This is a genomic window from Providencia hangzhouensis (assembly GCF_029193595.2).
Lineage (GTDB): Bacteria > Pseudomonadota > Gammaproteobacteria > Enterobacterales > Enterobacteriaceae > Providencia > Providencia hangzhouensis.
On record NZ_CP135052.1, the window covers coordinates 749,728 to 865,070 of the forward strand.

99 protein-coding genes (2 of these 99 only partly in view) are annotated in these 115,343 nt (G+C 40.7%); 59 read left to right on the plus strand and 40 right to left on the minus strand.

The window, feature by feature from the left end:
* Both tal and mog read left to right on the plus strand, forming a co-directional pair.
* Positions 1-728, plus strand: partial view of a transaldolase gene (gene tal, locus PZ638_RS03205; protein ID WP_094961929.1) — the 3' portion only. It extends 226 nt beyond the left edge of the window; only the last 728 of its 954 coding nucleotides appear in the window; the start codon falls outside the window, past its left edge; its stop codon occupies positions 726-728.
* A 191-nt stretch (positions 729-919) separates the two neighbouring features.
* Positions 920-1,501: a molybdopterin adenylyltransferase gene (gene mog, locus PZ638_RS03210; RefSeq protein ID WP_004905653.1), complete on the plus strand. Its 582-nt coding sequence runs from the start codon at positions 920-922 to the stop codon at positions 1,499-1,501.
* Between the two features lie 78 nt (positions 1,502-1,579).
* Here mog and satP read toward each other — a convergent pair whose 3' ends face one another.
* Positions 1,580-2,146, minus strand: a complete 567-nt coding sequence (gene satP / locus PZ638_RS03215; RefSeq protein WP_004905651.1) for an acetate uptake transporter — start codon at positions 2,144-2,146, stop codon at positions 1,580-1,582.
* A 335-nt stretch (positions 2,147-2,481) separates the two neighbouring features.
* On the opposite strand from satP, the gene dnaK reads away from it, so the two are divergent.
* Together dnaK and dnaJ are read left to right on the plus strand one after the other, a co-directional pair.
* Positions 2,482-4,398 carry a molecular chaperone DnaK gene (gene dnaK / locus PZ638_RS03220; RefSeq protein ID WP_004905650.1) on the plus strand — a complete coding sequence of 639 codons (1,917 nt, stop codon included), beginning with the start codon at positions 2,482-2,484 and terminating at the stop codon, positions 4,396-4,398.
* A 111-nt stretch (positions 4,399-4,509) separates the two neighbouring features.
* Entirely contained in the window at positions 4,510-5,646 is a 1,137-nt protein-coding gene (dnaJ, locus tag PZ638_RS03225; protein WP_094961930.1) for a molecular chaperone DnaJ, read from the plus strand.
* A 67-nt stretch (positions 5,647-5,713) separates the two neighbouring features.
* On the opposite strand, the gene PZ638_RS03230 is transcribed toward dnaJ, so the two are convergent.
* Together PZ638_RS03230 and PZ638_RS03235 are read right to left on the minus strand one after the other, a co-directional pair.
* On the minus strand, positions 5,714-7,114 hold the full coding sequence (locus PZ638_RS03230; protein ID WP_164454980.1) for an amidohydrolase: 1,401 nt from the start codon (positions 7,112-7,114) through the stop codon (positions 5,714-5,716).
* A 121-nt stretch (positions 7,115-7,235) separates the two neighbouring features.
* Positions 7,236-8,084, minus strand: coding sequence for an EamA family transporter (locus PZ638_RS03235; RefSeq protein ID WP_164454981.1), 849 nt, complete (start codon positions 8,082-8,084; stop codon positions 7,236-7,238).
* A 389-nt stretch (positions 8,085-8,473) separates the two neighbouring features.
* Between PZ638_RS03235 and nhaA the strand changes: the two genes are divergently transcribed.
* Together nhaA and nhaR are read left to right on the plus strand one after the other, a co-directional pair.
* Positions 8,474-9,649 carry a Na+/H+ antiporter NhaA gene (nhaA, locus tag PZ638_RS03240; RefSeq protein WP_004905642.1) on the plus strand — a complete coding sequence of 392 codons (1,176 nt, stop codon included), beginning with the start codon at positions 8,474-8,476 and terminating at the stop codon, positions 9,647-9,649.
* 189 nt (positions 9,650-9,838) lie between these two features.
* Positions 9,839-10,759 carry a transcriptional activator NhaR gene (gene nhaR / locus PZ638_RS03245; RefSeq protein WP_004914690.1) on the plus strand — a complete coding sequence of 307 codons (921 nt, stop codon included), beginning with the start codon at positions 9,839-9,841 and terminating at the stop codon, positions 10,757-10,759.
* Positions 10,760-10,814: 55 nt separating this feature from the next.
* On the opposite strand, the gene rpsT is transcribed toward nhaR, so the two are convergent.
* Positions 10,815-11,075, minus strand: a complete 261-nt coding sequence (rpsT, locus tag PZ638_RS03250) for a 30S ribosomal protein S20 (RefSeq protein ID WP_004914688.1) — start codon at positions 11,073-11,075, stop codon at positions 10,815-10,817.
* 588 nt (positions 11,076-11,663) lie between these two features.
* On the opposite strand from rpsT, the gene ribF reads away from it, so the two are divergent.
* The 9 genes from ribF (at position 11,664) to PZ638_RS03295 (ending at position 24,626) form a co-directional block, all read left to right on the plus strand.
* Entirely contained in the window at positions 11,664-12,602 is a 939-nt protein-coding gene (gene ribF, locus PZ638_RS03255; protein ID WP_094961933.1) for a bifunctional riboflavin kinase/FAD synthetase, read from the plus strand.
* A 28-nt stretch (positions 12,603-12,630) separates the two neighbouring features.
* Positions 12,631-15,441 (plus strand): isoleucine--tRNA ligase, encoded by a 2,811-nt coding sequence (gene ileS / locus PZ638_RS03260; protein ID WP_094961934.1) that lies wholly within the window; start codon positions 12,631-12,633, stop codon positions 15,439-15,441.
* On the plus strand, positions 15,441-15,944 hold the full coding sequence (gene lspA, locus PZ638_RS03265) for a signal peptidase II (RefSeq protein WP_004905631.1): 504 nt from the start codon (positions 15,441-15,443) through the stop codon (positions 15,942-15,944). Before ileS ends, lspA begins: the two co-directional genes overlap by 1 nt.
* A gap of 82 nt (positions 15,945-16,026) precedes the next feature.
* Positions 16,027-16,497, plus strand: coding sequence for an FKBP-type peptidyl-prolyl cis-trans isomerase (gene fkpB, locus PZ638_RS03270; protein WP_004905629.1), 471 nt, complete (start codon positions 16,027-16,029; stop codon positions 16,495-16,497).
* Positions 16,478-17,431 (plus strand): 4-hydroxy-3-methylbut-2-enyl diphosphate reductase, encoded by a 954-nt coding sequence (gene ispH / locus PZ638_RS03275; protein WP_004905626.1) that lies wholly within the window; start codon positions 16,478-16,480, stop codon positions 17,429-17,431. The genes fkpB and ispH overlap by 20 nt, the downstream gene beginning before the upstream one ends.
* A 298-nt stretch (positions 17,432-17,729) precedes the next feature.
* Positions 17,730-18,551 (plus strand): 4-hydroxy-tetrahydrodipicolinate reductase, encoded by an 822-nt coding sequence (gene dapB / locus PZ638_RS03280; protein WP_004905622.1) that lies wholly within the window; start codon positions 17,730-17,732, stop codon positions 18,549-18,551.
* A gap of 446 nt (positions 18,552-18,997) precedes the next feature.
* Complete coding sequence (gene carA / locus PZ638_RS03285) at positions 18,998-20,161, plus strand: glutamine-hydrolyzing carbamoyl-phosphate synthase small subunit (protein ID WP_153673989.1); 1,164 nt, start codon at positions 18,998-19,000, stop codon at positions 20,159-20,161.
* Between the two features lie 14 nt (positions 20,162-20,175).
* Positions 20,176-23,397 (plus strand): carbamoyl-phosphate synthase large subunit, encoded by a 3,222-nt coding sequence (gene carB / locus PZ638_RS03290; RefSeq protein ID WP_004905617.1) that lies wholly within the window; start codon positions 20,176-20,178, stop codon positions 23,395-23,397.
* A 203-nt stretch (positions 23,398-23,600) separates the two neighbouring features.
* On the plus strand, positions 23,601-24,626 hold the full coding sequence (locus PZ638_RS03295) for a MerR family transcriptional regulator (protein ID WP_004905612.1): 1,026 nt from the start codon (positions 23,601-23,603) through the stop codon (positions 24,624-24,626).
* 204 nt (positions 24,627-24,830) lie between these two features.
* On the opposite strand, the gene PZ638_RS03300 is transcribed toward PZ638_RS03295, so the two are convergent.
* Positions 24,831-25,508, minus strand: a complete 678-nt coding sequence (locus tag PZ638_RS03300; RefSeq protein ID WP_004905610.1) for a DedA family protein — start codon at positions 25,506-25,508, stop codon at positions 24,831-24,833.
* Between the two features lie 158 nt (positions 25,509-25,666).
* The gene (metC, locus tag PZ638_RS03305) at positions 25,667-26,851 is read right to left on the minus strand and encodes a cystathionine beta-lyase (RefSeq protein ID WP_112307829.1); all 1,185 of its coding nucleotides are present in this window, start codon (positions 26,849-26,851) and stop codon (positions 25,667-25,669) included.
* A gap of 412 nt (positions 26,852-27,263) precedes the next feature.
* Here metC and exbB point away from each other — a divergent pair, with 412 nt between their 5' ends.
* The 4 genes from exbB to yedF all read left to right on the plus strand — a co-directional run bounded on the left by exbB (position 27,264) and on the right by yedF (position 31,623).
* Complete coding sequence (exbB, locus tag PZ638_RS03310) at positions 27,264-28,208, plus strand: tonB-system energizer ExbB (protein WP_004905606.1); 945 nt, start codon at positions 27,264-27,266, stop codon at positions 28,206-28,208.
* A 5-nt stretch (positions 28,209-28,213) separates the two neighbouring features.
* Positions 28,214-28,642, plus strand: coding sequence for a TonB system transport protein ExbD (gene exbD, locus PZ638_RS03315; protein WP_094961939.1), 429 nt, complete (start codon positions 28,214-28,216; stop codon positions 28,640-28,642).
* Between the two features lie 1,530 nt (positions 28,643-30,172).
* A complete protein-coding gene (gene yedE, locus PZ638_RS03320) occupies positions 30,173-31,387 on the plus strand; it encodes a selenium metabolism membrane protein YedE/FdhT (protein ID WP_004905600.1) in 1,215 nt (404 codons plus the stop codon).
* Positions 31,384-31,623, plus strand: coding sequence for a sulfurtransferase-like selenium metabolism protein YedF (gene yedF / locus PZ638_RS03325; RefSeq protein WP_004905598.1), 240 nt, complete (start codon positions 31,384-31,386; stop codon positions 31,621-31,623). Before yedE ends, yedF begins: the two co-directional genes overlap by 4 nt.
* 432 nt (positions 31,624-32,055) lie before the next feature.
* Here yedF and PZ638_RS03330 read toward each other — a convergent pair whose 3' ends face one another.
* Together PZ638_RS03330 and rdgC are read right to left on the minus strand one after the other, a co-directional pair.
* Positions 32,056-32,571 (minus strand): GNAT family N-acetyltransferase, encoded by a 516-nt coding sequence (locus tag PZ638_RS03330; protein ID WP_004905596.1) that lies wholly within the window; start codon positions 32,569-32,571, stop codon positions 32,056-32,058.
* A gap of 236 nt (positions 32,572-32,807) precedes the next feature.
* A complete protein-coding gene (gene rdgC / locus PZ638_RS03335) occupies positions 32,808-33,713 on the minus strand; it encodes a recombination-associated protein RdgC (protein WP_094961941.1) in 906 nt (301 codons plus the stop codon).
* Positions 33,714-33,916: 203 nt separating this feature from the next.
* Between rdgC and mak the strand changes: the two genes are divergently transcribed.
* Positions 33,917-34,822 carry a fructokinase gene (mak, locus tag PZ638_RS03340; RefSeq protein ID WP_094961942.1) on the plus strand — a complete coding sequence of 302 codons (906 nt, stop codon included), beginning with the start codon at positions 33,917-33,919 and terminating at the stop codon, positions 34,820-34,822.
* A 678-nt stretch (positions 34,823-35,500) separates the two neighbouring features.
* On the plus strand, positions 35,501-37,450 hold the full coding sequence (locus PZ638_RS03345) for a bifunctional 2',3'-cyclic-nucleotide 2'-phosphodiesterase/3'-nucleotidase (RefSeq protein WP_094961943.1): 1,950 nt from the start codon (positions 35,501-35,503) through the stop codon (positions 37,448-37,450).
* A gap of 166 nt (positions 37,451-37,616) precedes the next feature.
* Here PZ638_RS03345 and PZ638_RS03350 read toward each other — a convergent pair whose 3' ends face one another.
* The 3 genes from PZ638_RS03350 to PZ638_RS03360 all read right to left on the minus strand — a co-directional run bounded on the left by PZ638_RS03350 (position 37,617) and on the right by PZ638_RS03360 (position 40,161).
* Complete coding sequence (locus PZ638_RS03350; RefSeq protein WP_094961944.1) at positions 37,617-37,916, minus strand: type 1 fimbrial protein; 300 nt, start codon at positions 37,914-37,916, stop codon at positions 37,617-37,619.
* Between the two features lie 431 nt (positions 37,917-38,347).
* Positions 38,348-38,947 (minus strand): nitroreductase family protein, encoded by a 600-nt coding sequence (locus PZ638_RS03355; protein ID WP_004905586.1) that lies wholly within the window; start codon positions 38,945-38,947, stop codon positions 38,348-38,350.
* Positions 38,948-39,300: 353 nt separating this feature from the next.
* Entirely contained in the window at positions 39,301-40,161 is an 861-nt protein-coding gene (locus PZ638_RS03360) for a MetQ/NlpA family ABC transporter substrate-binding protein (protein ID WP_272674235.1), read from the minus strand.
* Positions 40,162-40,401: 240 nt separating this feature from the next.
* Between PZ638_RS03360 and PZ638_RS03365 the strand changes: the two genes are divergently transcribed.
* Entirely contained in the window at positions 40,402-41,436 is a 1,035-nt protein-coding gene (locus PZ638_RS03365; RefSeq protein ID WP_094961945.1) for an isopenicillin N synthase family dioxygenase, read from the plus strand.
* Between the two features lie 48 nt (positions 41,437-41,484).
* Positions 41,485-42,768 carry a cystathionine gamma-synthase family protein gene (locus PZ638_RS03370; protein ID WP_094961946.1) on the plus strand — a complete coding sequence of 428 codons (1,284 nt, stop codon included), beginning with the start codon at positions 41,485-41,487 and terminating at the stop codon, positions 42,766-42,768.
* 44 nt (positions 42,769-42,812) lie between these two features.
* Here the strand turns inward: PZ638_RS03370 and PZ638_RS03375 are convergent, their stop codons facing one another.
* On the minus strand, positions 42,813-46,496 hold the full coding sequence (locus tag PZ638_RS03375; RefSeq protein ID WP_180312366.1) for an AAA family ATPase: 3,684 nt from the start codon (positions 46,494-46,496) through the stop codon (positions 42,813-42,815).
* 1 nt (position 46,497) lies between these two features.
* The gene (sbcD, locus tag PZ638_RS03380) at positions 46,498-47,712 is read right to left on the minus strand and encodes an exonuclease subunit SbcD (protein ID WP_094961948.1); all 1,215 of its coding nucleotides are present in this window, start codon (positions 47,710-47,712) and stop codon (positions 46,498-46,500) included.
* A 250-nt stretch (positions 47,713-47,962) separates the two neighbouring features.
* On the opposite strand from sbcD, the gene phoB reads away from it, so the two are divergent.
* The 5 genes from phoB to nadS all read left to right on the plus strand — a co-directional run bounded on the left by phoB (position 47,963) and on the right by nadS (position 52,759).
* Positions 47,963-48,652, plus strand: coding sequence for a phosphate regulon transcriptional regulator PhoB (phoB, locus tag PZ638_RS03385; RefSeq protein WP_036958559.1), 690 nt, complete (start codon positions 47,963-47,965; stop codon positions 48,650-48,652).
* 23 nt (positions 48,653-48,675) lie between these two features.
* Positions 48,676-49,986: a phosphate regulon sensor histidine kinase PhoR gene (phoR, locus tag PZ638_RS03390; RefSeq protein WP_004905567.1), complete on the plus strand. Its 1,311-nt coding sequence runs from the start codon at positions 48,676-48,678 to the stop codon at positions 49,984-49,986.
* 490 nt (positions 49,987-50,476) lie between these two features.
* Positions 50,477-51,802, plus strand: coding sequence for a branched-chain amino acid transport system II carrier protein (brnQ, locus tag PZ638_RS03395; protein ID WP_004905565.1), 1,326 nt, complete (start codon positions 50,477-50,479; stop codon positions 51,800-51,802).
* Positions 51,803-51,964: 162 nt separating this feature from the next.
* The gene (locus PZ638_RS03400; protein ID WP_164454990.1) at positions 51,965-52,288 is read left to right on the plus strand and encodes a type II toxin-antitoxin system RelE/ParE family toxin; all 324 of its coding nucleotides are present in this window, start codon (positions 51,965-51,967) and stop codon (positions 52,286-52,288) included.
* Between the two features lie 168 nt (positions 52,289-52,456).
* On the plus strand, positions 52,457-52,759 hold the full coding sequence (nadS, locus tag PZ638_RS03405; RefSeq protein WP_004905562.1) for a NadS family protein: 303 nt from the start codon (positions 52,457-52,459) through the stop codon (positions 52,757-52,759).
* Positions 52,760-52,800: 41 nt separating this feature from the next.
* Here the strand turns inward: nadS and ggt are convergent, their stop codons facing one another.
* The 3 genes from ggt to PZ638_RS03420 all read right to left on the minus strand — a co-directional run bounded on the left by ggt (position 52,801) and on the right by PZ638_RS03420 (position 56,238).
* Positions 52,801-54,567 carry a gamma-glutamyltransferase gene (gene ggt / locus PZ638_RS03410; RefSeq protein ID WP_004905560.1) on the minus strand — a complete coding sequence of 589 codons (1,767 nt, stop codon included), beginning with the start codon at positions 54,565-54,567 and terminating at the stop codon, positions 52,801-52,803.
* 239 nt (positions 54,568-54,806) lie between these two features.
* Positions 54,807-55,409 carry a peroxiredoxin C gene (locus PZ638_RS03415; RefSeq protein ID WP_004905550.1) on the minus strand — a complete coding sequence of 201 codons (603 nt, stop codon included), beginning with the start codon at positions 55,407-55,409 and terminating at the stop codon, positions 54,807-54,809.
* Positions 55,410-55,626: 217 nt separating this feature from the next.
* Complete coding sequence (locus PZ638_RS03420) at positions 55,627-56,238, minus strand: acyl carrier protein phosphodiesterase (RefSeq protein WP_094961950.1); 612 nt, start codon at positions 56,236-56,238, stop codon at positions 55,627-55,629.
* Positions 56,239-56,623: 385 nt separating this feature from the next.
* On the opposite strand from PZ638_RS03420, the gene queA reads away from it, so the two are divergent.
* The 11 genes from queA (at position 56,624) to pgpA (ending at position 66,808) form a co-directional block, all read left to right on the plus strand.
* The gene (gene queA / locus PZ638_RS03425) at positions 56,624-57,694 is read left to right on the plus strand and encodes a tRNA preQ1(34) S-adenosylmethionine ribosyltransferase-isomerase QueA (RefSeq protein ID WP_004905546.1); all 1,071 of its coding nucleotides are present in this window, start codon (positions 56,624-56,626) and stop codon (positions 57,692-57,694) included.
* 91 nt (positions 57,695-57,785) lie between these two features.
* The gene (gene tgt / locus PZ638_RS03430; RefSeq protein WP_004905543.1) at positions 57,786-58,913 is read left to right on the plus strand and encodes a tRNA guanosine(34) transglycosylase Tgt; all 1,128 of its coding nucleotides are present in this window, start codon (positions 57,786-57,788) and stop codon (positions 58,911-58,913) included.
* 94 nt (positions 58,914-59,007) lie between these two features.
* On the plus strand, positions 59,008-59,340 hold the full coding sequence (gene yajC / locus PZ638_RS03435; RefSeq protein ID WP_004905542.1) for a preprotein translocase subunit YajC: 333 nt from the start codon (positions 59,008-59,010) through the stop codon (positions 59,338-59,340).
* 26 nt (positions 59,341-59,366) lie between these two features.
* Positions 59,367-61,214: a protein translocase subunit SecD gene (gene secD / locus PZ638_RS03440; protein WP_071585895.1), complete on the plus strand. Its 1,848-nt coding sequence runs from the start codon at positions 59,367-59,369 to the stop codon at positions 61,212-61,214.
* A gap of 10 nt (positions 61,215-61,224) precedes the next feature.
* Entirely contained in the window at positions 61,225-62,193 is a 969-nt protein-coding gene (secF, locus tag PZ638_RS03445) for a protein translocase subunit SecF (RefSeq protein ID WP_004905538.1), read from the plus strand.
* Between the two features lie 213 nt (positions 62,194-62,406).
* Positions 62,407-62,856: a transcriptional regulator NrdR gene (nrdR, locus tag PZ638_RS03450; protein ID WP_004914623.1), complete on the plus strand. Its 450-nt coding sequence runs from the start codon at positions 62,407-62,409 to the stop codon at positions 62,854-62,856.
* Between the two features lie 5 nt (positions 62,857-62,861).
* Positions 62,862-63,977: a bifunctional diaminohydroxyphosphoribosylaminopyrimidine deaminase/5-amino-6-(5-phosphoribosylamino)uracil reductase RibD gene (gene ribD / locus PZ638_RS03455; protein ID WP_094961951.1), complete on the plus strand. Its 1,116-nt coding sequence runs from the start codon at positions 62,862-62,864 to the stop codon at positions 63,975-63,977.
* 90 nt (positions 63,978-64,067) lie between these two features.
* Positions 64,068-64,541: a 6,7-dimethyl-8-ribityllumazine synthase gene (gene ribH / locus PZ638_RS03460; protein WP_004905531.1), complete on the plus strand. Its 474-nt coding sequence runs from the start codon at positions 64,068-64,070 to the stop codon at positions 64,539-64,541.
* A 103-nt stretch (positions 64,542-64,644) separates the two neighbouring features.
* A complete protein-coding gene (gene nusB, locus PZ638_RS03465; RefSeq protein WP_036958557.1) occupies positions 64,645-65,061 on the plus strand; it encodes a transcription antitermination factor NusB in 417 nt (138 codons plus the stop codon).
* Between the two features lie 243 nt (positions 65,062-65,304).
* Complete coding sequence (gene thiL, locus PZ638_RS03470) at positions 65,305-66,288, plus strand: thiamine-phosphate kinase (RefSeq protein WP_004905525.1); 984 nt, start codon at positions 65,305-65,307, stop codon at positions 66,286-66,288.
* A 1-nt stretch (position 66,289) separates the two neighbouring features.
* Positions 66,290-66,808 carry a phosphatidylglycerophosphatase A gene (gene pgpA / locus PZ638_RS03475; protein ID WP_094961952.1) on the plus strand — a complete coding sequence of 173 codons (519 nt, stop codon included), beginning with the start codon at positions 66,290-66,292 and terminating at the stop codon, positions 66,806-66,808.
* A 301-nt stretch (positions 66,809-67,109) separates the two neighbouring features.
* On the opposite strand, the gene PZ638_RS03480 is transcribed toward pgpA, so the two are convergent.
* From PZ638_RS03480 to fixA, 5 genes are all read right to left on the minus strand, one after another.
* Positions 67,110-68,435, minus strand: coding sequence for an MFS transporter (locus PZ638_RS03480; protein WP_004905520.1), 1,326 nt, complete (start codon positions 68,433-68,435; stop codon positions 67,110-67,112).
* A gap of 77 nt (positions 68,436-68,512) precedes the next feature.
* On the minus strand, positions 68,513-68,800 hold the full coding sequence (fixX, locus tag PZ638_RS03485) for a ferredoxin-like protein FixX (RefSeq protein ID WP_004905518.1): 288 nt from the start codon (positions 68,798-68,800) through the stop codon (positions 68,513-68,515).
* Positions 68,797-70,083 carry an FAD-dependent oxidoreductase FixC gene (fixC, locus tag PZ638_RS03490; protein ID WP_144140933.1) on the minus strand — a complete coding sequence of 429 codons (1,287 nt, stop codon included), beginning with the start codon at positions 70,081-70,083 and terminating at the stop codon, positions 68,797-68,799. The genes fixX and fixC overlap by 4 nt, the downstream gene beginning before the upstream one ends.
* A gap of 54 nt (positions 70,084-70,137) precedes the next feature.
* Positions 70,138-71,079 (minus strand): FAD-binding protein, encoded by a 942-nt coding sequence (locus PZ638_RS03495; protein ID WP_094961954.1) that lies wholly within the window; start codon positions 71,077-71,079, stop codon positions 70,138-70,140.
* 11 nt (positions 71,080-71,090) lie between these two features.
* Positions 71,091-71,861: a putative electron transfer flavoprotein FixA gene (gene fixA, locus PZ638_RS03500; protein ID WP_196725273.1), complete on the minus strand. Its 771-nt coding sequence runs from the start codon at positions 71,859-71,861 to the stop codon at positions 71,091-71,093.
* 533 nt (positions 71,862-72,394) lie between these two features.
* Between fixA and caiT the strand changes: the two genes are divergently transcribed.
* The 6 genes from caiT (at position 72,395) to caiE (ending at position 79,494) form a co-directional block, all read left to right on the plus strand.
* Positions 72,395-73,912 (plus strand): L-carnitine/gamma-butyrobetaine antiporter, encoded by a 1,518-nt coding sequence (gene caiT / locus PZ638_RS03505; protein ID WP_004905502.1) that lies wholly within the window; start codon positions 72,395-72,397, stop codon positions 73,910-73,912.
* Between the two features lie 34 nt (positions 73,913-73,946).
* Positions 73,947-75,089, plus strand: coding sequence for a crotonobetainyl-CoA dehydrogenase (gene caiA, locus PZ638_RS03510; protein ID WP_004905499.1), 1,143 nt, complete (start codon positions 73,947-73,949; stop codon positions 75,087-75,089).
* A 63-nt stretch (positions 75,090-75,152) separates the two neighbouring features.
* Positions 75,153-76,373: an L-carnitine CoA-transferase gene (gene caiB / locus PZ638_RS03515; protein ID WP_036958556.1), complete on the plus strand. Its 1,221-nt coding sequence runs from the start codon at positions 75,153-75,155 to the stop codon at positions 76,371-76,373.
* Positions 76,374-76,444: 71 nt separating this feature from the next.
* Entirely contained in the window at positions 76,445-78,004 is a 1,560-nt protein-coding gene (gene caiC, locus PZ638_RS03520; RefSeq protein ID WP_272674232.1) for a crotonobetaine/carnitine-CoA ligase, read from the plus strand.
* Between the two features lie 88 nt (positions 78,005-78,092).
* Positions 78,093-78,878: a crotonobetainyl-CoA hydratase gene (caiD, locus tag PZ638_RS03525; RefSeq protein WP_094961958.1), complete on the plus strand. Its 786-nt coding sequence runs from the start codon at positions 78,093-78,095 to the stop codon at positions 78,876-78,878.
* 22 nt (positions 78,879-78,900) lie between these two features.
* A complete protein-coding gene (gene caiE / locus PZ638_RS03530; protein ID WP_275612222.1) occupies positions 78,901-79,494 on the plus strand; it encodes a carnitine operon protein CaiE in 594 nt (197 codons plus the stop codon).
* Positions 79,495-79,572: 78 nt separating this feature from the next.
* On the opposite strand, the gene caiF is transcribed toward caiE, so the two are convergent.
* The 4 genes from caiF to xseB form a co-directional block, all read right to left on the minus strand.
* Positions 79,573-79,965: a carnitine metabolism transcriptional regulator CaiF gene (gene caiF / locus PZ638_RS03535; RefSeq protein ID WP_094961959.1), complete on the minus strand. Its 393-nt coding sequence runs from the start codon at positions 79,963-79,965 to the stop codon at positions 79,573-79,575.
* Between the two features lie 593 nt (positions 79,966-80,558).
* A complete protein-coding gene (gene dxs / locus PZ638_RS03540; protein ID WP_094961962.1) occupies positions 80,559-82,424 on the minus strand; it encodes a 1-deoxy-D-xylulose-5-phosphate synthase in 1,866 nt (621 codons plus the stop codon).
* A 252-nt stretch (positions 82,425-82,676) separates the two neighbouring features.
* Positions 82,677-83,594 (minus strand): (2E,6E)-farnesyl diphosphate synthase, encoded by a 918-nt coding sequence (ispA, locus tag PZ638_RS03545; protein WP_164454996.1) that lies wholly within the window; start codon positions 83,592-83,594, stop codon positions 82,677-82,679.
* A 3-nt stretch (positions 83,595-83,597) separates the two neighbouring features.
* Entirely contained in the window at positions 83,598-83,849 is a 252-nt protein-coding gene (gene xseB / locus PZ638_RS03550; protein ID WP_004914571.1) for an exodeoxyribonuclease VII small subunit, read from the minus strand.
* Positions 83,850-84,069: 220 nt separating this feature from the next.
* On the opposite strand from xseB, the gene thiI reads away from it, so the two are divergent.
* Positions 84,070-85,521, plus strand: coding sequence for a tRNA uracil 4-sulfurtransferase ThiI (gene thiI, locus PZ638_RS03555; protein ID WP_180312369.1), 1,452 nt, complete (start codon positions 84,070-84,072; stop codon positions 85,519-85,521).
* 70 nt (positions 85,522-85,591) lie between these two features.
* Here thiI and PZ638_RS03560 read toward each other — a convergent pair whose 3' ends face one another.
* The 5 genes from PZ638_RS03560 to panE form a co-directional block, all read right to left on the minus strand.
* Complete coding sequence (locus tag PZ638_RS03560) at positions 85,592-85,735, minus strand: Hok/Gef family protein (RefSeq protein WP_004905468.1); 144 nt, start codon at positions 85,733-85,735, stop codon at positions 85,592-85,594.
* A gap of 384 nt (positions 85,736-86,119) precedes the next feature.
* Positions 86,120-86,341 carry a Hok/Gef family protein gene (locus PZ638_RS21255; RefSeq protein ID WP_413242982.1) on the minus strand — a complete coding sequence of 74 codons (222 nt, stop codon included), beginning with the start codon at positions 86,339-86,341 and terminating at the stop codon, positions 86,120-86,122.
* A 308-nt stretch (positions 86,342-86,649) separates the two neighbouring features.
* Positions 86,650-86,793: a Hok/Gef family protein gene (locus tag PZ638_RS03570; protein WP_004905468.1), complete on the minus strand. Its 144-nt coding sequence runs from the start codon at positions 86,791-86,793 to the stop codon at positions 86,650-86,652.
* 255 nt (positions 86,794-87,048) lie between these two features.
* A complete protein-coding gene (yajL, locus tag PZ638_RS03575; RefSeq protein ID WP_272674228.1) occupies positions 87,049-87,642 on the minus strand; it encodes a protein deglycase YajL in 594 nt (197 codons plus the stop codon).
* Positions 87,602-88,516, minus strand: coding sequence for a 2-dehydropantoate 2-reductase (gene panE, locus PZ638_RS03580; RefSeq protein ID WP_112307842.1), 915 nt, complete (start codon positions 88,514-88,516; stop codon positions 87,602-87,604). Before panE ends, yajL begins: the two co-directional genes overlap by 41 nt.
* 187 nt (positions 88,517-88,703) lie before the next feature.
* Between panE and PZ638_RS03585 the strand changes: the two genes are divergently transcribed.
* Entirely contained in the window at positions 88,704-89,195 is a 492-nt protein-coding gene (locus PZ638_RS03585; RefSeq protein ID WP_004905465.1) for a YajQ family cyclic di-GMP-binding protein, read from the plus strand.
* A gap of 205 nt (positions 89,196-89,400) precedes the next feature.
* On the opposite strand, the gene PZ638_RS03590 is transcribed toward PZ638_RS03585, so the two are convergent.
* The 9 genes from PZ638_RS03590 to PZ638_RS03630 all read right to left on the minus strand — a co-directional run bounded on the left by PZ638_RS03590 (position 89,401) and on the right by PZ638_RS03630 (position 99,565).
* Positions 89,401-90,762, minus strand: a complete 1,362-nt coding sequence (locus PZ638_RS03590; RefSeq protein ID WP_112307843.1) for an MFS transporter — start codon at positions 90,760-90,762, stop codon at positions 89,401-89,403.
* Between the two features lie 312 nt (positions 90,763-91,074).
* Positions 91,075-91,962: a heme o synthase gene (cyoE, locus tag PZ638_RS03595; protein ID WP_004905461.1), complete on the minus strand. Its 888-nt coding sequence runs from the start codon at positions 91,960-91,962 to the stop codon at positions 91,075-91,077.
* Positions 91,963-91,974: 12 nt separating this feature from the next.
* Positions 91,975-92,307, minus strand: coding sequence for a cytochrome o ubiquinol oxidase subunit IV (locus PZ638_RS03600; RefSeq protein WP_004905459.1), 333 nt, complete (start codon positions 92,305-92,307; stop codon positions 91,975-91,977).
* Positions 92,308-92,922: a cytochrome o ubiquinol oxidase subunit III gene (locus PZ638_RS03605; RefSeq protein WP_206277482.1), complete on the minus strand. Its 615-nt coding sequence runs from the start codon at positions 92,920-92,922 to the stop codon at positions 92,308-92,310.
* A complete protein-coding gene (gene cyoB / locus PZ638_RS03610; RefSeq protein WP_036958554.1) occupies positions 92,912-94,903 on the minus strand; it encodes a cytochrome o ubiquinol oxidase subunit I in 1,992 nt (663 codons plus the stop codon). The genes PZ638_RS03605 and cyoB overlap by 11 nt, the downstream gene beginning before the upstream one ends.
* 4 nt (positions 94,904-94,907) lie before the next feature.
* A complete protein-coding gene (cyoA, locus tag PZ638_RS03615; protein WP_004905454.1) occupies positions 94,908-95,879 on the minus strand; it encodes a cytochrome o ubiquinol oxidase subunit II in 972 nt (323 codons plus the stop codon).
* Between the two features lie 428 nt (positions 95,880-96,307).
* Complete coding sequence (locus PZ638_RS03620) at positions 96,308-97,078, minus strand: nucleoside-specific channel-forming Tsx family protein (RefSeq protein WP_094962140.1); 771 nt, start codon at positions 97,076-97,078, stop codon at positions 96,308-96,310.
* A 272-nt stretch (positions 97,079-97,350) separates the two neighbouring features.
* Positions 97,351-98,853 carry a muropeptide MFS transporter AmpG gene (gene ampG / locus PZ638_RS03625; protein ID WP_094962141.1) on the minus strand — a complete coding sequence of 501 codons (1,503 nt, stop codon included), beginning with the start codon at positions 98,851-98,853 and terminating at the stop codon, positions 97,351-97,353.
* Positions 98,854-98,983: 130 nt separating this feature from the next.
* Positions 98,984-99,565, minus strand: a complete 582-nt coding sequence (locus PZ638_RS03630) for a YajG family lipoprotein (protein WP_094962142.1) — start codon at positions 99,563-99,565, stop codon at positions 98,984-98,986.
* Between the two features lie 257 nt (positions 99,566-99,822).
* Here PZ638_RS03630 and bolA point away from each other — a divergent pair, with 257 nt between their 5' ends.
* The 9 genes from bolA to PZ638_RS03675 all read left to right on the plus strand — a co-directional run bounded on the left by bolA (position 99,823) and on the right by PZ638_RS03675 (position 110,695).
* Positions 99,823-100,161: a transcriptional regulator BolA gene (gene bolA / locus PZ638_RS03635; RefSeq protein ID WP_004905448.1), complete on the plus strand. Its 339-nt coding sequence runs from the start codon at positions 99,823-99,825 to the stop codon at positions 100,159-100,161.
* 352 nt (positions 100,162-100,513) lie between these two features.
* Entirely contained in the window at positions 100,514-101,818 is a 1,305-nt protein-coding gene (tig, locus tag PZ638_RS03640; RefSeq protein ID WP_004905445.1) for a trigger factor, read from the plus strand.
* Between the two features lie 539 nt (positions 101,819-102,357).
* Positions 102,358-102,978: an ATP-dependent Clp endopeptidase proteolytic subunit ClpP gene (clpP, locus tag PZ638_RS03645; RefSeq protein WP_004905443.1), complete on the plus strand. Its 621-nt coding sequence runs from the start codon at positions 102,358-102,360 to the stop codon at positions 102,976-102,978.
* A 114-nt stretch (positions 102,979-103,092) separates the two neighbouring features.
* Complete coding sequence (clpX, locus tag PZ638_RS03650) at positions 103,093-104,370, plus strand: ATP-dependent protease ATP-binding subunit ClpX (RefSeq protein WP_094962144.1); 1,278 nt, start codon at positions 103,093-103,095, stop codon at positions 104,368-104,370.
* Positions 104,371-104,576: 206 nt separating this feature from the next.
* Entirely contained in the window at positions 104,577-107,015 is a 2,439-nt protein-coding gene (gene lon / locus PZ638_RS03655) for an endopeptidase La (RefSeq protein WP_004905440.1), read from the plus strand.
* Positions 107,016-107,251: 236 nt separating this feature from the next.
* A complete protein-coding gene (hupB, locus tag PZ638_RS03660; protein ID WP_004914513.1) occupies positions 107,252-107,527 on the plus strand; it encodes a nucleoid-associated protein HU-beta in 276 nt (91 codons plus the stop codon).
* Between the two features lie 175 nt (positions 107,528-107,702).
* Entirely contained in the window at positions 107,703-109,574 is a 1,872-nt protein-coding gene (gene ppiD, locus PZ638_RS03665; protein WP_136134841.1) for a peptidylprolyl isomerase, read from the plus strand.
* Positions 109,575-109,718: 144 nt separating this feature from the next.
* The gene (locus PZ638_RS03670) at positions 109,719-110,090 is read left to right on the plus strand and encodes a ComEA family DNA-binding protein (protein WP_036958552.1); all 372 of its coding nucleotides are present in this window, start codon (positions 109,719-109,721) and stop codon (positions 110,088-110,090) included.
* Between the two features lie 176 nt (positions 110,091-110,266).
* Positions 110,267-110,695 carry an acyl-CoA thioesterase gene (locus PZ638_RS03675; RefSeq protein ID WP_036958551.1) on the plus strand — a complete coding sequence of 143 codons (429 nt, stop codon included), beginning with the start codon at positions 110,267-110,269 and terminating at the stop codon, positions 110,693-110,695.
* Between the two features lie 60 nt (positions 110,696-110,755).
* Here PZ638_RS03675 and queC read toward each other — a convergent pair whose 3' ends face one another.
* Positions 110,756-111,445, minus strand: a complete 690-nt coding sequence (gene queC, locus PZ638_RS03680) for a 7-cyano-7-deazaguanine synthase QueC (protein WP_036958550.1) — start codon at positions 111,443-111,445, stop codon at positions 110,756-110,758.
* Between the two features lie 277 nt (positions 111,446-111,722).
* Here queC and PZ638_RS03685 point away from each other — a divergent pair, with 277 nt between their 5' ends.
* From PZ638_RS03685 to PZ638_RS03695, 3 genes are all read left to right on the plus strand, one after another.
* On the plus strand, positions 111,723-112,184 hold the full coding sequence (locus PZ638_RS03685; RefSeq protein ID WP_004905429.1) for an Lrp/AsnC family transcriptional regulator: 462 nt from the start codon (positions 111,723-111,725) through the stop codon (positions 112,182-112,184).
* Between the two features lie 75 nt (positions 112,185-112,259).
* A complete protein-coding gene (locus PZ638_RS03690; RefSeq protein ID WP_094962146.1) occupies positions 112,260-114,005 on the plus strand; it encodes a SmdA family multidrug ABC transporter permease/ATP-binding protein in 1,746 nt (581 codons plus the stop codon).
* Positions 114,002-115,343, plus strand: the 5' portion of a protein-coding gene (locus tag PZ638_RS03695) for a SmdB family multidrug efflux ABC transporter permease/ATP-binding protein (protein WP_004905423.1). Its footprint extends 443 nt past the window's final position; only the first 1,342 of its 1,785 coding nucleotides appear in the window; its start codon is at positions 114,002-114,004; its stop codon lies beyond the right edge, outside the window. The genes PZ638_RS03690 and PZ638_RS03695 overlap by 4 nt, the downstream gene beginning before the upstream one ends.

Sequence of the window (115,343 nt, forward strand, 5' to 3'; positions counted from 1 at the left end):
AGCTGGCTGTTAATATCGGTCTGGAAATTCTGAAATTAGTTCCGGGTCGTATTTCTACTGAAGTTGATGCGCGCCTGTCTTATGATGAAGAAGCTTGTATTGCTAAAGCGCGTCACTTAATCAAAATGTATAACGATGCAGGCATCAGCAATGACCGTATTCTGATCAAACTGGCTTCAACTTGGCAGGGTATCCGTGCTGCAGAGAAACTGGAAAAAGAAGGCATTAACTGTAACCTGACTTTATTATTCTCTTTTGCTCAAGCTCGTGCTTGTGCGGAAGCGGGTGTATACCTGATTTCTCCATTTGTGGGCCGTATTCTTGACTGGTACAAAGCGAATACAGATAAGAAAGAATTCGCACCACATGAAGACCCAGGTGTGGTTTCTGTTACTGAAATCTACAACTACTACAAAGCTCACGGTTATAAAACTGTGGTTATGGGCGCAAGCTTCCGTAACGTGGGCGAAATCATTGAACTAGCAGGTTGTGACCGTTTAACTATCTCTCCAGGCTTATTAAAAGAGCTGTCTGAATCACAAGGTGAATTAGTACGTAAACTGAGTGATACAGGTAAAACTAAAGAGCCAGGCGCTAAGTTGACTGAAGCAGAGTTCTATTGGCAGCACAACCAAGACCCAATGGCGGTTGATAAACTGTCTGACGGTATCCGTAAGTTTGCAGTAGACCAAGAAAAACTGGAAAAAATGATTGCAGATTTACTGTAATTTATTTCGTTTTTTCTTTCAAACCCAGCCAGTTGGTTGGGTTTTTTTATACCTATTTTTCATTGAGTTAGTTCTCAATTTCAAGATATAAAATCAAGGGCGCTGTATGCAATCGTTCATCATGGTATTATATTGCCACTGTTTATTATTAAGTGAACAGTTTTTGATTGAATAATTTCTTTGAGGTTTGTATGGATGAATTGCGCATAGGTCTGGTTTCTGTTTCTGATCGTGCTTCGAGTGGTATTTATGAAGACAAAGGCATTCCCGCATTAGAAGAGTGGTTAGCGAAAACGTTGACAACCCCTTTTCGTATCGAAACTCGCCTGATCCCTGATGAGCAAATCATGATAGAGCAAACATTATGTGAGCTGGTGGATGAATTTGCTTGCCATTTAGTCCTAACCACAGGTGGCACAGGACCTGCTCGTCGTGATGTCACACCTGATGCAACCCTTGCGATTGCAGACCGTGAAATGCCAGGCTTCGGCGAACAAATGCGCCAAATTAGCCTAAAGTTCGTCCCTACTGCGATACTGTCACGCCAAGTGGGGGTCATACGCAATCAGGCTTTGATTTTAAATTTACCTGGGCAGCCTAAAGCGATCGCGGAAACTCTGGAAGGTTTAAAAGACAAAGAAGGGAATGTAGTAGTTTCTGGTATTTTTGCCAGTGTTCCTTATTGTATTCAATTGCTTGATGGCCCATATGTAGAAACAGACCCTACGGTTGTGAAGGCATTTAGGCCTAAATCCGCAATTCGTCCTGAATAGTTTGCGATGTAATCAGGTGAGACTTAGCTCACCTGATTAATAATATTTAATGCATAAAATCACATACGTTAGTTAAATTTAACCACGTTGGCCAATCGGTAATACCGTTTTGCCATATTGCTCATTTAATATTTCTGCGACCGCTAAATAAAATGCGCTAGCGCCACAGATAATTCCTTCAAAACCAGCAAATTTTAGTAATGCTGCATTTCCCGTAATATTGCCAATCGCTAATAAAGCGAATAATACAGTTAAGCTACCAAAGACAAATTGCAAAACAAAATTAGCTTTGAAGGTTCCTAAAAACATGAAAAAGGTAAAAATTCCCCAAATAGCGAGGAAAACACCTAAAAACTCAGGTGAAGTTGCTTCGGCTAATCCCATTGAAGGCAAAAATAATAACCCCACTAATGCAATCCAAAACATACCGTAAGAGGTAAATGCAGTTGCACCGAATGTATTGCCTTTTTTGTATTCAATCAGACCTGCAATAAATTGAGCAATACCACCATAAAAAATGCCCATACTTAAAATAACGGATGAAAGAGGGAAAAAACCTGCATTATGAATATTCAGCAGGATGGTTGTCATACCAAAGCCTAGTAAACCAAGTGGGCCTGGATTTGCAAGAGAGCTAGACTGCATATAACCTCTGGTAAAATATAAAAAATTCAAATAGATAAAAACAAAAAGGTTTTGCCAAAGTGACAGCGGCGGCGCATCATACGCAGTTTTAATTGTTTAAACCATGATCACAAGACAGGTTTTTTTGCAATAAATGCAAATTTTTTTGATTCTCCCCCTTGATGAATGAATTTGTGACCCCATCTTAAAAGCATCAACTGATATCAATCCAAATTATTGCGTATTGAAAAATAATTTAGGCTCAGAGTGAAAACTCCCTTGAAAATGAAATATTGAGCCTCATATAGATTGATATCGAAATCATAGTGAAAAGAATTCCTTTGGAGGCGTTTTAGATGGGTAAAATTATTGGTATCGACTTGGGTACAACTAACTCATGCGTTGCAATTATGGATGGTACTACAGCTCGTGTTCTGGAGAACAGCGAAGGTGATAGAACTACTCCTTCCATCATTGCGTACACTCAAGATGGTGAAATTTTAGTTGGTCAGCCAGCGAAACGTCAGGCAGTGACTAACCCAGAAAATACTTTATTTGCAATTAAACGTTTGATTGGTCGTCGTTTCCAAGACGAAGAAGTTCAGCGCGACGTTTCTATCATGCCATATAAAATCATTGCGGCTGATAACGGCGATGCTTGGTTAGATGTGAAAGGCCAAAAAATGGCTCCACCACAAGTTTCAGCTGAAGTTCTGAAAAAAATGAAGAAAACAGCAGAAGACTATTTAGGTGAGCCAGTAACAGAAGCAGTTATTACTGTACCTGCTTACTTTAACGATGCTCAGCGTCAAGCGACTAAAGATGCTGGCCGTATTGCTGGTTTAGAAGTAAAACGTATCATTAACGAACCAACAGCAGCTGCATTAGCATATGGCTTAGACAGAGAAGTTGGTAACCGTACTATCGCGGTTTATGACTTAGGTGGTGGTACATTCGACTTATCAATCATCGAAATCGATGAAGTTGATGGCGAAAAAACGTATGAAGTTCTGGCTACCAATGGTGACACACACTTAGGTGGTGAAGACTTTGATACACGTTTAATCAACTACTTAGTTGAAGAATTTAAGAAAGAACAAGGTGTTGACCTGCGTAACGACCCGTTAGCAATGCAACGTCTGAAAGAAGCTGCTGAAAAAGCGAAAATTGAGCTGTCTTCTGCACAACAAACAGATGTTAACCTGCCGTATATTACAGCGGATGCAACAGGTCCTAAACACATGAATATCAAAGTGACTCGTGCGAAATTAGAGTCACTGGTAGAAGATTTAGTTAAGCGTTCTATGGAGCCAGTTAAAGTTGCTCTGCAAGACGCAGGCTTAAGCGTGAGCGAAATCAACGATGTTATCTTAGTTGGTGGTCAAACACGTATGCCAATGGTTCAAAAAGTTGTTGCTGATTTCTTTGGTAAAGAACCACGTAAAGACGTTAACCCAGATGAAGCAGTTGCAATGGGTGCGGCAGTTCAAGGTGGTGTTTTAGCGGGTGATGTTAAAGACGTTCTGTTACTTGACGTAACTCCTCTGTCTTTAGGTATCGAAACCATGGGTGGCGTGATGACTTCGTTAATTGCGAAGAATACCACTATCCCAACTAAACATAGTCAAGTGTTCTCAACAGCTGAAGATAACCAAGCAGCGGTAACTATCCATGTTCTGCAAGGTGAGCGTAAACGCGCAAGTGACAACAAATCACTGGGGCAGTTTAACTTAGATGGTATTCAACCTGCACCACGTGGTATGCCACAAATCGAAGTGACTTTTGATATCGATGCGGATGGTATCTTGCATGTTTCTGCTAAAGATAAAAATAGTGGACGTGAGCAAAACATCACCATTAAGGCTTCTTCAGGTCTGAATGATGAGGAAATCGAAAAAATGGTACGTGATGCAGAAGCAAACGCTGAAGCTGACCGTAAATTTGAAGAGCTAGTTCAGGTTCGTAACCAAGCTGACCAATTAGTTCACGGTACTCGTAAACAAATCGAAGAAGCCGGTGATAAATTACCAGCTGAAGATAAAGCGAATATCGAAAAAGCAACTTCTGAATTAGAAGCAGCAGCAAAAGGTGAAGACAAAGCGGATATTGAAGCGAAAATCCAAGCTTTAGTCACGGCATCTGCAAAACTTCTGGAAATCGCACAGCAACAAGCTCAAGCGGGCGGTGCAGCTGGCGCAGGCGCAGAAGCGAAAAAAGATGATGATGTTGTTGATGCTGAATTCGAAGAAGTTAACGACAAAGACAAAAAATAATGCCCTTAGCGGGCGCAGTAGCTATAGCAAATGATAGTTAATGGTTACTGATACCGGATACGGGCGTCGAGGCAACTCTACGCCCGTTCCGCATGTTAAGGGTAAAATTAAATGGCAAAAAGAGATTTTTATGAGGTATTAGGCCTCGAAAGAAATGCATCGGATAAAGATATTAAGCGTGCTTATAAGCGCTTAGCGATGAAGCATCACCCTGACCGTAATCAGGGTGATAAAGATTCAGAAGATAAATTTAAAGAGATCAAAGAAGCTTACGAAGTTCTTTCTGACGAGCAAAAACGTGCGGCTTATGACCAGTATGGTCATGCTGCGTTTGAGCAAGGTGGAATGGGCGGAGGCGGTGGCTTCGGTGGTGGCGCAGACTTTAGTGATATCTTTGGTGACGTCTTCGGTGATATTTTTGGAGGCGGCCGCAGACAGCAGCGCCCAAGCCGTGGTTCTGACCTACAGTACAACATGGAACTGACTCTCGAAGAGGCTGTCCGTGGAGTGACCAAAGAAATCCGTATTCCAACCTTGGAAACCTGTGACGTTTGTCATGGTAATGGTGCGAAACCAGGAACTAGTGCGGATACGTGCTCAACCTGTCACGGTATGGGCCAAGTCCATATGCGCCAAGGCTTTTTCTCTGTACAACAGCCTTGTCCAACGTGTCATGGTCGCGGTAAAGTTATCAAAGATCCATGCAACAAATGTCATGGCCATGGCCGTGTTGAAAGATATAAAACACTGTCAGTTAAAATTCCAGCAGGTGTAGATACAGGTGACCGTGTTCGCTTGTCAGGAGAAGGTGAGGCCGGAGAAAACGGGGCACCAGCAGGAGATTTATTCGTTCAGGTTCATGTATTGCCTCATAATATTTTTGAGCGTGATGGTAATAACCTGCACTGTGAGGTTCCAATTAACTTTGCTGATGCAGCACTGGGCGGCGAAATTGAAGTACCAACCCTTGATGGCCGTGTAAAACTGAAAATCCCAGCAGAAACCCAAACCGGTAAAATTTTCCGTATGAAAGGAAAAGGTGTGAAATCGGTACGTGGTGGTCTGCAAGGTGATTTAATGTGCCACATTGTTGTTGAAACCCCCGTTAAACTCAATGAGAAACAAAAAGAGTTGCTCAAAGAGTTTGGTGAATCATTAGGTGGAAAGAGCGGTGAGAAGAACAGCCCGCGCTCTAAAAGCTTTTTAGATGGTGTGAAGAAATTCTTTGATGATTTAACTAATAAATAATTAGTTAATAATTGGAAAAGCTAGAATGGCTGACTGAGCATATTGCCAAGTCAGCCATTTTTTTATCTTATTTTACGACTTCACCACTAGCAACCACAGTTTCGCGGACTTTACTGGCAAAATCTTGAGCTTCTTTGATAATTGTATTTTCATCAGCAGTCAGTATTTTACGGTCTTGCATCAATACCTTACCATCAACAATAGTATGGCGAACATTGGCTCCATTTGCGCCATAGACTAATGCGGCATAGGGGCTATACATAGGAACCATGTTTGGTGATTTGGTATCAATAACAATGATATCAGCTAATTTCCCTGCTTCGAGAGAGCCGAGTTTGTCTTCCATATGTAATACCCGCGCAGAGCCTATGGTCGCCATCTCAACAACGGTGACTGGTGGCATCGCCGCTCTATCTTTATTGGCTAGTTTGTGAATTTTACCGACTAAATTTAGCTCATTTAGCGTCGTTAGCGTATTACTCGACATTGGTCCATCCGTTCCCAAACCAACGCGGATCCCTTTTTCCAACATGGTTGTCACAGGGGCAACACCTTTAGCAGACTTAGTATTCGCACTGATATTATGCGCAACGCCGACATCATACTGCTTGAGTAGATCCATATCCTTTTCATCAACCATAATGGCGTGTGCTGCAATAACTTTATTATTCAGTGCACCAATGTCAGCCATATATTGTACAGGGCTTTTCCCTCCTGTACGTTTGGCTATTTCTTCTTGTTCACGGTCAGTTTCCGCCAGATGGATCATTACTGGAACATTAAGTTCTTGAGATAATTTTGCTATTTTCTGTAAATGCTCTGTTGTATTGGTATAAGGCGCATGAGGCGCAAAAGCAGGGGTGATACGTGGGTGATCTTTGTATTGATTGATAAAGTTGACTGCATAATCGATACCTTCATCTGCATTTTTTGCATCAGCGACGGGAAATTGAATCACTGATTCCCCAAGAACCGCTCTTAGTCCAATTTTATCAACGGTTTTAGCCACTTCATCTTCAAAGTAATACATATCAACGTAAGTTGTGACGCCACCTTTAATCATTTCAATATTCGCAAGGTTGGCCCCAACTCGTACCATTTCACGGGAAACCATTTTATTTTCTAATGGGAAAATATAACGGTGTAAACGGTCTGGCACATCATCGGCTAAGGAACGAAACACGGTCATAGATGCATGTGTGTGAGTGTTAATTAGCCCTGGCATGACAATATCGCCATTAACATTCAGGACATTAGGTGCTTGATAATTTTGAGCAAGTTCAGGGCCACCAACCGCAATAATTTTATTGCCTTTGATGACAACCGTGCCATGGTCAATAACCTGTTTTTTAGCATCCATTGTTAAGATGGTTCCATCTACGATTATGGTGTCCGCGGGGATAGCTGAAAAACTAGGAAAAGAAGCACTAATAATGGAAATAGCCAGTAAAGATTTTAAAAGCGACATTTTGGCCTCATATCTGGTGAGAAAATATAACAATTATGGGTAAATAAAAAGCAATAATACGATTTTGAATAAAGCTAAATTAGTTGCTTGATAACCAAACATTCAAATAATAACAATTTTATTAATGACTTAATTTTGCTAATAAAACACCAAAAACAATAACAACACAGGCAATGACTCGCATGACGTTGAATTTTTCTTTAAGAAAAGCAATGGATAAAAACATGGCAAATAGTACGCTAGTTTCTCTAACTGCGGCGACCATGACAATCGGTGCTTGGCTCATCGCCCATATGGCAATGCCATAGCTAATGAGTTGCATTAACCCACCTAGCAACCCTGAACGCCAGTATTGTTGAATTCCAACAAGTAAGGCACCACGATATTTGATAAGGCCAGGTACAGCTAACACAATCCCATTTAAAAGAAACAACCAAAGTGTGTACACGACAGGGTCTTCACTTGCTCTGGCACCATAGCCATCGGATAGGGTATAGCAAGCCGTAAAGAAGGCGGTTGATAAGGCAAAAACTAGTGCTTTTCCCTTAATATTCAATGTGAATTTTTTACCCGCAAAAGCAATGAGCACTACGCCACTAATAATGCACAAAACACCAATAAGACCCATTAGAGGAATGAACTCGTTAAATAGCAAAGCACCTAGTACTGCTGTCATTAATGGCGCAGAACCACGTGATATTGGGTAAATTTGGCTTAAATCGCCATGTGTATAAGCCTGACTTAAAAAATAGGTATAGCCAATATGAAACAGTACCGATAACGCTAACCAATGGATAGCTTCTGGTGATGGTAGGCCTAACCAAAGTATTGCTGGTATCGCTAAGGCGCCAGAAAAAACAGAAATCATGACTAGGCCGAAAAAACGGTCATTACCAAATTTAACTATAGCGTTCCAGCTTGCATGGCAAAAAGCTGCAAACAGCACAGAAAGTAATACGTAAGTTGTCATCGTTAAATTGTAATCATTAGTATTTTATTAGCAATCTAAACACATTGTTTTGCGAAACGTTTGGCAAATATTTTGTAAATAGTCTTCCATATTTATCGTTTTTACAAAAGGTATCGAAGAAAGAAACAGGCAAGTTTTTCTTGTGCAAATAAAAGGGATAAATTTTGATGTACTAGAAAAGTTGAATTTATAAAGTCTGTTTATCACAAAATTTATTATTTGTTTTTATAAAAGTTGTCTATAGTAAAATTAACGTTTTTTTCTCATTTGCCGTGATCTCTAACCCAAATAAGTCGGTAATTCCGAGTGTTAAGCGATAAATAAACGATTTTTTACGAATTAATAATTAGCATAGTATTAACATTCAAAAAAACATTGGGGTTAACTATATGACAGCAATTATTCGTAAATTTTTAAGGTTAGAAGCAGCAGGGGGCTTACTTCTGATTATTGCTGCCATAGTCGCTTTAATAATGGCTAACTCACCATTACAAGGGGCTTATCAGCAATTTTTAGATATTCCTGTATCCATTAAAATATCAGAGTTTGGTTTAGATAAGCCGCTGATATTATGGATTAATGACTTCCTAATGGCGATTTTCTTTTTGGTGGTCGGCCTTGAAGTAAAGCGCGAATTATTAGAAGGATCCCTTGCAGGACGTGATAAAGCGATATTTCCAGCAATCGCAGCTTTAGGAGGGATGATTGCCCCAGCATTAATTTACTTATTATTTAATGGTGGAGATGCAGTTACCCAGCAAGGTTGGGCAATACCTGCCGCTACAGACATTGCTTTCGCGCTAGGTGTGATGGCCTTATTAGGTAAGCGAGTACCAACAGAACTTAAGGTGTTCTTATTAGCATTAGCTATTATTGATGACCTTGGTGTTATCGTGATTATTGCCTTTTTCTATACAAGTTCTGTTTCCTTGGTTGCATTGGGGTTGTCAGCACTGTGCATTGCCATTCTCTGTATGATGAATTGGCGTAGAGTAGAGAATACAGCGGCTTACTTAGTTATTGGGTTAATATTATGGGTGTGTATTTTGAAATCTGGAGTGCATGCCACATTAGCAGGGGTCATTGTTGGCTTCTTGATCCCTTTACATGGTACTAACCAGACCAAACCTTCAGAAGAATTGGAACACGTTTTACATCCATGGGTTGTTTACTTAATTCTACCTATTTTTGCGTTTGCTAATTCGGGTGTGCAACTTCAAGGTGTGACTTTTGAAGGTTTGTTGAGCCCACTGCCATTAGGAGTCGCTGCGGGGCTAATTTTGGGTAAGCCAATTGGGATTTTTCTGTTTAGTTGGATTTCGGTAAAACTTGGGTTTGCAAAATTGCCAGAGTCGATTAACTTAAAACAAGTTTTTGCCGTTTCTGTACTGTGTGGGATCGGTTTTACTATGTCTATTTTTATAACCGGCCTCGCATTTGATGGGTTGGATGAGGTGTATAGTACCTATTCACGTCTAGGAATCTTGATTGGTTCTACGTTAGCTGCATTTTTAGGTTACTTTATGTTAAGAGTAGTGTTACCGAAACAAAAAGAACTAACCTAGTACAAGTTTATTGTGTAATTTTGCAAATTATTAGTAAGAATTTCCGAACTAATAATCTATGATATACCGTAGTGTGTTTTTTAATACACTACGGTATTTATTTTAAAGGCTCTGAAAAGTATGAGCTGCGGGTAAATGTGTATGGTCAATAGCGGTTACATAGCTAGTGACGGTACCGAAGGAATCGATATGCGGGTTTCACATCTTAATTTTAACCATCTTTACTACTTCTGGCATGTATGTAAAGAAGGCTCTGTCGTCGGAGCAGCAGAAGCGCTTTACCTGACTCCTCAGACAATTACAGGGCAAATAAAAGCATTGGAAGAGCGATTAGGTGGAAAGTTATTCAAAAGGCAGGGGCGAGGTTTGGTGCCATCTGAGCTTGGGCAATTAATTTTTCGCTATGCAGATAAAATGTTCATGCTTAGCCAAGAAATGCTAGATATCGTCAATTACAGCCGTGAATCTAATTTATTGTTTGATGTTGGGGTCGCAGACACGCTCTCAAAACAGCTAGTTAGTAAAATATTAGAGACTACGGTTGTTGAGCATGAACAAATTCATTTACGTTGTTTTGAATCAACGCATGAATTACTATTAGAACAGCTTAGCCAACATAAATTAGATATGATTTTGTCTGACTGCCCTGTGGACTCATCACAACAAGAAGGCTTGTTCTCGGTGAAGTTGGGCGAGTGCAATATGAGTTTCTTTTGTCGCCAGCCGATCCCTAAAAAGCCATTTCCTGAATGTTTAGAGGAACGTCGCTTATTGATTCCAGGGCGGCGATATTTGTTAGGTAGGCATATCTTAGCTTGGATACGAAATAAAAACCTGCAAGTAGAAGTGTTAGGTGAGTTTGATGACGCAGCGCTTATGAAAGCATTTGGCATGCATTATAACGCGATTTTTGTTGCTCCATCGCAGTATACACCTGACCTTTTAGGTGGCGAAGATATTGTAGAGTTAGGCCGTTTAGAGAGCGTAAAAGAAGAGTACTACGTTATTTTTGCAGAAAGAATGATCCAGCACCCAGCCGTGCAGCGAGTGTGTAATAAAGATTTCTCAGATTTATTTTCAGTTCCTCTTGATAGCTTAGATAAAAAATAGTAACAAATAAAAAACCGGCATAAGCCGGTTTTTTTAAGCTAATCAAGAAGCAAAATTACATTGCTTTGATTTGAGCAACTAAGTTAGCTTTATGACGTGCTGCTTTATTTTTGTGGATCAGGCCTTTAGTAGCATGGCGATCAACAATAGGTTGCATGTCATTGAATGCTTTCTGAGCAGCTTCTTTATCGCCTGCAGCGATAGCAAGGTAAACTTTCTTGATAAAAGTACGTACCATAGAGCGACGGCTAGCGTTATGCTGGCGACGTTTCTCTGACTGAACGGCACGTTTCTTAGCTGATTTGATATTAGCCAAGGTCCAACTCCCAAATGTATTCTATTGAGGACAATTCAAAGGTCGAGGAATATGCCCTTTCGCCCTTCATTTGTCAATGGATTTGTGCAAATAAACATCGTGTACTTCGATGCTCATGCGTTGTGAATGGTGCAAGATTCTATCAGCAAATATAAGAAGAATACAGATCTTAGCGTGAAAAAATGCATAATTGATGGCAGAAATTTAAAAAGAACTAAGGGTAAAAATATTTTTTAGTCTGTCAATCAGTGGGTAGTATGAAAATTAAACATGCTGTGGTTGTTTTTTGTTCTTTTTAATCGTTTGGTTATAACCATTGAAGTGTAAAACATAAAAATATAATATTTTTAGAGACCTTGGAACAAATTTGTTGTATTGATAATCCATTGGTTACCCCAAAGTTTTTGATATTCGAATCCAATAGCTCTGCTTGGGAGCGTAATAACCCACTAATTGCATAAAAATAGTGCGGAAAAAATCGTGTAGAGATCAAAAAAATAGGGTTTAATGAAACCTTTTGCGAACTAAGGTTAACCTTATGCGTCGTACAAGGTATAATCCTGCAATTTCCTCGGTATTGAGCCTGTTATGGAGCTAATTCGCGGTATACAGAATATCCGGGCGTGCCACCATGGTTGCGTGCTGACTATCGGTAATTTTGATGGTGTTCATCGTGGGCATCAGGTTTTACTTCAAAATTTGAAACTTAAGGGTGCGCAGTTAGGGTTGCCAACTGTCGTGATGATATTTGAGCCACAGCCCCTTGAATTTTTTATTGGTGACAAAGCGCCAGCGCGTTTGACGCGTTTGCGAGACAAAGTTAAATACCTTGCAGATAGTGGTATTGATTACCTCTTATGTGTTGAATTTAACCAGCACTTTGCGTCATTAACACCTGCTGAGTTTGTTTCTGACTTACTTGTCAGTAAGCTTGGTGTAAAGTACCTCGCTATAGGTGATGATTTCCGCTTTGGGAAAAATCGCATGGGAGACTTTGCTTTTTTACAACAAGCAGGTAGTAAATTTGGTTTTGAAGTTGCAGATACAGAAAGCTTTTGTGATTCAGGGCTCCGTATCAGCAGTACAGCGATACGAAAAGCCATTCAAGAAAATAATCTTGAATTAGCAGAAAGCCTGTTAGGGCACTCTTATCGTATTAGCGGGCGTGTGGTTCATGGTAACCAACTTGGTAGGACAATAGGTTTTCCAACGGCAAACCTACCGTTAAAACGTTTAGTCACACCAGTAACTGGTGTATATGCTGTAGAAGTTTACGGTTTAGGTGATAAGCCTTTACCGGGTGTGGCAAATATTGGCACACGTCCGACTGTATCTGGAAAAGGAACACAGTTAGAAGTTCATCTGATTGATGCAAATATGGATTTATATGGGCGTCATATCGATGTAGTGTTACGTAAGAAATTACGTGATGAGCAGCGGTTTGCTTCGTTGGAAGCGCTTAAGGAGCAAATTGCTAATGATGTAATTGCAGCGAGAGAGTATCTTACTGCAATAGGAATCAGATAATTTAGCGGAAAATTGGAACTGAGAATCGATGAGTGACTATAAAAATACCCTGAATCTACCGGAAACAGGGTTCCCAATGCGTGGCGATCTCGCTAAACGCGAACCACAGATGTTAGAGCGCTGGTACAAAGAAGGTTTGTATCAGGCAATCCGTAAAGCAAAATCGGGCAAGAAAACCTTTATTCTGCACGATGGTCCTCCGTATGCTAACGGCAGTATTCATATTGGTCACTCAGTTAACAAAATTCTCAAAGATATTATTATTAAGTCCAAAGGGTTGGCGGGCTATGATTCCCCATACATCCCAGGTTGGGACTGCCATGGATTACCGATTGAACATAAAGTTGAACAAATCGTCGGTAAGCCAGGGGAAAAAGTTTCCGCTGCTGAATTTCGTGCACAATGCCGTCAATACGCTAAAGAGCAAATTGAAGGCCAAAAAGCTGATTTCATGCGTCTTGGTGTTTTAGGTGAGTGGGATAAACCTTATCTAACAATGGATTTTAAAACCGAAGCTCATATTATCCGAGCATTGGCTAAAACCATTGCAAATGGCCATTTAGTGAAGGGGGCAAAACCTGTTCACTGGTGTACTGCTTGCGGTTCTTCATTAGCGGAAGCTGAAGTTGAATATTATGATAAAACCTCGCCATCTATCTATGTTCGCTTCCCAGCCGTAGATGGCAAAGCTGTGTGCGAAAAATTTGGCATTGTTAGCGAAAAAACACCTTCGTTAGTCATCTGGACAACAACGCCTTGGACTTTGCCAGCTAACCGTGCGATTTCTTTAAACCCTGAGTTTAAATATGATTTAATCGAAGCAAATGGTGAGTTACTCATTTTAGCTGCTGACCTCGTCGAAGAGGTAATGAAAACGATAGGGGTTGAAGCGTGGGCAGTGCTAGGGGAGTGTGAGGGTTCTGCACTTGAACTTTTACGTTTCAATCATCCATTTATGGGCTTTGATGTGCCTGCAATTTTGGGTGACCATGTGACATTAGACGCGGGTACTGGTGCTGTTCATACTGCACCAGGCCACGGTCCTGAAGACTATGTGGTTGGTCAGAAATATGGCTTAGAAACAGCGAACCCTGTAGGGCCAGATGGTTGCTTCTTACCAAATACTTACCCAACATTAGATGGCGTGTTTATTTTTAAAGCTAATGACCTTATCGTTGAATTATTGAGCGAAAAAGGCGCATTACTATACAAACAAGCGATTCAACACAGCTATCCATGCTGCTGGCGCCATAAGACTCCAGTTATCTTCCGTGCTACGCCACAGTGGTTTATCGGTATGGATAAAAACGGTTTACGTGAACAATCGCTGAAAGAAATTGATATTGTTCAATGGATCCCGGGTTGGGGGCGCGCACGTATTGAATCAATGGTCGAAAACCGCCCAGACTGGTGTATTTCTCGTCAACGTACTTGGGGTACCCCAATGTCGTTGTTTGTTCATAAAGACACTGAAGAGTTACACCCTCGTACATTAGAATTAATGGAAGAAGTGGCTAAGCGTGTTGAAGTGGATGGCATCCAAGCATGGTGGGATCTTGACCCAGCAGAGCTGTTGGGTGATGAAGCCGAAACATATCGTAAAGTACCTGATACCTTAGACGTATGGTTTGACTCAGGTTCAACGCACTTTGCGGTTGTGGACGCACGTCCTGAATTCCATGGTAATTCAGCGGATATGTACCTTGAAGGGTCAGATCAACACCGCGGCTGGTTTATGTCATCATTGATGTTATCAACCGCAATGAAAGGTAAAGCACCTTATCGCCAAGTATTGACACATGGCTTCACTGTTGATGGCCAAGGCCGCAAAATGTCTAAATCTTTAGGCAATACAGTAAGCCCTCAAGATGTCATGAATAAACTGGGTGCAGATATCTTACGTTTATGGGTTGCATCAACGGATTACACTGGCGAAATCGCGGTTTCAGATGAAATTTTAAAACGCGCAGCTGACTCATACCGCCGTATTCGTAATACTGCACGTTTCTTACTGGCTAACTTAAATGGTTTTAATCCTGAAACCGACATGGTGAAACCAGAAGATATGGTGGTTTTAGACCGCTGGGCGGTGAGCCGTGCTTTAGAAGCTCAGCAAGAGATAGCCAAAGCTTATGATGAGTACGATTTCTTATCTGTTATCCAAAGATTAATGCATTTCTGCTCCATTGAAATGGGGTCATTTTATCTGGATATCATCAAAGACCGTCAATACACCGCGAAAAGTGATAGCTTAGCGCGCCGTAGCTGCCAAACTGCGTTATTCCACATTGTTGAAGCATTAGTGCGTTGGATGGCTCCGGTTCTGTCGTTTACTTCTGATGAAATTTGGAATGAGTTACCAGGAAAACGCGCTCAATTTGTTCTTACCGAAGAGTGGTATGACGGCTTATTTGGTTTAGATGAATCAAATGAAATGAACAACAGCTTCTGGGCTGAGTTGTTAGCGGTTCGTGGTGAAGTGAATAAGGTGTTAGAACAAGCGCGTACTGATAAGCTTATCGGGGGCTCATTAGAAGCCGCTGTGACTTTGTATGCGGATAAAGCTCTAGCTGAAAAACTACAAAGCCTTGGTGATGAATTACGCTTTGTTTTACTGACATCACAAGCCCATGTCGCTGATATTGCAACGGCTCCAGCAGATGCGCAAGAAAGCGAATTGAAAGGCCTAAAAATTGCTTTCAGTAAAGCGGCGGGTGAAAAATGCCCTCGTTGCTGGCATTATGCAAGTGATATCGGTTCTTCGAGCGAGCAACCAGAAATTTGTGGTCGCTGTGTCACTAACGTAGCCGGTAACGGCGAAACGCGTAAGTTTGCTTAATGAAGACGCCAGTTTGTTCTACCGGTTTGCGTTGGTTATGGTTGACCATTGTGATCATCGTTGCGGATTTAGGCATTAAGCAATTAGTGCTTAGTGATCTAAATCTGTACGAGCCACACCCGATAATGCCATTTTTCAACATAATGTACGCACAAAATTTCGGAGCGGCATTTAGTTTCTTGGCTGATGAAGGTGGTTGGCAACGTTGGTTCTTTGCAGGTATTGCAATTGGGATATCTGTAATTTTGATGGTTATGATGTATCGCCAAAGTGCACAAAAACGCCTATCAAATATTGCTTATGCATTGATTATTGGCGGTGCTATCGGTAATTTAAGTGACCGTTTAGTCCATGGCTTCGTTATCGATTACCTTGATTTTTACGTTGGTAATTGGCATTGGCCGACATTTAACCTAGCGGATATGGCGATATGTATTGGTGCGGCACTTGTCATTTTTGAGGGTTTTTTACCTGATAAATCAAAGCAAGAAAAAGCCAAATAAGATGGCAGCGTACTAGGTTAGAATGTAATAACTCACAGCCCAGATTTTCTGGGCTGAATTTTATGATAAATAGGTTTGGTTTATGTCTACTCAAATACAGGCACAGAGCTCTGTTTTACTGCATTTCACATTGAAATTGGAAGATGGCTCTACGGCTGACTCCTCGCACGCACAAGGAAAGCCTGCGTTATTTGTTTTAGGGAATGACTCCTTATCGCCAGAACTTGAAGCCCAATTGATTGGCCTTAATGAAGGTGAAAAGAAAAGTTTTTCGCTGCCCGGAGATACTGTTTTTGGGAAACATAACCCTGACTTAGTTCAATATTTTTCATTGCGTGATTTTATAGAAACAGGCATTCCTGAAATTGGTACGATAATGCTATTTACGGCGATGAATGGCAGTGAAATGCCAGGTGTAGTAAAATCAATTGAAGGTGAGTCGATTACTATTGATTTTAATCACCCTCTCGCAGAGCAGCAGATTAGTTTTGATATCGAAGTGCTTGAAGTAGACCCGCAATTGGAGAATCACAATGCAAATATTAATGGCTAACCCTCGTGGGTTTTGTGCAGGCGTAGACCGCGCAATTAGCATCGTAGAAAGGGCGTTAGAAATATATGGTGCTCCGATTTACGTTCGTCACGAAGTGGTTCATAACCGTTATGTTGTTGATGATTTACGTCAACGTGGTGCTATCTTTATTGAGGAAATCTCAGAAGTACCAGATGGGTCTATTTTGATTTTTTCTGCGCATGGCGTTTCCCAAGCTATTCGTCAAGAAGCTCGCTCTCGCGATCTCACCATGTTATTTGATGCGACTTGTCCTTTGGTTACGAAAGTTCATATGGAAGTTGCACGCGCTAGCCGTAAAGGCAAAGAGGCTATTTTAATTGGCCACGCTGGGCATCCAGAGGTCGAAGGTACGATGGGGCAATATAGCAACCCTGAAGGTGGGATGTATCTTGTTGAAAGCCCAGAAGATGTTTGGAAACTGAAAGTGAAAGATGAAAATAATCTCTCTTTCATGACACAAACAACGCTTTCTGTTGATGATACTTCTGATGTCATTGATGCGCTGACATCTCGCTTTCCAAGTATCGTTGGGCCCCGTAAAGACGATATTTGTTATGCAACGACTAACCGCCAAGAAGCAGCGAGAGAGCTTGCAGAACGCGCTGACGTTGTTTTAGTCGTCGGTTCTAAAAACTCATCAAACTCAAATCGTCTTGCGGAGTTAGCTTCGCGTATGCAAAAACCTGCCTATTTAATTGATGGTGCGGAAGATATTAAAACGGAATGGTTAGCGGATAAAAATATTATCGGCTTAACAGCAGGGGCATCTGCTCCAGATATTCTAGTTAGGCAAGTTATTGATAGACTTAAAGAATTAGGGGCTGATTCTGTTGTTGAATTGCAAGGGCGTGAAGAAAATATCGTCTTTGAGGTCCCTAAAGAATTAAGGGTTGAGGTTAAAGAGATTAATTAATCATTTGATTTCAATTATAGGAACAGCCGCTTTATGATTTATTCCTTAGCGGCTGTTGTAACTTATCCGCTCATCGCTCATATAGTCCCTTTCATCGTTTCTCTCCATTAACACTTTTACTGATAATCCTCGTGTTCTCTACGCTTTTGTTAATAACGATGCATTTTTGCTAGCAGAATGGGGGCAGGATAGTTAATCTGTATCACAATCATTTCTTAACTATGGGTAAAAATAGTTTTTTTATCCTAAACAACAGTTCAAATTTATCGATTTGCATTAATTAAAAAAAGGATAAGCCATGGCAAATTCAATGGTACGAGTCGCAATAGTTGGTGCCGGTGGGCGTATGGGGCGCCAGCTAATTCAAGCCGCGCAACAACAAGATGGAATTCAATTAGGTGCCGCGATTGAGCGCGAGGGCTCATCACTTATCGGGACTGATGCAGGGGAACTCGCAGGTATCGGTAAGCTAGGTATTGCCATTGTTGATTCACTTAATCAGGTTGTTAATGATTTTGATGTTGTCATTGATTTCACTCGCCCAGAAGGGACTTTACACTATCTTGCATTTTGTAAAGCTAACCAAAAAGCCATGGTAATTGGAACGACAGGGTTTGATGAGCAAGGTAAGCAAGCCATTGCCGAAGCTGCGAAATCTATTCCTATTGTCTTTGCGGCAAATTTCAGTGTTGGTGTCAATGTGGTGCTGAAATTACTGGAAAAAGCAGCAAAAGTGATGGGAAATTACACTGATATTGAAATTGTTGAAGCACATCACCGCCATAAAGTGGATGCGCCATCAGGTACGGCTTTGGCTATGGGAGAGTCTATTGCTAGTGCACTTGGGAAAGACTTAAAAGAGTGTGCGGTATATACCCGTGAAGGTTACACAGGGGAACGAGAACCTGGAACTATTGGCTTTGCAACTATCCGTGCTGGGGATATTGTGGGTGAACATACTGCAATGTTTGCAGATATTGGGGAGCGAGTTGAAATTAGCCATAAAGCCTCTAGCCGTATGACCTTTGCAAATGGCGCAATAAAAGCCTCAGGGTGGGTTTGTGCTAAAAATAATGGGTTATATGATATGAAAGATGTGCTTAATCTAGATGGTTTGTAGTTTTTTTTATTTTTTATTTTTCTTTTAAATTATAATCTTAAAATTGATTTTTGTTATTATGATATCGATTTGAATTATTTTTATTCAAATCGATATTAATTTATGTTTTAATGGTTTTTATCTTCAGTTTTGCTCGTTAATTATCCTTTCTTCCTTCTTTTAGCTGGGTTATTATCAATAAACTAGTTATCTTGCTTTGCAACCGTTTACTTATTCATATTTACTGCTATTTATACTACTCATCCAACTAAAAGTGAGGTAGTTAAGTAAAAAAGTAAGATAAAAGTGAAAAAAATGCATTTTTTTCTAGACAAGACCCTATCTCATCATTAGAATGCGCGCAATTTGCCAAAAATTTGCTTAAAAACTCATTTTGGCATTGATTTAGATCGTAAAATCTGAATTAATATGCAAAAAACGTGATTTATTATTCTCCGGAGGGTGTTTTGATTAAGTCAGCTATATTGGTTCTGGAAGACGGAACCCAATTCCACGGGCGTGCTATCGGTGCAGAAGGCGCTGCAGTTGGAGAAGTCGTTTTCAACACGTCGATGACCGGATATCAAGAAATAATTACAGACCCTTCCTATTCCCGCCAAATTGTTACTCTCACTTATCCCCATATTGGTAATGTCGGCACTAATGCTGATGACGAAGAATCCCCAAATGTTCATGCACAAGGCTTAATCATTCGTGACTTACCATTGGTTTACAGTAATTTCCGCGGGCAAGAAGGGTTATCCGAATATCTAAAACGCCATAACGTCGTGGCGATTGCGGATATCGATACACGTAAATTAACACGTTTACTGAGAGAAAAAGGCGCTCAAAACGGTTGTATCATTGCGGGTGATAACCCTGATGTTGCACTCGCACTGGAAAAAGCGCGTAGTTTTTCAGGTTTGAATGGGTTGGACTTGGCAAAAGAAGTCTGCACTAAAGAGATTTATAACTGGTCCCAAGGTTCATGGACGCTGGAAAATGGCCAGCAAGGCGCGAAAACTGCGGAAGAACTCCCTCTACATGTTGTTGCTTATGACTTCGGTGCAAAGCGTAATATCTTACGTATGTTAGTTGACCGTGGTTGCCGTTTAACTGTGGTGCCAGCAACTACACCAGCAGAAACTGTATTGGCGATGAACCCCGATGGTATTTTCTTATCGAATGGCCCTGGTGACCCGGCTCCTTGTGATTATGCAATCAAGGCAATTGAAACATTCTTAACCACAGAAATCCCAGTATTTGGTATTTGTTTAGGGCACCAATTACTCGCTTTGGCCAGCGGTGCTAATACCATGAAAATGAAGTTTGGTCATCATGGTGCTAACCATCCAGTTAAAGATTTAGACAAAGATGTGGTGATGATTACGGCGCAAAACCATGGTTTTGCGGTTGATGAATCGACACTTCCCGACACACTGCGCGTGACTCACAAGTCACTGTTTGATGGAACATTGCAAGGTATTCACCGTACGGATAAACCAGCATTTAGTTTTCAAGGCCACCCAGAAGCAAGCTCAGGGCCACATGATGCGGCAAATTTATTCGACCATTTCATTGAATTAATTAATGAATACCGTCAAAACACACCTCGTCAAAACGCACAATAATCGGGAGCAAAAAAATGGCAAAACGTACAGATATAAAAAGCATTCTGATTTTAGGTGCCGGCCCAATTGTGATTGGCCAAGCATGTGAATTTGACTATTCAGGTGCCCAAGCGTGTAAAGCACTGCGTGAAGAAGGTTACCGCGTAATCTTAGTTAACTCGAACCCTGCGACTATTATGACAGACCCAGAAATGGCGGATGCAACTTACATCGAGCCGATTCACTGGGAAGTTGTGCGTAAAATTATTGAAAAAGAGCGCCCAGATGCAGTATTACCGACCATGGGGGGGCAAACCGCATTGAACTGTGCGCTTGAATTAGAGCGTAAAGGCGTTTTAGCCGAGTTCGGTGTCACCATGATTGGGGCGACTGCTGATGCAATAGATAAAGCAGAAGATCGCCAACGTTTTGATAAAGCAATGAAAAAAATCGGCTTGGGCACTGCACGCTCAGGTATCGCACATAATATGGAAGAAGCATTTGCTGTTGCCGATGCGGTAGGCTTTCCCTGTATTATTCGCCCATCATTTACGATGGGAGGCACCGGTGGCGGTATCGCCTATAACCGTGAAGAGTTTGAAGAAATTTGTACTCGCGGTTTAGATTTATCCCCGACTAACGAATTATTGATAGATGAATCGCTGATTGGTTGGAAAGAATACGAAATGGAAGTTGTCCGCGATAAAAAAGACAACTGTATTATCGTTTGTTCCATTGAAAACTTCGATGCCATGGGGATCCATACAGGTGACTCTATCACCGTAGCACCAGCTCAAACACTGACTGATAAAGAATACCAAATCATGCGTGACGCATCGATGGCAGTATTGCGTGAAATCGGCGTTGAAACAGGTGGCTCTAACGTTCAATTTGCGGTAAACCCTAAAGATGGGCGCTTAATTGTTATTGAAATGAACCCGCGGGTTTCGCGTTCATCAGCGCTTGCCTCTAAAGCAACAGGCTTCCCAATTGCAAAGATTGCGGCAAAATTAGCCGTGGGCTATACCCTTGATGAGTTAATGAATGATATCACTGGTGGCCGTACCCCTGCATCATTTGAACCTTCCATTGACTACGTTGTGACAAAAATTCCGCGCTTTAACTTTGAAAAATTTGCGGGCACGAATGACCGACTCACAACGCAAATGAAATCGGTTGGCGAAGTGATGGCTATCGGTCGCACATTCCAAGAATCAATGCAAAAAGCGTTACGTGGGTTAGAAGTGGGCGCAACAGGCTTTGACCCGAAAGTAGCCCAAGAGGACCCTGAAGCTCTGACTCGTATCCGTCGTGAATTAAAAGATGCTGGTGGAGAGCGTATTTGGTTTATTGCGGATGCATTCCGTGCGGGGCTTTCTGTTGATGGTGTTTTCAATTTAACCAATATTGACCGCTGGTTCTTAGTGCAAATCGAAGAACTGGTACGTTTAGAAGAAGAAGTGGCTGAATTAGGTATCAATGGCCTGACCAAAGACTTCTTACGTGTACTCAAACGGAAAGGTTTTGCAGATGCCCGTTTAGCTAGTCTAGTCGGGGTTTCTGAAGCAGAACTGCGTAAATTACGTCAAGGCTATGATTTACATCCTGTATATAAACGTGTTGATACCTGTGCGGCAGAATTTGCAACAGATACGGCTTATATGTATTCCACTTATGAAGATGAGTGCGAGTCAAACCCAAATAATGCTAAACCGAAGGTGATGGTATTAGGCGGTGGGCCAAACCGGATTGGGCAAGGGATTGAATTTGACTATTGCTGCGTGCATGCATCTTTAGCGTTACGCGAAGACGGCTATGAAACCATTATGGTCAACTGTAATCCTGAAACCGTTTCAACTGACTATGATACATCAGATCGCCTCTATTTTGAGCCAGTGACACTGGAAGACGTACTTGAAATTGTGCGTATCGAGCAGCCAAAAGGCGTGATTGTGCAATATGGTGGTCAAACACCATTGAAATTAGCGAGAGCGTTGGAAGCTGCCGGTGTTCCTGTTATTGGTACGAGCCCAGATGCCATCGACCGCGCAGAAGATCGTGAACGTTTCCAGCAGGCCGTTAATCGCTTGAACTTGAAGCAACCACAGAACGCAACTGTCACAGCGATTGAGCAAGCCGTTGAAAAAGCAGCTGTTATTGGCTACCCGCTGGTTGTTCGTCCATCCTATGTACTAGGTGGCCGAGCAATGGAAATTGTATATGATGAAATCGATTTACGTCGCTATTTCCAAACCGCGGTAAGTGTCTCTAACGATGCGCCAGTGCTACTTGACCGTTTCCTAGACGATGCGGTTGAAGTTGACGTAGATGCGATTTGTGACGGTGAGATGGTACTGATCGGCGGTATCATGGAACACATTGAGCAAGCTGGTGTGCACTCTGGTGACTCCGCATGTTCTCTACCTGCTTATACGCTTAGCCAAGAAATCCAAGATGTAATGCGTGAACAAGTTCGTAACCTTGCCTTTGAGTTACGTGTGCGTGGCTTGATGAACGTGCAGTTTGCAGTCAAAAATAATGAAGTTTACTTAATTGAAGTCAATCCACGTGCGGCAAGGACTGTGCCTTTTGTTTCTAAAGCAACGGGTGTGCCATTAGCGAAAGTTGCAGCGCGTGTGATGGTAGGGCAAACCTTGGCACAGCAAGGGGTGACGGAAGAGGTTATTCCACCATATTACTCTGTGAAAGAGGTGGTATTGCCATTCAATAAATTCCCTGGTGTTGACCCAATTCTTGGGCCTGAAATGCGTTCAACAGGCGAAGTAATGGGCGTCGGCCGGACATTTGCTGAAGCTTTTGCTAAAGCGATGTTAGGCAGTAGCTCGACGATGAAAAAATCAGGCCGTGCACTGTTATCTGTTCGTGAGGGAGATAAAACTCGCGTGGTTGATTTAGCTGCTAAGCTGTTAAAACACGGCTTTGAGCTGGATGCTACTCACGGCACTGCGATTGTGTTAGGAGAGGCTGGTATTAACCCACGCCTCGTCAATAAAGTTCATGAAGGTCGTCCACACATTCAAGATAGAATTAAGAATGGTGAATATGATTACATTGTGAATACCACCGCAGGGCGTCAAGCCATTGAAGACTCAAAATTAATTCGTCGCAGTGCATTGCGTTATAAAGTCCACTATGACACGACGTTGAATGGTGGGTTTGCCACTACGATGTCGCTCAGTGCAGACCCAACCGATACGGTAATCTCTGTACAAGAAATGCATGCATTAATTAAGTAATAATTTAACGTTATCTATATAAGCCTCAGTATTCAATCTACTGGGGCTTTTTTATTGCTATTCTATAAAGCCATCTCCTGACGAGAGGGAAATTGTCTGCTGATATAATGGATAAGATGGAATTTTAATAAAAAGTGCAAAGTGGTGATTGACTCTCACGTAACGTGAGGCACTAACCTTAGTCGCAATTACAGGAGGAACATATGCTATTTCAAGTTGGTGAGATCGCGGAAAAAACAGGATTAACCATCCGTACACTTCATCATTATGAAGAAATTGGCTTATTGGTACCAACTGCAAGAACCGATGCAGGTTATCGGCTTTACAACATGCAATGCATAGAGCGTTTAACGCAAATTCAATTGTTACGGCAAGTTGGAGTCAAACTGAAAAACATCGGTGAATTACTGGATGGCCAGAGTGGAGATATGACGAGTTTGCTGCAAGAGCGAATTGCACTATTAACGGAACAAATGGAGCAAATGGCGACATTACGTAATCGATTAGAGCAATTACACAGGCAAATGCAAACGGGGAATACTTTAACTCAGGCTGATTGGTTTTCTGTATTGGAGATGATGTCGATGTTTGATAAATATTTTACCCCTCAAGAATTGGAACAATTGCCATTATATACGGCGCATACGCTGAAAAACCAAGAGTGGCAACAGCGAGTAGCAACGGTAAGCAAGCTGATGGAACAAGGTGCAACACCTCAATCTACAGAGGTGCAACAAATTGCACATGAATGGATGACAGCGTTAGAAAGAGATACCGGAGGAAACCCTGATTTCTTTGCACGACTGAATCAAATTCATTTATCGGATAACACGTTAGCTTATTCATCAGGCATTTCTGTCGCAATGATCCAATTTGTTGCAGAGGGTTTTAGTGAATACCAATTATCACTGTTTAAACCCCATTTAACCGCGGAGCAATTTGCTTTTGTTCAGCAACATTATTTTGCTTCAGGGCAGGTGTGGCCTGAGTTAATTGCGGGTTTATATAATGCATTAAAAGCCCAAAAATCCCCAGATTCACCTGAAGTACAACAATTAGCACAAACATGGTTAACGATGTTCAACCAGTTTACGGGGGGAGATCCTGAGCTACAAGAGAGAATTCGGGCTATTTATCGTGAAGATCCCAAAATTTCTCAAGGGACATGGATGACTGCAGAAATTGGTCAGTACTTATTTTCTGCTATTAGTAGTTTGATGACTGAATAACCTCAATGGCCGCTGACTAGCGGCCATTGAGGTTGTTGACAAAGCGGGATAAAAGCTTGGTTTTTCCCGCTTTGTGTTATCAGCCGAAAATCAATAAATTGATTTTTCTAGTTTATTTTCAAAACCTATTCGACTTGCCGCCAAACATAATATGTTTGTCAGCAGTCTGAATGGCTGCTGACTAGCGGCCATTGTTCAGTCATATTATGATTTCTCTTTGCTACTCGAGAGTGCTTTGCGGTGTTTCCAGTACATTACAATTGAGCCAATTAGGCCACTAATCAGTAGGATAACTGGGATAATCATCAGAGCACTAATCACAATTTGCTCGTGTTCTTTCACAAAAGGAATTTGGTTTAGGGCATACCCTAAGGTGACAATCAAACCAACCCATAACAAACCACTTAACCAGTTAAAAAACTGGAAACGGCGGTGGCTTAATTCAGATAACCCAGCAAGCAAAGGTAATATCGTTCTGACAAATGCAAGAAAGCGCCCTATAAGTAGCGCGTATAAACCTTGCTTATTAAACATATTGTTTGCTTTGGTGTGATATTCCTCAGGGATTTGTGCTAACCAGCGCTTCACAACCTTAGTTTCACTTAACCATCGGCCTTGCAGAAAGCCCAGCCAGCAACCTAAACTGGCTGCGGTTGTTAGCAATAATATCGTGGGTATAAAGTGCAAAACCCCTTTGGCAATTAATGCACCAGAAAGGATCAACAAGGTATCACCGGGTAAGAAAGCGGCGGGAAGGACGCCATTTTCTAAAACAATGACAACAAAAAGTACGGTATAAATAACCCAAAGCACTTCAGGGTTGGAGAGTTTAAGGAAATCGTGGTGCCAAAGTGCCAGTACGATTTCGCGTAGGACTTCCATAATCATTCCTGTATCTGCGTAAAAGCGAATTTCTTTATTATCTATATTACAGGAAAAAAAGGGTTCAAGTTTGATTTGTTTGAAGAATTAATCATTTAGTGAAAAAATTGCAGGAAACATTTAACGCAGCTCCTGCAATTAATATATTGATTTTTAATTTAAATTCTTTCGAAAGCTAATTGTAAGTCGTGAATTAAATCATCGGTGTGCTCTAGGCCTATATGCACTCGGAAGAAGGTTCCTTCTTTTGGTGAAAAATCATACTGCCGCATATTGAGTAAATCTTCTTTTTGGTATCCCAAAATTAGCGACTCAAAACCACCCCATGAATAACCCATTTTAAAATGATTAAAATTATCAAGAAAAGCGGTAAATTGCTCAGTGGTTAAGCGTGATTTTAGTTGGAAAGAGAAAAGGCCATTAGCACCTGTAAAATCACGGATAAAGAATTCATGGCCAGGTGAATTCTCTAGTGCAGGGTGAAATACCTGTTCAACTTCAGGGCGTTGTTGTAACCAGTTAGCGACTTGTAAGCTATTAATTTGATGCTGCTTTAAGCGAGTCGGCAATGTATGTAGTCCTCGATTAGCCATATAAACGGTGTCTGGATCAGCCGTTTGGCCTAAGAGATATGAATTTTCGCGCAATGTTTCAATACAGCGTTGGTTTGCCACAGCAAGGCCGAGCATACCGTCGGAATGGCCATTGATATATTTAGTTGCTGATTGGATTGATACGTCAACATCAAATAATAAAGGTTTAAGTAAAACACCAGCAGCCCAAGTGTTATCAATCATAATCACAATTTCAGGGGATTTCGCACGTATTGTCTTTACGATTGTCGGTAAATCATGAACTTCCATGGTGATAGAACCGGGGGACTCTAAGAATACAATACGCGTATTAGGCTGAATTAAATCAGCGATACCCGTTCCGATGAGTGGATCAAAATACGTGGTTTGGATATTTAACTTAGTGAGAATATTGTCGCAAAAATTTTGAGTTGGGTCATAAGCTGAGCCTGTAACAAGGATATGTTCGTCAGCAGAAATAAACGACAAAATGGCATTTGTGATAGCTGCTGCGCCTGATGGGTAAAGGACGCATCCAGCACCTGATTCTAATTCTGTCATGGCCTCTTGAAAAGCGAAATGAGTTTGCGTACCACGACGCCCATAAAATAATACGCTATTTGCACGATGGCGAGTTGCATGACGTTTCTCTTCGAGCGTATCAAAAATGATAGAAGATGCTCTCTGAATTACGGGATTTACCCCTTTTTGTGTGTACTTAGGGTTCCGACCAATATGGACTAATTGTGTTTCAGGTTTTATTTCTGCCATGATTTTTCCCTACACAGAGTGTGAACTGGTTAAACTTAGAGGTGATTTATACTAAGACGTTAAATGATCCTGATAGAAATGTAACTTGAGTATTCTTCAACTTTCAAACAGTAGGTAAATTTTATTTGTAAGATTGGGAATGAACATTTAATTGAACCGCGAATTATTAAGGAAAATAACCGCATAGTAGAGAAGGTCATGTTTGTCTAAACGCAAAAAAATATAAAAAAATCGCGAATACTAATGATAATTACTATCAATTCGCGCTGTGTTTGATATCATCAGCACCGTCTTTTTGAAAAGAGACGGACAGCGCGAGTCAAATTTCGCTTTTAAAGGTTAGTCGATGAATGGCACAATCATCGATATGAATTTTATTATACAACACTAAAAAGAGAGTAAAGGCCAACTGATGCGTAAACTAACAGCTTCTATTCTATTGGCGTTCGGCTTGATGGGTACGGCAGTCGCTGAAACCACACCTGCAACAACACCAGCTGCGTCTCAAAACACACCATCAACACAACCGGCAGTAAATTCAGCCGCACCAACAACAACGACACCAAGTGCTGAAGTTGCATCAGTACCTGCTGAGCCTGCGCAAGGCGAAGCCGTGAACACAACAGTTGTTAATGAAAACATTGAAATTGCAACAGAAGCACCAACAGGGGGTTTTGATCAAGACTTATCTGTTTGGGGAATGTACCAAAATGCAGATAACGTGGTTAAAACCGTTATGATTGGTTTGGTGATTGCTTCTGTCATTACATGGGCTCTATTTTTCTCAAAAGGTTTGGAAATATTAGTCGCTCGTCGCCGCTTAAAAGCAGAAGCAAAAGCGATTGCTGAGGTGAAGTCACTTGATGAGGCGGTCAGTATCGCAGAAGGCTTCAAAGCAAATAGCATTACGCGTATGTTATTAAATGAAGCTGTTACTGAGCGGGCTTTATCAGCCAATAGCTCTGATTTATCAGGCACAAAAGAGCGCACATCATTCCGTTTAGAAAGAGCTGTTGCTGCGATTAGCCGTTATATGGGGCGCGGTAATGGCTATTTGGCGACTATTGGTGCGATTTCTCCATTCGTCGGTCTATTTGGGACGGTCTGGGGGATCATGAACAGTTTTATCGGGATTGCCCACTCGCAAACGACTAACCTCGCTGTTGTTGCCCCTGGTATTGCAGAAGCATTATTAGCGACAGCAATTGGTCTTATTGCCGCTATCCCTGCGGTTGTGATTTATAATATTTTTGCCCGTATGATCAACAACTATCGTGGTCAAGTAGGGGATGTCGCTGCTCAGTCCGCATTGTTACTGGGGCGTGATCTTGATCTGGCAAATAGCAAAGCAAGGTAATTATTATGGCAATGCGTTTAGGTGACGAACAAGACGATAGCGGTGAAATGCATGAAATTAACGTAACACCTTTTATTGATGTTATGTTGGTTTTATTGATTATCTTTATGGTTGCGGCACCATTGGCAACAGTTGATATTAAAGTCGACTTACCCGCCTCGACAGCGAAGCCGCAGCCGCGTCCTGAAAAACCTGTATTTCTAACGGTTAAATCGGATAGCCAGCTTTTTATTGGTGACCAAGCTGTGACAAAGGAACAGCTTGCTTCTACACTTGACCAAGCAACGAGTTCCAATAAGGAAACAACAATCTTTTTCCAAGCGGACAAGAGTGTTGATTATGAAACTATGATGGATGTAATGAATGCATTGCGTCAATCAGGGTACTTGAAGATTGGTTTAGTGGGAATGGAAGCGACATCATCCTCAAAATAAGCTGATTAAGCCATATAAACGCGTTTTATCATTAAGGGTAAAACGCGTTTTTTTATGATCTAACCATACCACTAAGATAAGTTCGTGTCTTACTAACCTCCCTTAGGTACTATTTGTGAAAATCCAAGCGCATTTATTTATCTAATTAATTTTTTTTTAAAGAATTTTATTCTTATTTGACATTTTTTATTCGCAATTTGATAAGGTAGCTTGACCATTGTGCCCATTTTTTTACTCTATTTTGGATGTTTTCGCTTGTATTCCCGATAAGTAATAAAGATTTTCATTAGTTTTTATAATGAATTGTTATATGTTTCTCCTTTCTTATGATAGTAATTTCTATTGATATTACCTTTTTTTCTACCTACTCATTAGTCATATTGATTCATTTTCTTGGTTTTTTAATTTATAAATACGAGTTAAATGACCTATTAATTCTGGTTATTTTATCAATGACAATGCAATAATGATGTAAAACTTTATTAAAAATAAACCATGTTACCAATAAGGATTTATATAAGTATTATTTTTAATCTATTTTTGTATATTCCCTTATTAATAGGGTGGTTATTTAATAAAAGAGAGATTGGTCAAAAAATGATTGTTTATCATAGGTCTGGTTGTTTTTATTTTTAATTTTTAGGTTGATAAATCTTAATTACGTAAATACTACTAATAAATTATAATGAAAAATATGTTAATTTTATTAATGTTCAAAAAGTTTTATTATTCCAGGGAATATATTTTTAAAGCTAATTTATATATTTAATTAATATTAAATTTATTTTTAAATTTGAAATGAATTCTTTTTTATAAAAAATGTAAATTGTTTGTAATATCTTAACTATAGGTTAAATATTTTGCCTCATTCTTATGTTCTTGCTGTATCTTTTTGATTTAAATTGATTTTGTGTTTTATCCTGTATCTTGTCATGAAAATAAAAAAACACTTGCGCAACAAAAGTGTTGCGCTATAATGCAATCAATAACATTTAGAAACACTTTTAAATACTTTATTATACTGAGTTATCTATTTTTATAATTTACTTATGCTAGGGAATTAATAAGGCCAACACTAATTTGGGAATCATACAAAGTTAGTGAATATTTAGGTCTTAACATTAAAAATAGATATAGTTACTTAACAGTTAGCTCAGCTAAGTAAATGTATTTAGACCGTGATATAAGTGTTATTACTGGAGTCAAATGGGCTGACTACAGACTACGCATAGCAAGCGTCGCCGTAATACGGCAATTTCATATTATACTCTTCTATAGATAAAATAAGACTACACTTCCAGCGTTATCATTGAGATAGCGCTTTTTTTTTATTCCTAACTATCTCTTTAAATCTGGCTGTGCTCGAGATCAATTTGCCTCTCGTTTTATGATGAAATAACTTCACGAAAAAATTTATCGGAGTATGATGTTGCCACTTCGCTGTGGGGATCGATATAAATACTTATAACGATAATTATACAACGGCGAGTTTCTCTGCCAAGGTCTGGCGTGAATGAATTGGAAGTAACAATGACTTGGTCTGATTTTAAATCTCGCTATCTCATCGGTTTTTGGAAACCATTACCTGCAGTTATTGCCGCAGGTATCTTATCAACCTATTATTTTGGCTTGACTGGCACGTTTTGGGCAGTTACGGGTGAGTTTACGCGTTGGGGCGGGCACATCATGCAATTATTTGGCGCTGAACCAGAGACATGGGGCTATTTCAAAGTTATTGGTTTTGAAGGTACACCATTGGATCGCATTGATGGTGTGATGATTATTGGTATGTTTGCTGGGTGTTTTGCCGCTGCGTTATGGGCAAATAATATCAAATTACGAATGCCTCAGCACCGTATCCGTATTTTTCAAGCTATTTTGGGCGGTATTATCGCTGGATTTGGTGCTCGTTTGGCAATGGGGTGTAATTTAGCCGCATTCTTTACTGGGATCCCTCAATTCTCATTACACGCGTGGTACTTTGCTGTTGCTACTGCGGCAGGGTCATATTTTGGTGCGAAATTTACACTAATGCCAATGTTTCGCATCCCTGTGAAACTGAAAAAAGTCAGCACCGCATCGCCGTTAACACAAAATCATAATGTGGCGAAAAGACGCTTTAAACTAGGAATGGTGATTTTCACATTAGCACTAGCTTGGGGTTTTTATACTTTATTAGACTCCCCTGTGATGGGTTTTGCTATCTTATGTGGTATTGGCTTCGGGTTACTGATTGAAAGAGCGCAAATTTGTTTTACCTCCGCATTCCGTGATCTGTGGATCACCGGACGCACACATATGGCCAAAGCTATCATTATTGGTATGGCAGTCAGTGCAATTGGTATCTTCAGCTATGTACAGTTAGGCGCAACGCCAAAAATTTTATGGGCTGGGCCGAATGCAGTGATTGGTGGATTACTGTTTGGCTTCGGTATTGTGCTCGCTGGTGGTTGTGAAACGGGCTGGATGTACCGTGCGGTCGAGGGCCAAGTCCATTATTGGTGGGTTGGTTTTGGTAATATCATTGGTGCTACGGTGCTGGCTTATTACTGGGATGATTTAGGTCCTTGGTTGGCGACTGATTTTGACAAAGTTAATTTACTTGAAACCTTTGGACCAGAAGGTGGATTGCTAGTCACTTATGGATTATTAGCGGTAGCATTTGTGTTGATGTTGGTCTGGGAAAAACATTTTTTCCGTAAACGTTCTCAAAAAGCATCTAATGTATCCGTGGAGGTAATATGAGTAATAAAGACATTATCCCTGATTATCGTTTAGATATGGTCGGAGAACCTTGCCCATATCCAGCAGTAGCAACACTAGAAGCAATGCCATCGTTGAAAAAAGGCGAAATATTAGAAGTGGTAAGTGATTGCCCGCAGTCGATTAATAATATTCCTCTAGATGCGAAAAACTACGGTTATACGGTGTTGGATATTCAGCAAGATGGGCCGACTATTCGTTATCTTATCCAAAAATAACGAATACGCGTCATATTTTGCACTGTCGCGGTGTTGGCTTCATGCGTTAGCCCTAGTCACATACTTGTGTATGCTCCTAGGTTCTAACGCATTTGCCGCCTTGCGACAGCACAAACTATTTAGCGTATTGGTATTGGTCATACTTCGCACTGTCGCGGTGTTGGCTTCATGCGTTAGCCCTAGTCACATACTTGTGTATGCTCCTAGGTTCTAACGCATTTGCCGCCTTGCGACAGCACAAACTATTTAGCGTATTGGTATTGGTCATACTTCGCACTGTCGCGGTGTTGGCTTCATGCGTTAGCCCTAGTCACATACTTGTGTATGCTCCTAGGTTCTAACGCATTTGCCGCCTTGCGACAGCACAAACTATTTAGCGTATTGGTATTGGTCATACTTCGTGCTGTAGCGTTGTTGACTGCACTTATAGGCTTACTCTTCTTGTTCTTGCCAATTAGTAATATCTAGGACCAGCTCGCATTCATCATCCATATAAGCGCCTGTTGGTACAAAACCAAGTTTTTTGTAGAACTCAAATGGGCTTTCTTCCCCTTCACCACAGCTATTATAAAGGCGTGGATATCCTTTTCTTTTTAAATAATGGATGACTTGAACTAGGGCTTCACGGCCGAATCCCAGCTTTTGGTAGGGTTCAGCAATCATAAAACGCCAAAGCATAATACCGTTATATTCTAATTCATCATCATCTAACCCAGAATGCAGCATGATGAAACCGACAGGGACATCATCGGCGTAAATGCCTCGATACCATGCGCAATCAGAAAACTGGGCTTCCACCATGGAATAGGCATTGTCAGCCACCATATTACGTTGTGCTTCACTAAGCGTATGACTTAGTAAGCAAATTTCAGAAAAATTATCGGCGGTGACTTTTTGTAGGGTAACCAGTGAATTTTCATCTAATTCAGGTTCGATGAGCTCTTTCATAACATTTCCTTCGACAGAATATTGACCATAATCATCAGTGATGGGCTATTTTTATTATTGTTGTTGAACATAATTAAATATTAGAAATTTGCGATATGGATATAAATCAATCAACCAGAGATTTCACTACCAGTCAATGACTTAATTGTGGCTATGTAAGCGGGATCTAAAAAGTGATGGCAACTTACTTAAGTGTGAGTTGCCATTGTGAGGGCGATAGAGGGGATAGAAACAAATTAGTGCTCGGCTTCGCCACCTAATACATCAATCAAGCGAGCGATTAATGCACTAAGTTCACCTGTCATTAATACGTAATCAGCATCAAATTTTTGCGCGTAGTCTTCTTTAGCGATGTCGTCATTTTGGTCTTTTAATGTATCGCTAAATTTGAGGCGCTTCAGGGAACCATCATCAGATAACATGAACTGGATACGCTCTTCCCAATCCAAGGCCAGTTTGGTAACGAGTTTACCGGCTTCAATGTGGGTGGCAATTTCATCAGAAATGAGTTCTTGCTTCTTACAGCGGATAATACCACCTTCTTCTAAGATAGCTTTTAGCTCCGCTTCATCCATGACGGCAAAACCTTGTGGTAATGAGCCCGAACGGATCCATTCAGTGAGTGTTAGCTCTATTGGGTCTTTAAAAGTCAGAGGGACGACAGGTAAGGAACCTAAGCTTTTGCGGAGTAAGGCTAAATTGTCTTCAGCGCGTTTTGCACTTGCGGCATCAACAATAATTAATTGATTTACTGTATCAATCCAAATGTAGGTTTTACTGAATTTACTGAATGCACGAGGAAGGAGTGAGTGAACAACTTCATCTTTTAGTGAATCTTTTTCTGTTTTCTTCAGCTTACGGCCTTGGTCAGCTTCCAATTTTTCGATTTTATCCTGCAATTCTTGCTTAATTACAGGAGATGGCAGCATTTTTTCTTCTTTTTTAGCACAGATAAGAATTTGATTACCCGCTGCATGTGTCAATGTATCACCACCATTCATAGGGGAAACCCAGCCAGTTTGCATCATATCTTGGCTACCACAAGGGTGATAGGCGAGGGCGGCAAGCTGTTTCTCTAAATCATCTGCGGAGAGTGCCAAATCCCGATTCAGGCGATAGACCAATATATTCTTGAACCACATGAAAAACCTACCTTTGTTGATAAATAGCCAGTTAGAGCAGGGGGCTATGATAGCGAATTGTCTGTTATTAAGCGAAAAAAAATGCGCTGTCGTTGAGGGCTGCTATCATTTCATTGGTTAACTATTGATAATACCCCTCAAAGCAAGCCATGATAGCTATAGAAGCCCTGACATAAAAACTTTAAATAGTAGAGAACATCATAATGAGAATAGGTATTGACCTTGGTGGAACCAAAATTGAAGTTATTGCATTAGATGACAGTGGCAATACTTTGTTTCGTAAACGTATTCCAACACCTCGTGGTGATTATGACGCGACACTTAAAGCGATAGCAAGTTTAGTGGCAGATGCAGAAACGGCGACTGGGTTGTCAGGTAGTGTTGGTGTGGGGATCCCTGGAACTTTGTCTCCTGTGACTGGTAAAGTTAAAAATGCCAATTCCACATGGCTTAATGGTAAACAGTTTGATGCCGATTTAAGTCATCTATTAAACCGTGAAGTAAAAATGGCGAATGACGCTAATTGCCTAGCTGTTTCAGAAGCGGTTGATGGTGCAGGAGCGGGTGAGAAGGTCGTGTTTGCTGTTATTATCGGAACCGGTTGTGGTGCAGGAATTGCGATAAATGGGCAAGTGCATTCAGGGGGAAATGGCGTTGCAGGGGAATGGGGGCATAACCCTTTACCATGGCAAGATGAGCAAGATAGGCAGTTTCTAGTATCAGAAAGCTGTTATTGCGGGCTGACGGGCTGCACCGAATTGTTTGTTTCAGGTACAGGGTTTATGGCGGATTATGCAAAAATGTCAGGAAGCCAAAAAACGGGGATGGAAATTGTTGCATTAGCTCAAACAGGTGATAAGCATGCCACCATTGCACTGGAAAATTACCTTAATCGCCTTGCAAAAGCCCTTGGACAAGCCATTAATATGTTAGACCCAGATGTGATAGTGCTAGGGGGCGGAATGAGTAATGTTGATTGCCTCTATGAAGAGCTACCAAAGCGTATTCGTCAGTGGGTGTTTGGTAGGGAGTGTGATACACCGATTCGTAAGGCGGTGCATGGCGATTCGAGTGGGGTTCGCGGAGCTGCTTGGTTGTTTTCGTCCTAATTTACGCTGTCGCGGTGTTGGCTTCATTCGGTTACTCGGGTCACATACTTGTGTATGCTCCCCGAGATACTCTCTTTTGCCGCCTTGCCTCAACTCGAATTATTTAGAAAAAATACTTGGTTTCTAATCAAATGAAAGTTCTTTAGGAAAAATACTTAATTTCTAATCAAATGAAAAATATGTATAAAACTAATGATTAAATAATCATCTTTTATTTCTTAAATTAAATTTAGATTAATTGAAAATAATTTGATGGATATATTTATAGAATAAAAAGGATAAGTAAAAATAAAGGTGCTTTCTTGGCTAAATAAAGCACAGAAATTTAAGTTAAATAAGTTTCTTTAATACTCAGTGATATAAATCACAGTTCTTTTTTTCCTACGAAAAATATTCACAACTCCTCAATGGAATAAGTTGAGTTAATTAAGGTGAATTTGTCATCATTAATTCATTTTTGTGAGCTATATAAAAATCAAGCTCAATAAAAAGATGAAAACCGTGATTTAGTCACAAAAAATGGTTACTGTTTGCAGTGTATTATCATTAAAAATTGACGTCATGCACATAGTGTAAAATTTTAACGCTAACTTTGTTGTTTATTTGTTCAATTTTACAGGGTAGGTACTCAGATTTGAGAGGCAATTTTCTCTCAATAATGGCAACTAAGGGGATTACATGAATAAAGTATTAAAACTTTCAACACTTGCTATGTTAGTCGCATTTAATGCGAACGCAGCAACAGTTGATTTACGCGTAATGGAAACATCGGATGTTCACAGCAACCTCATTGATTTTGACTATTATAGAGACAAGCCGACAGAGCAATTTGGTTACGTTCGTACCGCGACATTAATTAAAGCCGCTAAACAAGAAGCGACAAACTCAGTATTAGTGGACAACGGAGATTTAATCCAAGGTAGCCCATTAGCAGACTATATAGTAGGTGAAGGTTTAAAAGACGGTGAATCTCACCCTGCACATAAACTTTTAAATACTATGGGTTACACCGTAGGTAACTTCGGTAACCATGAGTTTAACTTTGGATTAGAATTCTTACATAAAGCTATTGATGGCGCAAAATTCCCATACATTAACGCTAATATTATTGATGCGAAAACGGGTAAAAACTACTTTAACCCATACATTATTGTAGATACACCGGTTAAAGATAGAGACGGTAAAACGCACACTATCAAGATTGGTTACATTGGTTTTGTTCCCCCACAAATTCTTATTTGGGATAAACCAAATTTAGAAGGCAAAGTTTTAGTTAATGACATTACTGAAACTGCGAAAAAATTTGTACCACAAATGAAAAAAGAAGGTGCGGATTTAGTTGTTGCTATTCCTCACTCTGGTTTTTCTCAAGAGCCATATAAAGCAATGGCTGAAAACTCAGTTTATTACCTCAGTGAAGTCCCAGGTATCGACGCTATCATGTTTGGCCACTCACACGGCGTGTTCCCTAGCAAAGATTTCAGCGATATCAAAGGTGTTGATATTGCAAAGGGAACAGTTAATGGTGTACCTGCGGTTATGCCAGGACAGTGGGGTGATCATTTAGGTGTGGTTGATTTAGTGGTCAATAATGATGATGGCGCGTGGAAAGTGGTTGATGCAACAGCTCATGCACGCCCTGTCTATGATAAACCAAATAAGAAAGCCTTGGTTGAGCGTGATGGCGACCTAGCAAAAATTATTGAACAAGAACACCAAGATACTCGTAAGTTTGTCGGAAAACATATCGGTAAAGCATCCGAAAATATGTACAGCTACTTAGCATTGGTTCAAAGCGACCCAACTGTACAAATCGTGAATGATGCTCAAATCGATTACACCAAAAACTTTATTCAAGGTGACCCTGACCTCGCAGATTTACCAGTTCTTGCAGCCGCAGCGCCATTTAAAGCGGGTGGACGTAAAAATTCACCGACTGAATTTATTGAAGTCGAAAAAGGTGATTTAACTTTCCGTAATGCTGCTGACTTATATTTATATCCAAATACATTAGTTGTAGTTAAAGCCACAGGTGCGGATGTCGTCGAGTGGTTAGAATGTTCAGCCGGGATGTTCAATCAAATCAACCCACAATCAACAGCACCACAAAGCTTATTGAATTGGAATGGTTTCAGAACTTATAATTTCGATACAATTAGTGGTGTAAATTACCAAATCGACCTGACTCAGCCAGCGAAATACGATGTTGATTGCCAAACAGTCAACAAAGATGCTAACCGAATCAAAAACGTAACCTACCAAGGTAAACCGATTGATCCAAAAGCAACTTTCTTAGTGGCAACGAATAACTACCGTGGCTACGGCGGTAAATTTGCTGGAACAGGTGATAATAATGTTGCATTTGCATCACCGGATGAAAACCGTTCTATTTTAGCGGCTTATATTGCTAAAGAGTCTAAAAATAAAGGACAAATTGCGACTAAAGCGGCTAATAATTGGTCATTCACTCCAATTAAAACAGACAAAAAACTGGATATTCGCTTTGAAACTGCACCAAGTGAAAAAGCAGCAAAATTCATCAAAGAGAATGCGCAGTATCCGATGAAACAAGTCGGTACTGATGATATTGGTTTCGCTATTTATCAAATAGATTTAACCGAGAAGTAATCTGAACACATTGATATCATTCAAGCCTACCTACGGGTGGGCTTTTTAGTGGCTAAATAATGTGTTTAAGAGGTACTTTTTAGAGGGGAAAATAGTGCTCGGAATATTAAGACAATTTTTACATTAAATATTCCGAGCAGTTATGATTAAGGTAACCATTATGGAGCTACTCATAAAAGACATTTAACATAGGTAACTTAGTGTGTTTATCATACTCAACTTTCACATATTCAGATTCTACCTTTTGGCCATTTTTTAAAGAACCAGTTATTGAAACATCTTTACCTTTTCGGTAACACGTAATATTCACTCGCTCTTTATGTTCAACCTTAACTGAACATTGTGGCTCATAGATATAACCTGTAAATGTAATTGTACCTCCTGATGAATTATTACTTGCATAGGTGAAAGAACAACTTGAAATGATTATAGCAACAACAGATGTTAGTAAAGATAAACCTTTCATAGTCCACCCCCCCTTAATAACACTTACACGATGGAACGTGTTTTTGTGCTCTCACTTTTAGTGTAGTTCAAATATCTATAATGCAAAACTAAAAATGAAAATATACTTAGAGTTTAGTAGGGTGATTGGCTAATGAATTGATAAATATCAACTTATGTAGTTGTCAAATTTCGCATGTTCAATTAATAGTCAGACGGTAACACGAGTGTAATAATAATAGTATAATTGTAAATATTTCTTTTTATTTCGATAAACTATTTTGAATAAATATGTTTTATTGAGGGTGCGGATTAATTTAGAATAAGTTATAAGTTAAAACTATGATCATCATTGGTGATGACATTGAATTATTCACCTTGATTATATCAAATAAATAAAATCCTCTCGTAAATATATTACGAGAGGATTATTTAAATTCTTAGTATTCTAGTTTATTTGAAAACTTTGAAACGAACATCGTCGTCCATAAAGTCTTTATCACCAGCGGGTGCATTAATCGAACCAAATACCATTTGAGCGCGTAATATCCAGTTAGCTGGTACATTCCATGTTGTTTGAACGTCATTATCAATCAGTGGATTGTAATGTTGCAAAGATGCACCGATATTTTCTTGTGATAATGCTGTCCAGACTGCAAATTGTGCGATACCACTGGCTTGTTCAGACCAAATTGGGAAATTATCCGCATATAAAGGGAATTGTTCTTGTAAACCTTTTACGATGTTTTCGTCTTCAAAAAACAGAATAGAACCAGCCCCTGCAGCAAAGCTATCAATTTTTTGTTCTGTTGAAGCGAAGGCTTGCTCAGGAACAATTTTACGCAGTGCTTCTTTAGTCATATTCCACAATTTTTTGTGTTCAGCACCAAATAAAATTACCACACGAGACGTTTGCGAGTTAAATGATGATGGTGAATGTTTAACTGCTTCTTTAATTAGTTTCGTGACGTGTTCTTCTGATACTGGTAAAGCATCGCCGAGGTTATAAATAGTACGACGATTTTTAATCATTTCGATAAATGCGTTAGACATTTTAGTCTCCTAGCTTTTCATTAGCGCACGGCATTTTATTGAATAAATCTTAGAAGCCGTAGTGTGTTTCAATGGTTATTACTATAACTTGGCGAATGAAAAATCATAGAAAAAAAATTTAACGATAAGGTTCAAATTTTTGCACTAAGTTAAGCTTTGCTTTTAATTTGTTTAAAATCAATATATTAAATATGTTTCTGGTGAGGTTTTATGATGGGAGATGACATTAATAGGCACAAATGAATAATATACATATAAAATAATTGAGCATAGAAAAAGAGAGAATAGATGGGGCATTAAAGAGCCTAGCAAGAGGCGTAATCCTGCTAGGCAAGAATGATAACTAGTTTTACTTAATTGAGTTCACTAACATTTTTGGTTATTTCGATTTTAGTTCCACCAAAATTATCAATGATGTACTTTCTTACCGCTTCAGTGTGGTACAGTTCTGCTAATTTGGCAAATTTAGGGTTATCCTTGTTATCTGTTTTAACAACTAATAAATTGATATTATTAATAATAGTCTCATCATTCTCTTCCCTAAATAACGAGTCAGTTAAAACGTTTAACCCGCCTTCTTGTGCAGCGGTATTACCTATGACTGCAATATCAACATCAGGCAATGCTCTTGGGCCATGAGCATATTTTATTTGCCTAAAAACTAAGTCCTTAGGGTTCGAGACAATATCATTAGTAGACCCTGTGGCTTGGTTAAAATTAGGTTTTAATGCAATTAACCCCGACTTTTCAAGTAATTTAAGTGCACGTATATGGTTGGCGGCATCATTGGGAATGGCAACGATAGATTGCTTAGGTAAATCAGCTAATTTTTTATGTTTTACCGAATATATGCCCATTGGCTCAAAGTAGGTGGTTGAGATCGCCGTTAATTGGTTATTATGATTTTTATTAAAATCTTTTAAAAACCTCCAAGATTGAAATGCATTAACATCAACATCTCCGTCAATGGTAGCGACGTTGAGTGTTATTCCATCGTCAATAATTTTGACATCAATATCGAGGTTGGCTTGTTTAGCTTCCGGTGATTGGGCAATAAATTTCCATATATCCGCATCACTACCGTGGCTGCCAATAATAATTTTTTGTGAAGTTACTTTTTGTGGTTCTGTAATTTCATTGGTGTCTTCTTCTTGGGAGCAAGCCACTAAGGCTGATAACGACAAGGACAATAACACTGCAGGTAGTTTTTTCATTTGATGATCTCTAATTGGTTTTGTTCTCGGTATCTAACCAAATAAAAATAACGCTTTATAAATAATATTTTTTTCGTATTTCTTATTTTCAGTTATATAAGATGTTAACTGTTACAAAAAGTTATATCGATATAGTTTTAAATTATTTTTAGTAATATCAGATGTGGTATTTAATCGAGTGATAAATATATCTTGAATTTTATTCATTATTTAAATAAATATTTTAGAAGGTCGATTAATATGTCTATAACACAATTACCCATTATTGATTTACAAGAACTCGAAAACCCTGAAACACGAGAGAATTTCTACAAAAAATTACGGTTTATTGCTAGAGAAATTGGTTTTTTTTATCTTGTTGGGCACAATATTCCTGTTGGTACACGTGAGCAACTATTAGCCACAACTAAACAATTTTTTGCCTTACCTCAAAGCGAAAAAGAAAGCATTTCGATGGAGCACTCAAAGCATTTTCGTGGGTATACAGCATCCACGGAAGAGAGCACTCGTAGCCAGCCGGATTACCGTGAACAGATTGATATTGGTGAAGAGTTACCTGCATTGCAACTTAATCAAGATGACCCTATCTGGTTTAATTTACACGGGCCAAACCAATGGCCGCAATCTTTACCTGAACTTAAATCTCAGGCACTTGCGTGGCAAAGTGAAATGCGAACCATTGCAGTAAAATTAATTAAAGCGTTTTTAGTTGCACTAGAATTACCTGAAAATAGTTTTGATAAAATTATTGCCGAGCCGGCACAACATTTATTAAAACTTATTCATTACCCGGCAAGAGAAAATAATAATGAAGGAGAGCAAGGCGTTGGCGCACATAAAGATGCGGGGATCTTAACCTTATTATGGCAGGACAATAGTGGAGGCCTACAAGTTGAAACAGATGTAGGCTGGATAGATGTTGAACCTTTGGAAAATGCATTTGTGGTAAATATTGGAGAAGTATTTGAATTAGCCACTAATGGCTATTTACGTGCGAATGTTCATCAAGTTGTTAGGCGTAAAAATAGTCATTCTCGTTATTCTATTGCTTATTTTATTACGCCAAATATTTTTGCAGAAGAAGTCCCATTATTAAATTTACCCCATTATTTAGCGCAACAAGCGTTAGGGCCTGATAGCGATCCATTGAATCCATTATTTACCAACCTCGGAAAAAATGTCATTAAAGGGCGCTTGCGCTCCCATTTAACGGTCACACGTCGCTTTTATCCTAAGGAATATGAGCAAATAATAAGTAATAATAATATTATCTGAGCAGTCGAGTCGTTAGAGATATGATGATAAACCATATTGGAGCTAAAAATGTCAGAACAGAGCTATAAAAAGGACTTACAAGGTAAAGAATTATCTCCAGAAACCTTAATGATGAGTTATGGCTATGACCCTAAGCTTTCAGAAGGGTCAATTAAGCCACCTGTTTTTCTGACATCCACATTTGTATTTAAAACCGCTCAGGAAGGGAAAGATTTTTTTAACTTAGTTAGTGGGCGCACACAAACGAGCGAAAACCATAAACAAGGATTGGTGTATTCACGTTTTAACCACCCAAATAGTGAGATTGTCGAAGACAGACTCGCCCTGTATGAGGGGGCAGAAAGCGCAGCGCTATTTTCTTCTGGTATGTCGGCAATTACAACGTGCTTAATGGCAGTATTGCAACCGGGTGATGTGTTACTCCATTCTCAGCCACTTTATGGTGGAACTGAAACCTTATTTTTAAACACGTTAGCCCGTTTTGGAATAACTTCGGTTCCTTTTCAAAATGGTTATGAGCAAGAATCTATTTTAGACGTTGCTAAACGTATCGAAAAAGGTAAAAAAGTCGCGGCTATCTATATTGAAACGCCGTCTAATCCATTGAATACACTTGTTGATATTGAATTAATTAGCCAAGTGGCAAAGCAGATATCGACGAACCAAAATGGACAAATTCCATTAGTCATTTGCGATAATACGTTGCTAGGGCCTGTATTTCAAAAGCCGTTGTCATTAGGCGCAGATTTAAGTGTGTACTCACTAACTAAATATGTGGGAGGGCATTCAGACCTAGTTGCGGGTGCTGTGGTTGGAAGTCAGGAGTTAGTCAAGAAAGTGAAGGCGCAACGTAATGCCATCGGTACACAGCTTGACCCCCATTCTAGCTGGATGTTAGGGCGGTCATTAGAAACATTACAGTTACGTATGGAAAGGGCAAATGAGAGTGCAAAAATATTGGCTGAATATCTCCATCAGCACCCTAAAGTCAGCAAAGTGCATTTTCCTGCTTTTTTTCCGGAAGGGAGTGTGGAACATCAAGTTTATCAAAAACAATGCACTGGTGCAGGCTCAACCTTCTCTATCAATGTGGGGAGTAATGAAGCGGATGCATTTCGTTTTCTAGACAACTTAGCTATCTTTAAATTAGCAGTTAGCTTAGGAGGGACTGAGTCGCTCGCCAGCCATCCGGCGTCCACAACCCATTCAGGTGTTGCTCAAAAGGTCCGGGAACATATTGGTATTAGTGATAATTTAGTGCGCTTATCAATTGGTATTGAAAATGTGAATGACCTTAAATATGCATTGGAACTAGCATTAGAGGCGATTTAATCATCAGGGTGGGCTTTCCCACCCTGAATAATCACAAAATTGCGTTAACTGATGCGGTATTGTGCGGGAAGTTCGCTAAAACCAAGTCCATTGCCTTTTTTCACTGCAATTTGTACGGGGATGCGCTCTTTCATTGCTTCCACATGGCTAATTACGCCAATAGTTTTGCCGGATGCATTCAAACTTTCTAATGCATCTAGGGCAATATCTAACGTTTCTGCATCTAAAGTCCCAAAACCTTCGTCTAAAAAGAGCGATTCCAATTGTGTACGGTGACTCACCATATCGGATAGCGCTAGGGCCAATGCTAAACTCACTAAAAAGCTTTCCCCGCCAGAAAGCGTTTTAATGTCTCTAATGCTATCTGCTTGCCAGCCATCAATAACTTGTAACTCAAGGTTTGCTTGGTGGCTACGCTGTAATAAATAACGGCCATGAAGTTTTTCAAGTTGTTGATTGGCTAAAGAAACTAAACAATCCAAAGTTAGGCCTTGTGCATAACGTCGGAATTTATCCCCTTCAGCGGAGCCGATAAGTAAACTGAGATAGCTCCAATCGTCATAACTTAATTGGCTTTTCTCTATTTCTTGCAGTAAATCTTGTTGCTGATGGCGCAGTTGCTTATCTGCACTGAGTTGGTTAATTATCTGGCCTTGCTTTTGGTTTATTTGCTTAATTTCTTCATCAAGTTGAGTGACTACTGTTTGTAATTGCGTTTCAGTAAGCGCCGAAAAATCAGCAATACGCTGTTGATTCAGTGCTTCAATCGCCTGTAGCCCCTCTTTATAACGTGTTTCACACTGAATACGAGCTTGGTTTATGCGCTGTTTTAGCTCTTCTAATTGTTGCTTTTCTTCGTGGCTTATTAACGCATCAAGAAAGGCTTGTTGATGGCTAAATGGGCTATCTGTAAGTGATTGAGTGAACAGGGTATTGGCTTGTTTTTGTGCCAGTTTTGTTTTTTCACTGGCGTCAATGAGCTCTTGATAGCTTCCATTCATTGAGGCGATGGCTTTATCAATCTCATTGAGTTGTTTACTTAATTGTTCCTGAGTTTGGAAAAGGATGGTTTGTTTATCATTCAATTGCTGAATGAATTGGCTGATAGCTAAACCAGAAAGCAGTGTTTTCCGTTGCGCTATTTTTTGCTCTAAACCTAACTCAATTTGTTTAAGTCGATTTTCTTCTTGTTCAATTTGTTGAGTGAGAATACGGAGTTGTGCTGACTCAACTTTTAATGTGGCATTATTGACTTCAATTTGTTGGCTAAGTGTTTGCGCCGCCATTTTTTGGTTATTAAAGCGCTCACTTCGCTGAGTAACTTCGCGAAACCATTCATCAAACTTATCTTTATCTGGCGCGCTTAAGTTAAATGGATCTAGGGTGGATTGCCATTGCTCTATTTGTATCTGTTTACGCTGTTGGAGCTGATTATGTTCTTTTTGGAGCTCATCAAGTTGTTGCGTTTGGTTTTTTAAACGCTCTTCGACTAATAACAGTTCTGATTGCAGCTGTGTAAAGCTAGCTTGTTGTTCATGTAAATGATGTTTGGCTTGCTGATATTCACGTTCTAGAGCCGCCATATCCGCCACTATTCTCTGTTGCGTAGCTAATTGATCCGTTAATTGATTAACTAAGAGGGTGACGGCTTGCTCATTTTGGGCTAACTCAGGAGTGAGTGCTTGCTCACATGCCTTTTGCCACTGTTGGTTAAAAGCATCGAATTGTTCATTGGTTTGCTGTTGTTGCTGTAAGTTTTCGTTCTGACGTTGTTTTTGTGTGTGAAGTTGTGATTCTAACTGAGCTTGTTGCTGTTTTAATTGGTCGAGTTTATCTGTTAGTTCAATGAGTTGTTGCTGCGTTTCATTGAGATGGATTGATTGATAATCGTTAACTGCAGGGTGCTCTGTTGCACCACATAATGGGCAGGGGTTACCTGCTATGAGTTGCTGGCGCTCATGCTCTAGGCTGACAATTTTTTGTTCTAATTGTAATTTATCATTGGTTAGTTTGACGCGTGGGGCTAACTCATTAATACGTGTCAGGGCAATGCTCAACTCTTTTTGCGTTGCAGTGATACTTTGTGCTAATTCAACATCTTTTTGAATTTCTTTCTGTTTTTGTGTTTGAGTATTAAGGCATTGAGATAATATTAGGGGTAATAACTTGGCATGCTGTAATCGAGCTTGTAGCTGTTCAATGTGTTGGTTGATGGTGTTAACATCATGTTTTTCTTGATTTTGTTTGTAGGTTTCTTCTTGTTTTTTGAATGCGACGGTGCTGCGCTCTAACTCGAGACGTTTTTGGGATAATTTTTCAGTTTGCAGCTGTTGTTGTCGCTGTAACTGTGCGACGCCATTTGAAAGTATTTGTTGTTTATTGTGCAAATTCGCCAGTTTGTCGGCTAATTCGAAAATAAAATAACCTTGTTGTTGCCAACTACCTATTTGGGAACTCAGTTCAGCGTCTTTTGGGTGCGCTTCTAGGAATTGGTTGTGTTTCTTTAACTCAATGTGAGCATTTTGGATCTGATTCTGTGTCTCATTAACTAAGTGTTGTTTTTGCTGAAGAGTTTTGTACTGTTGCTCAATTTGCTGCGTAATTTCAGACTGCTGCTGTTTCAATTGTGCAATTTGGTTATCCAGAGGCCTGACAGTTTCATCAATCAATTGATGTTGTTGTTTGGCGAAATCAAGGTGTTGTTGATACTCGGATTGTGATTTCAACAACTTCTCTTGCAGTGGGGCACGTTCAGCTTGCTGAGTTTGCAAGCTAAGTTGCAAACGTTGTTGTTTATTCGTGTATTCAGTGAGTTGTAGTTGCAGGCGTTCAACTTCCTGCCACAACGGACGAAGAGATTCTGCCGGAGCGCTGTCCGCCAACCGTTTCAACTGAGGCTGAGCAGCTTGGAACTCAAGCTCGTTTTTTTTAAGCTCATCATCAAGTGATTGCATGCGCTGGGTGAGTTGGTGATATTGTTGCCACCAATTAACCCCTTGTTGGTGGCGAGCACGCTGTTGCTTGGTTTGAGTCTCTTGTTCAAGTAAATGGTTTTGTTGTGCCAATAACTCTTGATGTTCTGCTTCAGTGAGTAAATTAATGCTTTGCGCTTTCGCTTTTAGCAAATCTAAGTCAATTTTAGCTTGCTTGTGTTGATTAAAAACATAAATTGAAATTTGGCTATAAATTTCAGTGCCTGTAATTTCTTCAAGTAAATCAGCGCGTTCTTTCTCTGAAGCATTTAAAAACGCAGCAAAATCACCTTGAGAGAGTAAAATTGATTTAGTAAAACGCTCATAATCAAGCCCAGTTATTTGTGCTACTAATTCCTTTATCTCTGTGATTTTTACGGTCAATATTTTACCATCAGTAACCGTTGCAAGTTCCGCCTTAGGCTGTTGTAAATTGCCGTCAGGTTTTCCTCCTGCTCGTCTTTGGCTCCAAAAGGCACGATAAGCTTTGCCTTTGACCTCAAACTCCACCTCCGCAAGGCATTCCCCAGTGTGGCGAGTCATCAGTTCATTTTGTGCGTTAGAAATGGTTTTTAAACGCGGTGTTCGGTGATAAAGCGCGAGGCAAATTGCATCCAATAAAGTGGTTTTTCCTGCACCTGTGGCACCTGTAATGGCAAATAGCCCATTGCTAGCAAATGGCTCTTCAGTGAAATCAATTTTCCATTCACCTCTAAGGGAGTTAATATTTTTTAAACGTAAACTTAAAATCTTCATATTAACTTTCCTTGCTCATTTGTAATGCGTCATAAGATTGTTGAAATAACTGCACTAGGCGCTGTTCACGCTCAGGATCTTCTAATGACTCTTGGGCAAGGCGACGTAAAAAAACGTCTTCTACGGTGAGTTCACTCAATGTTTCATTGGCCAAGGTTTGGTTTTGTCCCTGTATTTGCTTGCGTGCACGGCGTAGTATCACGATTTCGACAGGGAGGTCTTGTGTCAACGCTTCAATACGTTGTTGGATATCAGCGAGGTAATCTTGTGAAGCGACTTCAATATCAAGCCAAACCGGTTTATCACCTTGGTAATCTTTCCATATCTCTAATTGCTGTTCTATTTGGCTTAAGGATCCTTTAATGCTTTGTAATGGCTGAATAATGGGGATTTTCAAGGGGGTAATTTGAGTTAATTCACTTCCAGTGAATTCAATAAGGCAGACACTTTTTTGTTGCGCTGTTTCGTCAAAACTTAATGCAATAGGTGAACCGCAGTAGCGAATATTTTCTTGTCCTCCAATCACTTGGGGGCGATGAATATGGCCAAGGGCAATATAGTCAGCAGGGGGAAAGGCCCCAGAAGGAAACGCATCTAACGTACCAATATAAATGTCTCTCACAGAGTCAGTTAAGGCTGCGCCGACAACGGTTAAATGGCCAGTTGCAATAATTGGGATATCCAACCCTAAAGCGGCTCGTTGTTCTAGTGCGAGTTGGTAGCTGGCTTGGTAATGATCATGAATAGCGCTTTGTAGTGAGCGTTGTTTCTCTTCAATATCTTGCCCTGCGATACTCAGTTGAATATCCCGAGGACGTAAAAAAGGAATGGCACAAACTAAGCCGATAGGTTGTGTTTGTTTATTCACTAAGGTAATAACATGCGGCTCACTTCCAGACGTAATGACTTGTGTATTCAAGTAACGAAGTAGAGCACTTGACTCATTGAGTACAGAAACAGAGTCGTGATTACCGCTTAAAATAACCAGTTGGCAACCTGTTTTTTGTAAGTCGACAATAAATTTGTTGTACAGCTCACGTGCATAGCTCGGTGGTGAACCTGTATCAAATATATCACCTGCAACGATGACGGCATCAACATGGTGTAGTTCTACTTGCTCAACTAGCCAATTTAAGAAATGTTGGTGCTCAGGCGCACGGCTTTTGGTAAAAAAATACTGACCAAGGTGCCAGTCTGAGGTATGAATAATGCGCATGAGTTATCAATTCCTATCATCAATAATGAGCATGAACGTTCGATAATGAGAGTATACCTGATCCATATAATGGGTGAGGGGTGTTTGTGACTTTATTACCATGTTGCGGAAATATTTCACTTAAATGACATTTAACCGTTAAAATAAAGATTAATATGCGTTTTACCCATTGATATTCATAATTCTGTCATAAAAGTGACGCATAATGCTTTCACATTTTAAATGTCTTCTTAATTTTACAGGAACAATCATGGCAAGACGCATTCTAGTTGTTGAAGATGAAGCGCCCATCCGAGAAATGGTTTGTTTTGTATTAGAACAGAATGGTTTTCAGCCTATTGAAGCTGATGATTATGACAGTGCGATTGCACAACTCGTTGACCCGCTACCCGACCTCGTCCTACTGGATTGGATGATCCCAGGGGGCTCCGGTATCCAAGTAATTAAACATATGAAGCGTGATAGCGCAACACGTGACGTTCCTGTCATGATGTTAACTGCACGAGGAGAAGAAGAAGACCGCGTAAAAGGTTTGGAAGTTGGCGCGGATGACTATCTTATCAAGCCATTTTCACCGAAGGAATTAATTGCTCGGGTAAAGGCAATTTTACGTCGTATTTCACCAATGGCGACGGAAGATATTATTGAAATGAATGGGTTAACATTAGACCCTACCTCTCATCGTGTGACCAGCAATGACATCCCTATTGATATGGGGCCAACTGAATATAAATTACTACATTTTTTCATGACTCACCCTGAACGCGTATATAGTAGAGAACAGCTACTAAATTATGTCTGGGGAGCCAATGTGTATGTTGAGGATAGAACCGTTGACGTGCATATTCGGCGGTTAAGAAAGGCACTAGAGACGGAAGGTCATGATAAAATGGTACAAACTGTACGTGGTACAGGTTATCGTTTTTCTATCCGTTATTAAAACCCACAAAGGGAGAGGCATGCGTGCTTGAACGTTTATCGATTAAGCAGCTGATTTGGGGGCTGTTTTTATTTATCTTACCCGCCCTTATTTTATCGGTTTTTATTGGCCACCTAGCGTGGCTATTAGTGATATCGCTACTTGCTGCACTGATATGGCATGGGTATAACCTGCTCAAGCTTTCTTACTGGTTATGGCTAGATAAAAGTATGTTGCCCCCTGAAGGGCGAGGTGGGTGGGAACCCATTTTTTATGGTATCTACCAGATGCAGCAACGTAATCGAAAACGCCGCCGTGAATTAGGCCAGTTAATTAAACGGTTTCGTAGTGGTGCAGAATCACTACCTGATGCAGTGGTAATGATGACAACCGAAGGGAATATCTTCTGGTGTAATCGCCATGCGCAGGCTTTGCTTGGCTTTCGTTGGCCTGAAGATAATGGTCAACATATTTTTAATTTACTACGTTATCCTGATTTTAGCCGTTACTTCACCATCAAACGTTATGACCAAGCGCTGACTATCGAGCTCAATAGTGGTGAAATCGTTGAGTTTCGTATCTTGCCATATACCGAAGGGCAGTTATTGATGGTTGCGCGAGATGTGACAGAAAAACGTCGTTTGGAAAAGGCGCGTAGGGACTTTTTTGCGAATGTGAGCCATGAATTACGGACTCCCCTCACTGTCATTCAAGGTTACCTAGAGGTTATGGATGACCAAGAAAACGTGACTGCGGTCAATAAAAAAGCACTGCATGTTATGCAAGAGCAAACGCACCGCATGGATAACTTAGTTAAGCAGCTTTTGCAGCTATCACGCATCGAAATTGCCCCTCAAATTAACCTTGATGAGCAAGTGAATATCCCTGTCATTCTCAAAATGATTGAGCAAGAAGCGCTTAGTTTAAGCCAAGGGCGTCATCAATTTGAATTTCATGTTGATGAAAAATTGCGTGTTCATGGTAATGAAGAGCAATTACGTAGTGCAGTGGCGAACTTAGTCTATAACGCGATCAGCCATACGCCTGAAGGCACCAAAATTTGGGTTGATTGGCAGAGAAGCGGGCAAGGGGCGCGTTTTAGTGTGAGAGATAACGGGCAAGGGATACCCGCAGAGCATATCCCTCGTTTAACCGAACGTTTTTATCGAGTAGATAAAGCACGTTCCCGCCAAGGCGGTGGAGGTACTGGCCTTGGGTTAGCTATTGTTAAACATGCATTACAACATCATAGTAGTCAGTTGGTGGTGACGAGCCAGTTAGGTAAAGGGAGTGAGTTTTCATTTACGTTACCAACAGTACTAATTGTTGATGATAAAAAACTTAAAAATGGGTAAATAATTCCACTTTATTAATATAATCAAAATATTAATAAAGTGGATTATTTCTATTCACCAATCCATATGCATATTCAATTCAATATTCATATATTTAATGCTTATAATTGCTGTCACATTAATTATATATTCTGTTAAATAATCAATTCTAATCACTAGAAAAAGATGAGTTGTTCATTTTTCGAACAAAGCATATAACGAGTATTGGGATTTTGCTGAAAGTAATCACTAGTTCTGAAAATTAGTTTAGTTATTTATTCTTGTTTTTAGGTTTGCTATTGCCTTTTTGCCCTATAAAAGTTCTACTTGTTGTCAGTTATTGGCGAATTTTTCTGTTTTTTGACTTTTCATTTCGTGTGATACAGGCAAATATACTTTTTTATATTGTTAACAGTATGTTTATCAGAATTCTATCTCGCTATATATATTTCAAAGGGTTGCTAAGTGTAAACCCATAATTTTCTATTTTGTCACTTAAAAATAACATAATATGGCTCATCGTTTATCATCAAGAGATATCATCGCATTAGGCTTTATGACTTTTGCGTTATTCGTCGGGGCAGGAAACATTATCTTTCCCCCTATGGTTGGTTTGCAGGCAGGGGAACAAGTTTGGACTGCGGCACTAGGGTTTTTGGTTACTGGTGTGGGTTTACCTGTTTTGACGGTTATTGCGCTGGCTAAAGTGGGTGGGGGTATTGAAGCGCTCAGTACGCCTGTCGGCAAAACTGCAGGGCTACTATTGGCGGTTGTTGCTTATTTGTCGGTAGGGCCTCTATTCGCAACGCCAAGAACGGCAACTGTATCTTATAAAGTCGGTATCGCACCATTATTCGGTGGTGAGTCCGATATGCTATTACTGATCTACAGCGTGGTTTACTTCGTTCTAGTTATTGGTATTTCATTATACCCAGGAAAACTGCTCGATAGCGTTGGGCACATTTTAGCGCCTGTAAAAATGCTAGCTTTGGCTATTTTGGGTATTGCGGCTGTCATGTGGCCTGCGGGTGATCCGATTCCGTCAACAATAGAATATCGTGAGATGGCTTTCTCGAACGGCTTTATCAATGGTTATCTGACAATGGATACCCTCGGTGCGATGGTATTTGGTATCGTTATTGTTAATGCGGCGCGTTCAAGGGGTATCGAAAACTCTTCATTATTAACTCGTTATACTATGTGGGCAGGGTTAATTGCAGGGGTATTATTGACGCTGGTCTATTTGTCATTGTTTAAGCTTGGTGAGAATAGTGGTTCGTTAATTCCAAACCCTGCTGATGGCGCTGACATTTTACATACCTACGTCCAATATACTTTTGGTAATTACGGTAGCTTCTTCCTCGCGGTATTAATATTTGTTGCTTGTATGGTAACTGCCGTCGGCTTAACTTGTGCTTGTGCAGAGTTCTTCAGCCGGTATGTACCGATTTCTTACCGTAAACTGGTATTGATCCTAGGTGTGTTCTCCATGGTGATCTCAAACTTAGGTTTGAGTAAGTTAATCGCCTTCTCATTACCCGTGCTAGTTTCAATTTATCCACCTTGTATTGTCTTAATTTTATTAAGCTTTACTTTGAAGTGGTGGAAAAACCCAACAATAGTGATTGCGCCGACAATGTTAGTCAGCTTTGTGGTCGGTCTAATTGGCGCCGTAAAAGCGTCAGATCATCTGAAAGGTTATATTCCTGAATGGATGACAGCAATGCCACTGTATAAGCAAGATTTAGTCTGGGTATTACCAACTGTTGTTGTGATGGTCGTGGCAATTTTATGCGATAAGTTTGTGGCACCCGCTGCGCAGCATAAACAAGTATAGTAATTTCAATTATTGAATCGAAGGGCCGCTAATGTTAGCGGCCTTTTTTTGTGTAACCAGAGCGGTTACATAACTCGTTTTGAATGGGGCTAATGATATTTTTTTGTTGAAGTTAGTACGGAGTACTAGTAGATTGGATGGGAAATGCGCAAGGAGGTGCAAATGAATTATTTAGAGTTTGTTGAAACTAGAATTTTTAGTCAGCAACGTAAACTAATTATGGAAGATAATGAATTTCAATTATTTCAGGCCTTCTTATTAGAAAACTATGAGTATGGTGACGTAATAAGCCGCTCTGGAGGATGTAGAAAAATACGTTGGAGAGCCTTAAATAAAGGAAAACGTGGTGGTGTTAGGGTTATCTATTATAACAGAACCATGAGCGGTAGGTTGTATTTGCTTACGATTTATACTAAGAACGCAAAGGAAGATTTGAATGAACAAGAAAAAGCGATTTTACGAGCAATCATTCAAAAGCTTGCTTAATGGTTAAATATACTCGTAATCTTTCAAGTTGCAGCGGTGTTGATTACGCTCAGATAGCCGAGTCACATAGTTTATCTATGCTTTCCGTCTATCTTCCTTTATCACCTAACTGCCGCTCGAATTATTTAAAATATAGAATTGAATGAGTTATGTAATAAGGATAATGGTATGGGAAAAAAGCTTTTTGACGATTTAGTGAGTAGCTTAGAAGAGATGGTTGCTATCGAGAAAGGTGAATTAGTTCCTGCTAGTGAAAATATTCATCGCTTCGAACTACCAGATGTTAAAGCTATTCGTAAACACTCTGGTATGAAACAACAAGAGTTTGCAGAAGCGATAGGTTCTAGTGTTGATTTGGTCCGTAGCTGGGAACAACAACGTCGGTTTCCATCAGGAATAGCCCTCAAATTGTTGTATCTTTTAGAAAAGAAACCAAGCCTGATTAATGAGTTGAGGGCCATTCATATTTAATCCAACCCCATCAGTGAAGGGGTTGGATCCTTCGACAGCGATTAATCAACCCCAACTGCACTACCTGCTGGACGGCGTACATCGTTAGAGCCATAAATGAAGCCTTCACGAACTTTCCCCGAAACAGCGGAATCATTACCTGAAGATTTGGCACTAACACCAGCGCCTTCAGGGATCGCGACCATAATCAGCTCGGCGGCACCCCATGGTGTTTGTTCAACCATCTGGTAACCCATTTTATCGAGGAGCGCTAAGGTGTCTTTAGAAACGCCTCTTTGCTCATAATAAACCTCATCAGGGAGCCACTGGTGGTGAATACGCGGTGCATTAACGGCTTCTTGTGGCGGCATACCATGGTCGATAATATTTAAAGCGGTTTGCAGCGTAATTGAAATAATCCGTGAGCCTCCCGGTGAACCGAGAACTAAAAATACCTTGCCATTTTTCGTCACGATAGTCGGGCTCATGGATGATAATGGGCGTTTACCCGGTGCAATAGCGTTGCGTTCCCCTTGTACTAAGCCATATAAATTCTTCTCGCCGACTTTCGTGGTGAAATCATCCATTTCATCGTTTAAGAAGAACCCTGTCCCCGGAGGGATAACAACAGAACCGAATCGGCCATTAATCGTATAAGTCGTTGAAACCGCATTTCCTTTTTCATCTACTACAGAGTAATGTGTTGTCTCTGGTTTTTCGTGTGGCCCTATTCCCGGTTGAACTTGGGTTGATGGCGTTGCTTGGTTGGGTTTGATTTCTTTGCGTAACTCTTCTGCATAAGCTTTACTGAGTAATTTTTCGGTTGGATTATCGACAAATTCAGGGTCACCAAGGAAGGTGTTTCTATCCATGTAGGCATGGCGCATTGCTTCTGTAAGAGTATGAATATAGTCCGCAGAGTTAAAGCCCATTTCCTTGAGGTCATACCCTTCTAAGATATTAAGCGTTTGGCAGATAGTTACCCCGCCTGAACTAGGTGGTGGAGCAGAGATAAATTGATACCCTCTATAGGTACAACTGACAGGCGCTGTATCTGTAATTGTAAAATCCGCAAAATCTTTTGCTGTTAAGATACCACCATTTTTTTTCGATGCTTCTTCAACAATTTTGGGGATTTCACCTTCATAAAAAGCGGATGGGCCATTCTGGGCAATTTTTTCTAAGGTATTGGCTAAATCTGTTTGGACTAGTAAGTCTCCCGGTTGGAAGGCACTACCATCAGGCTTTAAGAAGATACGAGCCACTTCAGGGTCTTGTTTAAAACGTTCTGTCGTGGTGTCGAGAACATCGGTATCTGCACGGGTTAGAGTAAAGCCTTCTCTGGCTAATTTTATGGCAGGAGCCATCACCTGTTGGCGGCTCATTGTCCCGTATTTTTCTAAAGCATAGTCTAGGCCTTTAACGGTACCGGGTACACCTGACGCAAGATAGCCATAGAGGCTGGCATCTTTAATCAATTTACCGTCTTTATCTAAATACATATCTGCGCTAGCGGCAGCAGGGGCAGTTTCTCGAAAGTTAATGAATAAGTCTTTCCCATCGGCTAGGTGGATAGTCATAAAGCCGCCACCGCCAATATTACCGCAGCAAGGGTTAACCACGGCTTGTGCATACCCTACCGCAACAGCTGCATCAATGGCATTACCGCCTGATTTTAGAATATCAGCCCCAATTTGTGATGCTAAATGTTGGGAAGAAACGACCATGCCTTTTTTCGCTTCAACCGCAGGTTCGGAGGCGGCATATAGTTGACTGGAAACAAGTAAGGAAAGAAGTAGAACCGCAGGGCGTAATGATGTTTTTATCATTCGTATCTCCCAGTTAAGGTTAGGTGAGGTGTTTTATCGCACAAATATTCAATATGAATAATTTGTTAATTATTTGTGCTTTTAATGTATAGCACACAATAATACAAAACATTGAGTATTTGAGTTAAGAATTGTTAACTGAGTGGAATAATTGCTAGCAGGAAGAGAAAAGATAGACTTGGTTCACAAAAAGTAAAAAGCGGGCCTAATGCCCGCTTTTCTAAAACTCGCGTAACGAATTACAGTTTTGCAGAGTTTTTAGTCAGGTAGTCAGCAACGCCTTTTGGAGATGCATTCATACCTTCTTGGCCTTTTTCCCACTGAGCTGGGCAAACATCACCGTGCTCTTCGTGGAATTGCAGCGCGTCAACCATACGCAGCATTTCGTCAATGTTACGGCCTAATGGCAGGTCATTAACGACTTGGTGACGGACAACGCCGTTTTTGTCAACGAGGAAAGAACCACGCAGTGCAACGCCTGCATCTGGGTGTTCGATACCGTAAGCTTTGATGATTTCGCGTTTGATATCAGCAACCATTGGGTATTTAACTTCACCAATACCGCCGTTATCTACTGGTGTTTTACGCCATGCGTTATGAACAAACTCAGAGTCAAAAGAAACACCAACAACTTCTACGCCACGTTTTTTGAATTCTTCGTAGCGGTGGTCGAATGCGATCAGCTCTGAAGGACAAACAAAAGTAAAGTCCATTGGCCAGAAAAAGATCACAGCTGGACGGCCGTTTAGGTGGGTTTTCAGGTTGAAGTTATCAACGATTTCACCATTACCTAAAACAGCTGCAGCAGTAAAGTCAGGGGCTTGACGTGTTACCAGAACCATAATTTACTCCTATGAGTTTGAATTAAAGTTTTTTGTCCTGTCTATTTAATCACTGATAAATAGTGTGGACATAGACTGCCAAAAGAATAGAAAAATATCTTTTGATAATAAAGACATTTAAACCGATTATTGTGATAGGTTTTGGCTATCAATCATACTGGTTTATTAAATTAATATCAATAAGATAGTTTTATTCCATTAAAGTGCAAGCTTTAATTTATTCCTTTGTGTTAATTGTGACATTTTGTACAAAAAAATGTTGCAGCGCATTAGCCATCATTTCTGGATAAAATTGAAAGAAAATATTTTCTAACGCATCATACTGTAATAAAAAATCGTCAAATGAACCACTTAGCGCTCCAAGCTTGGGGCGCCTTCTCGCCATACCATTCAGTGATTTACCAATATAATTTTTATCCGCATAGCGTATCAGCCACTGCTGAGGCCAAAGGAATTCATTTAACTCCTGAAATTTTTCAGGAGTATGACAAAGTTGTGGCTCAATTATTGTTCGGCAGTCGCGTACAAAGCCCGCTAGCGATATTGATGGCTCAATAGTCGACCAGTGCAGCGACAAAAAATGATCCCAGACTAAATCCAAGGTTATGGGCGCAACACGGCGATATTCATCACGAAACAACAACTTAGCTTCTTTGACTAAAGGGTGGGTATCCGTGGTTCTGTCCACAGCTCTGTGCATAAAAATACCCGCAACAATCTCGGGGGAGTAAAGACCCGTAGGATTGCCACGCACGTAGTCAGCCATGATGTTGCCGAGCAAGGAGCTGTCAGCGAGGTGGGCCAGGTGGAGGTGCGCTAGGTAATTCATCCTCCTATGATATACCCGATGCCTTTCAAATTATAGCTGTGTTAGCTGCACAAATCGACCCTAGTCACATACTGATGTATGCTCCTAGGGATCAATTTGCTTGCTGCCTTGCTCTAATTCGAAATTCATGGGGTATATTTATTTAGTAGAAAGAAAAAGAAAAAGAAAAAGAAAAAGAAAAAAGACGGAAGTTAATGTGTCATAAAAGTTTATTGAAATTGAAATAATTCATTCTTTGAATGGACAAATAGCGTACAGAATTTTTTGCTAACAAAATATTTGTTAAATAATGGTGTTTTTCTGTACTATTTTACGCTTATTTCTTGCGCCAAAGTCAGCGCGGCACTAGACTAGTCGCCTGTTTTTTTAGATTGATGTCAATACAATGCGTGTTTCTGATTTTACTTTTGAATTACCTGAAGAACTGATTGCCCACTATCCGCAGGCTGAACGTAGTGCTTGCCGTTTATTAAGCCTCGATGGCGGTTCAGGGCAGCTCACGCATGGTGTTTTTACCGATATTCTAGAAAAATTGGAGCACGGTGACTTGCTAGTGTTCAATAACACTCGCGTGATCCCTGCACGGTTATTTGGGCGCAAAGTTAGCGGTGGTAAAATTGAAGTTCTGATTGAGCGTATGCTGGATGAACACCGCGTATTAGCCCATGTTAGGGCATCAAAAGCGCCAAAAGAAGGGGCTGAATTACTGTTAGGTGAAGATGAAAGCGTGAAGGCGACCATGGTCGCGCGTCATGGTGCATTGTTTGAACTGCGCTTTGATGATGAACGTGATGTATTAAGCATTCTAAACCAAATTGGTCATATGCCTCTGCCGCCTTATATTGATCGCCCTGATGAAGAGTCAGATAAAGAACTTTATCAAACCGTGTATAGTGAAAAACCAGGGGCTGTCGCAGCACCAACGGCAGGTTTACACTTTGATGAGCCGTTACTTGAAGCATTGCGCCAAAAAGGCGTAGAAATGGCGTTTGTGACATTACATGTGGGAGCCGGTACCTTTCAACCAGTACGTGTTGATACTATCGAAGATCACATTATGCATTCTGAATATGCAGAAGTGCCACAAGAGGTCGTGGATGCCGTTTTAGCCTGTAAAGCTCGAGGTAATCGCGTTATCGCTGTTGGAACAACGTCGGTTCGGTCACTAGAAAGTGCCGCAAAAGCAAGCCAAGACGCTTTAATTGCTCCATTTTTTGATGATACCCAAATCTTTATTTACCCTGGGTATGAATATCAGGTGATAGATGCACTAATCACCAACTTCCACTTACCTGAATCTACATTAATTATGTTGGTTTCTGCGTTTGCTGGATATAAAAACACCATGAATGCATACGAAGAAGCCGTTAAACAAAAATACCGTTTCTTTAGTTATGGTGATGCTATGTTTATTACCCCCAATACAAACGCTCGATTTGAGAAAATTGGTGAGTAATCAGTTTTATAAGCGGTGGCATCGGCTGCTTGCTTAGCAAATTAATATTATCGATAGCAACAGACTGTTTTTCTGCTGCTAGGAGGCAAATGTGAAATATGAATTACAAACGACTGACGGCAATGCACGCCGTGGTCGCTTAGTCTTTGAGCGCGGCGTGGTGGAAACCCCTGCATTTATGCCAGTAGGAACCTACGGTACAGTTAAGGGGATGACCCCTGAAGAAGTGAAAGAAACTGGCGCTCAAATCTTATTAGGGAATACTTTCCACCTGTGGTTACGCCCGGGTCAAGAAATCATGAAGTTACATGGTGATCTCCATGACTTTATGCAATGGCAAGGGCCAATTTTAACCGATTCAGGTGGCTTTCAGGTCTTTAGTCTTGGTGCGATGCGCAAAATTAAAGAAGAAGGTGTGCATTTTCGCAACCCTATCAACGGTGAAAAAGTTTTCCTAAGTCCTGAAAAGTCGATGGAAATTCAGTATGACCTCGGCTCAGACATTGTCATGATTTTTGACGAGTGTACGCCGTATCCAGCAGATTGGGACTATGCAAAGACATCAATGGAAATGTCGTTGCGTTGGGCTGCACGTAGCCGCCAACGCTTTGACGAACTAAACAATAAAAATGCTTTGTTCGGTATTATTCAAGGTAGTGTTTACGAAGATTTACGTGATATTTCAGTTAAGGGACTGGTGGAAATCGGCTTTGATGGGTACGCTGTAGGCGGCTTAGCCGTAGGCGAACCGAAAGAAGATATGCACCGAATTTTAGAACATGTCTGCCCGCAAATTCCAGCTGACAAACCTCGTTATTTAATGGGAGTTGGCAAACCTGAAGATTTAGTTGAAGGGGTTCGCCGTGGTATCGATATGTTCGATTGTGTGATGCCAACACGAAATGCACGAAATGGGCATTTATTTGTGACAAATGGCGTGGTAAAAATTCGTAATGCTAAGTATAAATCAGACACATCAACACTGGATGCTGATTGTGACTGTTATACTTGTCGTCATTATAGCCGTGCTTATCTGCATCACCTTGATAGATGTAATGAAATCCTTGGTGCAAGGCTCAATACCATCCATAATTTACGTTATTACCAGCGTTTGATGGCCGGTATTCGCCAAGCCATAGAAAATGGGAATTTTGAAGAGTTTGCTAAAGATTTTTACCAAAAGATTGGTAAACCCGAACCTTCATTAAATATCGAGTGAATTTAAGTGCGAAATGCCACTAATCTGTGTAGCATATCAAACTTAGCTTTTTTGTATGTAAAATTGCTTTCAATAAAACAATGAGGAAAGTTGAATGAGTTTTTTTATTTCTGAAGCAGCGGCGTCAGCAGGTGCACCAGCGCAAGGTAGTCCATACACCATGGTTATCATGCTTGTTGTTTTCGCGCTGATCTTCTATTTCATGATTTTGCGTCCACAGCAAAAACGTGCGAAAGAACACCGTAAATTGATGGAATCTATCACTAAAGGTGATGAAGTTTTAACAACTGGCGGTTTAATCGGGCGTGTAACTAAAGTGTCTGAAACCGGTTATGTGGTTCTTGAGTTGAGTGAGAACACAGAAGTAACCATCAAACGTGATTTCGTTGCTGCTGTTTTACCTAAAGGCACAATGAAAGCAATTTAATTCTGATTCTCCCGAAGGGAACTGCCGTGCTAAACCGTTATCCTTTGTGGAAGTATCTGATGTTGATCTTTGCGATCCTCATCGGTTTGCTTTATGCACTTCCAAACCTATATGGTGAGGATCCGGCTGTTCAGATCACTGGCGTGCGGGGAACCGCCGCCAATGAACAAACGCTGATCCAAGTCCAAAAATCGTTAAAAGACGATAAAATTGAGAGTAAATCTATCTCTCTAGAAAATGGGGCAATTTTAGCCCGATTCAACAACTCTGATGTTCAGTTACGTGCGCGTGAAGTGATCATGAATGCACTGGGTGACCAGTATGTTGTTGCATTAAACCTTGCACCTGCAACGCCTAAGTGGCTCGAAGCGATCGGTGGTGAACCGATGAAGCTTGGTCTTGATCTGCGTGGTGGGGTTCACTTCCTGATGGAAGTTGATATGGACACTGCATTAGGTAAATTGCAGGAACAAAACATGGATGGTTTGCGTAATGACCTGCGTCAAGAAGGCATTGCGTACTCTTCTATTCGTAAAGGCAATGATTACAGCGTGGAAGTTCGCTTCCGTAACGCGGACGATCGTAGCCAAGCTGAAAAAGCATTGTCTCGTAAATACCCAGACTTAGTCTTTAGTGATGGCAGCGATAACACCATGATTGCTGTTATGACCGACGAGCGTTTACGTGAAGCACGTAACTATGCAGTTTCTCAGAACATTACTATTATTCGCAACCGTGTAAACCAATTAGGTGTTGCGGAGCCACTCGTTCAACGCCAAGGTGCTGACCGAATTGTGGTTGAATTACCCGGTATCCAAGATACTGCTCGCGCAAAAGAAATTTTAGGTGCGACTGCGACATTAGAATTCCGTTTGGTGAATACTTCAGTCGATTCTTCCGCAGCAGAAAGTGGCCGTGTACCAGGTGATTCAGAAGTTAAATATGACCGTGAAGGCATGCCTTACGTTTTATATAAGCGTGTGATCTTAACGGGTGACCATATTACGGATTCAACCTCTGAAGCGGATGAAAATGGCCAACCACAAGTGAGTATCAGTCTTGATAGTGCTGGTGGTTCTATCATGTCTGACTTTACACGTGATAACCAAGACAAGCTGATGGCAACGCTGTTTGTTGAATACAAAGACAGTGGTAAAAAAGATGCAACTGGCCGTTCAATTTTGGTGAAAGATGAAAAGGTCATCAATGCGGCACGTATTTCTGCGCGTTTTGGTAGCAAATTCCGTATTACGGGTATTACTAACGGTACTGAAGCTCGCCAGCTTTCATTACTGTTACGTGCTGGTGCGTTGATTGCGCCAATCCAAATTGTTGAAGAACGTACCATTGGTCCAACACTGGGTATGCAAAATATCGAGCAAGGGCTAAAAGCGTGTATCGCAGGTCTGTTAGCTTCTATCCTGTTTATGATTATTTATTATCGTAAATTTGGTCTGATTGCGAGTAGTGCGCTGTTAGCAAACTTGGTGTTAATTGTTGGTGTTATGTCCTTATTACCGGGGGCAACGCTGACCATGCCAGGTATTGCGGGGATTGTATTAACCCTTGCAGTTGCAGTCGATGCTAACGTTCTTATTAACGAACGGATTAAAGAAGAGCTCAAGAACGGTCGATCTGTTCAGCAAGCGATTCATGAAGGGTATAAAGGCGCCTTCTCAAGTATTACAGACGCAAACTTAACGACACTTATCACTGCGATTATTCTATATGCAGTGGGTACTGGGTCTATTAAAGGCTTTGCGATTACGACAGCGATTGGTGTCGCAACCTCTATGTTTACAGCTATCGTCGGTACACGTGCTATCGTGAACCTGCTTTACGGCGGTAAACGTATTAACAAGCTGTCAATTTAAGGAGCACGTTGTGGCACAGGATTATACTGTTGAACAATTGAACTATGGTCGTAAAGTTTATGACTTTATGCGCTGGGACAACGTTGCCTTTAGCATTTCTATCGTATTACTGATTGCTTCTTTTGTGATTATCGGCGTCAAGGGTTTTAACTGGGGCTTAGATTTCACAGGTGGTACGGTAATTGAAATCAACTTAAGTCAGCCAGCTGATTTGGATAAAATTCGTGATAGCTTGTCTAACTCGAACCATAAAGATCCACTAATCCAAAACTTTGGTAGCAGCCGCGACATCATGATCCGTATCCCGCCTATTGAAGGCACCGCGGGTCAAGAAGTCGGCAAAGAAATTATCACGATTATCAACCAAAGTGTGGATGATAAAGCAACCGTAAAACGCATTGAATTCGTGGGGCCAAGTGTTGGGGCTGAATTGGCGCAAACAGGGGCTTTGGCTCTGTTAACTGCGTTGATTTGTATCCTAATCTATGTTGGGTTCCGTTTTGAATGGCGCTTGGCTGCGGGTGCCGTGCTATCTCTTGCGCATGACGTGGTGATTACTTTAGGTATTCTGTCTTTGTTCCATATTGAGATAGATATGACTATCGTGGCGTCATTGATGTCGGTTATCGGTTACTCGCTGAACGACAGTATCGTTGTATCAGACCGTATCCGTGAAAACTTCCGTAAAATTCGTCGTGGGACACCGTACGAAATCATGAACGTCTCTTTGACGCAAACATTGAGCCGTACCATTATGACATCAGCAACCACATTATTAGTGGTTCTGATGCTATACCTGTTCGGTGGCGCAATGTTGGAAGGCTTCTCATTGGTTATGTTAATCGGTGTAACTATCGGTACTATCTCATCTATTTACGTGGCTTCTGCACTAGCACTGAAGATGGGTATGAAGCGTGAACACTTGATGCAAGCGAAAGTCGAAAAAGAAGGTGCAGACCAAGAGTCGTTACTGCCTTAGTTCTTAAAATAGTTCGTGTGTGAGTAGGCAGCAAGTGAACGACATCCCTAGGAACCATAGTAAACTATGTGACTAGGGTATCGGAGTGCAGCTAATACTCTCACAACGCGAAATATGAAGAGCAACGAGAACACCCTAGGAGGCATCTTCTAGGGTGTTTTTTCTCGCATAGTAGGGTAAACTATCTCCCCCTAAATAGATTCAGGAAACGCTATGCACTGCCCATTCTGCTCAGCTGTAGATACGAAAGTTATTGACTCGCGTCTGGTCGGTGAAGGGTCCCAAGTCCGTAGACGCCGCCAATGCTTACTGTGCCATGAACGCTTCACAACCTTTGAAGTGGCTGAACTTGTCATGCCTAGAGTCATTAAAAGCGACGATATTCGTGAGCCTTTTGATGAAGAAAAGCTTAATCGTGGTATGCAAAAGGCATTAGAAAAACGGCCTGTAAGTTCTGATGATATTGAACAAGCTATTATTTCTATTAAATCCCAGCTTAGGGCTACCGGGGAGCGCGAAGTTCCGTCGAAATTAATTGGCAGTTTGGTCATGGATGAGCTGAAAAAGCTCGATAAAGTTGCCTATATCCGTTTTGCTTCTGTTTATCGCAGCTTTGAAGATGTGCGTGAATTTGGCGAAGAAATCGCTAAATTACAGGATTAACGCCAATGATTGAACAAGACAACATGTATATGGCTCGTGCTTTTGAGTTGGCACGAAAAGGGTGTTTTACCACATCACCTAATCCAAATGTCGGGTGTGTGATTGTGCGTGATGGTATTATTGTCGGTGAAGGGTATCATCAAAAAGCGGGGGAACCCCACGCTGAAGTCCATGCACTAAGAATGGCAGGAGATAAAGCGCAAGGGGCAACGGCTTATGTCACCCTTGAGCCTTGCAGTCATCATGGTCGTACCCCACCTTGTGCAGAGGCGCTGATCAAAGCGGGTGTAAGCCGCGTTGTTGCTGCCATGCAAGACCCAAACCCTCAAGTTGCGGGCCGTGGCCTGTATATGTTGTCGCAAGCAGGGATTGAAACGCGCAGTAATGTTTTATTAAACGATGCTGAAGCGGCAAACCGCGGCTTTTTAAAACGTATGCGTACCGGGTTTCCTTATATCCAGTTGAAACTTGCCGCTTCACTCGATGGCAAAACCGCCCTTGAATCAGGGGAAAGTAAATGGATTACCAGCTCGGCAGCTCGCAAAGATGTACAAGCTCTTCGAGCCGAGGCTAGCGCTATCTTAAGTACGAGCAGCACGGTTGTTGCTGATGACCCTTCTTTAACGGTACGTTGGAACGAGCTCCCATCAGACATCCAACAAGTTTATCCAGAAAACCAAGTGCGCCAGCCCATTCGTATTGTGTTGGATAACCACAATCGTGTGACTTCTGGCCATAAAGTCACTCAATTAGATGGTGAATGCTGGTTAGTGCGTTCAAACCCAGATGAAAATGCAGTATGGCAAGGGCAAGTTGAGCAACTCGCTGTTCCTGCTGATGAAAACGGCACCGATCTCGTTATTTTGATGATGCAATTGGCTAAACGTAATGTGAATAGCATTTGGGTTGAAGCAGGGGCAAAACTTGCAGGCTCATTGCTTAAGTTAGGTTTAGTGGATGAGCTGATTGTCTATATTGCGCCTAAATTATTAGGAAATAGCGCTCGAGGCCTGGTGGACTTCCCACCGCTTAATGCCCTTATTGATGCGCCAAAATTTGAATTTACAGAAGTGAAGCAAGTCGGGCCAGACCTACGCGTCAGGCTTCGTCCCGTATGGTAAGTGTTTTTTTTGAAAATCATACGTACGATACACGAAAGAATGTGATAAAATCCGCGCCCCGCGGGTTATAATTAATATTAGAGGAAGGCTATGAACGTAATTAAAGGTGTTGTTGCTGCTCCACAAGCGCGTGTTGCTATCGCTATCGCTCGTTTTAACAACTTTATTAATGATAGTCTGCTGGAAGGTGCTGTTGATGCGTTAGAGCGCATTGGTCAGGTTTCAAATGACAACATCACAATTGTGTGGGTTCCAGGCGCTTATGAGCTACCGTTGACCACAAAAGCATTAGTTGAAACTAATAAATATGATGCAGTAATTGCATTAGGTACCGTTATTCGTGGTGGTACAGCTCACTTTGAATATGTTGCAGGTGAATGTAGTTCCGGCCTATCTCATGTCGCGATGAACAGTGAAGTGCCAGTGACTTTTGGTGTGTTAACCACTGAAAATATCGAACAAGCCATTGAACGTGCGGGTACTAAAGCAGGTAATAAAGGTGCTGAAGCTGCACTGACAGCACTTGAAATGATTAATGTAATTAAGGCCATCAAAGGCAAATAATACACAATTAGCTCGATGTTGCCGTTTTTTCGCCACAATGGTGTAGATAACGCAATGCAACAAGTGTTTTTTGTGTACAGTTTTTAAATTTAAGGGGAATCTTGTGAAACCTGCTGCTCGTCGCCGCGCTCGTGAGTGTGCTGTACAGGCCATTTATTCATGGCAATTATCTGGCAATCCAATTGCTGAAGTGGAATATGAGTTTATTGCTGAACAGGACATGTCAGACGTTGACGTAAACTATTTTCGTGAACTGTTATCAGGTGTTGCGACCAACGCGACAAAACTTGATCAACTGATGGCGCCTTATTTATCTCGTCAGCTAGAAGAGTTAGGGCAGGTAGAAAAAGCGATTTTACGTGTCTCCATGTTTGAATTAAGTTTCCGTGAAGACGTACCTTATAAAGTTGCAATCAACGAAGGTATTGAATTAGCGAAAGTTTTTGGCGCAGAAGATAGCCATAAATTTGTTAACGGTGTATTAGACAAAGCGGCACCTGCAGTTCGTCGTAAAAAATAATAATATCAGGGTTCCCTCCTGTAGCACTACGGTAATAAATAGGTAGGCTGGGTTCCAGTCTACCTTTGTGTTTATATGCTCGCGATATTTCAATGACAGGTGAGCGAAGAATAATTGTAGCCAATTAGATACGCTGTTTAGGTTAGCAATTGTGTGCTATTTACCTATTATTGAATTATTAGGGTGTAAATTATTTGCTTCGTCTCAAACGAAAATAGATATAGCGAAAACGGAAAATCTACCATGTCATATGGCGAATTTGACCTCATCGCGCGTTATTTTAACCGTCAAACCACTAACCGACGTGATGTTAATATCGGTATTGGCGATGATTGTGCGTTGATGACCATTCCAGAAAAACAGCAACTTGCAGTAAGTACTGACACTCTCGTTTCTGGTATCCATTTCCTACCTACCATTTCACCGGCTGATCTTGCTTATAAATCATTAGCATCTAATTTAAGTGACCTTGCAGCGATGGGCGCAGACCCTGCATGGGTTTCCTTAGCCATTACATTGCCTTGTGTTGATTGCGATTGGTTGCAATCTTTCAGTGATAGCTTGTTTGAACAGCTTAATTATTATGGAATGCAATTGATTGGTGGTGACACAACTCGTGGGCCAATGAGTTTAACGTATACGGTTCATGGTTTAGTACCAAATGGTAAGGCGATGTCTCGCGCAGGAGCGCGTAATGGCGATTGGATTTATGTCACTGGTACTCTCGGTGATAGCGCGGCAGGCTTAGCTATTTTGCAAGACAAACTGAATGTTGAAAATGTAGAGCATCAAGAATGGCTAATTGCGCGCCATTTACGTCCGCAGCCACGGATTTTACAAGGCCAAGCGTTGAGAAACCTGGCTTCTTCTGCAATTGATATTTCGGATGGTTTAGTTTCCGATCTTAACCATATCTTGAAAGCGAGTGGTTGTGGTGCACGGATTAATTTAGATGCATTGCCTCAATCAGAAGCGTTGAAACAAAGTTGTAGTATTGAGCAAGGGCGTTTATGGTCTTTGAGTGGTGGTGAAGATTACGAACTCTGTTTTACTGTTCCTGAAATTAATCGTGGAGCGTTAGAGATGGCATTAGCGCATACGGGGTCAGGCTTTACGTGTATCGGGCAAATTAAGCCGCAGTCTGAAGGAATTAGCTACTTTTGCAATAACCAAGAAGTTGATGTAAACCTAAAAGGTTTCGATCATTTTGTTTCGGAAGGTGCATAGAATGGCAAGTCGCCAAGAAAAAGCGGAAGCAAAAAAACGGCTAACTATGCGTAATCCTTGGCACTTATTGGCTACGGGGTTTGGTAGTGGCCTTTCTCCTATTGTGCCTGGCACAATGGGCTCTCTTGCTGCGATACCTTTCTGGTTATTAATGGCAAACATGCCAATTTGGAGTGTGTGGGTACTCATTATCGTGGGTTTTTGGATTGGTTGCCTAATTTGCCAACGCACTTCCGACGATATGAAAATTCATGACCATGGCAGTATTGTTTGGGATGAATTTATTGGGATGTGGATTACGCTAATGGCGATCCCAGTTGTTGATTATGAGTGGGTCATTACCGCCTTCTTTATTTTCCGCATTTACGACATGTGGAAGCCATGGCCAATACGGTTTTTTGACCGAAAAGTCAGCGGCGGTTTTGGTATTATGATTGACGATATCATTGCGGCGATTTTTGCTTATGTCACTATTTGGTTGTTGGTTTGGTATGACATTATGCCATTCTCAACCAACTAAATACGCGTCATATTTTGCGTTGTGGCGTTGTTGGCTGCGTTCGGTTACCCGAATCACATACTTGTGTATGCTCATCGGGATAACCTCGATTGCCGCCTAGCCACAACCCAAACTATTTAGCGTATAAATACGTGTCATATTTCAAATTATAGGGGGGCTTCGCTTATTCGCTCTAGTCACATACTTGTTTATGCTCCTAGGGTCTTATTCGCTTGCCGCCTACCTACAATCTGAACTATTTAGCGTATAAATACGTGTATGTTTGATGTGATTGCTTATCGTAGTAACTTCTTTTATTCTTTTACTTCTTTTTGCGCCGAATACCCATCACGGAGGTTTGTGCTAGGGTTAAGCCTTTGGTCTCTGGCGCAAACAGGATCGAAACAATCAGTCCGAGCAAAGAAACACCTGCCCCCATTAATACCACTGAACTGACCCCATATTTAGTGATAAACAGCGGTAATGCCCACGTTGAAAAAATGGTTCCAATACGGCTGATGGACATAATTACCCCAACGGCAGAGGCACGAATATCTGTTGGAAACAGTTCGTTAGGGTAAAGCCATTGTAAAATACCCGGGCCGCCTGAAAAGAATGCGTAAATACCAAACATAATAATTACAAGGCAAATACCGAGGTTTGAGAATAAACCAAGTATGGCAAGAGCAAGGGTCATAATCGCAAAGCTACCAATCAATAGTGGTCGCCGGCCCATTTTATTTAACCAATACATCGCGGGTAAACAGCCTAACATAAAGAATAAGCTAATAACCACGTTACCCAGTGCGGCATTTTTCCCCTGATCCCAGCCCAATTGCCCAACAATTTGTGGGCCAAAGGTGTAAATTGCAAACATCGGGATCACTTGGCAGGTCCAAATAATGGCAGTGAATAGAACAAAAGAAAAATGGCGCTTAGTGAATAATTGGATGAAATGTGTTTTTTGTTGTTCTTCGGCTTCGAATACCACAGGCTGACCAAACAGCTTTTCCATCATTTTTTCGCATTCTTTAACGCGCCCTTTGCGGATCAGCCAAAGAGGTGATTCAGGTAAATCAAAACGACCAATCAAAATGATAATACAAGGGATCACTGAGCTACCAAGCATCCAGCGCCAGCCATCTTCCACGTCATACAACATATAACCGACGAGATTGGCACAGGTTGCACCCACATACCACATAGCCGCAATAAACCCGACAGCAAATGCGCGCTGTTTAGTATTGGAAAACTCAGTGATCATTGACGTTGCAATTGGGTAGTCCGCACCTATTACTATCCCGATTAAGAACCGCATGATAAGCAGCTCCATCGGTGTTGAGACAAACATGGTCGCCACTGAAATAGCACCAATGGCAACAATATCAATTAAAAACATTTTACGACGACCGACTTGGTCGCAAATATAGCCGAATAGAGAAGTACCGATGAATAGACCCGCTAATGTTGCAGCGCCTAATAAGCCAATCCATTCACTACTTAAGCTTAATACGGGTGTGAGTTGTTCTAAGGCAACGCCGATCAGGACTAATACATAACCATCCAGAAAAGGCCCTCCACTGCCCCAAAGCATAATCCGCCGATGAACGGAGGAAAATTGGATATCATCAAAACTTTTTGGTTTCATTATGCATCCCAGTGTCAGCGTAAATAAACGCTTGAAAACTCTCGAAGTTATTAGCTCCGAGAGTTATGCTAAATAAATCAGCCGTAACGAAATTCAATACCGAAAGTGCCGCGTGGGTATTCCCATTTTTCTAATGCACTACCTAAGCCAAGAATGCGGCAGGTTCCACATTCAAGACAACCGGCATAATCGAAACGTACTGAGCCGTCCTCTTGTTTTTTATATAATCCCGCTGGGCAAGCTTTAGTTAATGTTTCGAGCACATTCATATCTGGATGCTCTTTTATCACAATATGCGGGTTTTCTTCATCGACATTAAATTTATTAATGCCGAGTTTGACATCAACGTTGACTGGATTACTCATATTGCTCTGACTCCTTTAATTCCATCTTTGAGCAAATTCATAAAGCCCACTTTCTTCGCGTGTTGTAACATGGTCTTACGTAAAGGCACAGGCGCTTCATCTGAGATAGTGAAGAGTTTTTTGGCAATACCAACCGCCATTTCTGGGTAAGCAGAAAACATACGAGGGTTATCCAAAAACTCAGGCATTTTTTGGTACATTTTCATGTCCCGCAGTGGGCCTTCGTTGAGCAGTGTGAGGTATTGATTTAAATTTTGTTTGCTGAAATCGTCGGTTTTCATTGCGCTAAGTACGGCTTTTGCTGCCGCTTCACCGGAGGCAACAGCTAAGTCCATACCACGAATAGTAAAACCTAAATTCATACACATACCAGCCGCATCACCAGCAATTAATACCCCATCACGTACTAATTCTGACTGCATTTTTAAACCTGCTTCAGGAACAACGTGAGCGGCATATTCGACCATTTTTCCGCCTTCAATCAACGGCGCAACGGCGGGGTGTTGTTTAAAGTCTTCAAGCATTTGCGGAACAGATTTCTTAGCATCTTTGATGTGGTGTAAGCCACAGACTAAACCTAAAGAAATAGTATCTTCATTGGTATAAAGGAAGCCTCCGCCCATCAAGCCATCGGTCGGTGAGCCTGCAAATAGCCAAGCAACGCCCTCGTTCTCATTTAAATTAAAGCGGTTGCACAACACATCTTTTGGTAGTTCAATTAATTCTTTAACCCCAACGGCAACATGTTCTGCATTGACGCGTTTTGTCATACCAAGTTGTTCTGCCAATAGTGAATTGACACCATCTGCTAAAATGACCACTTTAGCTTCAAGTACATCACCATCAGCTTCCACACCGACGACCTTGCCATCGCGTTCAACTAACTTATCAACTCGAATCCCTGTAATACACTGCGCACCTGCATTTTCGGCTTGTTCAACCAGCCATGGGTCCAGTTTTCCCCTAAGTACAGACCAAGAGGTTTCATCTGGGTTTTGTGCTGCAGCATTTTGAAAATCAACAGTGACAGCACCGGTTTCGGTCATAAATGACAATTTTTCGCGTGTGATCATGCGCTCAATAGGCGCTTCTTGGGTAAAGCCAGGAATAATTCGTTCTAAGCTATGGGCATACATTCGCCCACCTGTTACGTTTTTACCGCCCGCGTAGTTTCCTCTTTCGATTAGGAGAACTTGCGCACCTTCACGGGCAAGCACCAATGCAGCCACAGAGCCGGCTAGGCCTGCACCTACAATGATTGCATCAAAAATATCATCGGACATAGTTTCTCCAAAGGTCACTAAAACAGTGAGGAAAATGCCTCACTGTTATTGAGTTTATTTCGCCAGTTGTTGCGTTAAAGCAGGTAAGATTTTGAACAGATCGCCTACTATCCCGTAGTCAGCAAATTGGAAAATAGGGGCATTTTTATCTTTGTTGATAGCGACGATAGTTTGTGCGCCATTCGCACCGACCATATGTTGAATTTGCCCTGAAATGCCGACAGCGAGGTAAAGCTCTGGTTTGAGCATTAAGTTGGAAATACCCACATAGCGCTCATGTTCCATCCATTTTTCATTTTCTGCGACTGGGCGGGAACAAGCGATTTCAGCACCTATTGTGTCGGCAAGCGTTTTAGCAATAGCGATGTTTTCTTGACTACCAATACCCCGTCCTACACTGACAACTAAGCGTGCTTTATCTAATTCAACTGAGCTACCTGCTTTTTTCTGAATCGAGGTACGTACAATAGATTGTTTTGGTTCGACCCATTGTGTAGCTTGAGCCGTGCCGTTACGTGATGCATCACTTGGGGCTGCTTCAAATGTACCAGAGGTAAGTGTTGCAATTGAAAATGCGCTATCTAGAGTCTCTTGACCGAAGGCGAGACCACCGTAAACCATATGTTTAATTGCAGGTTTTCCAGATTCGATTGTAATTGCTGTTGCATCGTTAGAGACGACTGCTTGTAGTCTAGCCCCTAAGCGTGCTGCTAGTAATTTACCTCTACGGGTATTCGGTAACAGTAATAAACCTTTATCACCATGCTGTTTGATGGTTGAAACGATAGTGTCTGCATAATCTTCAATAATACGGTCGTCGGGTTTACCTGCTAATTGAAAAACTTGGGTCGCACCAAGTTGAAAAGCTTGTGAGCTTTGCGCTTCATCTAGGGCGAAAACATTGACTTGCTCACCAAGGGTGAGAGCACCGCCGATAAGTTCAGGCAAACGGGAAGTCATGTCACTAAATACCCAAACGGTTGATAATTTGCTCATAACTCCTCCGATTAAATGATTTTTCTTAAATGTTCTGCAAATTGCGCAATTTGATCATCTCCATCACCTTCAATAATGATTCGCTGGCGAACTTTCTGTTTTGGTGCGGCGATAGATTGAGACGATAATGCGGCAACGTTATCTAAGCCAATATCTGCCATCGTCCAAGCTTGGACGGGTTTTTTAGCAGCACCTAAGATGGCTTTCATGGATGGAATAACGGGAACGTTAATATCGGAGGTAACAGCGATAATGGCTGGTAATGGAAGGGATAACGTTTCAATTTCGTCTTCCAGTTCACGCTCTACAATCACCGTATCGGCTGTGATAGAAACAATGTTTTTCACACCATTAATGGCAGGAACTTGCAGGGTTTCACCTAATAAAATACTCACTTGTTGTGCATTGAGATCTGCGGAACCATCACCGCAAATAATTAAATCAAAGCCCACTTTCTGTGCCGCGGCACCAAGGGTAATCGCAGTTTGATGGGGCAGTGCATGCTCAAGTTGGTCATCAATAACAACAACCAGCTCATCTGGGCCACGTGATAGCACATCTTTACGCGCTTTCATATTAGTTAGTGCTTTACCACCAATACTTAACGCAATTACTTTGCTGTCTACTTGCTGCGCTTTTATTTGATTGGCAGTTTCAATTGCATTTAAATCATATTGACTGATTTTGGTATCGGCACGTGAAAAATCTAAAGAACCATCTGAGCTATTTACAATAATATCTTGTTCATCAGGAACAGATTTATAGCATGTAATAATATTCATTACATCTCCTAAAATAATATTAATAAATATGATCCGTTTCGGTTTCGGATTATATAATTATCATGATCTGGATATTTAAAAATAAAACCTAAGTCACCAATATTGAAAACCTTAAATTAAAGGGAGTTTAATTACTCATACTGATACCCTACTCACCAATATTATAAAAATCACCTAGTTATCAATGAAATGTTCAATATTGCTACCTGAATCACCAATACTGAAGGTATTTAATAACATTAACGTTACACAATATTTTATCTCTATGTATTTATTGGTATTTAGAGTTATTTTAAATAGAAAAAACAATAACAATTATTTATCACGAATAATATTGTGACCTTAATAACAGAATTGTTAATGGGGACTAGACATGATTTAGATAGAATTTGAATTAATACTTAATTAGGTTTATTGGGATTTAATAATAAATATAAGTTTTAAATAAATGTAAGTATGAGGTTATGTATTAGGTATTGAGAATAATATCTATTTTAAAACTTATGTATTAAATAATAAATTGGGATCGAACTATGAGCAAAGAAAATAAAAAAGGTGGGATAGAACCGAAGGTTTTTTTTCCACCGTTGATCATTGTTGGACTATTGTGTTGGTTAACTGTCCGTGACCTTGATGCTTCAAATGAAGTTATCAACCAAGTTTTCAGCTATGTCACCAATGTGTGGGGCTGGGCATTTGAGTGGTATATGGTCGTGATGTTTGGTGGCTGGTTTTGGTTGATTTTAGGACCATACGCTAAAAAACGTCTAGGGGAAGAGAAGCCTGAATTTAGCCGAGCAAGCTGGATTTTTATGATGTTCGCATCTTGTACTTCAGCCGCTGTGCTGTTTTGGGGGTCGATTGAAATCTATTATTACGTTTCTGCACCGCCTTTTGGCTTTGAACCTTATTCAAATGAGGCTAAAAATATTGGGCTCGCATACAGCCTGTTCCACTGGGGACCTCTCCCATGGGCGACCTATAGCTTCTTATCTGTCGCATTCGGCTATTTCTTCTTTGTTCGCAAAATGGATGTTATTCGTCCAAGTAGTACACTAGTTCCTCTGGTAGGGGAAAAACGGGTAAACGGGTGGTTTGGTACGCTTGTTGATAACTTCTATCTCGTAGCTTTGATATTAGCAATGGGAACTAGCCTAGGGTTAGCAACACCGTTAGTCACTGAATGTATTCAATATTTATTTGGTATTCCTCATACCTTACAACTTGATGCCATCATTATCTTCTGCTGGATCATCCTAAATGCAATTTGTGTGGCTTTCGGCCTGCAAAAAGGGGTGAAAATTGCGAGTGACGTCCGTAGCTACCTGAGTTTCTTAATGTTGGGATGGGTATTCATTGTTGGTGGCGCTAGCTTCATTGTGAACTATTTCACCGATTCTATCGGTGTCCTAATGATGTATATGCCTCGCATGCTGTTTTATACCGATGCGGTAGGTAAAAGTGGCTTCCCACAAGGCTGGACAGTGTTTTACTGGGCATGGTGGGTTATCTATGCCATTCAAATGTGTATCTTCCTCGCGCGTATTTCTAAAGGCCGTACCGTCCGTGAGTTGTGTATCGGGATGGTGGCAGGCTTAACGGCGGGAACAACGTTAATTTGGACTATTTTAGGGAGTAACACACTCCAACTTGTTGACCAAAATATTATTAATGTTCCCAAACTAATTGAAGAATTCGGCGTTGCGCGCGCCATCATTGAAACATGGGCTGCCTTACCTTTGAGCACTGTAACAATTTGGGGCTTCTTCATCCTCTGCTTTATCGCCACTGTGACACTCATTAATGCCTGTTCCTACACCCTCGCTATGTCGACTTGTCGCGCAGTGAAAGATGGTGATGAGCCGCCATTGTTAGTGCGCATCGGTTGGTCTGTCTTAGTCGGTGTTATTGGCATTGTTTTGCTGGCGTTAGGCGGATTAAAACCTATTCAAACAGCGATAATTGCCGGAGGATGCCCACTTTTTTTCGTCAACATCATGGTAACGCTCTCCTTTATTAAAGATGCCAAAGTGCATTGGAAAAATGACTAATTTACTCAGAAACAACATTTAAGAGGTTATTGATATGGATTTTAGATTGAATGATGAGCAGGAGCTGTTTGTCGCAGGGATCCGTGAACTGATGGCCAGTGAAAACTGGGAAAGCTATTTCGCTGAATGTGACCGCGACAGTAAGTATCCTGAACGCTTTGTAAAAGCCTTAGCGGATATGGAAATCGATAACCTGCTGATCCCAGAAGAACATGGCGGCTTAGATGCAGGGTTTATCACCGTTGCTGCGGTATGGATGGAGCTGGGTCGCCTGGGTGCACCAACCTATGTGCTGTACCAACTACCGGGCGGTTTTAATACAGTGCTAAGAGAAGGAACTCAAGAGCAGATTGATAAAATCATGGCGTTCCGCGGTACGGGTAAACAAATGTGGAACTCGGCGATCACTGAACCAGGGGCGGGCTCTGACGTAGGTAGCCTACAAACCACTTACCAACGCCGTAATGGCAAAGTGTATTTGAACGGTAGCAAATGTTTTATCACCAGTAGTGCTTACACCCCATACATTGTGGTGATGAGCCGTGATGCGGATTCACCAGATAAACCTGTTTTCACCGAATGGTTCTTAGATATGAGCAAACCAGGAATCAAGGTGAACAAACTTGAAAAACTGGGTTTACGCATGGATAGCTGTTGTGAAATCACTTTTGATAATGTCGAACTTGATGAAAAGGACATGTTTGGCCGCGAAGGTAATGGTTTTAACCGTGTAAAAGAAGAGTTCGACCATGAACGTTTCTTAGTGGCCTTAACTAACTATGGTACTGCGATGTGTGCGTTCGAAGATGCGGCTCGTTATGCTAACCAGCGTGTTCAATTTGGTGAAGCCATTGGCCGTTTTCAGTTAATTCAAGAAAAATTTGCACATATGGCGATCAAGCTCAATTCAATGCGCAACATGTTATATGAAACTGCATGGAAGAGTGACAATGGATTGATCACCTCTGGAGATGCAGCAATGTGTAAATACTTCTGTGCAAATGCGGCATTTGAAGTCGTGGACTCTGCGATGCAAGTACTCGGTGGTGTAGGAATTGCAGGTGAGCACCGGATCGCCCGTTTCTGGCGTGATCTGCGTGTGGATCGCGTATCAGGCGGTTCAGATGAAATGCAAATACTGACATTAGGCCGTAGCGTACTAAAACAATACCGCTAATAACTGAACGTAATGGGATGGCTTTCACGAGAAGGCCAACCCTGCTTCACAGGAGATAACAACATGGCAGAGCATCTACCTATGCCAGAATTTGGCCCTCTAGCTGGGGTTAGAGTGGTATTTTCAGGAATTGAAATTGCTGGCCCATTTGCAGGGCAAATGTTTGCAGAATGGGGCGCTGAAGTGATCTGGATAGAAAATGTCGCTTGGGCAGACACTATTCGCGTTCAACCCAACTACCCTCAGCTGTCACGACGTAATTTACGTGCATTATCATTGAATATTTTCAAGGATGAAGGGCGTGACGCATTTTTAAAACTGATGGAAACCACGGATATATTCATTGAAGCGAGTAAAGGCCCCGCATTTGCTCGCCGTGGTATCACGGATGAAGTACTTTGGGAACATAACCCTAAACTGGTCATTGCACACTTATCCGGTTTCGGGCAGTACGGTGACCCGCAATATACCAACCTCGCAGCTTATAACACTATTGCTCAAGCTTTCAGTGGCTATCTGATTCAAAACGGTGATAAAGACCAGCCAATGCCTGCTTTCCCGTATACCGCAGATTATTTTTCTGGCATGACTGCCACAACGGCGGCACTGGCGGCACTGTATAAAGCACGTGAAACCGGAAAAGGTGAAAGCATTGACGTTGCCATGTATGAAGTGATGTTGCGTATGGGGCAATACTTCATGATGGACTACTTTAATGGCGGCGAAATCTGTCCACGTATGACAAAAGGAAAAGACCCCTATTACGCAGGTTGTGGTCTCTATAGCTGTAAAGATGGTTATATCGTGATGGAAATTGTCGGCATCACGCAAATTCAGGAAATTTTCAAAGATATTGGGTTAGCGCATCTGTTAGGTACACCAGAAATACCGGAAGGCACACAGCTAATTCACCGTGTGGAATGCCCTTATGGGCCTTTAGTGGAAGAAAAACTCGATGAATGGCTAGGTTCACGTTCGATTGATGAAGTGCTAGCAAGACTCGCGGAATTGAATATTGCTAGCGCCAAAGTCCTTACGATTCCTGAGCTAGAAACCAATCCTCAATACATTGCACGCGAATCTATTACCAGTTGGCAAACAATGGAAGGAAAAACCTGCCGTGGTCCTAATGTCATGCCTAAATTCAAAAATAACCCCGGACAAATCTGGCGAGGCATGCCATCACACGGTATGGACACGACAGATATCTTAAAAAATATTGGATACAGCGAAACTGATATTCGGGGGTTAGTCAATAAAGGGCTAGCCAAAATAGTTGATTAATTGAATGGGTACTCAGGGCAATGATGACTATTGAGCTGAGTATTCATCAGGGAAATGATGGGTAACAATTAATGGATGTAATCGGTAAACAAAATTTGCGTCAAATGTGGGATGACTTAGCAGTCACCCACGGTAACAGTCAGGCGCTTATCTTTGAATCCTGCGATGGAAAGGTTAGCAAGTTCAGCTATTTAGAAATGAACCAGCAAATTAATCGCACCGCCAATCTCTTTTTAGCTTATGGCATTCAAAAAGGCGATAAAGTGGCTTTACATTTAGATAATTGCCCTGAATTTTTCTTTTGCTGGTTTGGCTTGGCTAAAATTGGGGCGATTATGGTCCCAATTAATGCGCGTTATAAATACAGTGAAAGTGCCTGGATCATGCAGAACTGCCAACCCAAAATGGTGGTAACTTGCTCCTCTTTCTTAGATATTTATCAACAAGTATTCGCTGATGAAGCGACCAGCTTAGAACATATTTTTTTGATTACAGAAACGCAAATTGAACCCGTAGAGCATATTTCTGACTTTTGGCTTGAGCAGTCACAACAACATACGCAGTTGACTCAGGTGGTTGAATTGCATGTCGAGGATACGGCCGAAATTTTATTTACTTCTGGTACCACCTCGAAACCTAAAGGGGTGATTATTACTCACTATAACCTCCGCTTTGCGGGTTATTACTCTTCTTGGCAAAACAGCTTGCGCTCCGATGATATTTATTTAACGGTCATGCCTGCTTTTCATATTGATTGCCAATGTACGGCTTCTATGGCTGCATTTTCTGCCGGTGCTACGTTTGTTTTATTAGAGAAATACAGCGCACGCCGTTTTTGGCAACAAGTGGTGAAATACAAAGCGACTGTCGTCGAACTTATCCCAATGATGATCCGCACATTATTAAGCCAGCCGCTGGCGGATAACGAAAAAGATCATTGTTTACGAGAAGCCATGTTTTACCTCAATTTAAGTGAAGAAGAACGCGACCAGTTTATGGCCCGTTTTGGGGTGAAGCGGTTTTTAACTTCGTATGGAATGACGGAGACGATAGTTGGTTTGATTGGTGATAGGCCTGGCGATATGCGTCGTTGGCCATCCATTGGCCGCCCTGGTTTTTGTTATCAAGCTCAAATTCGGGATAGAAATAACCAACCTGTCGGAACAGGGGTTATTGGTGAGCTTTGTGTAAAAGGTGAACGTGGTAAAACCCTCTTTAAAGAGTATTACAACAGCCCTGAAGCGACAGCAAAAACCTTTGACGAAGCGGGATGGATGCATACGGGTGACTTTGCTTACCAAGACAAAGACGGCTTTTTCTATTTTGTCGATAGAAGCAGCAATATGATCAAACGCGGTGGAGAAAATGTCTCTTGCAGTGAAATCGAAAATATTATCGCCTCACACCCTGCCATTGTGGATGTGGCGGTGATCGGTGTTGCGGATGATATCCGAGATGAAGCGATTAAAGCCTTTATTGTGCTTGAAGAGGGTGAAACCTTAATTCAGGAAGAATTTTTTGCTTTTTGTGAAAAACAAATGGCGAAATTTAAGGTGCCAACGTGTGTTGAGGTACGTAAAGATTTACCGCGTAACTGTTCTGGAAAAGTATTGAAAAAATATCTGCAATAATCGACAAACTTGATTAATTTTGCATACATTTTCGGGCTGCACATGCGCAACCTGAAGCGTCACTGCACGACGAAGAAAGGATTATATTATGAGCGAATCATTAAAAATCACTCGAAATGGCGCTATTTTAGAAATCATACTCGATAGACCTAAAGCAAATGCAATAGATGCAAAAACTAGTTTCAAAATGGGAGAAGTTTTCCTTAATTTTCGCGATGACCCTTCGCTGCGTGTCGCCATTATTACCGGGGCAGGAGAGCGATTTTTCTCTGCGGGTTGGGATTTAAAATCTGCGGCGGAAGGTGAAGCACCTGATGCTGATTTTGGTCCAGGAGGCTTTGCCGGTTTGACTGAAATTTTTAATTTAAACAAACCTGTTATTGCTGCGGTGAATGGATATGCGTTTGGCGGTGGTTTTGAACTGGCTTTAGCGGCAGATATGATTATTTGTTCTGAAAATGCCAGTTTCGCATTACCTGAAGCCCAACTCGGGATTGTTCCGGATAGCGGTGGTGTTTTACGTTTACCTAAAATTTTACCTGCGCCAATCGTGAATGAAATGGTGATGACCGGCAGACGAATGGATGCGCAGGAAGCATTACGTTGGGGAATTGCTAACGATGTGGTTCCTATTGAGAGCCTGATGGATAAAGCCCGTGAACTTGCAGAACAAATCACCCAAAGTGCGCCACTTGCTGTCGCTGCACTGAAAGAAATTTTCCGCGCTACAGGTGAACTTACAGTTGAAGAGGGGTATAAACTTATGCGTAGCGGCGTGCTGAAAAACTACCCTGCGGTTTTACACTCAGAAGATGCAACAGAAGGCCCGCTGGCGTTTTCCGAAAAACGTTCACCGAGTTGGAAAGGGCGCTAGTACGCTAGCAGTGAGGTGAATCTTGAGTTTTTACGCTTTTGAAGGGGTGATCCCAGTTGTTCATCCCACCGCATATGTACATCCATCAGCGGTAGTGATTGGTGATGTGATTATCGGTGAAGGAGTGTTTGTCGGGCCTAACGCCTCTTTGCGAGGGGACTATGGTCGTTTGATCATAGAAAAAGGTGCGAGTATTCAGGACTGTTGCATTATGCATGGCTATAGTGATGTTGAAACGATTGTCCATGAGTGCGGACACATAGGTCACGGTGCTATTTTGCACGGATGTATTATTGGTCGTGATGCTTTAGTCGGTATGAATAGTGTGATCATGGACGGTGCTGTCATTGGCGAGCAAAGCATTGTTGCTGCGATGAGTTTTGTTAAAGCTGGGTTTCAAGGAGAATACCGTCAGATGTTAGTCGGAAGTCCAGCCCGTTTTTTACGCTTAGTGACTGATGAAGAACTGCATTGGAAGCAGTTAAATACTAAGGAATATCAAGACTTAGCGTGCCGGTATCAGCAACACTTACAGGAAACCCAGCCACTAATAGAGCTTGAAGCTAATCGACCCCAATTATTTGGTACAACGGATGTAAAACCTAAGGGGCAATGATTCACAAAAAGGCCGTAAAATAAAAAACGCAGATAGTGAAGTCTGCGTTTTTTATTGATGTGAAGCTAAGAAATAGGTTTAACGACGTTGTGCTTTTGATAGCATCCATTGCCATTTTTGCTCTCGATTTAATTCACTTGGTGGCATAGAGGCTGCTTTTATAGGAGAATCGATAGTGACTTTTTCAGCTTGATGATTTCTTAAACGTGCATAAAGCTGGTTATCAATTTTCTTAACTTTAATAAGCCGCTGGCATTGGCAGCCTCGTCCCGATAATTTATTTGGGATCATTTTTACTTCACACTGAATTTCAGCAACATCAGATAAAATATAAGAAACAATATTGACTGCATTAGGATGCGGGATATCAAAGTTGTTAGATATCTCTCTAGCTGTAGTCCAGCGGCCTTGTTTCATTACCCAGTTTGCAATAGATAAATACAAGGGTTCATTAATATATTGTCCACACATAAGCGCTCCCAAATCTATTTATTAAAATCGACTAAATAAAAATAAACCATATGAAAATTGTAGTTGGAATAGCGTTTATTTGTTTCCTGGTTTGTTAATTAAGAAAACAAAATAATTATTTATTAATTTCTGGTTAAAATTGTTAAAATAATATATTCGTTATAAAAATAAATTATCATTTCTTACATATAAAAAATAATATTTCATAATGATATGTGACGAATATAATTCAGAGACTAAATTACGCTGTCATACAGTGACAAAGTTCATATTAATAGATTTTAAAATAATTTGCATGCCTTTATTGTGAAAATTTACATTCAAGATAAAAGCTTTGTTTGTATTCTTATTTCAGGTAAATAGCTGAATATCGTTGTAGATAAACTGATTATATTTGGTTTTATATTTTATTTTAATGATCTTGAAATATAATAAAAATGTGACATAGGTGATTTTTTTAAATGAACATTAGTGAGTCAGTAATAATAGGGAACTAAACACTTTTTTAGCGTATTAAGAAAAGGAATAAGAGTGATTGGCTTTGTGATTGAATAGGGCATTGTATTGTTAATGCAATGCCCTGAAGATAAAAACTATTTGGCTAAGTAGTTATTAATAGAATTAACAATACCTGTGGAATCTAAGCCCAGTTCAGCAATAAGTTCCTCTTGGGTACCCTGAGAAATAAAATAGTCAGGTAAACCAAGGTTTAAGGTTGGAATGATTTTTTTCTCATGCATTAGGAACTCATTCACACCGCTACCAGCACCACCCATGATGGCATTTTCTTCGAGAGTGACAAGTACATCATGGGTATTGGCCATTTCGAGGACCAGAGCTTCGTCTAAAGGCTTCACAAAACGCATATCTACAACAGTTGCATTGAGTTGTTCAGCAGCAACTAATGCGTGGCTTAATAATGTGCCAAAACATAAGATAGCGACTTTTTCACCTTGGCGACGAATAATACCTTTACCAATAGGCAGTGGTGATAACGGCTGTAATTCAGCGCCTGTTCCTGTACCTCGAGGGTAACGAACCGCACATGGGCCATCTTGGTAATGGTAGCCAGTATGCAGCATTTGGCGGCACTCATTTTCATCACTTGGAGCCATAATAACCATGGTTGGTATACAGCGCAGGAATGAAATATCAAAAGAACCTTGGTGAGTTTGTCCATCAGCCCCAACAATGCCTGCCCGGTCAATTGCAAACATGACAGGTACCTTTTGGATAGCCACATCATGAATGACTTGATCATAACCGCGTTGCAAGAAAGTGGAATAGATAGCAACAATAGGCTTATAGCCACCAATGGCGAGGCCTGCCGCAAAGGTGACAGCATGTTGCTCCGCGATCGCGACATCGAAGTATTGCTCTGGGAATTCTTTAGAAAACCGAACCATACCAGACCCTTCACGCATCGCAGGGGTGATAGCCATCAGCTTGCTATCGTCTTTGGCCTCTTCACACAGCCAATCCCCAAAGATTTTAGAGAATGTTGGCCCCGTCTCTTTGCTTTTAGGTAAAGTGAAGGTACTTGGGTCAAATTTAGGAACAGCATGCCAGCTAATAGGGTCTTTTTCTGCTGGCTCATAACCCCGGCCTTTCTTGGTCATGATATGTAAAAATTGCGGGCCTTTTAAATCACGCATATTTTTTAACGTTTGAACTAAGGCAACAACATCATGGCCATCAACAGGGCCAATATAGTTAAAACCTAATTCTTCAAACATGGTCCCCGGTACGACCATGCCTTTAATGTGTTCTTCTGTCTTTTTCAGCAGCTCTTTAATAGGTGGCATGTTAGAAAAAACTTTTTTTCCACCTTCACGCAATGTTGTGTAGAGCTTTCCAGAAAGCAAGTGAGCTAAGTGGTTGTTTAGTGCGCCAACATTTTCTGAAATAGACATTTCGTTATCATTTAAGATAACCAACATGTCAGGTGCAGCATCCCCAGCATGGTTCATCGCCTCAAATGCCATTCCTGCGGTAATGGCGCCATCACCAATCACACAAACCGTTTTACGGTTTTGTTTTTCTTTTTCTGCGGCAATGGCCATGCCTAAACCGGCACTAATGGATGTTGAGGAATGGCCAACGCTTAAAATGTCATATTCACTTTCTTCACGCCATGGAAAGGGATGTAAACCATTTTTTTGACGAATGGTATCAATACGGTCACGGCGCCCCGTTAATATTTTATGTGGGTAGGCTTGGTGGCCGACATCCCACACAAGGTTATCAAACGGCGTTTTATAGACATAATGTAGTGCGACGGTGAGCTCAACAGCGCCAAGACCAGAAGCAAAGTGACCGCTAGAGCGACCTACGCTACTCAGTAAAAATTGTCTGAGTTCATCACAAAGCTTGGGCAAACTCTCTTTAGGCAACAGACGAAGCTCATCTGGTGTCTCTGCCAAGGCTAGCGTTGGATATTTAGCGATATCAATACTCATTAGTTGCTCACTTATAATTAATAAAAAACCCAACTTACTTAGCCATAACAAAATGACTATTTTCAGTATTTAGCTGCATAAAGCCTCTATGTGCTGTTGGGTTGCCTTCGTTTATCGTCTGCCTATAACTCTCGAGTGATTAAGAAGTCATCCATCTATTTTGTTGTGTTATAGGAATGATTCGAAGATACATTAGGGTAATAAATTGCCGTAATTATCGATCTTCTTGTAGCCAAAAGGCAAAGCATATTGTCAGTTTTTACGTTCAATAATGAAATTAGCTAAAGCGCTTAACATTTCTATATTATATCCATGGGACTGGAGTGTCTCTAAAGCATCTATTGCATCATGATATAGCTCACGTGCTTTTTTCTGCGCCGCTTCAAGCCCTAATAGCGATGGATAGGTACTTTTTTCATGTTCGGCATCAGTTCCTTGGCGTTTACCCGTGACTTCACTATCACCGATAACATCTAGGATATCGTCCTGTACTTGAAAGGCAAGACCGATGGATTGTGCATATTTATCTAAAACAGGTAACAATTGTTGACCTTTTTCACCTGCCGCAAAAGCACCAAGACGGATTGCAGCACGAATCAATGCCCCTGTTTTATGTTGATGAATGCGCTCGAGAGATTCAAGGTCAACTTGCTTCCCTTCTGCATCTAAATCAAGTGCTTGTCCGCCACACATACCTGCTAAGCCACTTGCGTATGATAACTCTGCAATCATCGCTATGCGGTCTTTGTCTGTTACATCTGGCATTGGTGCAGATGACAGCAATTGGAAAGCCAATGTTTGCAATGCATCTCCAGCAAGCACCGCATTGCCTTCACCGTATTTAATATGGCAAGTCGGTTGGCCACGACGTAAATCATCATCATCCATTGCAGGTAAATCATCATGGATTAATGAATAAGCATGAATACATTCGACTGCAGCAGCAGGGGCATCAAGGTTTTCTTGGCTAACACCAAACATTGAGCCGATGGCATAAGTTAAAAATGGACGTAAGCGTTTTCCACCTAATAATGTGCCATAGCGCATAGCTTGCGCTAGAGGGAGGTTTGCAAACGGCAGCGCATTTAAGGCATCTAATAGGTATTGATTGACTCTGTCGTAAGCTTGCTTTTGTTGCTGCGTAAAGCTATCTAAATGTTGTTCAGACATAATTTATTCTGTATCAGGTGAAAAATCGGCTAGAGGTTTATTTTCGTCATCGCTTAGCAAAATTTGTACACGTTGCTCTGCTTGCTGTAATACTTTTTGACCTTGTTTAGCAATTTGAACACCACGTTCAAACTCATTAAGGGCATCTTCTAAGGGAAGTTCACCGGATTCTAGGCGAGCGACGATCTGTTCTAGCTCTTGAAGTGAGTTTTCAAAACTAACAGTCGGAACTTGCTGAGTTTTTTCTTTAGCCATAGTCTTTAGCCACTAATGTGAAATCAGTTAATTCGAGGGATTTTAAATATTCAGCAGACTAACGCAGTCTTGCTACGGTTACAATTTATTATTGGGGTTTTTAGATTCAACCCGCAAGATAGTGTTATAATACGCCTCTTTATTGACAATTGGTAACGTGTCATGTGTCTCTGTTAAGGCACATTCGTTTGCCCCCAACCACCATGAACATGCAGCTATTATGAAGTTTATCATTAAGTTATTCCCAGAAATTACCATTAAAAGCCAAACTGTTAGGCTACGTTTCATTAAAATTTTGACCAGTAATATCCGTAACGTGCTTAAACCACTTGGCGAAGAGATTTCGGTTGTCCGTAATTGGGATAACATTGAAGTGCGTGTGAAGGGGGAAACAAAACACGATGAAATTTGTGACATGCTAGGGCGTATCCCAGGTATTCACCATATTCTCGAAGTGGAAGAAAAACCGTTTACTAGTCTGCATCATATTTACGAAATGACACACGAAGCCTATGGCGAGTCATTAGAAAATAAAACATTCTGTGTGCGGGTGAAACGTCGTGGTAAACATGAGTTTTCATCCATCGATGCTGAACGCTATATCGGTGGTGGGTTAAACCAGCACATTGCATCTGCAAAAGTTAAGCTTAAAGACCCTGACACCACGATTCACTTAGAAATCGAAGATGATAAACTTATCTTAGTTAAAGCACGTATTGAAGGCATTGGTGGTTTCCCTATAGGGACCCAAGAGGATGTGTTGTCACTCATTTCCGGTGGTTTTGATTCAGGTGTCTCGAGCTATATGTTGATGCGCCGTGGCTGTCGTGTTCACTATTGCTTCTTTAATTTAGGCGGAGCTGCACATGAAATTGGTGTGAAGCAAATCGCACATTATTTGTGGAACCGTTTTGGTAGCTCCCATAAAGTCCGTTTTATTGCTGTAAATTTTGAGCCAGTTGTGGCTGAAATTTTAGAAAAAGTGGATGATGGCCAAATGGGCGTTGTGCTCAAACGTATGATGGTAAGAGCGGCATCTAAAGTTGCTGAGCGTTATGGCGTGCAGGCGATTGTCACAGGTGAAGCGTTAGGGCAGGTATCAAGCCAGACTTTAACAAACTTGCGTTTAATTGATAATGCTTCTGATACTCTCGTATTAAGGCCGCTAATTTCCCATGATAAAGAACATATTATTAAGTTAGCTCGCCAAATTGGTACTGAAGATTTCGCAAAAACCATGCCTGAATATTGTGGTGTAATCTCAAAAAGCCCAACAGTTAAAGCGGTGAAAGCGCGGATTGAAGCGGAAGAGGCCAATTTTGATTTTGGTATTTTAGAGTCTGTTGTTGAGCAAGCTCAAAATATAGATATTCGACAAATTGCACAAGAAAGTCTTGAAAAAGTTCCTGAAATTGAAATGGTGAGTGAGCTTTCAATTGAAAATGAAGTGATTTTAGATATTCGTTCAATTGATGAATTCGAAGACAAACCACTGAATGTAGATGGAATGGAAATTAAGCACATTCCATTCTATAAGTTGAGTACGCAATTTGGTGACTTACCAAAAGATAAAACCTATTTATTATATTGTGACCGTGGGGTAATGAGCCGCTTGCAAGCGCTATACCTAAAAGAACAAGGTTATGAAAATATAAAGGTTTATCGCCCATAACTTAAAACAGGGTGCTTGTATCACCAACTCACGATCAGAGAGAAATGTGGGGGAAATTTCCCCCACAAGACTAGTTATCGCAGGATAACGTAGCTTGAACCAGCGTGTTTCCGCTGCTGATACTGAAAGAGCACAGTCTTTCTTGCATCAATAACGAAAAACACAATACCGTCAGACACACGGTAACTAGCCCCAGAAGGGCAATTTTGGCCATTCCTCTTGACTCCTTTTCTAAAAGGAGACAGAATCCAATTGTGTGAGTTGGAGACTGCCTCGGATTAAGATTAACATCTAAATTCGGGGCTTTCGTCTTTTTGGCTCTCACATATGCTTGAACCAAATGATCCAAGCACCCGCGGCAATCATAGCAAAAAATCACTCTAAACAAATGTTTTTATCGTTCATTATTGAAAATAAAATATTTAAATTCAGTTGGTTATAATGGTTTCGATATCATTGATATTAATATGATTACTGATGCAACTGAAATAGAAATGACAAAGTGAGCTGAATAAAAATAAGTAGAGAATAAAAACGGGGTGCTTGTATCATCAACTCACAATCAGAGAGAAATGTGGGGGAAATTTCCCCCACAAGACTAGTTATCGCAGGATAACGTAGCTTGAACCAGCGTGTTTCCGCTGCTGATACTGAAAGAGCACAGTCTTTCTTGCATCAATAACGAAAAACACAATACCGTCAGACACACGGTAACTAGCCCCAGAAGGGCAATTTTGGCCATTCCTCTTGACTCCTTTTCTAAAAGGAGACAGAATCCAATTGTTGAGAGTTGGAGACTGCCTCGGATTAAGATTAACATCTAAATTCGGGGCTTTCGTCTTTTTGGCTCTCACAAATGCTTGAACCAAAATGATCCAAGCACCCGCGGTAATCATAGCAAAAAATCACTCTAAACAAATGTTTTTATCGTTCATTATTGAAAGTAAAGTATTTAAATTCAGTTGGTTATAATGTTTTTGATATCATTGATATTAATATAATTACTGATGCAACCGAAATAGAAATGATAAAGTGAGCTGAATAAAAATAAGTAGAGAATAAAAACAGGGTGCTTGTATCATCAACTCACAATCAGAGAGAAATGTGGGGGAAATTTCCCCCACAAGACTAGTTATCGCAGGATAACGTAGCTTGAACCAGCGTGTTTCCGCTGCTGATACTGAAAGAGCACAGTCTTTCTTGCATCAATAACGAAAAACACAATACCGTCAGACACACGGTAACTAGCCCCAGAAGGGCAATTTTGGCCATTCCTCTTGACTCCTTTTCTAAAAGGAGACAGAATCAAATTGTTGTGTGTTTGAGACTGCCTCGGATTAAGATTAACATCTAAATTCGGGGCTTTCGTCTTTTTGGCTCTCACAAATGCTTGAACCAAAATGATCCAAGCACCCGCGGCAATCATAGCAAAAAAGCACTCTAAACACAGATTTTTTACTATTTAATTTTTATTATTCAATAAGTTAAGTTGTATTTCTAATTCCTTTTTTATAATGAGTTTTATATTTAATCTTCTAAATAATCGTTAATACCATTAGGTAAAACGAGTTGAGCGGCAACTTGGGCCGCAGTCTTTCGGCCTACCAATAATTCAATTAACTTTAATGCAAAGTCAAAAGAAGTGGCGGGCCCTTGGCTAGTTAATAGATTGACACGTTCATCAAAGTAAACTCGGCGATCGACCCATTTATGAGCTGGGATTTTATCTTTCATTGATGGAAAACAGGTCATATTACCTAGTGGAAACAATTGGTGATATTCAAGTACAAGCGCTGGTGCTGCACAAATAGCTGCTACGATTTTACCATCAAGATGCATACGGCGAACTTTTTCAACCACCAGTGGGCTATCGCGGAATGTTTCTGCTCCCGCCATACCACCAGGCAGCACAATGGCATCAAAAGGTTCATCAGCGACTTTAATCAATGGGGTATCAGCAATAATTTTTAGGCCTCGTGAAGCGGTAATGGTTAAAGAACCGTCTTCCGTCACACTCGCTAAAGACACATTAATGCCTGCTCTAACTAATAAATCAGCAGTAATGGTAAATTCAATTTCTTCACTCCCATGAGCGATGCAAACTAGAGCGGAAGTCGTCATATTGTTGTTCTCTATTTTTGACTAAATGGTAAAGGCGATCGTTTTCAGGTGTACTAATTCCATGGGCCCGTGCTTGTTTGATTAAAAAGCCGGTTATGTAGTCAATTTCAGTGCGGCGATTATTTCGCATATCTTGTAACATAGAGGAATAGTTACCAGCGGTATTATTGATAATGCCGTAAATATACTCAGTCAGTTCTGCTTTATCCGTATGCAGCCCTTCTGCCGCCATAACATGACATATTTCATCAATGATCTGAGATATCTGTATGGAATGTTGGATTAATTCACCATTTTTACAGGTATGTTCGACGGTAAGGGGGTTAATGACACAGTTCACAATCAATTTACGCCAGCAAGTGGTTAAAATATTATTATGCCAAGCCACATCAGGTAAGGCTTCATGCAAGATATCTGCTATTGGGTAGTAAGCTTGTGCTTGGGAATTGATAGCGCCGATATGTGTGATGCCATTTGCGACATGAAATACTTGGTTATTTTCTTGCCAAGCTGCATGGGTTGTGACGCCCGCTAAGATAGGATGACGTAAAGGCGCCAGCTCTTCAATCGTCCCCATACCATTATGCAGTAATAGAATAGGCGTATTTTCTGGGATAGTATTAATCAAAGGTAATAAAGCGTCAGAAACTTGCCATGCTTTTAAACAAACAATGATCAACTCACTGGTTTGCAAGTGGTTAATATTATTACAGGGAATCAGCTCTCGGAAACTACGCCCATCAGGTTCATTAACATCGACGAATAAATCAGACTGTGCAACACGTAGCCAACCTTGTATGTCATGCCCTTGTATTGCAAGTGAAGCAAGCCACAGTTTACCTATCGCACCACAACCAATTAGAGTTATTTTCATTGTTTCCCCTTTGAAAATGGGACTTTAACGTCTTATAAGGTAAGGCGGAAGTGATCTCTTATCATTATAACCTTTTACGATACGAAGTTGTAGTTAACGAAGTATCACAGACCCTGATAACTTGAAGTGATGTGAATAAAAACGTTATCATGCGCACAGTCTAAAAATTATCAGTGAGGTTCTAGCTATGCCATCATTTGACATTGTATCTGAAGTGGAAATGAATGAAGTACGTAATGCGGTGGAAAATGCGCAGCGTGAGTTAACCAGCCGTTGGGATTTTAAAAATGTCGAAGCTAGTTTTGAGCTAAATGACAAAAATGAATCAGTTAAAATCACTAGTGAGTCTGATTTCCAAGTACTCCAGTTAGTTGATATCTTAAGAGAAAAAATGGCAAAACGCGGTATTGATGGTGCTGTATTGAATGTGCCAGAAGATATTGTTCATAGTGGAAAAACCTATAGCGTTGAGGTTACGTTCAAGCAAGGTATTGATGCTGCAACTGCTAAAAAAATCGTTAAATTAATTAAAGACAGTAAACTGAAAGTCCAAGCACAAGTTCAAGGTGACCAAGTACGTGTGACGGGCAAAGCCCGTGATGATTTACAATCGGTTATGGCATTAGTACGTGGCGGGAACTTAGGCCAACCTTTTCAATTTAATAACTTCCGCGATTAGTTATTTTTCAAGCATTCATTTAAAGCCCGCGATAGCGGGCTCAGACTGCTGACAAACATATTATGTTTGGCGGCAAGTCTAATAGGTTTTGAAAATAAACTAGGAAAATCAATTTATTGATTTTCGGCTGATAACACAAAGCGGGAAAAACCACGCTTTTATCCTGCTTTGTCAACAACCTCAGCCCGCGATAGCGGGCTAATTTTTACTGATTTATTAATGCTTCAAGTTGCTCTCGATTGATGATTTTTCTATCAACTTTAACATAAGCACTAAATTCCTCGTCAACGACAAGCGCTTCCATCACCCCTTCTTGAGCTTGTAATTTTTTCTCAAGAGCTCTTGTATCTCCAATATGGTTGGGTAATTCAATACGAATACTGCTGACATAAGGAGGCTGCTGCATTGTCAGGCTAATGATAAACCAGATAATGGTCAAAATTAAACCACCAATAAAAACGGTACTAGCTCCTTCAAAACTGTATAACCACCCACCAACAATACCCCCGATGGCAACGCCTAAAAACTGGCTAGTGGAGTAAACGCCCATGGCAGTTCCTTTATAGCCCGCAGGCGCCTCTTTGCTTATGAGTGACGGTAAAATGGCTTCCATGATATTGAAAGCGATAAAAAACAGTTGAATACCTAAGAAAATCACCCATAAGTGACTACCAGAAAACCATAAGGTAATTTCGGCCAATGCTAAAACGGCAATACAGAATAAGAAGACTTGTTTCATTTTGCGGTATTTTTCCGCATAAATAATGAACGGAAGTACGGTGACAAAAGCAATTAACATCGTGACTAAATAGGCTTTCCAATGGTCTTTCGCTAAAAAGCCAGAGTCAGTCATGATAAGAGGCAGAGCAACAAAACTGGACATCAGTAGGGTGTGTAAGCTGAGGATCCCTATATTTAATTTGAGTAATTGAGGGTGCATTAAAACCGTTTTTAAATTACCTTGCACAAATGCAGACTCACGATTTAAGACATGAGTATTAGTATTAGGAACAACAAAAACAGTCACTGCAATAGCACCAACTGCAAGTAGCGCTATCCCCCAAAATAAGCCACTTAAACCAACCCAATTAGCGATAATTGGGCCAAGTACGAGGGCGATAGCAAAAGTTAAACCGAAACTAATACCTAAAAATGCCATGGCTTTAGTGCGATTTTGCTCTCGAGTTAGGTCAGAAAGTAATGCCATGACGGCAGCAGAAATTGCTCCGGCGCCTTGTAAAGCCCGACCAATAATAATTCCCCAAATAGAATCGCTTAGTGCTGCAACGATACTTCCGATAATAAAAATAACTAACCCAATAATAATTAAAGGTTTCCTACCAATCTTATCTGACATTAAACCAAAAGGGATTTGAAAAACGGCTTGGCTAAGGCCATAGATACCAATAGCGACACCCACTAAGAACTCGCTAGCACCTTGTAAATGCATCCCATAGCTGGTCAAAATAGGTAATACCATAAACATTCCAAGCATTCGCAAGGAGAAAACGGAGCCTAATCCCCAAGTGGATCTAAGCTCTGTGGATGTCATTTTGTTATCATTCATTTTTATTCTTCATATTTCGTGCTGTAGCGGTGTTGACTTCTCTCAGCTAGTTAGGTCACACATTAATAAATACAACAAGTTGAATAAATACGTATATGTTGTGGCAATATGTTTTTAATCTCAACCTATTAGCATTTTTAATAGTGCATTTGATATCTAGCTTATCAATAGCAAGCGGCTATTTAACCATAAAATAGATTCATAAGGATAGGCAGAATAAGTAAAAGTGAGTTGTAAAAGCAGTTAGAGACAAATAAAAACGGCGGGGAAGGCCCGCCGTTTAGACATCGTTATCATCAGTAAACAGATAAGTTATCTGACGAGAGCTATAACAGTATCGCTTGAAACGATAGGGTCAACTGACATCATTACGCTCAATGAAGTAATCGCTACGATTGAGAAAATGAACAATTTTCTTGCCCAGACCCGGTCGTCATTTTCGGTTTTGAAGCCCGAAATTGCCATACCTAGCCACCATAAGCTGACTGCTGCACCTACGATGAGGTACTTATAGCCCGCGTATCCACTGATAGCTAACATTAATGTTGCGACCATAAACGCTAGGATATACAGGAAGATGTGCGTTTTCGCGACGGAAATTCCTTTAATAACCGGTAACACAGGAATGTTTGCGGCTTTGTAATCCTTAAAGCGGAAGATAGCAATGGCATAAGAATGAGGCATTTGCCACAAACTGAATATCAATAATAGGATAAGTGCACCCATATCGAATTCATTTGTAACAGCGCAGTAACCGATAACTGGTGGTGCCGCGCCTGAAAGACTGCCAATCAGTGTGCCATAAACGGATTTACGTTTCATATATAGGCTATAAATACCTACATAAACAATGAAACCGATAACTGCAAGCAGCATTGCCAGAGCATTGGCTGCTACAAGTAGCAGCACCATACCAGCAATACCTAATGCAGCAGCGTAAATCAGGCTAACTTTCGGATCAATTAACCCTTTAACTAAAGGGCGATTCTTCGTTCTTTCCATGATACGGTCGATATCACGGTCGATGTAGTTGTTAAAAACACAACCAGAAGCCACGACCAGTGATACACCCAGCAAAGTCGCAACGAACAGTGGGTAATCAATTGACCCTTTTGAAGCCAATAAAAAACCACCGATCACAGAAATCAAGTTTCCGAATATAATTCCTGGTTTGGTCACTTGCAGGTATTGCTTAAACATATCGGCAACTCTTTAGTCGAGCATCATATTGATGTTCAGGTTGTACATAATCCACAGTGAGCCAATGACCACAATGCCAACAATCAGCATGGTGAACAGGAAGGCAACTAAATTCCAACGCTCATCTGATGATGTATTCATATGTAAGAAACAAACCAAATGAACTAGAATTTGCACAACCGCCATGCCTACAACAGTCCAAAGGATTGCTGAAGTTGACGCTGTACCTTCCATCACCATCCAGAAAGGGATCACTGTCAGGATAACTGATAGGATAAAGCCAATCAGGTATGTTTTAACGCTACCGTGGCTTGCTCCAGTGTGAGCATCTTTTGCATGACTCATTTAAATAGCCCCCAGAAGATAAACAACGGTAAATACACAAATCCACACAACGTCTAAGAAGTGCCAGAACAAACTTAGGCAGTTTAAACGTGTTTTGTTGACATCAGTCAGGCCACGGCGAGTGACTTGGATCATCATGATAATAATCCAGATCAGGCCCGCAGTTACGTGTAGACCGTGAGTCGCAACGAGTGCGAAGAAGCCAGATAAGAAACCGCTACGGTCAGGACCAAAGCCTTCTGCAATCAATTCATGGAACTCATAGATTTCCATGATGACGAAGCCAAGACCTAACAGGAACGTTGCAAACAGCCATAAGTTAACAGCAACTATCTTACCTTTGTGCATCGCTATCATTGCGAAGCCGTAAGTGATACTACTCACTAACAGTAAGAAGGTTTCGCCTAATACGAACTTCAGACTGAAGATATCTTTACCAGCAGGACCGCCAGCAGTTCCATCGGCCAAAACAACATAGGTAGCAAACAAACAAGCAAACAGGATCAAGTCGCTCATAATATAGAGCCAGAAACCGAATACTTTTGTTCCACCTGCATCGTGGTGCCCATGCTCAGCATGGGCGATATTTTGGTTAGTCATTGTATTAGTTGACATCGTTCACACCTGCCTTACGCAATTCTTCAAAGTGCTTATTCTCGATTTCTTCGATTTCAGCCACAGGTACGTAGTAATCAACATCTTCGTCGAAGCTTTTTGCAATCCAAGTTACGATCATTCCACCGAAACCAATGATTGCGAGCCACCAGATGTGCCAGATCATTGCGAAACCTAAAACTAAGCTAAATGCAGCGATAATAACGCCTGCGCCTGTGTTTTTCGGCATATGAATTTCTTCATATGAAGTTGGTTTCTTATGAGCAAGGCCTTTCTCTTTCAGATCCCACCATGCATCGCGGGTTTGAACGTGTGGTTCAATCGCAAAGTTATAGAAAGGTGGTGGAGAAGATGTCGCCCACTCAAGTGTACGTCCACCCCATGGGTCACCGGTTAAATCACGGTTTTCATGACGGTCACGGATACTCACAATGATTTGGATAACTTGGCATGCAATACCGATTGCGATTAACGCAGCACCGCCTGCAGCAACAACTAACATTGTGTGGTAAGTCGGGTCAATATTCTGACTTAAACGACGGGTCATACCCATAAAGCCAAGAATGTACAGTGGCATAAAGGCTAAGAAGAAACCGATGATCCAGAACCAGAAGGCACGAACACCCCATTTCTCATTTAGTGTGAAGCCATACGCTTTCGGGAACCAGTAAGTCATACCCGCGAAGCACCCGAATACAACACCACCAATGATAACGTTATGGAAGTGAGCAATCAGGAATAGACTGTTATGCAGAACGAAGTTTGCACCTGGAACAGCAAGCAGAACACCAGTCATACCACCAACAGAGAAGGTGATGATGAAACCGATAGTCCACAGCATAGGTGATTTAAACTCGATACGGCCTTGGTACATGGTAAACAACCAGTTGAAGATCTTAACCCCTGTAGGGATTGCGATAATCATTGTGGCGATACCGAAGAAGGCGTTAACGTTCGCTCCTGAACCCATCGTAAAGAAGTGGTGCAACCAAACGATGAAGGACATAACGGTAATAACGATTGTCGCCCAAACTAATGAGGTATAACCGAATAAACGTTTTTTCGAGAAGGTTGCTGCAACTTCAGAGAATACACCGAACACTGGCAGAACAAGGATATACACCTCAGGGTGACCCCATGCCCAAATCAGGTTGATGTACATCATCATGTTGCCGCCCATATCATTAGTGAAGAAATGGGTGCCTAAATAACGGTCTAACGTCAGAAGCGTTAATGTAACAGTTAAGATAGGGAAAGCAGCAACAATCAATACGTTAGTACATAACGCAGCCCAGCTGAATACAGGCATTTTCATCATCGACATACCCGGCGTACGCATACGGATAATAGTCGCGATAAAGTTAACCCCTGTTAATAGTGTACCAATACCGGATATCTGGAGACTCCAGAGCCAGTAATCGACCCCGACCCCAGGGTTGTACTCCAAGCCGGATAATGGCGGATAAGCCAACCAACCAGTCTGTGCGAATTCACCTACCCCTAGAGAGATGTTGATTAACACAACACCAACAACAAAGAACCAGAAGCTCAATGAGTTAAGGAATGGGAATGCAACATCACGTGCACCAATTTGCAGAGGCACAACTAAGTTCATCAAACCAACAACGAATGGAGTTGCCATGAAGAAAATCATGATAACGCCGTGTGCGGTGAAGATTTGGTCATAGTGATGAGGATTTAAGAAACCCTCTTGGCCAGCAGAAGCAAGAACTTGCTGCCCACGCATCATGATAGCATCCGCGAAGCCACGGAATAACATAACCATTGCGACAATGATGTACATGACACCAATTTTCTTATGGTCAACAGAGGTTAACCATTCTTTCCACAACCACTTCCATTTACCAAAGTAAGAAATCACACCGACTAAGCCAAGTCCACCTAGGACAATAGCAATCAGGGTGACAACGATAATCGGCTCATGGAGCGGAATTGCATCTAGTGTTAATTTTCCGAACATGCCCTTATTCCTCAGCGCCAGCAGCATGAGCACTATGGCTCATTTGCATTGAATTGCCTGTAGCATCGTTATGGTCAGTCATTGAATGACTTTGATTTTCTACAGGAGCGTGACCTTTATGGTGCTCATGACCAAACTTCAGAACGATATCTTCATAAAGTTTAGGCTTCACGCTAGAGAAGTAGGTAACAGGAACGTTCATGCTTGGCTTAGCGACTTCGTCGAATGCCTGCATGGTATCCATTGTTTTAGGAGAAGCTTTTACCTTTTGTACCCACTCATCAAAACCTTGACGGTCTGGAGTTGCAATAGCATTGAACTTCATGTCAGAGAAACCGTGGCCACTGTAGCTTGCTGAGAAGCCTTTGTAGGTACCTGGTTCATTAGCGATTAAATGAAGTTTAGTTTGCATACCTGCCATCGCGTAGATTTGGCCACCTAAAGATGGAATGAAGAATGAGTTCATCACCGAATCTGACGTGATTTTGAAGTTAACTGGCACACCTGTAGGGAATGCGATTTCATTAACTGTTGCAATGCCTTGCTCTGGATAAATAAATATCCATTTCCAGTCAGCAGAAATAACTTCAATAGTGACAGGTTCCTGATCACTCACTAATGGCTGATACGGGTCCAGCTCATGTGTCGTCTTCCAAGTGATAGCACCTAGAATAATGATAATGATGATAGGAACGGTCCAGCAGACTAACTCAATTTTATTTGAGTGAGCCCAATTAGGACGGTAGGTTGCTGACGTGTTGGATTCACGGTATTTTCTTGCGAAGATAATCGTCATGAAAATAACAGGAATAACAACAAGTAGCATTAAGCCAATTGCAATAAGAATTAGCTCTTTTTGTTTAACGCCAACGGCGCCTTTTGGATCCATCAACACCATATCGCAACCACCTAGTAGTAAGGCAGCTACAACGAGTGAGATTGCTCCGATGCTTTTTTTGTAGTTCATAAGTCTCATCCACGACCCCAAATGACAAAGATTCTAATTGTCGTTTCATCAGTGCGGGCATTTTACGGTAAGGTTATGCGAGTGTAAATGATTGTAAGGCAAAGAAACTGAATTGTTAGCTCTTTATGTTAATATGATCACATGTAAAGAACTTATAAACAAAAAGTTAAAATTGATACGGATTATAAGTATGTATTGATAAAACTCTATTAATACTAAATTATCTTGGTAATTTTTCAAAGAAAAATATATACAAAAGAAATGAAAAAATAGTGAAACTGATATAAATGATTAGCAATTTGCTAAGGGAAATTACAGTTTTTATTGCCGATAAAGCTATTTTGGTTGCTTTATCGGCTAAATCATAAAGAAAAATTCTTATTTTACTGATAAAAATAAGAAAATAGTTAACTTCTGATGCAATGTTCTATAGTGCGCTAAAAGGTATACTTTAATGTGTAAATGATTGCATCTTGGTAGAAAGTATCTCCTAATTTATTATCAGCATAGCGGTATTGTACCCCTGCAGAAACATGGTTTGTTGCATTCCACCAAAAAGCGAGGGCGCCATTTATGCCATTACGCTTGTCCCCGTTATAGCGTTTATTCCTCGCGAATTCCATTTCATGCCAGTTTGTTATCATGAAATTTTCTTCGAATACGCTGAAATTATAGCCAGCCACCCAACCTGCTACATATCCATTATTACCTGAATAGAATGTCTGGTCGGTGTAATTAAGAGCAATAAAAGGTTTAAACCATAAATCACCGAATGCAGTGTTATAACCAATACCATATAAAGTATTCACATCGTGGAAATTACCACCATACTTGGCTCCAGGTAATGACCAAGTGCCATAAACGTGTCCGTATAGGTTGAAACCAGTATCACCTAAATAAAAGCGGCCTGTTGTTTTAATGGTATAGCGTTTATTTCGTCCTGAATCGGTGTGTTGGCTATGGAATGGGTTTTCGAGATCAAAAAAGCCATATAACTCACCCCAATTAAAATTGGCACCGCCTTCAAGCTCAATATAGGCAAAATCTTTCTTACGTGTCGTGTTTTCTGTTTTGGTTTCAGTACGATGTGACCAATCTAAATAGTTTACATTGACATCAGCAAAGCCATTTTTATAGCCAATAATATTGTCAGAATATGCCGTACCTGCTAGAGAAATTAAGGCGGTCATGTAAATGATTTTTTTCATATATAGATTATTTTCACTTATTGATTGATGGAATTTAGTAGTGCGTTAGTTATTAACACTTTAGCTAACCAATTTGTAACTTGTGATATATTAGACTTGAAAATTGTAATTAAGAAATATTTTACATGCATGAAGTGATCGCAATCACGATATTTAGATGTTATTGCTTTGTTTTGCTATTTAGATCTAATTTATACAAAAGATCAAATTCCCTAAACAAATAAGCTTTGCTTAGGGAATTATGAAAAGAATGAGAAAGAGTATTGGGAGGGTTATTGCTGTACTGTTTTGCGAACGGCGAGGAAATCTAAACTACCACCAATAACTAAGCTGATAGCACCAATGCTAATACCAGTATTAAAAATAAGGTTTTGGTAGTGGGGTAAACTCAGCCAAAATTCAATGTGTGTCGTAAACAGATAAACTTTCATATCACTAAATGAAAATATAAGTAATGAAAGTAGCCAAATAGCAAGGAAGCTAACGGCAGTAATAAGAGCATAAACGGCAATGCGATACCCTTTCGCATACAGCTGACGCCGTTGAAACAACCCTGTTGTTTGTGTATAGATTAAGGATGTCCGACAAGCTAATAAAAGCAAAACACCAGGGACTGCAACGGCGATCGAAATAAGGTAGAACAGTGGCCAGCCATAATTACTGACAAAAATACTTGCCACTGGGCCAATATAAACACGACCAACGGCGGAAAGAGCAGAAAGAAGTGCAAACTGCGTTGCGGATAGCGACTTATTACATAGTGTCATTAATAGGGCGACAAAAGCGGCGGTTCCCATACCAGAGAAGATATTTTCTAGAAAGATAATCGACCCCATGGTTAAGATATGGGGCGGTGTTATCGCTAAGAACCAATAGCCTATATTAGAGCCGCCTTGTAGAAGCCCAAAAATAAATAGAGCTTTAAATAAGCTCATATTTTTCATGAGGTAACCACCAAGTAACGCTCCAACAATAGTTGCAGCCATACCAACAGTTTTATTGACGGTACCCACTTCGCTTAAACTAAAACCAAGAGCATTTAATAGAAAGTTGGTATTAAGCGCCATGACAAAGGCATCACCGAGCTTGTAAAAAACTAACAGTAGTAAGATTAGCCAAGCATTGTTTCGGCTAAAGAATTCAGCGAGTGGTTCGTATATTGCTTTTTTTAGTGATGTTGGTGCAGCGCAGCTTTCTTCGGGTTCTTTCGCGAGTAATGTTGCGATAACGCCGATAATCATCAGCCCTGCCATGACTAAATATAGTTGTTTCCACGTTAAAAACTTATCCGCTAACCAAAGAGCAAGGCCGCCTGAAACTAACATGCTGATCCGGTAACCCATAACTGAGGTTGCAGCACCAATTCCGCGTTCTTCCGCACTCAGTAAATCAGTTTTATAGGCATCAAAAACAATGTCTTGTGAGGCTGAACAAAATGCAACAGTGACCGCCAGCGCAGCAAGGTACCACAAATGTTCTGAGGGGGTCATAAAGCCCATAGCGGCAATGCTGATAATCAACAGAATTTGCGTGGTTAATAGCCATCCTCTTCGACGACCAAGAAAGGGCGGAGTATAGCGGTCCATCATTGGGGACCAAAGAAATTTCAACACATAAGCCTGTCCGACTAATGAAAAGAAACCAATAGTTTTAATATCGACATTTTCAACAGTTAGCCAAGCTTGTAATGTACCTGCAGTTAAAGCTAAAGGTAGACCAGAAACAAAGCCTAAAAGGATTAAAGTGATGTTATTTGGTAGAGTAAAACGAGGCATTATTTCCCTCTAAGCCAGTGTGATATTGCTGCAATACATTGCGCTGCAGAGGTATTGGCTGCGCTATGCTACCCAAACTCAATCAGCGAGAGCTTAGGTAGCTTAATACTTAATGATAATGATTGCTCAGTTAATAGCGTGAATTTTGTCTGATAAAATCGGTGATTTCTTGGTCTGTTGCCATATCTGCAATTAAATCAGTGAGTGCGCTATTGATAGCTGTTGCTATCTTGTCATTATTGGCTGCTAATAACTCTTGTGTATTAAAATTGCGGGTAAATGAACGTGTTTTTGTCGAACCATTTGGGGCTGTTGCAATAATACTCACACTGGAGTTTACGGTAATATTATGGCGCAAGCTGCCTTCACTGACTTTGGTATCGAGTTTATTCAATTGAACGACTAGATTCACATTTGCCGGTGATGTCACCATAAAGCCACGTGCAGCCATTTGTTTTTCGACGGCTTCTTGCATCAGATAACGAGGATCGCGTGAAGGGTTCAGTACGACTAAACTGCCATTGCGGTTGACTTCCGCTAAGGATTTATTCGTACGATTGTCTACACTGCTAACACTGATTGAAGTTGCATTCAGTGTGGGGTTTTTTGTAGGTAAAGCTATCTTAGGCTCAAGTGATAATGTATTGCTGCTGGTTGCACAGCCCGCAAGAAGAAATAACCCTAAAAGTGGAAAACACAGTTTTCTTAACATAATTTTTTCCAGTTCATCTTTCCTAATTGAAAATGTTTCGTTATGGTGCGGGTAGCCGTCGTTCAATATAAAGCTTAGCGGCTTATTTATCCTGAACTATTAGACAACAATTTTTGAAAAAATTCGCATCAATGTGCCGCTATCATAACATTGGCAAGTTATTATCGGATATTTCTATAATAAGAAGATAGCAATAATCAACACGTACAATAAAAGATAATTGCCTCTGAGCATAATTTTTAATTAAGGAGCATTTTATGGTCGCTAATGCAGCTCAAAGTATGCAATCTCTTGTGAGCCAAAAATTACAAGCTGCTTTCGAACCTACACATTTGGAGGTAATTAATGAAAGCCACCAACACAATGTGTTACCGGGCTCTGAAAGCCATTTCAAAGTTATTTTAGTGAGTGATAAATTTGAAAATAAACGAATGCTTGCCCGCCACCGCGAAATTTATGCTATTTTAGCCAGCGAATTATCGGGAGGGATCCATGCCCTTGCTTTGCATACATATACGCAACAAGAGTGGAATGAGCTTGCTGACACTGCGTTAAAATCACCTGCTTGTCGTGGTGTCGGCGGTGTTAATCGGTAATTTTTCGTTTCAGTTAATACACTGAGACTATGCTGTACTTAATCAGCCATGCTCGATGATGAGCTTGGTGAATGTTTTTTCTTCAAATTAGGTGAAAAAACAAAAAATTTAGTCAGAAAAGTCACAAATAATGAGGAAAAAACGCTTCTTTTCTCAGCTTTTCTCGACTCAGGGCGCATGCATCGGTATAATGCTGCGTCTAATTTTCAGTAAGGTTTCGGGACGCTTCTGATATCAGGGATTGACCGTTACGAAAGTAACGCCCCCGGTTCTGGAAGGGAGACAGCCGTTATGATTTAATGGCATAACTCTGGAGTAGACCGATCACTAAGATTTATTTTGAGGTAAGAAGATGCAAGTTTCTGTTGAAACGACTCAAGGCCTTGGGCGTCGTGTAACAATCACCGTTCCTGCCACTGATATTGAAAAAGCAGTTAATAGCGAATTAGTTAGTGTTGCTAAAAAAGTACGTGTTGATGGTTTCCGTAAAGGGAAAGTACCAATGAACATCGTTAAACAGCGTTACGGCGCGTCTGTTATGCAAGACGTTCTGGGCGATGTAATGCAACGTAACTTCATCAACGCAATTATTGAACAAAAAATCAATCCAGCGGGTGCGCCTAGCTACAAACCTGAGCAACTCGAAGACGGTAAAGATTTTGTTTATTCAGTTGAATTCGAAGTTTACCCAGAAATCGAATTAACAGGTTTAGAAACGATTGAAGTTGAAAAACCAGCTGTATCTGTAAAAGATGAAGATCTGGAAAACATGTTAGAAACTCTGCGTAAGCAACAAGCGCAGTGGAAAGAAGTTGAAGCGGCAGCAGAAGCTGACTCTCGCATCACTATCAACTTTACCGGTTCTATCGATGGTGAAGAATTCGAAGGCGGAAAAGCAGAAGATTTCGCGCTCGTTATGGGCGAAGGTCGTATGATCCCAGGCTTCGAAGAAGGTGTTGTTGGTCATAAAGCGGGTGAAGAATTCGATATCGAAGTTAACTTCCCAGAAGACTACCATGCTGAAAACCTGAAAGGTAAAGCGGCGAAATTTGCTATTGTTCTGAAGAAAGTAGAACAACGTGAACTGCCTGAATTCACTGAAGAATTCATCAAGCGTTTTGGTATCGCTGATGGTTCTTTAGATGGCCTGCGTGCAGAAGTACGTAAAAACATGGAGCGTGAGCTGAAAAATGCCGTGCGTAACCGTGTTAAAGCACAAGTTCTTGATGGCTTAATCAAAGCTAACGACATCGAAGTTCCAGCAGCAGTTGTTGATGGTGAAATTGATGTTCTGCGTCGTCAAGCGGCACAGCGTTTTGGTGGCGACGAAAAACAAGCGATGGAATTACCTCGTGAACTGTTTGAAGAACAAGCAAAACGTCGCGTAGTGATCGGTCTGCTGTTAGGCGAAGTGATCAACAAAAACGAACTGAAAGCTGACGAAGATCGCGTTAAAGCGCTGATCGAGGAAATGGCTTCTGCGTATGAAGATCCAGCTGAAGTTATCGAATACTACAGCAAAAACGAAGAGCTGATGAATAGCGTTCGTAACTTAGCTTTAGAAGAACAAGCTGTTGAAACTGTATTGGCTGTTGCTAAAGTGACAGAAAAAGAAACTAACTTCACTGAACTGATGAACCAAGTTCAAGCAGGTTAATTCTTTCTTGCTGTACAAAATAATGAAACCCGTGGTGTAATACTACGGGTTTTTTGTCAATTAAAGCCTTTAAATTATCACTTTAGCGAATTTAATTAGGATACCCTTGAAAAACACATTTAAACCCTAATTATATTATCTATACTTCAAGTAGTCTAAGTGGGGCTTTAATTGCAATTTGAACTATTTTGAATAGCTTAATATTGTAGAAAATAGTGATATTAACCAATCGAGTTATTTCGTCATTTTTGAAAATCAAGTATGGTTTTCTAATGGTATAATTCCGTGTAACCCAATAGACTTGTGTTAAACTCTTTTACAGAGCGTCTTGTTTACTGCAGCATACTTAGCTGCATTTTCTTCTTATTTCGCCAGTTGCTTGGTTAAATATTAGCTAAACTAGAAAATAAGAGAATTGAAAGAGCCTGCAGACACAGGAATTTTTTAAAACCGTTGTTTGTGGCATGATCTCTGCTCAAAATAGCAGGCAGACAGCAAATTAGGCGCAAGCACCGGAACGTTTTTAATAGGAGATTTCGATGTCACATTTTGGCAGTCAGGAACAATTAGCATCTCAAATGGCCCTTGTGCCTATGGTCATAGAGCAAACTTCTCGTGGTGAGCGCTCGTATGATATTTACTCACGTCTATTAAAAGAACGTATTATCTTCCTGACCGGTCAAGTGGAAGACCATATGGCGAATTTAATCGTCGCTCAGATGTTATTCCTTGAAGCAGAAAACCCTGAAAAAGATATTCATTTGTATATTAATTCACCGGGTGGCGTTATTACCGCAGGAATGTCAATTTATGATACGATGCAGTTTATCAAGCCTGATGTAAGTACTATTTGTATGGGACAAGCTTGTTCCATGGGGGCTTTTTTATTGACGGCGGGTACCAAAGGTAAACGTTTCTGCTTACCAAATTCACGCGTGATGATCCACCAACCATTAGGGGGTTATCAAGGTCAAGCGTCAGATATCGAAATTCATGCTCAAGAAATTCTTAAAGTGAAATCTCGAATGAACGAGCTAATGGCTCTACATACTGGTAAATCCATTGAAGAAATTACTCGAGACACAGAGCGTGACCGCTTCTTATCTGCAAATGAAGCAAAAGAGTATGGTTTAGTCGACCAAATTTATAGTAGCCGTTAATGGGTTAACTTTTGGTATAATTAGTTCATACCATAAACTATTTTAAAGAAAATCGTTGTTTTGTTTTTTAATTGAATGAAAACAAAACAATATGGATAAAAGTGAGGTCAACTGATGACAGATAAACGCAAAGAGGGGACAGGAAAACTGCTTTACTGCTCTTTCTGCGGAAAAAGTCAGCATGAAGTTCGTAAGCTGATTGCCGGTCCGTCAGTCTATATTTGTGATGAATGCGTAGATTTATGTCTCGATATCATCCGTGAAGAAATAAAAGAACTTACGCCGCATCGCGAGCGTAGTGAGCTGCCTACGCCACATGAAATCCGGCAGCATCTTGACGACTATGTCATCGGCCAAGAAAAAGCGAAGAAAGTCTTAGCGGTTGCTGTATATAACCATTACAAGCGCTTGCGTAATGGTGATAAAACCAGTGATGGCGTTGAATTAGGCAAAAGTAATATTTTGCTAATTGGCCCAACCGGTAGTGGTAAAACGCTTTTAGCTGAAACTTTAGCGCGTTATTTGGATGTACCATTTACAATGGCTGATGCAACGACATTAACTGAAGCTGGTTATGTCGGTGAAGACGTTGAAAATATTATTCAAAAATTACTACAAAAGTGCGATTACGATGTTGAAAAAGCTCAACGTGGTATCGTATATATTGATGAAATTGATAAAATTTCACGTAAGTCAGATAACCCATCAATTACCCGTGACGTTTCTGGTGAAGGTGTGCAACAAGCCCTTCTGAAACTAATCGAGGGAACGGTTGCAGCAGTACCGCCACAAGGGGGACGTAAACACCCTCAGCAAGAGTTCTTGCAGGTTGATACTTCAAAGATCCTCTTTATTTGTGGTGGGGCATTTGCAGGGCTCGACAAAGTAATTGGCCAGCGTTTAAATACCCGTTCAGGTATCGGTTTTGCTGCCGAAGTGAAAGGTGAATCAGATAAAGCAACGGAAGGTGAGTTATTAACTCAGGCAGAGCCAGAAGATTTAATTAAATTTGGTTTAATTCCTGAATTTATTGGCCGTTTACCTGTTGTTGCAACATTAACTGAATTAAGTGAAGAAGCATTAATTCAGATTCTGCAAGAGCCTAAAAACGCTTTAACTAAACAATATCAAGCCTTATTTAGCCTTGAAAATACTGAACTCGAATTCCGTGAAGAAGCACTAAAAGCAATAGCTAAGAAAGCTATGGCACGTAAAACCGGAGCTCGTGGTTTACGCTCTATTGTTGAAGCTGCATTGTTAAATACGATGTATGACCTTCCTTCAATGAGTGATGTTGAAAAAGTTGTCGTTGATGAAAACGTCATTAACGAACAATCAGAACCACTATTGATATATAGCAAACCTGATGCTCAAGCTTCTGGCGATAACTAATCTCATATAAAACGTTCAATAGTTAATCAAACGAAATGAGGGGTTTCCCTCATTTTGTTTTTTATGTTCAACTAGCCATTGAATGCTAAAATCTTGTCCCCATATAGTTTATATTCTGAGGTGTGGTTTCCTTGTTTTAGAAAGCAATTTTAAAACAAGAGATAGAAACCCTTAAACTAGCGTGAGCTAAACGAAGAGAGAGCTTTATGAATCCTGAGCGTTCCGAACGCATTGAAATACCAGTATTGCCTCTGCGTGATGTAGTGGTATACCCACATATGGTGATCCCACTGTTTGTTGGACGTGAAAAATCCATTCACAGTCTGGAAGCAGCGATGGATCATGACAAGCAGGTAATGCTGGTTGCGCAAAAAGAAGCCTCGACTGATGAGCCAGGGGTGAATGATTTATTTGCTGTCGGTACAGTCGCATCGGTTATTCAGATGCTAAAACTGCCTGATGGTACCGTTAAAGTCCTCGTTGAAGGTCTACGACGTGCACGTATTACCAGTTTGACAGATAATGGCGAATATTTCTTAGCGCAAGCAGAATATTTAGCTGCAGAGCAAAATAATGAATCTGAGCACGCAGCGTATGATGAAGCGACAGCGGGTTCTCAATCATCAGACGCACTTGATGAAAAAGAAAACGAAGTGTTGTACCGCACTATCGTTAGTCAGTTCGAAAGTTATATAAAACTGAATAAAAAGATTCCACCTGAAGTATTAACCGCGTTACATGCGATTGAACAAGATCAGCTAGATAAACTGGCAGATACCATTGCCTCTCACATGCCACTAAAATTAGCGGATAAACAACGTGTTTTAGAAATGGCAAATATCGCAGAGCGTGTAGAGTTTTTGATGGCCATGATGGAGTCAGAAACTGAGCTGCTGCAAGTGGAAAAACGCATCCGCAATCGTGTTAAAAAACAGATGGAAAAAAGCCAGCGTGAGTATTATCTGAATGAGCAAATGAAAGCCATTCAGAAAGAGCTGGGTGAAATGGACGATGCACCAGACGAATATGAATCGCTAAAACGTAAAATCGAAGAAGCGAAAATGCCAAAAGAGGCACAAGAGAAAGCAGAAGCAGAATTGCAGAAGCTGAAAATGATGTCGCCAATGTCAGCAGAAGCTACTGTTGTCCGTAGCTATATTGATTGGATGGTCCAGGTACCATGGCATAAACGTAGTAAAGTCAAAAAAGACTTAGTTAAAGCTCAAGAAGTGTTAGATACCGATCACTACGGTTTAGAGCGTGTGAAAGACCGTATTTTAGAGTATCTGGCAGTGCAAAGCCGCGTCAGTAAAATTAAAGGGCCAATCCTCTGTCTGGTTGGGCCTCCGGGCGTGGGTAAAACCTCTTTGGGGCAATCTATTGCTAAGGCTACTGGTCGTCAATACACTCGTATGGCATTAGGTGGGGTGCGTGATGAAGCTGAAATTCGCGGTCACCGTCGTACCTATATCGGTTCAATGCCAGGTAAGCTGATTCAAAAGATGGCAAAAGTAGGGGTCAAAAACCCACTATTTTTATTGGATGAAATTGACAAAATGTCATCTGATATGCGTGGTGACCCAGCCTCTGCATTATTAGAGGTGCTTGATCCAGAACAAAATATTGCCTTTAACGATCACTACTTGGAAGTGGATTACGATTTGTCTGATGTGATGTTTGTTGCAACATCCAACTCGATGAATATTCCAGCACCATTGTTAGATCGTATGGAAGTCATCCGTCTTTCTGGCTATACAGAAGATGAAAAACTGAATATTGCGAAAAAACATTTGCTGTCTAAGCAGATTGAACGTAACGCATTGAAAAAGAATGAGTTAACTATCGATGATAGTGCTTTAATGAGCATTATTCGTTATTACACTCGTGAAGCTGGAGTTCGTGGTTTAGAGCGTGAAATCTCTAAATTGTGTCGTAAAGCGGTTAAAGCGCTGCTCATGGACAAAAAGCTTAAGCACATTGAAATCAACGCTGATAACCTGAAAGATTATCTGGGTGTTCGCCGTTTTGATTATGGCCAAGCAGACACAGAAAACCGTGTTGGGCAAGTTACAGGCCTTGCTTGGACTGAAGTTGGTGGTGACTTACTGACTATTGAAACTGCATGTGTGCCAGGCAAAGGCAAACTAACTTATACCGGTTCTTTAGGTGAAGTCATGCAGGAGTCTATCCAAACGGCATTAACGGTTGTTAGAGCTCGAGCAGAAAAACTGGGTATAAATAGTGATTTCTATGAAAAACGTGATATTCATGTTCACGTACCAGAAGGCGCTACACCAAAAGATGGCCCGAGTGCGGGTATTGCGATGTCAACCGCTTTAGTCTCTTGCTTAACGGGTAATCCAGTTAGAGCTGACGTAGCAATGACAGGTGAAATTACTTTAAGAGGTTTAGTTTTCCCGATAGGCGGCCTGAAAGAAAAATTATTGGCTGCACACCGTGGAGGGATTAAAACCGTATTAATCCCTAAAGAAAACGAACGTGATTTAGAGGAAATTCCTCAAAATGTGATCGCGGATCTCGAAATTCATCCGGTGAAAACAATTGAAGAAGTTCTTTCTTTAGCTTTAGTTAACCCTCCTTTTGGGGCAGAAGTAGTTAAAAAGAAAGCTAAAAGAGTGAGCTGAATCAAGAAGTTTGTATAAAATTAAGACTGACAGCTAATTTAGGGCTTGTCAGTCTTTTTTTTCATCGCTAATTTAACGATGATTCTGATAATTGTTTGTATGCAATCTGTTCTCTTGCCATTGGTAATCAGGATTGATATAACGGCTGCATCATTAATTAACTATACTAATAACTGCTATAGTTAATTATAGTTAATTAAGAGATTTATAGTCCAACTAATATGGGGATGATAAGAGTGAATAAAGCTCAACTGATTGATCAAATCGCTTCTGATGCGAATATTTCTAAAGCTGCAGCAGGTCGTGTTGTTGACGCGTTCGTTGCTACTGTAACAGGTTCTCTGAGTAAAGGGGATGATGTTGCTCTAGTTGGCTTTGGGACTTTCTCTGTTCGTGAGCGTGCAGCACGTACAGGCCGTAACCCTCAAACGGGTAAAGAAATTAAAATCGCTGCGGCGAAAGTTCCTGCTTTCCGTCCAGGCAAGGGTCTTAAAGACGCTGTAAATAGCTAATTAAGTATTTAAGTTTGTCTTTCTCGTAATTTTGCGAAAACTCAAACTGACGGAATGTCTTTAATCAGCTAATATATAAGCGCACCATTGAAATGGTGCGCTTTTTTTTCTTTCTGAGTTAAGATTAGCGTATTATCAGGAAATTGAATTCAACAAAGCGGAGTTAAGCCTTTTTATGATGGAAAATTTACGCACAAAGGCGAATAGTCCTTTGCTCAAAATAATACTGGCGCTGATTATCCTTTCATTCGTGTTGGGTGGCGTTATGATGGGGGGCCTCGGTGGCAACAGTGCAAATAATGCAGCTGAAGTTAACGGGCAATCAATAAGCCGCGAACAGCTACAGCAGGCTTTTCAACAAGAACGCCAATCATTACAAGAGTACCTAGGGGATAAATTCTCAGAAGTCGCTAGTAATGAAGAAAGTATGAATTTACTGCGTCGTCAAGCTCTTGATAACTTGATTAACAATGAACTGATTAATCAGTATGCTAATGAATTACAGCTCTCAGCAAGTGACCAGCAAATTGAGCAATATATTTTCTCAATGCCTGTTTTCCAGACAGATGGCCGGTTTGATAGCGAAAAATATCGTGAGATCTTAAGTCGTAACAACATTAACGCGGATAGCCTTGCGGCTCAAATTCGCCAAGACCTTACACGAGCTCAGTTAGGAAAAACCTTTACTGGAACGGATTTCGCTTTACCATCAGAAGTTAAAGCATATGCTGAATTATTTATGCAAGAACGTGAAATTCGTACTGCAATCTTAGATTTAGCAGAGGTTCAAGCAAAACAAACAGCTTCTGAAGAAGAATTAAAAGCCTACTATGATGCCAACCAAAATAGCTTTATCTCACCTGAGAAAGTACAAGTAAGCTATGTTGAAATGGATGCAGCATCAATGCCGCCAGCGACAGTGTCAGCTGAGGAAGTAAAAGCGTATTATGATCAAAACCTGAAAAATTATACTCAGGCAGAGCAAAAACAGTACAGCATGATTCAGGTAGCTTCAGAAAAAGAAGCAAATGATATTCTGAATGAATTAAAACAAGGTGCGGACTTTGCAACACTGGCAACTGAAAAATCAACGGATAAATTCAGTGCAGGGCAAAAAGGCTTGATTGGTTGGATGGAAGCGGCATCAACGCCAAGCGAAATTGTGGACGCAAAATTAACAGAAAAAGGGCAACTTTCGGCACCTGTTAAATCACAAAATAGTTATGTTATCTTTCGCTTAGATGATATTAAACCTGAATCTATTAAACCGTTTGAGCAAGTTGAAGAAAGTATTAAAACTAGCTTACTTCAAGATAAAAACATTAAACAATTCTATGACTTACAGCAGAAGGTTAGTGAGGCTGCCACGAGTGATATGGAATCATTAGTTTCGGTTGAATCTGTATCTGGTTTGAAAGCTGTGACAACGGATTGGTTTGATAGAACAAATCCACCTGCCGCACTTAATTTCCCTAAAGTGGTCAGTGAAGTATTTAGCGACCGTTTAGTGGATAAAAATGGTTCTAAAGGGATCAACTCAGATGTTATTAACGTTGAAGGGGACCGTGCATTTGTTGTGCGTGTAACAGAGTACAAACCTGAAAGCGTTGAACCTTTTGATAAGGTTAAGTCCGAAATTGAAACTCTGGTTAAGCGCCAAAAAGCGGATGCAGAGTTGAAAGCTACGAGTGATAAACTTCTTGCTGAGTTAAATGCGGGTAAAGGAACAGAAGCTCTAAATGCGGCGGGGGTTAAATTTTCCGATACTCAAACTGTTTCTCGTTTAATGCCACAAACAGCGGTTATTAATGCAACGATGGAAATGCCGCAACCTGCTGATGGTAAACCAAGTTATGCACTTGCGCGTGATGAGTCCGATAACTATGTGCTTATTCAACTAGATAAAGTTACGCTAGGCCAACCGACGGATGATGAGTTAAAGCAACTGACTCGTGAATACCAAGGTGCTATGAGTTCTGCGGTCAATGAAGCTCTGATGCTTAATTTGCGTGAGAATGCAAAAATTGAAGTGCTGAATATTGAGTAATTGCGAGCAGCTTCGCAAGTAAAATTGTAACTTCATGAATAGAAGGCCACCTTTGGGTGGCCTTTCGTATTTTCAGTATTATTGAAAAGTGTTCCGTATTTTTCTATGGCATCGTTGTGTCTCAACATACACAGGAGAACAAATATGTTATGGAATTCAGTCAATAAATGCAGATTAGGTATTGTTCTGCTCCTTTCTTTATTATGCTCATTCTCTTCTTTTTCTTTGGCTAAGAAAATTGAGCGAGAAAAAGCCACAGAGGCTGTCATTCAAGAAAAACAAGTAAGTAATAACTCACCATCAACGAGCCATGGCCAGTCTGACAAAGTGAATATCAACTTAGCGGGTGAAGAAGAACTTGCAGAAAAACTTACTGGTATAGGTAGGCAAAAAGCGAAAGCAATCGTTGAATATAGGCAAAAATATGGTGCTTTTAATTCCATTGAAAATATTTTAGAAGTTCAGGGGATAGGTCCTGCATTTTTAGAAAAGAATAAAGATAAGTTAACTTTGTAACTAAAATCCCCCATACAGAGTATGGGGGTAATATATTAAAGGTTAATAATTAAGCAGAAAACTAAGCTTTTTATAAATAATTTGCGAGCTAAGTCTTATTATTGATAATCATTCAGCACATTTTCCGTACATTTGTTATTTTTATGTTATTAAAAAATAAACTGGTCGGAGTAGTTATGACAACACACATTAAAGTTCATGGTTATCATATAGATATTTTTCAACATGTTAATAATGCACGTTACTTAGAATTCTACGAAGCGGACCGCTGGGAATGGATGAATAAGCGTAATTTCATTAGTTGGGCGATAAAAAACAATTTAACAATGGCTGCGGTGAATATTAATGTAAATTATATCCAAGGCGTCTTGCTTGGTGATGAGCTGACAGTAGTGACTCGAATGGATAAAATCGGTACTAAAAGCGCAGTCTGTTATCAACAAATAATTCGCAATAAAGCAGGGGCTCAAGAGGTAGTTTCTGATGCTTATGTGACATTTGTATTTATCGATAACATAGAGAATAAAGCGATTGTTATTGATGAACAATTGCGTGAGAAACTAGAGTCATTCAAAGTAGGTTCTGAAGACTTTATTCAAAATTAGCCTACCTAGCTTGAATCGTTATGAATAAGCTAATGGCAGGCTATGTGTTTGACTAATTAATTATAACTTTTGCTTTAGTGAGAGCATGATAGCTTCTTTATCACTTAAATATTCATTTAAGCCCTTGCTCCTTAAATGGCAGGCAGCACATTCACCGCAACCATCACCTTGAATACCATTATAACAAGTCAGTGTTTGCTGCCTGATCGTTTCAAGGTGACCATAGCTGTCGGCAAGTGCCCAGGTTTGGGCTTTATTCAGCCACATTAACGGGGTTTCAAAGCGAATATTTTTGGCAAGACCGAGGTCTACTGCATGGTTGAGAGCTTTGACAAACTCATCTCGGCAGTCCGGGTAACCTGAAAAGTCGGTTTCACAAACCCCCGTTATCACTGCTTCTGCCTGTACTTGGTAAGCATAAATTGCAGCTAATGTGAGGAATAAAATGTTACGCCCTGGAACAAAAGTACTAGGCAACGCACTTGACTCACTTTCAGCGAAATCAGGGACTGGTATGTTGTCTCGGGTTAAGCTACTGATTGCCAATTCATTGAGTAATGTGACATCTAATACTTTATGTGCCGCAGCACCTAAAGATACGCTTAATTTCTGTGCGACTTCGATTTCAAAACGGTGGCGCTGGCCGTAATCGAAAGTAACACAGTGAACTTCATCATAGTTTTGCAAAGCTTGAATAAGACAGGTTGTTGAGTCTTGGCCCCCGCTAAAAACCACAACTGCGCGTTTCATAGGTACTCCTTGGTGATATATCATTTTCAATATGTAATAAGAAGAGAGCGAAACATGTTAGCGATACTAGGATGCAATTAATAGTTCTATTTTTATCAAGCGAGTTTGATTGAGGTACTATTTATATGTCAATTTGGTTATTTGTGTAAAAATATTCTATAATCGTGGTGTTTGGTAACATTTTTATTGTTTTTTAATTATTCAATTTTGCATAATATGTTTATGCAGCTAATAAAATAACGACAAAAGTACTTACACCTAGATCAAGAGAGCATTCATGTTAGATAAAATAGACAAAAAACTGCTTTGTTTATTGCAAAATGACAGTAGCCTATCCTTAAATACCCTTGCTGAAGCTGTTAATTTAACATCTACTCCGTGCTGGAAAAGATTAAAAAGGCTTGAAGATGAAGGCTATATTCGAGGGCGAGTGACCTTACTCGATGGTGAGAAGCTAGGTTTAGGTTTAACGGTAATTGTGACAATTAAAACACAGCATCATAATAGTGAGTGGTATGAGCAATTTGTTTCTTTTGTTAGTCAACTTCCTGAGGTGCTGATGTTTTATCGCATGGCTGGTGAGTATGATTATCTTATGCAAGTCGAAGTTCATGATATGAAATCATATGACTTATTTTATAAAAAGCTAGTCAATGGCGTTCATGGTTTAATCGATGTAACCTCAAGCTTTGCAATGGAAAAAATCAAATATACTACAGTATTGCCTATCCCTGACTAACCTCGTAATAACTTAGATAATTACGGTCTCTCATTCTTAGGCATCAATAAATCAATATATTCAAGGCAGTATTACGTGCGATTATTTTCACAACTAGGTTGGTATTTTTTGAGTGAATGGCGGCGCTATCTCGGCGCTGTTTGCTTTTTAATTATCATTGCTATTTTACAATTAGTTCCTCCACGCATTGTTGGTGTTGTCGTTGATGGAATAAGTAAAGGAGCAATGCCGACAAAGCAATTAATCACTTATGTTTTAATCATGCTGTTGATTGCATTGGTTGTGTATGGGTTGCGGTATATTTGGCGTTTATGGTTATTTGGTGCTTCTTATAAGTTAGCTGTACAGTTACGACAAAAGTTTTATCGGCAATTAAGTCTGCAGAATCAAGCGTTTTACCATAAGTATCGAACGGGAGACCTAATTGCACGTACAACGAATGATGTTGACCGAGTCGTGTTTGCAGCTGGTGAAGGTGTTTTAACATTAGTTGACTCATTGGTGATGGGGTGTGCGGTGCTCATCATGATGAGTGTTGAAATTAGTTGGCAGCTTACTTTACTAGCACTTATTCCAATGCCAATTATGGCATTAATCATTAAACGGTATGGAGACCAGCTTCATCAGCGCTTCAAGCATGCTCAAGGGGCATTTTCGTCTTTAAATAATCATGCGCAAGAAAGTTTAACAAGTATTCGTATGATTAAAGCTTTTGGCCTTGAAGATCATCAATCAAATCAATTTGAACAGGTTGCTACTGAGGCAGGGCGTCGCAATATGCATGTTGCTAAAGTTGATGCGCGTTTTGACCCCACCATTTTTATGGCGATTGGTATGGCAAATTTACTCGCTATTGCAGGTGGAAGCTGGATGGTATTAAACGATACATTGACGTTAGGTGAATTAACGAGCTTTGTAATGTATCTAGGGTTAATGATTTGGCCGATGTTAGCGCTTGCTTGGATGTTTAATATCGTTGAACGAGGTAGTGCGGCTTATAGCCGTATTCTAAGTTTACTCAATGAACCGTTAGTCATTCAGGATGGTTCGCATTCATTACAGCCTGAAAAGGGAAACTTGAATGTGAATATTATCAACTTTAGTTATCCAGAAACTAAGCGAATAGCATTACATGATATTAAGTTTGATTTAAAACCTGGACAATTTTTGGGGCTTTGTGGACCGACGGGGTCTGGAAAATCAACGTTGTTGACGTTATTACAGCGTCAATTTGATGTGACGGAAGGGGCGGTTTGCTATCAAGGCTTATCACTACCCGAAATCCGTTTAGATGAATGGCGTGCTCGGTTATCTATCGTAAATCAGTCCCCATTTTTATTTTCAGATACAGTTGCTGGCAATATCGCGCTTGGGCGGCCTAATGCCACTCAAGATGAAATTGAACAGGCTGCGCGTATAGCTTGTGTACATGATGATATTTTACGTTTACCTGAAGGCTATTCCACTCAGGTTGGTGAGCGCGGTGTCATGCTATCTGGCGGGCAGAAACAACGAATTTCTATTGCAAGGGCCATCTTGCAAAATGCAGAAATCTTGGTGTTAGATGATGCGCTTTCTGCCGTTGATGGGCAGACCGAGTTTACAATTTTACAAAATTTAAGCCATTGGCGGCAGGGTAGGACTATGATAATTAGCGCCCATCGTCTATCTGCATTGGTAGAGGCAGACAATATTATTGTGTTATCTCAAGGTGCTATTGTTAGTCGAGGTAAACATGAAGCGCTTATTGAGCAATCGGGTTGGTATAAAGATATGTATCAGTATCAACAGATTGAAGCTGCTCTGGATGGTGAGCTATGAGCCAAAAGAAACCGCTATGGCCAGCACTCAAGCGTTTGCTTGGTTATGGAAAAGCATACCGAGGAACCATGGGTATTGCCATTGCAATGCTATGGTTAGCCGCTATTGCAGAAGTTAGTGGGCCTCTGCTAATCAGCTATTTTATTGATAACATGATAGCGAAAAAACAAATCATCATGCCACTTGCTTTATATATGGCAGTTGGTTTTATATTGCTCCAAGTTATTGCAGCGTTATTACATTACTATCAAATTATTTTATTTAATAAAGCCTCTGTGGGGGTAGTGCAAACATTACGTACAGATGTGATGAATGCAGCCCTTCGACAGCCCCTAAGTGCATTCGATAAGCAACCTGTTGGCCAATTAATTTCACGAGTTACAAATGATACTGAAGTTATTAAAGATCTATTTGTGATGGTTGTGCCGACAGTATTTCGTAGTTTAGCCCTGATTTGTGCCATGTTAGTTGCTATGTTTTCATTGGAATGGCGTATGGCATCAATTGCAGTGATGATTTTTCCTGCAGTATTTGTGGTAATGCTTGTTTATCAGCGTTTAAGTACGCCCATTGTGCGCCGTGTGAGATCTTATCTTGCAGATATTAATAACGGTTTTAACGAAGTCATTAATGGAATGACAGTTATTCAGCAATTTATCCAACAGGCTAGGTTTGGCGAAAAAATGCAAAGTATTAGCCAAGACCATTATTTTGCAAGAATGAAAGCATTAAAACTTGATGGCTTACTATTAAGGCCATTACTAAGTTTACTTTCAGCTTCAGTATTGTGTGGCTTGCTATTGCTATTTGGGTTCGAAGGAACGACTACCATTGGTGTTGGTGTCTTATATGCATTTATTAACTATTTAGGTCGCTTGAATGAGCCGCTTATTGAGTTAACTTCTCAGCAATCAATGCTTCAGCAAGCTGTTGTTTCTGGTGAGCGTGTATTTGAATTAATGGATAGTCCGCAGCAAGGTTATGGTGAAAGTATTGAGCCATTACAAGGAGGTTCAATCTCAATTAACCATTTATCTTTCGCTTACCGTGATAACAAAATGGTACTTAAAGATATTAATTTACAAGTGCCTGATAATAACTTCGTTGCATTAGTCGGTCATACAGGCAGCGGTAAAAGTACCATAGCAAATTTAATTATGGGGTATTACCCGTGGCAGGAGGGAGATATTTTATTAGATGGACGTAATTTGAGTTCACTATCCCACCAAGTATTACGTAATGGTATTGCAATGGTACAACAAGACCCTGTTGTCCTCGCTGCTTCTTTTTTTGACAACGTCGCATTAGGACGTGAGATTAGCCAAGACAAAGTTTGGG

Excerpts from the sequence above, each read along its gene's own strand:
- dnaK (WP_004905650.1), top strand. The coding sequence starts at position 2,482 with ATGGGTAAAATTATTGGTATCGACTTGGGTACAACTAACTCATGCGTT.
- yajC (WP_004905542.1), top strand. The coding sequence starts at position 59,008 with ATGAGTTTTTTTATTTCTGAAGCAGCGGCGTCAGCAGGTGCACCAGCG.
- nhaA (WP_004905642.1), top strand. The coding sequence starts at position 8,474 with ATGACAGCAATTATTCGTAAATTTTTAAGGTTAGAAGCAGCAGGGGGC.
- satP (WP_004905651.1), bottom strand. The coding sequence starts at position 2,146 with ATGCAGTCTAGCTCTCTTGCAAATCCAGGCCCACTTGGTTTACTAGGC.
- queC (WP_036958550.1), bottom strand. The coding sequence starts at position 111,445 with ATGAAACGCGCAGTTGTGGTTTTTAGCGGGGGCCAAGACTCAACAACC.
- yedE (WP_004905600.1), top strand. The coding sequence starts at position 30,173 with ATGACTTGGTCTGATTTTAAATCTCGCTATCTCATCGGTTTTTGGAAA.
- PZ638_RS03350 (WP_094961944.1), bottom strand. The coding sequence starts at position 37,916 with ATGAAAGGTTTATCTTTACTAACATCTGTTGTTGCTATAATCATTTCA.
- pgpA (WP_094961952.1), top strand. The coding sequence starts at position 66,290 with ATGGCAAGTCGCCAAGAAAAAGCGGAAGCAAAAAAACGGCTAACTATG.
- PZ638_RS03370 (WP_094961946.1), top strand. The coding sequence starts at position 41,485 with ATGTCAGAACAGAGCTATAAAAAGGACTTACAAGGTAAAGAATTATCT.
- ribH (WP_004905531.1), top strand. The coding sequence starts at position 64,068 with ATGAACGTAATTAAAGGTGTTGTTGCTGCTCCACAAGCGCGTGTTGCT.
- yajL (WP_272674228.1), bottom strand. The coding sequence starts at position 87,642 with ATGACGACTTCCGCTCTAGTTTGCATCGCTCATGGGAGTGAAGAAATT.
- PZ638_RS21255 (WP_413242982.1), bottom strand. The coding sequence starts at position 86,341 with ATGTTAATCTTAATCCGAGGCAGTCTCCAACTCTCAACAATTGGATTC.
- ggt (WP_004905560.1), bottom strand. The coding sequence starts at position 54,567 with ATGATAAAAACATCATTACGCCCTGCGGTTCTACTTCTTTCCTTACTT.
- mog (WP_004905653.1), top strand. The coding sequence starts at position 920 with ATGGATGAATTGCGCATAGGTCTGGTTTCTGTTTCTGATCGTGCTTCG.
- PZ638_RS03420 (WP_094961950.1), bottom strand. The coding sequence starts at position 56,238 with ATGAATTACCTAGCGCACCTCCACCTGGCCCACCTCGCTGACAGCTCC.
- PZ638_RS03415 (WP_004905550.1), bottom strand. The coding sequence starts at position 55,409 with ATGGTTCTGGTAACACGTCAAGCCCCTGACTTTACTGCTGCAGCTGTT.
- PZ638_RS03295 (WP_004905612.1), top strand. The coding sequence starts at position 23,601 with ATGCTATTTCAAGTTGGTGAGATCGCGGAAAAAACAGGATTAACCATC.
- nhaR (WP_004914690.1), top strand. The coding sequence starts at position 9,839 with ATGCGGGTTTCACATCTTAATTTTAACCATCTTTACTACTTCTGGCAT.
- caiT (WP_004905502.1), top strand. The coding sequence starts at position 72,395 with ATGAGCAAAGAAAATAAAAAAGGTGGGATAGAACCGAAGGTTTTTTTT.
- PZ638_RS03630 (WP_094962142.1), bottom strand. The coding sequence starts at position 99,565 with ATGTTAAGAAAACTGTGTTTTCCACTTTTAGGGTTATTTCTTCTTGCG.
- rdgC (WP_094961941.1), bottom strand. The coding sequence starts at position 33,713 with ATGTGGTTCAAGAATATATTGGTCTATCGCCTGAATCGGGATTTGGCA.
- ribD (WP_094961951.1), top strand. The coding sequence starts at position 62,862 with ATGATTGAACAAGACAACATGTATATGGCTCGTGCTTTTGAGTTGGCA.
- cyoE (WP_004905461.1), bottom strand. The coding sequence starts at position 91,962 with ATGTTTAAGCAATACCTGCAAGTGACCAAACCAGGAATTATATTCGGA.
- thiI (WP_180312369.1), top strand. The coding sequence starts at position 84,070 with ATGAAGTTTATCATTAAGTTATTCCCAGAAATTACCATTAAAAGCCAA.
- cyoA (WP_004905454.1), bottom strand. The coding sequence starts at position 95,879 with ATGAGACTTATGAACTACAAAAAAAGCATCGGAGCAATCTCACTCGTT.
- lon (WP_004905440.1), top strand. The coding sequence starts at position 104,577 with ATGAATCCTGAGCGTTCCGAACGCATTGAAATACCAGTATTGCCTCTG.
- brnQ (WP_004905565.1), top strand. The coding sequence starts at position 50,477 with ATGGCTCATCGTTTATCATCAAGAGATATCATCGCATTAGGCTTTATG.
- cyoB (WP_036958554.1), bottom strand. The coding sequence starts at position 94,903 with ATGTTCGGAAAATTAACACTAGATGCAATTCCGCTCCATGAGCCGATT.
- caiB (WP_036958556.1), top strand. The coding sequence starts at position 75,153 with ATGGCAGAGCATCTACCTATGCCAGAATTTGGCCCTCTAGCTGGGGTT.
- PZ638_RS03365 (WP_094961945.1), top strand. The coding sequence starts at position 40,402 with ATGTCTATAACACAATTACCCATTATTGATTTACAAGAACTCGAAAAC.
- exbD (WP_094961939.1), top strand. The coding sequence starts at position 28,214 with ATGGCAATGCGTTTAGGTGACGAACAAGACGATAGCGGTGAAATGCAT.
- ileS (WP_094961934.1), top strand. The coding sequence starts at position 12,631 with ATGAGTGACTATAAAAATACCCTGAATCTACCGGAAACAGGGTTCCCA.
- mak (WP_094961942.1), top strand. The coding sequence starts at position 33,917 with ATGAGAATAGGTATTGACCTTGGTGGAACCAAAATTGAAGTTATTGCA.
- sbcD (WP_094961948.1), bottom strand. The coding sequence starts at position 47,712 with ATGCGCATTATTCATACCTCAGACTGGCACCTTGGTCAGTATTTTTTT.
- PZ638_RS03300 (WP_004905610.1), bottom strand. The coding sequence starts at position 25,508 with ATGGAAGTCCTACGCGAAATCGTACTGGCACTTTGGCACCACGATTTC.
- bolA (WP_004905448.1), top strand. The coding sequence starts at position 99,823 with ATGGTCGCTAATGCAGCTCAAAGTATGCAATCTCTTGTGAGCCAAAAA.
- PZ638_RS03670 (WP_036958552.1), top strand. The coding sequence starts at position 109,719 with ATGTTATGGAATTCAGTCAATAAATGCAGATTAGGTATTGTTCTGCTC.
- PZ638_RS03235 (WP_164454981.1), bottom strand. The coding sequence starts at position 8,084 with ATGACAACTTACGTATTACTTTCTGTGCTGTTTGCAGCTTTTTGCCAT.
- PZ638_RS03605 (WP_206277482.1), bottom strand. The coding sequence starts at position 92,922 with ATGTCAACTAATACAATGACTAACCAAAATATCGCCCATGCTGAGCAT.
- caiF (WP_094961959.1), bottom strand. The coding sequence starts at position 79,965 with ATGTGTGGACAATATATTAATGAACCCTTGTATTTATCTATTGCAAAC.
- caiA (WP_004905499.1), top strand. The coding sequence starts at position 73,947 with ATGGATTTTAGATTGAATGATGAGCAGGAGCTGTTTGTCGCAGGGATC.
- phoB (WP_036958559.1), top strand. The coding sequence starts at position 47,963 with ATGGCAAGACGCATTCTAGTTGTTGAAGATGAAGCGCCCATCCGAGAA.
- fkpB (WP_004905629.1), top strand. The coding sequence starts at position 16,027 with ATGTCTACTCAAATACAGGCACAGAGCTCTGTTTTACTGCATTTCACA.
- fixC (WP_144140933.1), bottom strand. The coding sequence starts at position 70,083 with ATGTCCGATGATATTTTTGATGCAATCATTGTAGGTGCAGGCCTAGCC.
- fixX (WP_004905518.1), bottom strand. The coding sequence starts at position 68,800 with ATGAGTAATCCAGTCAACGTTGATGTCAAACTCGGCATTAATAAATTT.
- ampG (WP_094962141.1), bottom strand. The coding sequence starts at position 98,853 with ATGCCTCGTTTTACTCTACCAAATAACATCACTTTAATCCTTTTAGGC.
- queA (WP_004905546.1), top strand. The coding sequence starts at position 56,624 with ATGCGTGTTTCTGATTTTACTTTTGAATTACCTGAAGAACTGATTGCC.
- dnaJ (WP_094961930.1), top strand. The coding sequence starts at position 4,510 with ATGGCAAAAAGAGATTTTTATGAGGTATTAGGCCTCGAAAGAAATGCA.
- PZ638_RS03400 (WP_164454990.1), top strand. The coding sequence starts at position 51,965 with ATGAATTATTTAGAGTTTGTTGAAACTAGAATTTTTAGTCAGCAACGT.
- caiC (WP_272674232.1), top strand. The coding sequence starts at position 76,445 with ATGGATGTAATCGGTAAACAAAATTTGCGTCAAATGTGGGATGACTTA.
- metC (WP_112307829.1), bottom strand. The coding sequence starts at position 26,851 with ATGGCAGAAATAAAACCTGAAACACAATTAGTCCATATTGGTCGGAAC.
- PZ638_RS03360 (WP_272674235.1), bottom strand. The coding sequence starts at position 40,161 with ATGAAAAAACTACCTGCAGTGTTATTGTCCTTGTCGTTATCAGCCTTA.
- ppiD (WP_136134841.1), top strand. The coding sequence starts at position 107,703 with ATGATGGAAAATTTACGCACAAAGGCGAATAGTCCTTTGCTCAAAATA.
- dxs (WP_094961962.1), bottom strand. The coding sequence starts at position 82,424 with ATGAGTATTGATATCGCTAAATATCCAACGCTAGCCTTGGCAGAGACA.
- PZ638_RS03230 (WP_164454980.1), bottom strand. The coding sequence starts at position 7,114 with ATGTCGCTTTTAAAATCTTTACTGGCTATTTCCATTATTAGTGCTTCT.
- PZ638_RS03570 (WP_004905468.1), bottom strand. The coding sequence starts at position 86,793 with ATGGCCAAAATTGCCCTTCTGGGGCTAGTTACCGTGTGTCTGACGGTA.
- fixA (WP_196725273.1), bottom strand. The coding sequence starts at position 71,861 with ATGAATATTATTACATGCTATAAATCTGTTCCTGATGAACAAGATATT.
- ribF (WP_094961933.1), top strand. The coding sequence starts at position 11,664 with ATGGAGCTAATTCGCGGTATACAGAATATCCGGGCGTGCCACCATGGT.
- clpX (WP_094962144.1), top strand. The coding sequence starts at position 103,093 with ATGACAGATAAACGCAAAGAGGGGACAGGAAAACTGCTTTACTGCTCT.
- PZ638_RS03600 (WP_004905459.1), bottom strand. The coding sequence starts at position 92,307 with ATGAGTCATGCAAAAGATGCTCACACTGGAGCAAGCCACGGTAGCGTT.
- exbB (WP_004905606.1), top strand. The coding sequence starts at position 27,264 with ATGCGTAAACTAACAGCTTCTATTCTATTGGCGTTCGGCTTGATGGGT.
- PZ638_RS03675 (WP_036958551.1), top strand. The coding sequence starts at position 110,267 with ATGACAACACACATTAAAGTTCATGGTTATCATATAGATATTTTTCAA.
- xseB (WP_004914571.1), bottom strand. The coding sequence starts at position 83,849 with ATGGCTAAAGAAAAAACTCAGCAAGTTCCGACTGTTAGTTTTGAAAAC.
- dapB (WP_004905622.1), top strand. The coding sequence starts at position 17,730 with ATGGCAAATTCAATGGTACGAGTCGCAATAGTTGGTGCCGGTGGGCGT.
- nadS (WP_004905562.1), top strand. The coding sequence starts at position 52,457 with ATGGGAAAAAAGCTTTTTGACGATTTAGTGAGTAGCTTAGAAGAGATG.
- PZ638_RS03685 (WP_004905429.1), top strand. The coding sequence starts at position 111,723 with ATGTTAGATAAAATAGACAAAAAACTGCTTTGTTTATTGCAAAATGAC.
- carB (WP_004905617.1), top strand. The coding sequence starts at position 20,176 with ATGGCAAAACGTACAGATATAAAAAGCATTCTGATTTTAGGTGCCGGC.
- thiL (WP_004905525.1), top strand. The coding sequence starts at position 65,305 with ATGTCATATGGCGAATTTGACCTCATCGCGCGTTATTTTAACCGTCAA.
- panE (WP_112307842.1), bottom strand. The coding sequence starts at position 88,516 with ATGAAAATAACTCTAATTGGTTGTGGTGCGATAGGTAAACTGTGGCTT.
- caiD (WP_094961958.1), top strand. The coding sequence starts at position 78,093 with ATGAGCGAATCATTAAAAATCACTCGAAATGGCGCTATTTTAGAAATC.
- PZ638_RS03345 (WP_094961943.1), top strand. The coding sequence starts at position 35,501 with ATGAATAAAGTATTAAAACTTTCAACACTTGCTATGTTAGTCGCATTT.
- PZ638_RS03590 (WP_112307843.1), bottom strand. The coding sequence starts at position 90,762 with ATGAATGATAACAAAATGACATCCACAGAGCTTAGATCCACTTGGGGA.
- tig (WP_004905445.1), top strand. The coding sequence starts at position 100,514 with ATGCAAGTTTCTGTTGAAACGACTCAAGGCCTTGGGCGTCGTGTAACA.
- PZ638_RS03375 (WP_180312366.1), bottom strand. The coding sequence starts at position 46,496 with ATGAAGATTTTAAGTTTACGTTTAAAAAATATTAACTCCCTTAGAGGT.
- PZ638_RS03480 (WP_004905520.1), bottom strand. The coding sequence starts at position 68,435 with ATGAAACCAAAAAGTTTTGATGATATCCAATTTTCCTCCGTTCATCGG.
- PZ638_RS03355 (WP_004905586.1), bottom strand. The coding sequence starts at position 38,947 with ATGTCTAACGCATTTATCGAAATGATTAAAAATCGTCGTACTATTTAT.
- yedF (WP_004905598.1), top strand. The coding sequence starts at position 31,384 with ATGAGTAATAAAGACATTATCCCTGATTATCGTTTAGATATGGTCGGA.
- lspA (WP_004905631.1), top strand. The coding sequence starts at position 15,441 with ATGAAGACGCCAGTTTGTTCTACCGGTTTGCGTTGGTTATGGTTGACC.
- ispA (WP_164454996.1), bottom strand. The coding sequence starts at position 83,594 with ATGTCTGAACAACATTTAGATAGCTTTACGCAGCAACAAAAGCAAGCT.
- PZ638_RS03330 (WP_004905596.1), bottom strand. The coding sequence starts at position 32,571 with ATGAAAGAGCTCATCGAACCTGAATTAGATGAAAATTCACTGGTTACC.
- clpP (WP_004905443.1), top strand. The coding sequence starts at position 102,358 with ATGTCACATTTTGGCAGTCAGGAACAATTAGCATCTCAAATGGCCCTT.
- PZ638_RS03495 (WP_094961954.1), bottom strand. The coding sequence starts at position 71,079 with ATGAGCAAATTATCAACCGTTTGGGTATTTAGTGACATGACTTCCCGT.
- ispH (WP_004905626.1), top strand. The coding sequence starts at position 16,478 with ATGCAAATATTAATGGCTAACCCTCGTGGGTTTTGTGCAGGCGTAGAC.
- nrdR (WP_004914623.1), top strand. The coding sequence starts at position 62,407 with ATGCACTGCCCATTCTGCTCAGCTGTAGATACGAAAGTTATTGACTCG.
- PZ638_RS03620 (WP_094962140.1), bottom strand. The coding sequence starts at position 97,078 with ATGAAAAAAATCATTTACATGACCGCCTTAATTTCTCTAGCAGGTACG.
- PZ638_RS03585 (WP_004905465.1), top strand. The coding sequence starts at position 88,704 with ATGCCATCATTTGACATTGTATCTGAAGTGGAAATGAATGAAGTACGT.
- PZ638_RS03560 (WP_004905468.1), bottom strand. The coding sequence starts at position 85,735 with ATGGCCAAAATTGCCCTTCTGGGGCTAGTTACCGTGTGTCTGACGGTA.